We start from the raw sequence: 115,343 nt of genomic DNA, 5'->3' as shown, positions 1-115,343 counted from the left end.
CGCAAACTCTCAACACCATTATCCTGCGCCTGCAATTCGAGCGGCATCAGCAATGCGGCGATTGCTATGATAAAAAAATTACGATACCGAATCATCATTTCGCTCCTCTGTTTAAATTTTTATGTTTCCAGCTTACCGTAATTGGGGATTTGGGTTGCAAATTACAAGCAAGCAATGTGAAATCATCAAATCTGGTAGTATTTTTTATTTTAGGGCAAAACACATGATCATTGTTATTTCACCGGCAAAAACGCTGGACTTTGAAACACCGCCGTTGACGCAAACACATACGCAGCCGGATTTTCTGGACGATTCGGCGCTGCTGATCGAAACATTGCGAAAACTGGAACCCGGCCAAATCGGCGCGATGATGTCGATCAGCCCGAAGCTGGCGACGCTCAACTCCAATCGCTATTTCGCTTGGAAACGGCCGTTTACGCTGCGTAACGCCAAGCAAGCAATCTTTGCGTTTAAAGGCGATGTGTATACCGGCCTGGATGCCGACACCCTGACAACCGATGAATGGGCGTTCGCGCAAGATCATTTGCGCATTTTGTCGGGATTGTACGGTGTATTGCGGCCGCTCGATTTGATGCAGCCATACCGGCTGGAAATGGGCACCGCGCTTAAAAATTCGCGCGGTAACAATCTCTACGAATTCTGGGGCGACACCATCACCCAGTCATTGAACCGGGAATTGCAAAAACAGCAAGATGCCGTCTTGATCAACCTGGCATCGAACGAGTATTTTCAATCGGTCAAGCCGGATTCCCTCAATGCCCGCATCATTACGCCAATCTTCAAAGACGAGAAAAACGGCGTATACAAAATCATCAGTTTCTTCGCCAAAAAGGCCCGCGGCATGATGAGCCGCTATATTATCCAAAACCGATTGACCGATCCCGAAGGCATCAAAAACTTTACCGTAGCGGGTTATCGCTTTAGCGCGGGCGACAGCGGCAAGGATGACTGGGTGTTTACCCGCGCCGAAACCAAAGCAGCCTGATAGCCTGTAACCATAATCCGGATTTTTATCGAATACACCATGAATAATTTTTCACACATCGAATTGGCAAAAAACTACGTGACTTTATCCAATCTGCACGATCTCGCACGCATTCAACCTCTGTTCGCTGCCGACGCCACCTATCACTCCGCATTCTTCGGCGAGTTCCAGGGCCGCGATATCATTTATTCGATGATGGCCGGTTTTTTTACCCGTTTTCCGGATGCGCATTGGGAGGTTTCCGGTTATCGGGAAATTGAAAACAACGGTGTGGAATTCGCCTTCACCATGACCGGCAGCGATACTGAATCCGGCAAGAAAGTCGAACGGCACGGTCTGGAACGGATATTCTTCACGATCGAAGGATTGATTCGGCATATTGCAGTTGATAAGCCGGCGGATAACTCAGAATGACAAGGTAAGCGTTCAATCCGCGCCAGGTAGCGTCATTGAGGGTCAAAACGCAATCTGCATGCGCGAAAACAAGATTTTCTCGGTAGGCCGATGATGATCGGCTGCGCCATGGCTAAAATGCGTTTGATCGTAGTCTATTTGGAATTTCACGTTCCGGTTGAGATACCAATTGATGCCGATGCCGAAGTCCTGCGCTTTGCTTACCGAGCGATCCCGATCGAACAAGCCGTGCGCGAATGCTTTGGTATCAAGGTTCAGTGCCGAGTATCGCGCCACCAATTGCACCGCGCCTAACGAGCCGATGCTTTCCAGGGCGAAAGGTTTGCTAGGGCGCATTCTTCGAAAAGAAGCATCACCATTCAACAGTACCCACGATAATTGAACTTGGAAAGCATCGTTTGTAACTTTGTCGCTAACCGTGCCGAACCTGATATTCTGCTGAGAGATCGTGTACTCACTCATAATTCCAAACGGCCCCCAATGATAATAAAGTTGCGGACCGATCCGTTCCCGGCTGCCATCCGCGTGAGCCCCTCTCGCGTACCTAGCAATCGATTGCTGTCCCGGTGAAATAAAGGCGGGTAAATTTGCATCGCCCGCTTGGCTGCTGCCGCGCTGCGTTCCATAACTATAGGCGATGCCCAATCCCAATCCTTCCAGGAATTCCGGTCCGGTATGTTTTAACGGGTGCGCAAATACACGCGCGACAAAATCAAAACCGCTGTTATTCGAATTAATGACACTGTCACGCAAACCGGCACTGTTATCGATATTTCCGCTAAAAATACCAAGCTGATACTCGGTCGTGCCCCCAAGGATTTCACCAAAGATTTGCGCGCCGATTTCACGATTGGGAGCCAAATTAGTCGGAAAGGCGCGTTCGTTAAACGCCAGCGCCGTAGCCGATTGCAATCGCTCCAAGCCAAACGGCGCCTTGAATTTACCGGCACGCAGATTAAATGATCTGTGGAAACGGCGTTCGGCATAAACATCGAGAATACCGGGCGCCGCTGAAAAACTTGGCAAGATATAAAAACGATAGGTCTTGCCGAGCCTGACTTCGAGCAATGGCTGGATACGCCGCAACAGAAAATTATCTTTTCCTAAATCGATACCGTCTTCAAAATAAGTGCGTGAATCCAATTGCAGAAAACCACCTAGCCGGATTTCATTGCGGCCATTGCTCCAGCGATAACCGGTGCCGGAATCTTTAAAGAAAAACCCGGACTTTCTTCTCTTGCTCTTTTTCTTCTTATCCGTGTTGTTCTTGACTGCCGGCTCTTGGAAAGTATCGAATGTATCTTCTTGAGCATACCCATCCGTTGGCACGAACAAACAATACAGAGTGACCATCAGCATGCTTAACAAAAAAACTTTCATCATGAGCTCTGACTTCCGGGCGCATGCTTAGGCGCGATTAATCGTCAATGCGCTTGAAAAAGTAAGCTGACGAAGCATGCCGGAGGGAATAGCCACATCGTCAGCAAACAAAAAGTCAAAGGTTCTTTCACCCATTTCACCGCGCCGCATGCTGATGGAAAACGAATGCGGCGAATCGGGAAGCAGTTGTAATGAATAGTTTGCCGGCAATCCGAAAGCGTGCGCTTGTGCCGACATTGCTTCAATCCATCGCTTTCCCCGTTCAATGCGGGTACTGCCTTGCAAACGATCGATTCGAGATGATTGATTAAGCTCACGATCACGATGATTGTCCCGCTCTCCGATTAAAACACAAACGGGAATCTGTAAAAATTGCTCGGGATTGAAGCGTATCAGCGGTAGGTTATGAGACGCCATGGTTCCTTGCGGAAACTTCAGCAGCCGATCGGGGAAGGTATACCAGCCCGCGGCTCCGAGAACAACTTTGGCGATACGATGCGGGTAAGCCATCATATAACGATGCGCAAACTGGGCGCCGCCGGAATAACCGAACAAATAGAACTTGCTTGCATCTGCGCCAGTAAGCTGAGCAACTTCCGCCACAATGGCGTTTAACGCAATATCCGCACGCTTCCCTTTGCGGCCCAGGCGTTGATAATCGGGAAATTCATCTTCGGGAAAAAACGGTGCAATCAAAACCACGCCATATTTTTCAGCGAAGACGGAAAACTCCCGGGCATGTTGCTTAGCATTCCGTGAAATCCCGTGCACGGTGACAAAAATTTTGGCATTGCTCGCGCCTTGTTTTGGGATGTAAAGAAAATAGCTTTGTTTCCAATCGCTTTGCAAGCGGCATTTCTTTACAATTCCGCGCTCCCATGCGGTTTGTGAAAAAGTTTCACTTCGCGCACGCTCCGTAGCCATCGCATTCACGGAAGACATGAATAAAAACATGAACGTAATCCTCCAGGCAACTCGTTTCAAACGGCGATCGCGTGATGAATGCCGAAAAATCGTGCGGTTGGACCATTTCCGGAAAGAACTTCCGCAGGCGGCCCGGCTTCGAGCAATTGACCTGCAACCACATACCAAATCACATCAGCAGCCATGAGATGCCGCGGCTGGTGCGTGACCATCAACACCGTCCCTTGAAATTCCGCAAGAATTTCATCCAGAACTTTGCTTGCTCGTTGATCCAAATTAGCATCGGCTTCATCGAGCAGCAACAGCGCCGGGGTTCCCAACAGCGCGCGCGCCAACGCAATTTTCTGCCGCTGTCCTAACGATAAACTCAAGCCTCCTTCGGTAACCCTGGTTTTATCGCCTTTTGGTAACTGCGCCAATAACTCATCAATACCGCATAACCGCCGTACTCGCGCAACCTCTTTATCCGGCGCCCGGCGCCAGCGGTAACGCAGATTGCGATCGATAGTGCCGCGTAATAGCGGTAAATCAGGACTGACCATGGCGATAGCCCGGCGAATCGAATCCAGGTTATGTTCCGCAAGATTCTGACCGTCAAGCATAACGCGGCCTTCCTGCGGATCCATCAATCGGGCCGCCAGCGACAACAAGGTCGATTTACCCGCGCCATTGGGTCCGACAATCGCAACGACCTTGCCGGGCTCGGCCACCGCGCTAAATTTGTTAGCCCCTCCCGTCACGCTAACCGCATCAAACTCCAGCCGTCCGGACCCCTTGATCAAATCAGGCGCATTATCCGCCTGCGAAGTAAGCGAAGGGCTATTCAAAAATTCCTGAATCCTCTCGCGCGCAATCGAAGCGCTATGCCAATACTCTTGAACACGCCCCAAATCCCGCAATGGCGGCAACAATATACCAACGATGCTGATGGCGGCCATTACCGCGCCGACACTGGCGGTACCGGCAGAGATAGCAAACATCCCCGCCAATAGCGTCATTGCCGATGTCATCGCCACCGAAAATTCGGTAACCCCCAAAATCTGACCCGCGACGCGCGCACGCGCGATCATCGATTCCTGCAAGCATTGTCCCTGGCGGACGAGACGTTGCCGTTCTCGGTCGACTTGACCAAACACCTGAACCACCGCGATACTTGCAACCTTCTCGTTGACATTGGCTGCCAGATTGCATAACCGCCGACGCGATTCAATGGCTGCAGCGCGCATCCGTTTCCCGAAAAGATACGTGAGCCAGGCACCGGCCGCCAGCGACGCGGTCACGGTTAAAGCCAATTGCCAGTGAATAATTCCGAGCAGTATTAACGCGGATACTGTCGACACTCCCGCCACTGACAGTCGCGCGAGCCCCAAACTAATCCAGCGCCGCAACGAAGTCATATCGCCGACGAATCGCAGGGAAACGCTGCCACGGCTTCGTTTCTGCAAGATTCGCGGTGTTAACGCGCTGAGACAGTCGTACAATGAAACCCGCACTTCGGCTGCATAATGCTGCCCCATCGATTCCGCATCCACACGCTCAAGCATGCGCAACCAGCTAATGCCGGCTGCTGCGACGATTAGACCGGTAGCCAGCAATAACACGTGCAGATTGAAAACCGGTTGCCCGGAAGTCAAGAAACCGTCAAACAATTCTTTGACCAGCCAGGCAGTTACAACTGCCAGTGCGGCTTGCGTCAAACCATTGGCAACCAGACGGATAAACAACTTTCGACGATATCCGTGAAGAATCGAAGGAATTTTTATCGTTTTCATAAAGAATAAACCTGAATCGGATTGAGCGGCTGGCTCTGGACGCCGTTAGCCGGCCAGCACGCTATGACCGAGCGGCTGCTTCTGTTGAACTTGTAAAATATCGGCAATCGTGCCCGCTGAGAGCGCTGCCTTATCGAGTACCGGCAATCCAAGCGCCTTTTCTGTTTCAAAGATCGCCAATGGCGATGCGGTCAGCCGGCCACTGATCGCTGTGAGTGGTAATTTTTTTTGTTCTAACAGCTCTGCTCCCGCCACCGCTCCCATGGCATCGCCCGCCGCAAAAATAAGACTGTCAATGTTTTTTGCAAAAACCTTGGAATTCAGCAATGCGGCTGTCTCGCGTTGCAACAAACCATCCGCGACTTCCACGACAATTGCGTCAATATTGGCGGCGCTTAAATTCGTAATCAGAATCTCAATAATCTGATCGATTTGTTCGGCCGATAGCAGGTAGGTCGATGGATAACCGGCATGCGTGAAATCAAGTGTTAACTGCGAACCGGCGTCGGTCATGAGCCACGTATCCCGGCCAGAACCGGTACCCGTGATTTTGGCTGCGCCCACCCGGAAACCCGCATTCACCAGGCCGCGGATCATGCATGCGGCCGTAGTCGTTTTACCGGCGTTCATTGAGGTGCCAAAAACCCCGACGGTATACGGACGGGGAAACAAATTGACGAGTTTCGGTAGCGCCGTATTTTTTATGTTGATCCGGCGATGATCGCTATCCGCTAACAAACCAATCGGCTCAATTTCCGTCGGCGCTTTGACGCTTGCATGGCGGTAATTCATACGCGCCGCGATGCCTCCGGAAGCCACCAGATCGCAGGGCCCCAAGTCATCCGGCACATGCGCTTCATACTGATCCGGAGCGTACCGATTGCCGTAGCATACGATAATCTCATCGCCTACAAACAACGCCGCCCGCCGCCCGTGTGCCAATTCCAAACCGGAATGATGACCGATCCTGGCGACTCTGGCCAACACCAGATCACCGGCACGAGGAACAACATTCGCTCCGTTCATCAGTGTTACCACTGATTCCAATTTTTGATTTCGTGGGGTGTACGCCATTTTGGCTTTCAATAGGCGCTCTTGGGTAATAAATGATAGGTTCATTTGGTTTTCCTTTATAAACAGAATCCCACTTCATTGGAATTCATTGAATCAATCCGGAAGAGTTGCCTGTAAATATCAATTCTTTGCATTCCCATAACAGCTTTGCTCGTCCGCTCACTTTATTCATTCACACTCATATGGAAACCTTCCATTTCCCGTGAATGACTCAAAAAAAGACGTAACAACCCCCTTGCGGCAGCATTCCTTAATGAATGACCGCGCTGCTGCTATCCGGTTAGAAACGATTTCTGATTGGGAAAGGCTTGTGCCTTTCCCGATTGGCTGATTGGTTAGCTCAATACGCTCACGTCGTCCCAACTGATTTGGTCCGGCATGACGCCGACGAGTGTGATTGAAACATCCGGACCAAAGTCGACGATGAAGTTTTGACCGTCATGGTGTATGTCGGTAACGAAACTGGCCAAATGTTCGCGCGAAGTTAAGCCAAGACCGGTATCGAACACCAAATCATCGCCATCCAGCGATTTAAAATCATCGATACGCAAATGCGATGCTTCGCGAATTACAAAATCGTCAGCACCATTGCCGCCCGAGCAATCCTCGCCCGCGCGTACCGCGATAAAATCATCGCCATCCGTGGGCGAATACCGCAGCTCACCCGAAAATTTTGGTACGACGCCGCTGGCATCCGATGATACCTGCCACTGTTCGGAAACACGCACATATAGCTGATCGCCATCCGCATCCGCATAACGCGTAATCTCGGTGCCAAAAGGTTTTACCTCGGTCCGAACGACATCGCCATTGGCTTCTACGACATACGTTTCGGTGCCATCGTCATCGATCGATTTGGGCTTCAAAACACCATCCTTCAGTTCGTACACCGCCGTGACTTTACCGTCCACGATGTCGAATTTAAATGTTTTGTGGCCGCTTCCGGATGAACTGTCATCATTGAAATCATCACTTCCTGAGCTCATTGTTATCTCCTTTGATAATATGGTAGTAAAAACAATCAGTGTATTTACATTACACTTTATTTGAAACTATCCGATTCAGTTTGCAAGCGCTTACTGAATCGGATTTCGTTGCGCTGGTGTTAATTGGTTGCTCCATTCGGCAGGCAAATTCTGCACCCAGCCGTTATAAACCAGCGGAATCGGCAGAACCCCTTGTCCACCCATGCCCGGATACGCCGAAATGGTGTCATCAATGGCGGTGTTAGTTGCAGCAAACAATCCCACTGCACCGACAATGGTTGCATCAGCTGGGTTTCCATCGTTATTCGGATCGATATCGACAACCAGCATTCTGTTCGAAAATTTGCTGGTTACGTAGACATAATAACCGCCACCTTGTTTAGCGCCGTATTGCGCCCCGTGACAACCCGGATCGCAAGGTAGCATCGCTACAACCTCATCGGTTAGAGTGTTTACAATCGTAATTGTGCCGGTCAATGTATTGGCGGTTACCATGCTTTTCCCATCCGGCGATACCGGTGTTTGGATCGGTAATGCGCCAACTGGACCGGAAATGGCTCCGGTAATAGGATTGTAGTTGGCGATCAGATTGATATGTTTTACCACCCGATGCGTATCCATATTCACGACCGTAATAGTGCTATCAAGCAGATTGGCTACATAGTATTTGCTGGCATCGGGCATCATCCCGGTCGCCAACGGATGACTGAAAGGACCGCCAACCGGCAGGATGGCTTCGATACGATCGCTGTGGAAATTGTATTGGGTGCTATCTCCGTCCAATACATTAGGCGTTACCATGATCTTACCGTCATGGCTCATCCAATGCGCATGCGGATTGCCCCTGCCGATATCGACCCGGCGTAACACTTGCGTGGCAAGCGGCGATAGCTCCATCACCGAATCGGTTCGCACATCACCATTGTTGGTTACATGAATCAAGTCTGAGTCAGTCAATGTCATCACATGCGCCGGCGCTTCACCGACTGAAACATTGCGAACCAGCCTGCCGGTTGCACGATCATAGACCGCCAATTTTTTATCAAACCATTGCGTGACATAAATCACATTTTGATTTTTGTCGGTCCACATATTATGCGGATTGTTCATTTTGATGGACGGAAGAGCCACTTTACGCTTGATTTGCCAGGATACGCCATCTACAGCAGTCACCGTCCCCGGCTTGGATTTTCCCGAAGTTTCTTCAAATTGCGTGGCGACCCAAATTTCACCCACCGCCGGTGTCGCCGGCTTAACCAGGGGATTGAGCGCAATATCGTTGCCGTAACGGGCATTGAGCACGGCGGGTAAGTTCACAACACCAATGTCGACACGCACGTCGACATTCGGATAAGTAATGTGCCAGGGCGCATGACTTGCGTAGTTCTGCCAGTTCGCCGGATTGGTTGCGATAAAAAATGTCCGCAGTAACCGCGTGGCCAGATCGCTACTGCTAGGAATATTGATGCCATTGATCAAGCTGAGATTCGCTCCGAGATCCAAACCGGTTGTGGCCGGATCGTCGACAATGACCGCACCGAACATATAAGGATGAATACTGCAAGTAAAAACATACAATCCCGGCGTTGTGAGCGTCAAACTGTCGCCCCCTTTTTTCGGATTGGTATTAAATGGCATGCCGGCCGCTCCGGTTGGGTAGATCAAACTGGTTCGGGTATGCACGGTATTGGAATTACCGGAAAAATTGACGCGCACCCCCGGCGCCGCAATGGCAATGGAGCGATTACCGGCAACCGCCACGCCCGTATCGAACCAACGGCCCGGGTGATCGGTTAACTCAAAATTAACTTCGTTATCACCGGCAAAACCGGTATTTACCAACAACAGTGACAGTGCAAAACAAAGAACAAGCCAGGCAAGCATGTCATGAGCCTTCTTGATTCCAGGTAATTCGAACATAAAACCTCCTCTTAGCTATAAAACTGTATATCTACGTTTCACCGCACAACGATTGACTTCGATCTCATCAATTTTTATTAGTGTGAAAATTTCCCGCACTTGCAAGCACTATACGTGGGAATTATTTCCATGTCAACAATTGTGTGATTATTTCCCACGATGTGATATATTACGTACTGTTTTCGATTGAAATACCATTTACAGCAGCCAATCTATGCATGGAGTTCGCAACAATCATTCGTATTCAACCGCGCTGATCGTCGCTTTGCGCCGGATATTGCGGCCCTTTGTCAAACTGATGCTGGCAAATGGCATCACCTTTCCATTTTTATCCGAATTATTGAAGGGTATCTTTGTAGAGGTTGCCGACAGCGAATTTAGAATTGGCGGCAAATCTTCGACTGATAGTCATTTGAGTTTACTGACCGGCATCCACCGTAAGGATATCAAGCGGTTAAGAACTTACGTGCATTCCGATGCCGAAACAATCCCGCAAGCCGTATCGTTAGGCACGCGCCTGGTTAACTTATGGACCAGCGATCCGCGTTTCGTCGATGAAAATAACCAACCCAAACCATTGCCCCGTTTCTGCAAAGAAGGAGGGGAAATTTCCTTTGAAGGATTGGTTGCCAGTGTAAGCTGCGATATCCGTTCACGGGTTGTGCTGGATGAATGGCTCAGATTGGGTGTCGCCCACTTCAATGACAGCAACCAGGTATGTCTCAATACCGCAGCATTTATCCCGGCCAATGGATTCGAGGAAAAAGTTTATTATTTCAGCCATAACTTGCACGACCATGCAGCGGCTGCAACCAGCAATTTGCTCGGAAACAATCAACCATTTCTTGAACGAAGCGTATCTTACGATGGACTCAGCGCCGATTCCGTCAAAAATCTTGCTGAAATATCAGGACAACAAGGAATGGAAACACTCCTCGCTATCAACAAGGCAGCGATGGAGTTTGAAAAAAACGATAACGGTAAAAACGAGCCTCAGCACCGCATGACATTCGGCATTTATTACTACACCGAACCGGTTACCCCCGAAGAACCGGCCGATGACAAAGCGGAAAATGCCCCTCACGCGCACGGCAATCGCTCACTGCCTGAATGAAAAATCTTAATTTGACTGCCCGGAGCCGTTTTATCGCGCGTATTGTCCTGGTTGCCGCGATCGCTCTGTGTTTTTCCAGCGGGGTATTCGCAAAAAACAACTGCGACACTCGTGCGACGATCCTCAATCCTGCGATGATCGCACATGCGGACTCAGGAATCGGCGGTACCGGTATAACGACCACTGAATCGGGAATTGGCGGTACCGGATTGCACGAAGGCGGCATTGGCGGCACCGGTAATCCCGCGGGTGGAATCGGAGGAACCGGCAATGTTGCAAACGATGGTGGCATCGGCGGCACCGGGATCATCGGCATTATTACCGGCTTCGCCAGTATCTGCGTCAACGGCATTGAGGTTCACTACGACAGCAACACGACAATCCAGGTGGACGATCAGTCAGCGGCGGTCCGCGATCTCGCAGCCGGACAACTCATTGCCGTCCGCGCATCGGGCAGTGGGTCAGAGCTTACTGCACGCCACATCGCAATCATTCATGCCGCTGTTGGCCCGATTAGCGCGATCGATTATGAAAAAGGTGAAATGCGCGTGTTAAATCAAACAGTGCAACTTACTCGCTTGGAAGATCGCCACAGTCTGTCAACCCTGAAAACCGGAGATTGGACGCAAGTCAGCGGCCACCGGTTAGCCAGCGGCGCAATCGTCGCGTCGCGCATTGAGACGATACCGCCGCGATCGGAAGCCAAACTCAATGGCTACGTCACGCACATCGATAGTCAAGGCTTCGAAATCAATGGCACGCGCATCCATGCCAGTGCCCAAGCGCCGATTGCCAATATCTCGCAAGGCATGGAAATATCCGTAACCGGGCATTGGAATGGCGCCAGTTTGCAGGCCGAACGTATCGCCAGAGAACCCACTCGTCAGAACATCGGAAACGTGCAGCAGCTTGTCATCGAAGGATATATCCATGCGCTTGACGACAAAGCGATCAACCTGGGTAACCGGGTTATCACGCTTGATTCCAATACCCAGATTGCAGGTGCTTCGAGAAACGAACTGCGGCCTGACCAACGTATTCAGATAACCGGCCAGATGGAATCGGATCAACGCATCATACCTGAGCAAATTGAAATGAAGCAGGAACAGCCCCTGCTTCTTCAGCAAAAAATCGACCAGGATGCGATCGATAGTCATCGCCAGGAGCATAAAAGAACTACCAAAGACGAGCCGGAACCCAGATCCGGCGATGGCGATCAAGATGGAAAGCACGGTAATGGTAAAGACGGTGATCTTAACCATCCCGGTAAAGACGAATTGAAAAAAGAAACCGATCGGCATTCCAATAAAGATCATGAGCCTGGCGATAAATCCCGCGCCAGCGATTCCGGCAAACCATCCGGGGATGCGAAACAATTCGACCGCAAAGAATCATTGGAACGCGAACAATCCCCCGACAGTCATCGCTCTGATAAATCGGAAAAAACCAGCGACTCACATTCGCATGAACCGATCAATATTCAAAACGACTTGCCACTCGGCAGCGATCGCGATCACAGCGGGCATTCCGACCGGGATCCCGGTCATCGCGATACCGATCATCTTCGCGATCAGCTGCCCGATAGGGGGGATACCCGCGATAGCGGACAAGATCGCAGCGAATTTCACGACTCCAAAGATTTATTACGCGATAGTGATCGCTTATCGGATAGAAACGATCGTCATTATGACGGACTCTCGGATCGAGATTTCAGCCATCGCGATACCGATCATATTCGCGATCATCTACCCGATGGGGATGTTCGCGAGAGCGTACGGGATCGTAGCGACTTTCACGATCGCGAAGTCGGTCATCGCGACAGGGATATCGATCGGTAGCGCACAATGATGCCAGATCACCAGGATACCAAGACCTTATTATTTCTTACGTAGGACTGAAAGCAATCATTCCGCAGACAGTTTATTTTCCGCCACAGGTAATTATTTCATTATTACATTCCCGAAATATATCGGTGTATTGCTTCGCTTTGTATCAACTGCAAATACCATTAATCTTTATGTACCGTTCTTTATCAGCCTGCACACTTGCCATTCTCTCGTTAGTTCCGTTCTCAGCGCTCGCAAATGGCTTGAGTTTCAGCACAGCCACCGATTTCACCACGGGTCATTACGGTGGAACCAGCGCGACGGATATCTGGTATGTCCCTTTTACTACGCGCTACGATAAGGATCGCGCATCTTTTCGATTGATTATTCCGTATCTCAATATCACAGGACCGGGAAACATATTGGGACCGGGCATCGGCGGCATCGATGGCCGCGAAACCATTATCGAAGGTGGTTTTACCGGCATTAGTTCCGGCAGCGGCGGCGGTACCGTTGTCTGTGATGATAACAATGAAGATTGTTCTGGCAAAAACCCGGGGCGGAGTGAAGATAACTCTGATCCCGGTGGTGGCGGAAGCGATGATGGCAACAACTCCGGTTCCGGCGTAGGGAACGGGGATGATAACGACAACTCCGGTACCAGCGGAGGAAATGATGATGAAGGCGGCGGCAATTCCGGCTCTGATGATGGAAGCAATGGCGACGACAACTCTGATCCCGGCAGCGATGACGGAAGTGACGATAACGACAACCCTGACTCCGGCAATGATGAGGAGGAGGGGGATGATGATAATTCCGGTTCCGGTGGGGATGATGGTAGCGACGACGATGATTCCGATTTTGTCGATGGAGAGGACGATGACAGTGGCAACGATGATGGCAGCAGTGATGATGACGGCAGTGATGACGATGAAGACTCGAGCGGATCATTTTCCAGAATAAAAGCAAGAAAAATCGCTGCTGCCGGTCTGATCGGCGGCACCCCTCTGGGTGGACCACGTCTGCCAAGTTCAACACGTTCCGGCTTGGGCGACATCATCACGGCATTTAGCTACAACCTGATTGATCACGCACCGACCGGCGTCTTTTTTGATATTACTACACGTTTAAAAATTCCTACGGCCAGCGAAAGGCAAAATATGGGTACCGGTAAGATTGACTTCGCCATTCAGGGAGATTTATTTAAAATGATCTCCAAATTCACACTCAGCGCGACGTTAGGGTATCGGATTCTTGGCAATCCTTCCGGGATTACTTTTCATAACGTAGTGTATGGTGGCGCAGGCATTGGTTACCGGCTGACTCCTGCCGCCACGCTCGGCACAAGCTACAATATGGCGCAATCACCTGTGGGATTGGAAGACAGCAGGGATTTAACACTCTATCTTTCACAGCGAATCACCCATCATTTCAGGCTCAATGTTTATGGTTTGCGGGGTTTCTCGGAACGTAGCCCTGATTGGGGCAGCGGCATCAATCTACGCTATGTTTTTTAACAATACCGGAGTGTCCGCGCGCCCACTCACTCTTACTTCAGAATTGTTCAGGGATGCAGAAGACCGTCCGCTTTGCGTTTCGCCAGCAAGCAAATAAAATCACAGGCAATATGCGCAGCAGCCAGCGCGGTAATTTGACTATGATCGTAAGGTGGCGAAACTTCAACGATATCCGCACCAATGAGGTTAATCCCGGTTAAGCCGCGAATGACGCTCAGCGCTTGTGCCGTTGAGAGTCCCCCGCAAACCGGCGTACCGGTGCCGGGCGCAAAAGCCGGGTCGAGGCAATCGATATCAAAGGTCAAGTACGCCGGGTGATTCCCGACAACCCGCTCAATCTCCGCAATCACGGCATCGGTACCATGCCGATGCACCCAGGTTGCATCCAAAATATGCATGCCCATGAAATCATCGTTCCATGTCCGGATGCCTATTTGTACTGAACGCTTGGGATCAATCAAACCATCCTTGATCGCCTTATAAAACATCGATCCGTGATTCAGTGAATCAGGGGATGCGTCCGTCCAGGTATCGCTATGCGCATCAAAATGAATCAACGCCAGCGGCTCTCCGAATTTCTCCGCATGTGCTTTGAGCAGAGGGTAAGTGACATAATGATCGCCACCGAAAGTCAACATGCGCGCGCCGGAACCCAAAATATGACGGGCGTGATCGGCGATCGCTTGGTGAAGCGTCATCGGATTATGAACATCGAGATAGCAATCACCGTAATCGATCACCGCCAAATTTTCAAATGGATCGAATCCCCAAGGATAGGGCTTTAAAGAAGCAACTTCGGCAGATGCCAAGCGGATTGCCTGCGGTCCAAAACGAGCGCCGGAACGATAAGTCACGGCCAAATCGAACGGAATACCACTGATCACTAATTCCGCTCCGCCGAGGTCTTTGCTGTAATTACGCCGCATAAAAGAAAGCACCCCCGAAAAAGTCGGCTCACGCAACATGCCATGGGGATTATCCCGTACGATTGCGCCATCAATCTTGATTGAGTCATCGCTTGCCATAGGAGCTCCTTTGATTACTGCAACTTAATGTTTATAGTTACTTGCCGGCATTTATTCAAACTTGCTCATAATATGGTTGTACACGCGGCAGATTCAAGTGCTGCCGCTCAAAAATGAGAGATCTCCGGATGGATCAATGCGATGGCTTGACGTTATAATCTTCGTGTTTAAGAATGGATGTTTCTGAACGTTATGCAATTTTCAATCCATCACAAGCAAATTGGGACAATGTTGCTGATAGCGGGATTCGCGAGTGGTTGCGCTTCGCTGTTTCCCGGCAGCTCATCGCCGGGTCCTGAAATACGCGGCCATTCCCGGCCGAATCTTAACGCGGCTTATAATAGACCCTATAAAGTAAAAGGGGTTACTTATTATCCATTACGAACCGCAGCCGGTTATCGTGAAATCGGTCATGCTTCCTGGTATGGTTCGGAATCAGGCAATCGCACCGCCATGGGAACCCGTTTTGTGCCGCATGGATTAACGGCGGCCCACAAGACGCTGCCGCTACCCACCCGGGTCAGGGTCACCAATTTGCACAACGGCCGCTATGTGGATGTTGTAGTAAACGACCGGGGGCCTTTCAAAAAAGGCCGGATTATCGACTTATCGCATGGCGCAGCGAAAAAAATCGGATTACATGGTGTTGCTAAAGTGAGAGTCGAACATCTGAGCGACAAAATCAGCCAGACCGAGAAATGACCTGACCCGGTTCGATCAAATTGTTTTTCTCTATGCAGTTCAAAGCGGCAAGACATATCAAACTATCAGTCGAATTCACACATCACCCAGCGTCGCAAACCGCTCTCGCAAACAGTTGATCAACGCTCCATTAAATATTCTTTCTAAAGATATATCATAACATTACCTCTTTAAGCGCTTGGCAGAGTTGTTTAGAATGAATAAACAATAGCCCTTCTGAAAAGTGCGTAATAACAATGACAACACGAAACATACCGCCTGAGCGTGCTACCGCGATGCTATCGTTGATTAAAGAATTTCAATATCTCTCACCCGGAGATATTGAAATCATAGCAAATGCATGTCAATGGCACCGATATGACGCAGGCAGTGAAATCGTGCGTTATCATGATCATACCAACAGCGCTTTCTTCATCGTGCAAGGTGAGATTCGCGTGATGTATCATGGTTTATCGGGACAAGAAGTCATATTGTGTGACTTACTGACTGGTGAAATGTTTGGCGAATTAACAGCAATTGATGGTCACCCTCGCTCAGCCACCGTCAAAGCGCGAACGAGCGTTTTGCTGGCATCAATGTCGGCGGCCGATTTCCAAAATCTGATCTATTCCAACCGTCAAATTGCGGAAACCATCCTTAAACGCCTGACAGGACAAGTGCGTCGCTTGACTGAACGAGTTTACGATTACAGTACCTTGGCGGTACGGAACCGCATTCAAGTGGAATTATTACGTCTTGCACGAGAGCACGTCACTTCCGAAAATACTGCGATCATTTCTCCGGCACCAACGCAAACCGAAATCGCGAATTTGGTGAGCACACACCGGGAAGCGGTATCTCGAGAGCTGAATAATCTGGTCAAGGATAAATTAATTATGCGGCAAGGACATGATTTACATATCCTCGATGTGGCCAAACTTACCGACATGGTCAATGAAGTACGTGGCGGTTTCTAGTTAAAATCTGACAATAGCGGTTCCTAATTATTTGTTAGGACTTGCCTAAATGTGGCAAACTTCGCTGTCAAGATTAATTACGGGTATTTTAATTCTGTGTCCCCCTATGAGCTATTCATTGGATTACGCTATACGCGTGCCAAGAAACGTAATCACTTCATCTCGTTTATTTCACTGATTTCTTTGATGGGCATCACACTGGGAATGACAGCGCTTATTACGGTCATGTCAGTGATGAATGGTTTTCAGAAAGAAGTCCGCACCAGAATTCTGGGGGTCGCATCGCATGTTCAAATCGGCAGCTTCCAAGGTAATGTGCGCCATTGGCAGCAAATCGCGGATGAAGCGACCCGGCACCCGGCGGTAGAAGCTGCGGCGCCTTTTGTCAGCGCTCAGGGAATGGTGTCGCATAATCAAGTGGTACAAGGCGTTCTAGTGCGCGGAATTTTGCCGACTATGGAAGACAAGGTTGCCGATTTTTCCAAAACGATGGTAAGCGGTAAGCTCGATGACTTGGTCCCCGGAGAATTCGGCATCATCATCGGCATGGAACTGGCGCGTATGATGGGCACATTTGTCGGCGAAAAGATTGTACTGATCTCGCCGCAAGGGCAAGTCACACCGGCAGGTATTTTGCCAAGATTGAAACAATTCACCGTCGTCGGAATTTTTGAAGTCGGACATTTCGAATATGATTCCGGTTTGGTTTTGATCCATATGTTCGATGCACAAAAACTCTACCGCATGGAAAACGACGATGTTTCCGGCGTACGCTTAAAATTAACCGACTTGTTTCTAGCACCAAAAGTAGTGCAAGAATTGCCCGCAATGCTATCAATCGACACACATATCAGCGATTGGACCAAACAGCATGCCAATTATTTTCGTGCCATCCAAATAGAGAAACGCATGTTATCGCTGATTCTGGCGTTGATAATCGCAGTTGCTGCATTCAATATTGTGTCCACCTTGGTGATGGCGGTCACCGATAAGGAATCGGATATCGCGATTCTTAGAACGCTCGGGGCAAGTCCTCGTAGCATCATGAAAATATTCATCGTCCAAGGAACATTTATCGGTGTCCTGGGTACGGTGCTCGGTGTCACCGGCGGCATGCTGCTGGCATATAACGTCGGGGAAGTCGTCGCTTTTATTGAAAGTCTGCTTAACATTCAATTTCTATCCCGGGAAATTTACTACATCAGTAAGATTCCAACCGATCCGCAGATGGCCGACATCACAACCGTTGCCGTCACTTCGTTTATATTGAGCTTGCTGGCAACCATCTACCCCAGTTATCGAGCTTCCAAAGTCAATCCCGCGGAGGCCTTGCGCTATGAATGATGCTGTCATTTCTTGCCGCAATCTGATCAAACAGTTTTCACAAGGCGATTTGACAGTACCCGTGCTCAAAGGGGTCAACTTGGATCTGCAGAAGGGTGAGATGCTGGCAATCGTCGGATCTTCCGGTTCCGGCAAGAGTACCTTGCTGCATGTACTGGGCGGATTGGATGCTCCCACGAGCGGTGAAATCAGAATCCTAGATCATGACATCTCCAAAATTAGTGAAGAGGAACGTTGCAGGTTACGAAACCACTCGCTTGGTTTCATCTATCAATTCCATCATTTGCTACCGGAATTCAGTGCACTCGAAAATGTAGCCATGCCTTTGCTTATCCGTCGTTTATCCACCGAAGAAGCCTACGATCTCGCAGCCGATATGTTGAAACTGGTTGGCTTGGGTCACCGATTGACCCATACCCCCGGTGAATTGTCTGGCGGCGAACGTCAACGCGCCGCGGTTGCACGAGCACTGGTTACACGTCCTGCTTGTATTTTGGCTGACGAGCCAACCGGAAATTTGGATCGACAGACTGCAGAAAAAGTGTTTGATCTGATGTTAGAATTGAACCACAAGATTAGCGCCAGTTTGATCATCGTCACACACGATTCGCGCCTTGCCGATCGCGCTCAACGAACTTTACAACTCATCGACGGTGTTTTATGTAATGTTTCCCCGTCGTAAGAGTAATTTCAATCAATAATGTTTTCTGTGTAATACCCGCATATGCGTACATTGTTCACGTACATCATGGTTTTTCCCCAGCGCAGCGCATTCGTACTCGTTGCGTTGCTGATCGCCGGCATCGCGGAAGGCTTGAGTCTGACTGCACTATTACCATTAATATCGATTGCCGTTGGCGATTCCGGCGGCGAGAACGATTCCGGCATCGGTCAATTCATGGAAAAAGCGCTGCGAGACATCGGTATCGATCCCACGCTGGATACCATTCTGGTCATTATCGTCGGCGGTATGTTTTTCAAGGGATTCGTGCTGTTGCTGGCGAATCGTCAGGTCGGTTATACCGTTGCGCATGTGGCCACTGCTTTGCGTCTGGATCTGATCGAAGCTTTGCTGGCCAGTCGCTGGCAATATTATCTGCGCCAACCGGTCGGCTCGCTCGCCAATTCCATCGCCTCGGAAGCTTATCGCGCAGCTAACGGTTTCGAGCACAGCGTCAATGTGTTGTCTCTGATGGTACAAGTACTGGTATACGCTATCGTCGCACTGTTCATCTCATGGGAAGCCACGCTCGCCTCATTGATTATCGGTTCTTTCCTGCTGTTTGTACTCAACAGCTTAGTCAGCGCAACACGTCGCGCAGGCACGAAGCAAACCCATTTGTTGCGTGATCTGCTTGCCTACCTGTCGGATGTGCTGAGTTCAGTGAAATCACTCAAAGCGATGGCACGTGATAACGTGGCCGATGCCATTTTGCGCGAGCAAACGCAGCAACTGGAAAAAGCCACGCGCCGCGAGGTGATGAACCGGGAAGCTCTGAACTCGCTGCAAGAGCCCATTCTCGCCGCTCTGACAGCCAGCGGTTTGTATCTTGCGCTGGTGGTATGGCAACTGTCCTTGCCGGAAGTGATGTTGATGGTATTTTTGTTGACACGCATTCTGGGCTTGTTGAATAAAACGCAGCGCCGGCACCAACAGTTGGCCGCACAAGAAAGCGCCTACTGGGCATTGCGCAGGGCCGCCGAGGGCGCGCGCGCAGCCGCCGAAAGAGCGACTGGAACACTGCACCCCACGCTGCAAAAAGGTGTAACGCTGCACCACGTACGTTTCAACTATGAACGCAAAGTGATATTCAAGGATTTGAATATCGAAATACCGATCAATACATTCACCGCTGTCATGGGGCCGTCCGGTACCGGCAAGAGCACGCTGCTGGACTTGTTGTGCGGGTTGACAGAGCCGCAATCCGGTGAAGTGCGGATCGACGGTGTTTCATTGCACGACATTAATTTGCGCGAATGGCGCCACATGATCGGTTATGTTTCTCAAGACACGATTCTGCTGCATGATACCGTGATGAATAATATTCTTGTGGGAGAACCTGCCTTAACGGCTGCTGACGCGGAACGAGCATTGCGTCAAGCGGGTGCATGGGATTTTGTCAGTCTGTTACCGGAAGGATTACAGACCGTTGTCGGTGAACGTGGCGGGCTGCTTTCCGGCGGGCAGCGTCAGCGCATTGCCATCGCGCGCGCTTTGGCTCATAAGCCGTCATTCCTGATTCTGGATGAACCGACCAGCGCACTGGATCCGGAAAGCGAGCAAACGATTTGTGAAACATTACAAAAACTGGCCAAGGATTTAACGATTATTGCAGTCTCTCACCAACCGGCCGTCATCAACGCTGCCGACCGGGTTTTTATGCTTTCCAATGGTGAAGCGGAACCATTGTCGCAAACATCCAATCTGCAATAGTTGCAATATCGATTGCATAAAACTTTCCGCAAGGAAATAGTTTCTTATGCAATCACTCATCATAGAAGCGAATTCAAAAAAGCTTTTCGAACAATGAAATTACATTTACTCATCCCACAATTATTCTGGCCTGAAAAGCTACAACCGGAAATTTATCAGGCCTTGCCGGCTCCTTACTTATCGAAATTACTTTCTAAAAGCCGTTTCGTTGTTGAATCCGCTGAAGATATGGAATCATGGCTTTGCAAGCAGTTCAATATAGCCGAACAACAGCACAATTGGCCAATAGCACCGCTTATGTTGCATATTGATGCGCCCGACATGTCAAAATCCAATAAAGATTTCTGGTTGCGTGCCGATCCTGTGCACCTAAGAATCGAGCAAAATCATATTATGTTAGCTGATAGCCAAGCTTTCCAAATCTCACAACAAGAAGCTGAAGAAATAGTCGATAGTATTAACCGTAATCTTGGTGATCAAGAGTTCTCACTCATACCATTTCATCCTGATCGCTGGTACATTCGAATGCCTAAAATCCCAGATGTGCATACGTATACCCTTGATCAGGTAACATGCAAAAATATCAATCGGTATTTACCTTCTGGCAGAGACAGCACTCGGTGGCACAAATTATTCAATGAAATTCAAATGTTGCTGCATGATCATCCTATCAATCAAGCGCGAGCATCCCGCGGGGAATTGACCATCAATAGTGTTTGGTTTTGGGGAGGTGGGCAAGCGCCGCAGTCAATCAGCTCTTCTTTTACACATATTCATAGCGACCATGACTTACCGCGCGCACTCGCATTAGCCACTCAAACCAACAGCTCCGGACTCCCTGGAAACCCCAGTGAATGGATGCAGATACCGCATTCCGGTACCCACTTAATTGTTCTGGATGCGCTGCAAAGTAAAGCAAAATATCGAAATGGCTATGATTGGCGAGAAACCCTGATGACTCTGGAACAGCAGTGGTTCTCATCGATCTATCGCGCATTGAAAGAAAAGAGAATTAATCAGCTAATTATTACAGCATTAAACGAAACCGGCTCTCGGAATTTTATAATCGAACCCGTTGATCTGTGGAAATTCTGGCGCCTAAACCAACCACTCATGACACATAGTAACAAACATTGACGTATCTAATATTTTAGATGGTGCTGGCAATCAGGATTTCTTAATTGTTTTTTGTTTTACGAAAACAGTCACTTTATACAAGGAATCAAAGTGCAAAAGACTAAATCATATATTGCGACCTCATTAGCGCTTATATCCGCGATCATTCTTGCAGTAAGTTCATTTTTTCCAACAGAACTTACTTTCTCATTTTATGAATCCGCTGCATTATGGCTTCTATTGATAGTGGCTATATTGCTTACTATCGGTCAGATTTCACGCACAGAAAAAAATATTATAGATTGTTCCGATCAGCTTCAAATTAGTAAAGATAGACTCGGAAACGAGATAAAGCATCGTTTATGGGCAGAAAAAACGGCTTCTGAAAATAAAATAAAATCACAATTTATCGATGAAAACATGCCGGTAATGTTAGCTTATTTCAACACTGAATTCCGTTGCCGCTATCACAACCGTATTTTCCGCCGATGGTTTAGTCTCACTGCAGATCAAATAGATGGCAAGCTATTAAAGGAGTTCTCAGGAGAGGAGTTTTCTGCTGCTATCCTAAATAATTCAAAAGAAATCCTCGCAGGAAAAACCATTCATAATGAGCGTATTCTCAAATCAACCAAAGGATTTCCATATATATTCACGGAACAGTATCTCCCGCACCTCGACAATAAAGGAAAAACAATCGGTTTTTACACACTGCATACTCCCCGCGCTCAGGAAAAAAGTCGCATCACTCCAAAGCACAAAGCAGAAAAAGAGAAACTGAATGAAGCGCTACCGGCAAAAGCGCCTGATAGTACTGCAAAAGATACTGCCAGTATTCAACAAAATGACATGCAAGCCTCATCCTTAGGCGTCTCGGCTGCACGTATTGCGCAAGCAATTGAAGGAGGGGAGTTCAATATTTATTGTCAGAAAATAGCACCGGTGAATTCTTCGGTTGCATCCTCGCACTATGAGATTCTCATTCGTATGCATGAAGAAGAAAGTAATCTGATGCCACCCGGCTCATTCCTGCCTTTGGTCGATCAATTTAAAATGATGCCAAAATTGGATCGATGGATAATAAATCATATTCTCCAATGGCTATCGACGCACGCCAATTCCGATTATGTGTTTTATTTAAACGTTGCAAAAGACACTTTAAGTGATCAAACTTTTCCCATTTTCATCCAAGATCAGATTAATAAAACAAAAACCTCAGCTACTAATATTTGTTTTGAAATTGAAGCTTCTGATGCGGAATCCGATGTAAGGAACACTATTCATTTTACTCAGAAAGTTCGCGATATCGGCTGCTTGGTATCGTTATGCAGTGTCGATGGCAATGCAGAAACACTTGAATTATTGAATAAAATTAGAGTTGATTGTTTAAAAATCGATGGCAGTTTGATTTGCAATATCTTGCGTGACGAAGATGACTTAGCCAAAGTACAAGCGATTAATAGCCTTGCTCACCAAGCTAATATTAAAACGATCGCCGAATTAGTTGAAACCGATGAAATTATTGAAAAACTTAAGGAAATAGGCATTGATTACGGACAAGGATTCGGTATTGGCAAACCTCATCCGTTCGCTGAGCTTGATCAAGGAAATGAAAAAGGGTGATATCTTTCTACAAGAATAATCACCCTTAGCTGATGAAGGACTACACTTACAAGGCCTTGACCATATTTTCTACTACTTTCTTCGCATCGCCGAATATCATCATTGTCTTATCCATATAAAACAAATCATTATCCAAGCCGGCATATCCTACTGCCATGCTTCTTTTAACAACCATGACAGTACGAGCTTTATACGCATCCAAAATCGGCATGCCATAGATAGGACTTCCGGGTACATTCGCAGCCGGATTAACCACATCATTAGCGCCCAAGACCAGAACGACATCGGTATTAGAAAAGTCGCTATTGATCTCCTCCATCTCCAGAACTTGCTCATACGGAATTTCAGCTTCCGCCAGCAGCACGTTCATGTGGCCGGGCATACGACCTGCAACCGGATGGATGGCAAAACGAACATTGACGCCTTTTTCATGTAATTTCTCAGCCAATTCCTTGACGGCATGTTGTGCACGAGCAACAGCTAAGCCATAGCCTGGAACAATAATAACGCTATCCGCATTTCCCATCAGGAATGCTGCGTCATCGGCGCTGCCGCTGCGGTAGGTTTTTTGAACACCGCTATCAGCTGCGACTGTACCGCCATCACTACCAAACCCGCCCAATATGACAGACAGGAATGGGCGATTCATCGCTTTACACATAATGTAGGAAAGAATCGCACCCGAACTGCCAACAAGCGATCCGGCAATGATTAACATTGGATTACCCAACGAGAAACCAATTCCTGCAGCCGCCCAACCCGAATAAGAATTCAGCATCGAGATCACAACCGGCATATCCGCGCCACCAATCGGGATAATTATCAGGAACCCCAGTACAAATGCGATGGCCGTCATCGCGATAAAAGCCGTCCAATTGGTGGTATCGCTGAAGAAGAACCATAAACCGAATCCGATCATCCCGAGCGCCAATATCAAATTGAGCGCATGTTGCCCGCCAAATACAATCGGCGTGCCACTCATTCGTCCTGAAAGTTTCAGGAATGCAATGACCGACCCGGACCAGGTCATGGCGCCGATAAACGTGCCCAGAAATAACTCCAACTTGCTTCCGGCAGGGAGCACCTCCGGCAAACCGAATGAAACCGGATTATTAACCGCTGCAATTGCAATAAAAACAGCGGCCAAACCTACCAATGAATGCATAAACGCCACAAGTTCCGGCATTGCGGTCATTTGTACCCGCTGCGCCACAATCGCGCCAATAATGCCACCCACCGCTATGCAAGCAAGAATCAAAATCCAATTCTGCGTAAGCGTTAGGGTCGTGGCAACTGCTATCGTCATTCCGACGATGCCGAATAAGTTACCACGGCGCGCAGATTCAGGTGAACTTAAACCTTTTAGAGCCAGTATAAAAAACACTGAAGCCACTAAATATGCAAGTGCTACCATATTTGCTGACATTTACGCGCTTCCTTTTTTATCTTTTTTCTTGAACATTTCCAGCATTCGTTGACTCACCAGAAATCCGCCAAATACATTGATTGCAGCCAGCGTCACTGCCGCCGCACCTAACCAAACGCCCCAATCAGTTTCTGCAGGCCCCGCTGCCAACATCGCTCCGACAAGAATAATACCGGAAATGGCATTCGTTACTGACATCAGCGGGGTATGCAGTGCAGGTGTAACGTTCCAGACCACATGATAGCCAACAAAAATTGCTAGCACAAAAACCGTTAGATTAATAATAACTGGATCAACGTCACCAATCATATTGACTCCTTTAAAATTCGTTTACTGATCGCTCGCGATAAAACAAATAACTTTATTAAGTTAACCAGCGATTTCTCCACCTGCGCAAAGCAATGTTCCCGCAATAATCTCATCCTCACGATCTATTTTGAGAGCGCCACTCTCCGGATCCAGCATCAAGTTTAGAAAGTTCATCAGATTCCGCGCATATAACGAGCTTGCGTCTGCTGCCACCAATCCTGGAAGATTTGCAATGCCGACCAGATGCACGCCGTGCTTGACAACCGTCTGGTTTAATTCAGACAGTGGACAATTACCACCCGCTTCAACAGCCATATCTACTATCACCGATCCCGGCTTCATGACTTTGACCGTTTCTTCTTTCAACAATACTGGAGCCGGGCGCCCCGGAATCAAAGCGGTTGTGATGATAACATCCGCCGCAGCCGCTCGCTCATGAACAAGCTCGCCTTGGCGATGTTTATAGTCATCGGACATTTCCGTTGCATAACCACCGGCAGTTTCGGCTTTTGCTTTTTCTTCATCGTTAAGCGGCACTTCTATAAACTTAGCGCCCAAACTTTCTACCTGTTCCTTCACCGCGGGTCTAACATCGAAAGCTTCGACCACGGCACCCAGCCTTTTTGCTGTGGCAATCGCCTGCAACCCTGCAACACCCGCTCCCAGCACAAGAACGCGAGCAGCTTTCACGGTTCCCGCCGCAGTCATCAGCATCGGAAAGAATTTTTGGTACACATTGGCCGCCATAATGACAGCTTTATAGCCCGCAATGTTTGCCTGCGATGAAAGAACATCCATGCTCTGCGCCCGGGAAATACGCGGCAACTTCTCCATTGCAAACGCCGTTAATCCATGCTGAGACAAAGCCGCCACCCCATCTTTTTGATGAGGCGACAGAAGACCTACCAAAACTGCGTCTTTACGCATCATCACCAATTCAGCAGCTTCCGGACCTCTCACTTTGAGGACAATTTGTGATTGTGCATATAACTCAGCAACATCCGTAACTATCGTCGCACCCGCTTCTTGATACGCCGAATCCGGTATACTGGCCCCAGCACCGGCGCCGGATTGTACCAAAACTTTATGAACACCCTTGGCAGTAAATTTCTTCACGGTCTCCGGTGTCGCCGCTACACGCGTTTCACCACCGCGAATCTCTGCTGGTATGCCTATTTGCATTGATTATCTCCCTTTTCTTTCCAACCTACTCGCAAAAAATAACTACACTGTGTTCAATTTATTAATGAATTGCGGATTATAAAGCAATTTATGTGCAATGCATTAACCGGATCAGGAAAAAACTTTGGTATGACTTGATTTTGAGACTGTTTTCAATTTATTAAGAAATCTCACCGAACTCTTTCTGGAATTGCCGGGTAATCCGATCCAACAAAAGTGGAATTTTGATCAATAGCACCTCCGCTTCATTCCAATCATTATCACAACCCGCTTTCTCAAGCGCTTCGCAAAGCTCTGCAAAACCTGCTGCACCAATGGTTTTAGCGGATGATTTAAGTTTATGCCCCAAACGCCCAAGGGCGGGTAAATCTTTTTCGGCCTGCGCCTGTTTCATCTCTGCCAATGTGCTATTGGCAACTTCAATAAATTTAAGAGCAAATTTACAAACCAATGCGGAATTGTTATGAAACATCTGGCGCATTACCGCTATATCAACGGGCAGCAATTCGTCCGGTATCGATTCCTCTTTTCCAGTCACTTGTTTTTACACTCCGGTTTTTAAACAACGATCAATCCAACGACCTGTCAATTTCTCCTGCACTGTATTTTGACGCAAACGTGTCGCCAATCCTGGAAAATCCACTTGATCCAATGGTTGATCTTGATTGAAACACGAAAAGACGTAAGTGATTTTTCCACTATCCGGATCTTGGTGTGGCTGCAAGCACTGCGCACATACTTCTTTCATCATGCATTGCATCGGTGAATTGATCGAACCAATCGCAAAATGATCCGCCTTCAAATACGGCTTTAACTGATTATGGCGAGCAACTCCGACAGCAGCCATCATGCGATCCGAACCAATCGCGATGATATGATCGGCATCCACCAGTGCCACGGGCTGCTCGCCCAATTTACCGCTGGCGTATGCTTCCATGGCTTGTACAATATTCCCTACATAGCTTTTATCTTGCGGACGGGTAGCGGTAAAACCGGGCGATTCGTCACAACACCACACCACAATATCAGCCGCCGCCTCAATTTCAGCGACTTTATATCGATCGATCAATTTTTTATAGCCCGCGAAGTACAGCACTTTCGATCCGGCTGCACGCGCCGCGGCACCGATAGAAAAAAGCACCGCATTACCAAGTCCACCGCCAACCAACACTACGGTCTGATTCTCCGGAATTTCCGTTGGTGTTCCGGTAGGACCCATGAGCACAACCGGCTCACCTGGTTTGACCAATGCACAGAGATTGGACGACCCTCCCATTTCCAATACTATAAGTGAAACCAAGCCGCGCTCAATATCCACCGAAGCGCCGGTCAGAGCAAGTCCTTCCATTGCCAATCGAGTATCTTTGGCAATCGGTGCCGATGTTGAAAAATTCTGAAAACGATAGAACTGCCCTGGCTGAAAGTGCTCCGCCGCCATCGGTGCATGAACCACCACTTCGATAATATTCGGAGTCAATCTTTCCACTGTATGAATTGTCGCACGCAACTGATTATTTAACTGCGAAAAGAATTGCTCCGCCGGTTGACCGGATGCCGGTTGAACGCGTTCCAGTACCCGGTTGACGATCGGATAACCCTGCTTAGCACTCGACATCGCTTTTACGACATTCCCAGAATAAGAAGGGTGCAAATCACCGAAGAAGCTGATAAAACGGCCATCCTGAGCATCATTTCTGTACCGGCTCATTAATACGATCGGTGCCTCAGGCTTGGGATTGCCATAGACCGGTTGCGCCGGATTGCCCTCTTCGTCGCACGCCGCAAAATAGCGGCCATTCAGTTTAAATAACTTTTCATCCTCGCGCGCCAGCACCGTATTCGGCTGCGTACCTGCGGCAACCAGCAAAGCTCGCGCAGGTAGTTGCACCTTGCCCGCATCATGCCATTGTCCACTGTCGTCGCATTTCTGCACAGCAAACTGCACCGATTGCGCATGACCCCACGCATCGATATTAACACGCACAGGCGTCATTCCTTCAGCAAACCAAATACCTTCCTCTAACGCTTTTTCCACTTCCTCATGATTCAATGTATAAGACGGGCTATCAATCATGCGTTTCCGGTACGCAAGAGTCGCGCCACCCCATGACTGCAACAATTGAACAGTGCGCGCCGGGCGATTTTCCCGCTCAGCCGTTTGCCGCTCTGCACGAATCGCACGTGCGTGTGTCAGGAATTCATCGGCAATTTCTTTTTCTTCCTCGTCCCATATTTCGCGAATAGCCGCTTCCCCTTGCACCGCTGACAAAATTTCATAGCGCTGCAAGAATTTCTCAACCTGTACCGGATAATAAGCCAATGCTTCAGTCGCAGTATCAATTGCAGTTAAACCGCCACCAATCACAACAACCGGTAGCCGTAACTGCATGTTTGCAATCGAATCGCTTTGCGCGGCGCCCGTTAACTGCAGAGCCATCAGAAAATCGGATGCCGCACGCACGCCTCGAGCCAATCCGTTCGGCAAATCCAACACGGTCGGCTTTCCCGCGCCAGCCGCTAAGGCGATGTGATCAAATCCCATAGCGAAAGCATCATCGGTTGTCAAAGTACCGCCAAAACGCACACCACCGAACAAAGCAAATTCTTCTCTGCGTTCTAACAACAAGCGGATTAATTTCAGGAAATTTTTGTTCCAGCGCACCGTAATACCATATTCCGCCACGCCACCGAAACCGCCCGGTATACGCTGATCCAAATTTTCTTCAAGCGTATCGGCATGCTGTATCGCTTTGAACGGCACTCGTTTGCCCAATTGCGTCACACCGGAAATATCTTCCGGCAGAGGTTCGATTTTAAGACCATCGATCCCGACGACGGTATGGCCTTCATTCATCAAGTGGTGCGCCAGTGTATATCCGGCCGGTCCCATGCCTACGACCAGTACTTTGCGGCCAGACGCTGGTTTCGGTACCGGTCGATGCAAATTCAACGGATTCCATCGAGTTAACAAGCTATAAATTTCAAAACCCCACGGCAATGCCAGCACGTCTTTTAACGTCCGTGTCTCAGCTTGCGGAATGTCGACGGGCTCCTGCTTTTGATAAATGCAGGATTTCATGCAATCGTTACAAATCCGATGGCCGGTGCCCGCGCACATGGGATTATCCAACACGATCATCGCAAGACTGCCGACCGCCACACCTTGCGTTTTCAGTTTGTGGAATTCGGAAATGCGTTCTTCCAACGGACAACCCGCCAGTAATGCTCCCAGCTCACTTCTCTTAAAAGTCGCCGGTTCATCCGGTACTTTTGATTTTTGTATCAAACCTTTTGAGCATGAATCTTTTCCTTGCTCATGGCACCAGATGCAATAATTCGCTTCATCCAGCGCTCCCATTAAATCCGTCCCGGCATCGGTCAATGCGAAGCCGTCACGTTCACGCACATGACTTAACCGATGAACAGGATAACCTCCGGAATCATCCGTCTCCAAAGTCAGCAGATGCTTGAAGTCGAGCTTCGCGGGTGATTTAAATAAAATGCCGTGCCGCGTATGCTGTTGGCCTTCGGGAGTTCTGAGCGCCCACGCGGCATAGCGCAATGCCTTATTCAATCGCGACTCGTTCTCCGATTCGGCTTCCATCCATTGTGTCACTTTGGTAGCAAACACCAGCTCCGAGAAGGCTTCACCGAATTCCGCCGCTAATTCCCCTTCCAACGCCAAACCATTAATACCAGCCAGTTCGTCATCGCTGACTTTGCTTTTAGCGCGACGTTGCACAAACTGCCGTTTACAAAAATAGAGCGGAGCAAGCTCATGATGTTTTGCGGCCAGTTGATGTACTTCATTCTCGATGTTGAATAACCGGGCAATAAAATCTTCCAACCAAGGTGCAATCTCAATCAATAAAGCCGATTCGTCTTTTGGCAATAATTCAACCGGATGAGCGCGTGCAGACTCAAGCCGCTTGCACAGCGCTTCATCACCGGTACGCAAAAAATCCAAAAAAATTTGATCCAATTTTGCCAAACCACTGCGTTGGTACAAATCGGAAATTGCAAAACCAAAATTAAAATTCGAAGAAGCTGTAGTTCCCTGCTGTGTGTGCAACATTGCATCCATGTTTGTCATTAGTCCAATTTTTAATAGTTATTATCCTATCTTCACCTGGGGAATCGATCGGGCATTGGCATTTCAAACAATTACCTTATCCCGCATTCGATTTCTCACAAAATAGTAAATCGCTGTTGTTTGTTATTATCTGTTTTTTTATTTTTTCTGCTTAACGCAATCCGGAAAACTTGCCAAGGTTGATGCTCGACAACCTGATTACACGGGTAGGGTAATTTTTTTGTCGCATTATTCGCTAAAATTACAATACCGTAATCCTATAAAAAGCGGCTCCGGACTAATTGGCTCTTTTTGGTATCAACCATTTCAAAAGAACATCGACCAATAAATCGGGATTGATCGGCTTCGCTAAGAAATCATTCATGCCAGCAGCATGGCATAATTCTTTATGATGCTCATCTGCATTGGCTGTCATTGCAATGACAATCAGATCCGACCATTGTAAATTGGCGCGAATCATACGAGTCGCTTCCAAACCATCCATAACCGGCATTTGGATATCCATCAAGACGCAGTCAAAAGCCTCTTTTTCTATGATATCCAACGCTTCTTTGCCATGATTCGCTATTACAACCGTCGCTTCGTTATATTCCAGAAGCCATTTTGCAACCTGCTGATTTAGCTCATTATCTTCTACAACCAGGATATTAAACCCTTTCAATCTTTGTTGCATAATCTTCGGATAATTCCTATAGCTCGTATTATTCTTATAATTATTCCGATGAAAAAATACTCCCGCATGATATGAAATTAACAGTTAACTCAATACAAAAAATAATGACAATACCGTTGGGAACGCCGGGATTATCCTTTCACAACAAAGATGGAATCAAGTTTTGCAGCATCAATGAATCTTAATTCCCGGAAACCGAAATCATACCGGCAGCAACCGTATTATTGCTGCTTTCATCAATGATGATAAAGCTTCCGGTCGCGCGATTTCGCGCATAATCGTCGCAAACGAGCGGAAGCTGCACCTTTATTCCAACATGCGCAATATCATTCATTTTTAGCGAACTGGCGGTTTCACGGTCCATGGTATTAACATCAACACGATAATCTATTTTGCTGATAACTGCTTTTGCGATACGTGTAGTCTGTTTCACCAGATACTTACGCGCAGTATCCAATGGTTGTTCGGAAAGCCAACATAGCATCGCATTGAATTCCTTGCTGACTCGTGGCGAGTCGTTAGTCTTGACCAATAAATCGCCACGCGAAATATCCAAATGATCTTCGATGGTCAATGTAATCGACTGCGGTGCAAACGCTTCATCGACTGGATCTTCAAATTTAAGAATTTCTTTAATGCGGGATGTCAAACCCGAAGGCAATACGGTGACTGGATCGCCGATACGGATCGAACCCGATTCGATACGCCCCATATAGCCGCGAAAGTCATGCAATTCCTTTGTTTGCGGCCGGCAGACCCACTGAATCGGAAAACGGAAGTCGTCGCGATTGATGTCATCTTCGATCGATACGGTTTCCAGCAGATCCATCAGTGTAGTGCCTTGATACCAATCGAGCCGATCTCCTCGCTCAACCACCATATCACCGTTGAGCGCCGACATCGGAATGTAATTGATATTCCGTAAATTGAGATTAACCGCAAACGCTGAAAAGTCTTCACATATTTTTTCAAAAACCGCTTGCGAATAATCAACCAAATCCATTTTATTGACGGCGACCACCAGATGCGGAATCCCCACTAGACTTGCCAAGTAAGCGTGACGGCGTGATTGCGTCAGCACTCCCTTACGCGCATCAATCAAAATGACTGCCAGATTGGCAGTAGATGCACCGGTAACCATATTGCGCGTGTACTGCTCATGACCTGGTGTATCCGCAATAATAAATTTCCGTTTCGGTGTCGCAAAATAGCGATAAGCCACATCAATCGTAATGCCTTGCTCACGCTCGGCCTGTAATCCATCGGTCAGCAGTGACAAATCAACACCTTGCAAACCGCGTTTTTGCGTAGTGTTGGCAATGGATGTCAATTGGTCTTCGAAAATAGATTTCGAATCGTGCAGCAAACGGCCAATCAGGGTGCTTTTGCCATCATCAACACTACCGGCTGTGATGAAGCGTAGTAATTCAGTTTGATCAAACGATATTTTTTCAATGATCGACATTTAGATATCCTTCGGAGAATCGTAGCGCGTAATAATAAATTCAGGCAAGCCGTTCGATTTGTTAAGCATGATAGCGTGGATTAATTGGCTGAAAACGGCGCTCGCCCGACCAGTGGTTTCCGTTATTGCAATAACGCTAGAAATATCCTTCCTTTTTGCGCAATTCCATTGATGCTTCCGACGTTTGGTCATCCATACGCGTAGCACCGCGTTCAGTAATCCGGGTCATTGCTGTCTCAGCGATTATTTCATCCACGGTGTTCGCTTCCGATTCCACCGGACAAGTACAACTCATATCACCCACGGTACGGAACCGCACCATAATATTTTCTGTTCGTTCACCTGCTTGCGGCTGCACCAGATGAGAGATTGGAAGTATTCCGGACACGCGGCGAATGACGTCTCGCTTATGTGCAAAATAAATACTCGGAACTTCCAGCTCCTCGCGCGCGATATATTCCCAAACATCCAGTTCCGTCCAATTACTGATTGGAAAAACCCGGATATTTTCCCCCGGATGCGTGCGGGTGTTATAAATATCCCATAATTCCGGACGCTGATTTTTCGGATCCCATTGCCCAAACTCATCCCGGAAAGAAAAAATCCGTTCTTTCGCGCGCGCTTTTTCTTCATCACGGCGCGCACCGCCGATACAAGCATCAAATTTGAATTCGGCAATGGCATCCAACAGCGTAACCGATTGAAACGCATTCCGGCTCTGCGTTTCCGAGCGCAATACCACCCGGCCTTTCTTAATCGAATCTTCCATACTGCGCACGATCAAGCGTTCACCCAATTGCTTGGCGCGGTAATCACGAAACTCGATAACTTCCGGAAAATTGTGCTCGGTATCGATATGCATCAGCGGAAATGGAAAGCGGCCAGGGCGAAATGCTTTTTCGGCCAGCCTTAACAAAACGATCGAATCCTTACCGCCGGAAAACAGCAGCACTGGATTGGCACACTCTGCCGCCACTTCACGCATGATATGAATCGCTTCACTTTCCAATGCGTCAAGATGGGTAAATGTGTGATGACTCATTATTTTCTCTCAACTAATAAAATGGATAATTTTAGATTAAGTTGCAACAGGGTTTTTATTACAATTAAACAATATTATTTCAATGGAATGACTTTCCCGCTATGCAACCCGCACTCTTTGGTTTCCGGTGCTTCCCACCACCACCGCCCGGAACGGATATCCTCACCCGGCGTAATTGCGCGAGTACAAGGCGCACAACCGATGCTGGGATAAAACTTATCATGCAACGCGTTATACGGCACCTCATAATGCTTGAGATATTGCCAAACCTCCGCATCAGACCATTCCAGTAACGGATTTACCTTCTGCATGCGATTATCCATATCGTAAGCCGAAACTTTCAAACTGATTCTGGTGGAAGCCTGTTCACGACGGATTCCCGTTACCCATGCGCGTTTACCTTGTAACGCACGACGCAGCGGCTCAACTTTTCGAATATGGCAGCATGCTTTGCGCAATTCGATGCTTTCATAAAAACCGTTAACGCCATGCTCCGCAACATAAGATTCAACCTGTTTTACATTGGGGAAAAAAATGCGCAGCGGCTTTTTGTATTTGTTTCGCACAATTTGCATCAGATCGTAGGTTTCTTGCGGCAAACGGCCCGTATCCAAACTGAACATTTCAATATCAAGTTGAAAGCGATCAATGATATCGGTTAATACCATATCCTCCGCACCCAAACTATTGGCGAACGTAACGGGAGCAAAATCAGCGATGGTTTCAGTCAGAACCGCCACAACTTGATCAATCTTTTCTTGTAATTCAGTCATTCGGTGCGCTCGCAGCCAAGTTACCTTCACGGTTCACGCGCCGGAACAATGGCAGTTTCTGATCAATCGCAGTTTGATACACTTCGGAAAAATCGCTTAACCCTTTTAATGCTTCCTCAATGCTTCGATCCGAGCGTACTGCAAAAGCATCAAAGCCAACACGCTTCATATAAAACAACTGGTCGCGCAGCACATCGCCGATAGCGCGCAATTCGCCGGAATAACCCAGGCGCGCACGCAAATTGTAGGCAATCGAATAGCCGCGCCCATCGGAAAATTTGGGAAAATCAACTGCAATCACCGAGAATTTTTGAATATCCTCCTTCAACGCCTCGGAACGCTCATCACTGGCCAACCAAACTCCGATTTCCGGACGCTGCTGCAATGTTTCACGCTGCGCTTGCCATACTTTCAAAGGAACGATGATCTTTCCCGGCGCAACGGTAACATTTTCCGGCATTTGATCCGCCTCCAGCCGCAGAACCGTCCAATCATCCGGAACAATGGATTTATTTTTAATGATCATGTCGATTAGAACCTTGGTGAATAGTAGGGAACGTCATAGTGAGCTGACACGACAACATGCGGATCAGTCACTTCTTCCTGTGCGACAAATTCCGTTGCATACACATGCTCTTTAAAAGGCGCATGGCCAATGCGGCGCACCGTTTCAATAAAGCGTTCCCCGTCGAAGCGCTCGCGCAAATAAACTTGGATCAAGCGCTCAATAACCTCCGGAACTTGATAAAAAGTAAACGATGGACCAAGAATCTTACCGATGGCGCTATCGTTGCCTTCCGATCCGCCGATCGATACTTGATACCATTCGTCATGATCTTTCTTTTCCACACCGGTTATGCCGATATTACCGATATGATGCTGCCCGCAGGCATTCACACATCCGGAAATATTCAGCGTCATTTCACCAATGTCATACAGATAATCCAAATCTTCAAAGCGCTCGGCAATCAATTTCGCCAATGGTATTGATCGAGCATTGGCAAGTGTGCAAAATTCCGCGCCCGGACAACTGATTATGTCGGTCAACATACCAATATTCGGTGTCGTCAATTCGTAACGGGTCGCTTCTTGCCATAAACTGATCAAATCCTTCTGCCGAACATCCGCCAGAACCAAATTCTGTTTATGCGTTATACGCAATTCACCAAAGCTGTAACGGTCCGCCAACTCAGCAATCGCGTCCATTTGTTCGGCGGTCGCATCACCCGGCGCATCGCCCGGTTTCTTCAATGACAACACCACAATGACATAACCGGGAACCCGGTGAGGCATGACATTTTTAGCCATCCAATGTGAGAATGATCGGCTATCCGCTTTGAATTCGCTCAGTCTCGAATCGCTGTCAGGCAACGTCTCATACGCCGGATCGACAAAAAATGACGCAACACGTCGAACCTCTTCATCTGTCAGAGTGCCGGGACCATCTTGGATATTGGCCCAATCGGCTTCAACTTGGCGTTTGAATTCATCAACCCCTAACGCCTTTACCAAAATTTTGATACGCGCTTTATACTTGTTATCTCGACGACCATATTGGTTATAAACCCGCAAAATCGATTCAACGTAGGTCAATATATGCTGCCACGGCAAGAAATCGCGAATTTCACTGCCGATAACCGGGGTGCGGCCTAATCCGCCACCGACCAACACGCGAAAACCCACTTCACCTTGCGCATTTTTAGTCACCGCCAAACCTATGTCATGCGCATAGATCGCAGCACGATCATCTTTCGCGCCACTAATGGCTATTTTAAATTTGCGCGGCAAATAGGCGAACTCCGGGTTAAAAGTACTCCATTGCCGCAAAATCTCGGCATAAGGGCGCGGATCGACGATCTCGTCTTGCGCCACGCCGGCAAATTCATCCGAAGTAATATTACGCACACAGTTTCCTGATGTTTGTATCCCGTGCATCTCCACCGATGCCAAATCCGCCAGGATATCCGGTGTATCTTCCAGTTTCAGCCAGTTGAATTGAATATTCTGCCGCGTTGTAAAGTGACCATATCCGCGATCGTATTTGCGTGCAATATGAGCAAACATGCGCATTTGTTTCGAAGAAATCAAGCCATACGGTACCGCAATGCGCAACATATATCCGTGAATCTGCATATACAACCCGTTTTGCAAGCGCAAAGGCAAAAATTCTTCCTCCGTCAATTCACCGGAAAGACGGCGATGCACCTGATTGCGATACTGCTTGACCCGTTCGTTGACTATTGTTTGATCATATTCATCATAACGATACATGTTTATTTTCCTCGCTATTGATTCGGAATTAAGTAAACAAAAACATCATAGCTTATTCGTTGCTATAGTGTTTTGATACCGGCAACATCAATGCCGCATCGAGTGGAAATTTAGCGCCATATTTCATAATGTGGTTCACATCATCATCCTCATCGTGCCTCAGCGCCATTCCAATATAAGCGTGCTCGCCGGATTGGCCGACCACAACGCCAATTCGTCCACCGCAACCATTAAACCAGGTCACTTGTTTAGGCTTATTCTCAATATTAGTGCTCATTTCAATCCTTGTTTAACATCATTAACTGATTGTTTTGTTGTTATTCCGCTCGATTGTATCGAACAATCGAAAAAAAATTTACCGAATTGCTGCTGTACCACAACATTTCGGACATGAAAAATAGTAATCTGCCATTTTACCAAAAAAATAAACCACAAACTTTTTCTATGGATCAATGACATCGAATCGGATGACTTTGCTCTCAATAAAATAACCTTGTTCGATTCAACCTACAACACAATCAGATATATCGATTCACTCTTTCAATCGGGCTGCATCATAACAATTCATTTTTATAATTCAAAATAATATTATATTAGACATATATAATTTTTTATTATTACCGAACATCTTTTATGAAACTACAGCAACTACGTTACCTGTGTGAAACTGCCAATCATAATATGAACTTATCCAAGGCTGCCAAGAATCTGCACACTTCGCAACCCGCTATCAGCAAGCAAATCCAGTTACTGGAAGAAGAGCTCGGTGTCGATATCTTTCAGCGCAATGGCAAACGCATTGTCCGGATCACCCCTCCCGGTGAACAGATCATAAAAATTGCAACGCGAATGCTTCGTGACGCAGACAACTTGAAACGCATCGCACAGGAATTTACCGACGAGGCCGGTGGTACATTGACCATCGCCACGACCCATACCCAGGCTCGCTATGCATTGCCGCCCGTTATAAAGCGATTTACCGCGCGTTACCCCAAGGTCAAGTTGACCTTGCGGCAAGGCAATCCGATGCAAATTTCAGCATTGGTATCCTCCGGTGAAGCGGATATTGCCATTGCAACCGAGGCAATCGAGCATTTTCAAGAGCTTATCATGCTGCCTTGCTACGAATGGAACCGTTGCGTCGTGGTCCCGCCGAAACATCCGCTGTTAAAGCTAAAAAAACTCACGTTGGAAGCAATCAACCAATACCCGATTATTACCTATGATTTTGCCTTTACCGGTCGCTCAAAAATCAACCAGGCATTTGCCAACAAAGGGCTGGAACCTAATGTCGTGCTCACCGCTATCGATTCCGATGTCATCAAGACTTACGTGGAATTGGGATTAGGTGTCGGCATCCTGGCTAACATGGCTTTTGACGCCGGACGGGATGTGAATCTGAAGTCGATAGACGCCAGTCATTTGTTCGAACCGAGCACGACGCGTATCGGTATCAGCCGCAATAGTTATATCCGCGGCTATATTTTCGATTTCATCGAAATGTTTGCGCCGCATCTCGATCATGCCGCGATCCAGGCAAAACTCAAAAACTATCAAACGGAAAACTAACGCGTCAACACATAATGCCGGTATTCGCAATTGCCAATGTGAATATCGCGCAATCGCGCATCCTCGATACCGCCTTCGAAATAAGCGATAAACACTCGCATGGTTTCTTCGTGAGCAACCACCAGCAGCGTATCGTCCGGTTGCTCACGCAACCAGTCAATAAAACGCAACACCCGCTGCTTGTGGTCCAGTAACGATTCCCCGCCATTGATCCGCGCACGTAGTGGATCATGATCAATCGCCGCAAAGTAATTCACCACCGGTTGACTCTCAAAACCGGAACGAATGTCCGCCAGATCGGCATGCACCTCGATCGGAACCGCATGGTAGCGATTCACAATCTCCGCCGTCTGCCGGGTGCGCGGTAACAGCGAAACCAAGATACGGCTCAAAGCAATATTTCGTAACTGCTGTGCCGCGGTTTCCGCCTGCGCTATACCCGCTCCGGTTAAATACACATCCCGGACCGGATCGTCGTTACATAATCCCAGGTCGTTATAATTCGTGCGCCCGTGGCGCATGCAGTAAAAGTGCACGATTCCATTCCAACTCAAGTCTACTAACAAACATCAAACCAGAAAATCATTCAACTGGCAAAAATTACACTACACTTGCATCCAAAAAAACAGTTACTGCGTATCTCCTAATGACGGTGGCAACAATCGGCAAATATGTGCCGCCTGTGTATCCGATTAATCATTCAGGAGAGTCATCATGAAATTCGCACGTAAAGCACATTACACCAGTTGATCGCTTTCGTTGCGTTGCCGAGCACCAGTGTCAACCTCTACGCATTCAATCCACCGGAAGGCTACCAAGGCCGTTTCTCAGTACCGCGCCCGCCGTTGCTGCAACCCGGGATTACCAATTCCGGCATTTTTATCTCTTCTTTGGTAATCCCGGTTCTTTTGATATTCTCGCCAAATGAACTACTCGCTCATTTACCGCATCACGCTGGAAATCATACTGCCGATCATGAGATCATTCTGATGAATGTTGGCAGCCATAAAGAAACATATTGAGTAAAACAAATAGTGCCACTTTGCACCAATCCATTCTTGCGCTACTTCAAAGCTTTCACGGTACGACCACTAAGGCCTCCCGATCCAATCGATCAGCTCGGAATAACCAACCAACGCAGCATCGGCAGTTACTAAACGGGCAGGCATCGCTAATGCCTGAGCAATTAACAAACGATCAAACGGGTCGGTATGCAGCATCGGCAAATGCGCAACACCCGCTGCATGTTCGGAAGAAACGGGCAATTCGATGAAACCAGTCATTCCCGCCCCATCCGCAATTTCTTTGGCGGAATAGTGAAACTTCACCTTCCCCAATGCCGATTTGATCGCGATTTCCCAAATACTGGCGGCACTAAAATACACTTCGACCAACGGTGATTCAAGCTGCGTTCTCAGCATTTGCGGCAATCGACTGGGCGTATCCAGCGCCCGCAGCAAAATATGTGTATTGAGCAGCAATCGCATTGTTTTGTTAGCGATTCTCAGAAGATGGTTCGATATCCGCATTCTGAAATTGCAGCAACGCCTCCTCAGGTAATGCGGCATCAAAATCTCCCGGTATTTTCAATTTTCCTTGGAAAATGCCCAAACTTCGAGCAGAAGGTGCACTATGCAACGGCACTAATTTGGCAACCGGCTTCCCGGCTTTCACGATGATAATTTCTTCGCCTGCTACTACCTTTTCGATAAGCTCGGATAAGTGAAGCTTTGCTTCATGTATGTTAACGGTCAACATGTTGGTATTTGCAATACATTCAATCGACTATTGTTGCTTTAATTCTACTCAAAAGCCTTTCTTTTAATTCTTCTTCTGTTTCATAAACGATATGATTGTATTGACGAGTATCAAAATGAACATTCGCTAAATGATCTTGATGAATCGTCCAGATTACGGGAATACCCAGCCCATATGCAAACCCAGCCTCATAGTAAACACCGCCCCGATTACCAGTAAAATCTGCTACGAGATAATTGCTTCTCCTAATTTCTGCAATAATTTCATCGCAGATTTTATTGTTATGTTCCTGAAGATCAATTCTTATACATTTTGTACCATCGGCTTCAATCGCTGGCTTGATGCCATTTTGGTAAAAGCTGTCCATCGTTTTATCAAACCACATTGCAACAAAAGCTTGTTTTCTAAATTTACTAAGATTTTTCTGTAATTGAGATAGCTTATTCCATCCACCAGCTTCAATAGTAAATCTTTGTTTTACTGGCCCATTAGAGGATAATTTAATGAACCCTAGTTGCTCAAATTGTCTCAGAATGTATGAACTAGAATTAAGATCGTAAGAATAAAGATACCAAACTTCATCTTCAGTTATGGATACTTCTTCACTAGGATGTTTTATCAAATAAGAAATATTTATCAGAGCTTCATCAAGCATTTCTAAAGGCGATGCCGGGTATAGAGAAAGCAAGTCTTGGATTGCTTCCAAACTCCAATCCCCATTTTTTCCAGACTTCTCAATTGTAATTCGAGTAAGAATATCAATTCCTCGGCATTTTCTTTGAGCAAGTACGTTGGCAATTTTCCTTTTGTTTTCTATCGCTCTGCTGAGTTCCGTGGCAGCATCGTCAGTGATTGAATATGTTCCACAAATAGGATCCCAGAAGAAATCTGTCTGAATTACAGCATCTCGATCAAAGTTACATTCTATTTCAGTTAAATAGGAAATTTTTTTATTCATGGTCTTAGCATACAAAATTTAACTTCTCCGTTAACGAGAATCACCCCGCCTTCCCATCCACCCTAGCACGCCAATAAATCGGCGCGAACTTGATTGCCCATAATCCGAAACACGCCAGCCAAATGAACGCTGCGAGCACATAGAACATCGGCGCAATCGCCGGGATGAGATCGGCCAAGATTCTGACTAAGGCGGTTGCCTGGAAGCCCAGGAACAGTAGCCAGGTGAAGCGGTCGAGTTCCAATGGCCGTCCCGAGTGGCCGAGGGTGACACGTGAAGCCATCGCGAGAACCATGCCGGAGAAGAAGCCGATGCCGAGCGCGTGCAGCGGGGCGAGACCTAGAATGAAATTGCCGGAGGCGAAATACACCAGGCTTTGCACGCCATACAGCAGCATGGCCACGCCGAGCCAGGCGAATGAGATGTGCAACACTGCCAGTAAGCTCACCTGAAAACTGCGCTGAAATTGCCAGCGGTACGATAGGTACAGCGCGCACCCGGCCAGCGGGAAATCAACGAACCACAAATAAGCGGTAAGCTCGAAGCATTGCAGCACACCATGCGCGGCAATGCAGCCGAGCATCAGCCACAGCATCCAGAAAGGCCGCACCATTTCGTAGTTATCCAGTACGCGGCTGGAGAAAAACGGAATCATGCGGTGCGACACCGTGAGCACGATCGGCAATAGGAAAAGCCAGAGTCCGGCAGCGCGGGCGAAATCGATAAGCATCGGGCTGTCACTGACCAGCCAGAACAAATACGCCGCGACACCGAGCCAGCCCATGACCAGCGCGACGCTGGTGACACGAGCATGGCGTTTATCCGCCGCCGGCGCGGTCAGCAAAATGCGCAACAGCACGTAAACCGCGATACTCCAGCCGGTCAACATCAGTTCCACGCCGGCAATGCTGATGATCCGGTGCGTCAATAACCCCGCGTAGAACAATGCCACGCCGCTCGCCATCAGCACGCAAGTAGCGACATATTCGCTTGGTTTCACTTTGTCGCCATTCATCCAATTCGGATATGTGGTAAACAGAAAACCGAAAATAAAAAACGGGAAAAAACCGTAAACCATCAGAAACGCATGCGCCCAGCTCGGTGCGACGTTCCAGACGGTCATCGAACCGGCAATACCGTAGCGGCCAGCCAGGTCAAAAATCCACCACAGCACAGTCAGCACACCTTGCAATGCACCCGCCAGAAACAAGCTGCGATGCGGTGCGGCGGAAAGGTAATCAAGAAAGTTGGAGGGTTTATCAATCAGGTTTTCCATAGCGTTTTTTCTATCATTGTGAACGGTTGGTGGATTTAACTCTCTGTTTCATTAGTCAATGTAATTATTTCTCTTCACTGCGGATATTTGTTATCATGCGTATCCCGCGGGTGTTCAACGAATTTTCATGCTTAATATCGATCTGCATTGCCATTCCTCAATTTCCGATGGTGTACTGACACCGACTCAGTTGGTCGAACGCGCCGCTCAACGTGGCGTTGCAACACTGGCTTTGACCGATCACGACGATATCGCCGGACTCGCGGAAGCTCGGCAGATCGCCGAAACGAAAAGTATCACATTTATAAATGGTGTGGAAATATCCGTCAGCTGGCGCGGCCGGACGATTCACATTGTCGGGCTGGATATCGATCCGGATTATGCGCCTTTGGTGGAAGGCCTGGCGCAAGTTCGTACAGGCCGCGCGCAGCGCGCTAAAAATATCGCGGCGGAACTCGAAAAAATCGGCATTTCGGGCAGCCTGGAAGGCGCCTATACCTTCGTCGGCGTACGCAGCCTCATCGGTCGGACGCATTTCGCGCGCTTTCTAGTCGAACAAGGATACGCCAAAGATGTTAAATCGGTGTTCAAAAAATATCTGGTCAAGGGTAAGCCCGGCTATACACCACATGAATGGGCGCCATTGAGCGATGCCATCAATTGGATTCGCGGCAGCGGTGGCCGGGCGGTCATTGCGCATCCCGGACGCTACGATTTGGGAAAAAATGTGTTGAACGATCTGCTCGATGAATTTGCCGCATTGGGTGGTTCGGCCATTGAAGTGGTAACATCCAGCCATACTCATGAACAAATGCAGCATTTCGCGCGTCATGCCAAGGATAGAAATTTACTGGCTTCCTGCGGTTCGGATTTTCATGGACCGGGAGAAAGCCATTTCGATCTGGGACAATTGCCGGAGTTTCCGTTGGGTTGCACGCCCGTTTGGCATCACTTTAAAACTTCCTTTACGACCGAACTGACTTATTGACGCACAGAATCAATTATCTTTCATTGCACGACCGTTTTATCCGTGGCCCAATTTTTTGCTATTCACACCGATACGCCCCATTTGCGCTTGATTAAACAAGCCGTTGCCATCGTGCGCGGAGGAGGTGTCATTGTCTATCCGACCGATTCCTGTTATGCCTTGGGCTGTCATTTGGGCGATAAAGACGCGATGGCGCGCATCCGTGCCATCCGGCAAGTGGACGAGCGCCATCATTTCACCTTGGTTTGCCGCGATCTGGCGGAAATCGCCACTTACGCAAAAGTCGATAACAGCCAATATCGCTTGCTGAAAGCCACGACACCCGGCAGTTATACTTTTATTTTGCAAGCAACTCGCGAAGTACCGCGCCGCATGCAGCATCCGAAACGCAACACCATCGGATTACGCATCCCGGATCATCCGGTCGTACAAGCGTTATTGCAAGAACTCGACGAACCCTTGCTCAGCTCCACATTGATTCTACCGGGTGACGAATATCCACTGAACGATGCGGAAGAAATCCGGGAGCGTTTGGAACATCAAGTGGAACTGGTCATGGACGCCGGTTCTTGCGGCATCGACATGACCACGGTAATCGACCTGACAACCGATGCGCCGGAGTTGGTGCGGCTTGGCAAAGGCAATCTCGAACCATTTGGGATCGACCATGGATGAAATTATCCAGGGCATCGCCATTTATGCATTACCGGTTATTCTCGCCATCACCATGCACGAAGCGGCGCATGGTTATATGGCTAAGAAATTCGGCGATTTGACCGCATTCAATGCCGGCCGCATCAGTCTTAATCCGGCCCGTCATATCGACTTGGTCGGCACGATTTTGGTACCGTTGACATTATTTATTCTAAGTAAATTAACCATCGGCGCAGGGTTCTTATTCGGTTGGGCTAAACCGGTACCGGTTAATTTTACCAATCTGCGCCACCCGAAACGCGACATGCTTTGGGTAGCCGCCGCCGGGCCGGGTGCCAATCTATTAATGGCATTCTTCTGGGCGCTGATGATCAAATTGGCGTTGCTAATGCCCGAGGTCAGCTATGCCAGGCCGCTCGCCCTGATGGGAATTGCCGGAATCGAAATCAATGTTATCCTGATGGTGTTGAATCTGTTGCCATTGCCACCGTTAGATGGTGGCCGGATGGCGGTCAGCCTGCTGCCGCACCGCTTGGCGTATCAATTTTCCCGGATCGAACCTTACGGCTTTATGATTTTGCTGCTCTTGCTATTCAGCGGTGTTTTGGGCGCTATCATCGGGCCGGTCATTCTATGGGTGAAAATTTTCATCGTATCTTTTTTTGAGTTATATATTTAGCAATGTTTTCAATATTAGGAAATCCATATGTTTGCTGATCGTGTTTTATCGGGTATGCGCCCCACCGGGAGCTTGCATTTAGGACATTATCACGGCGTCTTGAAAAATTGGGTGAAATTGCAGCAACAATATGAATGCTTATTTTTTGTAGCCGATTGGCATGCACTGACAACCCATTACGATTCACCCGAAATCATCGAACAAAATGTTTGGGATATGGTCATCGACTGGCTGGCCGCGGGGGTCGACCCGTCCCAGGCGATTTTATTCATTCAATCCAAAGTCCCGGCGCATGCCGAGCTGTACTTATTGCTGTCGATGATGACGCCACTCGGTTGGCTGGAACGTGTTCCCACTTATAAAGATCAACAGGAAAAACTCTCGGAGAAAGACCTCAGCACTTACGGCTTTCTGGGCTATCCATTGTTGCAAAGCGCCGATATCCTGATTTACCGTGCTAACTTGGTACCGGTTGGCGAAGATCAAGCACCGCATCTGGAATTTACCCGCGAAATCTCCCGCCGTTTCAACCATATTTATGGCAAAGAACCTGGGTTTGAAGAAAAAGCCGAAGCGGCCATCAAAAAGCTCGGCTCAAAAAAATCCAAGCTGTATACCGAGTTGCGCACGCTGTATCAAGAGCAGGGCGATGAGCACGCGCTGGAAGAAGCGCGATCGTTGCTGAATGAGCAACAGAATTTGAGTTTGGGCGACCGTGAACGCTTGTTCGGTTATCTCGAAGGCGGCGGCAAAATGATTCTGACCGAACCGGAAACATTACTGACCGCAGCCTCCCGCATGCCCGGATTGGATGGCCAGAAAATGTCCAAATCGTATAACAACACCATCAGCTTGCGTGAAGACCCTGAAAACATCCGCAGAAAAGTTCGCACTATGCCAACCGATCCGGCACGGGTACGCCGCAGCGATCCGGGTGATCCTGCCAAATGCCCGGTATGGCAATTTCATCTGGTTTATTCTGACGATGCCACGCGCGATTGGGTGCAAAAAGGATGCAAGAACGCCGAAATCGGCTGTCTGGATTGCAAATCACCGGTAATCGATAAGATCCTCGCCGAACAAGCGCCGATGCATGAGCGTATCAAAAAATACGAAGAAGATCCGACCCTGGTGCGCAACATCATCGCCGACGGTTGCGAAAAAGCCAATAAATTGGCGGAAGAAACCATGCGCGACATCCGTCAAGCAATGGGTTTGAATTATTCCTAAGCCATTTCCAATGGTCTGCCAATGGTGAATCCGGTTATTGATTCCTTAGAATCACAGTCACCGCAACCGATTGCCCGAATCTGCGGCGAACCGCTACTGGAAATTCCACAGGATCTATACATTCCGCCGGATGCGCTGGAGGTATTTCTCGATACCTTCCAGGGGCCGCTTGATCTGCTGTTATATTTGATCCGCAAGCATAATCTGAACATTCTCGATATCCCGATGGCGGAACTCACGCAACAATATATGACGTATGTCGAAATGATGCGAATTGATCAATTGGAATTGGCCGCAGAATATTTGCTAATGACCGCGCTACTGATTGAAATCAAATCGCGTATGCTACTTCCCAAGTCTAAAACGGAAATAGCGGAAGAAAGCGACCCGCGTGCCGAATTAGTGCGACGTTTACTCGAATACGAGCAAATTAAAAAAGCTGCGGATCGGCTCAATAGATTACCCCAAGCCGAACGTGATTTCAGCATCGCCCAGATCCGGATAGAACAAAACGAAACCATCCGATTGCCAAATGTTAACAGTGATGATCTGCGGAATGCCTGGATCGCCATTTTGACACGCGCAAAAGTCAACCGGCATCATCAGGTCAAGCGTGAAACGCTTTCCGTGCGGGCTTATATGAGCCAAGTATTACGCGATTTACGTACCCGGAAACAATTGGAATTCTACGATTTATTCAGTCCCGCCGCCACGATCATGGAAGTCGTTGTGACGTTTCTGGCAGTACTGGAACTTGCCAAGGAATTACTGCTGGAAATTTCCCAATCTCAAGATTCTGGAACAATCTATGTCCGCGCCGTCGACGTCGCTTAATCCCATCACGTTAGAATCACTCAATCCTGAGAAAGCAAAACAAATTCTGGAAGCAGCCCTGCTTGCCACACAAGAACCGCTACCGATCAGCGAATTGCGAAAATTATTCGATCACGAACTAAACAATGCGGTGATTTCCAGGCTGTTGGAAGAAATTCGTGACAAATGGCGCGACAGCGCCATCGAGCTGGTCACTGTGGCAAGCGGCTGGCGCTTTCAGACCAAACCTGAAATGCAACCATTCCTGGAGAAGCTCGCCCCGCAAAAAACACCACGCTACTCGCGCGCTATTCTGGAAACACTCGCCATCATCGCTTATCGCCAGCCGGTTACACGAGGCGATATTGAAGAAATCCGGGGTGTCAGCGTATCCGGTTCCATACTCAAAACGTTGTTGGCACGAGGCTGGATTGAAGAGATCGGGCACCGCAATGTGCCGGGAAAGCCGGCTCTGTTCGCCACCACACTGAATTTCCTCGACGATCTCAATTTACGGACTTTAGACGAACTTCCACCGCTGGATGAAATGAAATCTTTGATCGAGCCGGACAATCACAATCAAGCGTTGCCGTTTACGGAAACCGACTCAACGGATCACAAGGGAAACGCAGATTGATTCGGCGAGGGAGCGAAACCGCACAACGAAGTGATTGGCTCGTATAGCCATAATCAGTATCCTAGGATTTAGCGGTGCGTTGCGCTTCGATCAATGCGGGCGTAAGATGCGGCGCGATCACTTTCAGCAACTGCGAGAACACTTTAGGACTGCCCGCTACGATCTGACCACTTTCCAATTGCGTGCCATTGCCTTCCAGATCGCCAACCAAGCCACCGGCTTCGGTAATCAGCAAACAACCGGCGGCCATGTCCCAAGGCGCCAAACCGATCTCCCAGAATCCATCATAGCGGCCCGCCGCTACATAAGCCAAGTCCAGCGCGGCGGAACCAGGCCGGCGAATACCTGCGGTGCGCGGCACAATGTCCTTGAACATCGCGAGGTACGCGTCTAAATGGGTCAAATCGCGAAACGGAATACCAGTTCCGATCAAGCAATCTTCAAACTTGGCACGTTTGCTGACCCGGATGCGACGATCGTTCAGAAATGCGCCCGTTCCTCTGCTTGCTGTAAATAGTTCATTCATGTTCGGATCATAAACCACCGCATGAGTTAATACGTCTTTATGCTTTAATGCAATAGAAACCGAGTACTTGGGAAAACCATGCAAGAAATTGGTTGTACCGTCAAGCGGATCGATGATCCACAAAAACTCGGACTTTTCGTGATCGCCTTGCCGCCCGCTTTCTTCCGCCAGGATCGCATGATCCGGATATGCCGAGTGCAGTACCTTAATGATCGCTGCTTCCGCTGCGCCATCGACCTCACTGACGTAATCACTATGTGATTTCTTGGATACCGTCAGCAAATCCAAATTTTGCGAAGCTTGATTAATAATACTGCCAGCGCGGCGTGCGGCTTTCACCGCAATGGTCAACATCGGATGCATAAACTTGATTCGAGGAAATTAGCAAAAGCTGCGATTTTAATATGAATCGACTGTGCATGCTTGCTTTTGTCAAGATTCCCGCATGCCAATATTTCCGATTCATCAATTAAGATGGATACTTTTCCCTTACAAGCTACAGCAGGTCGTTTGCACAAAATTATCAGTATTCCTATTCAACCAGTCGGGATATTTTCTGGATACAATTCCACAATTTACCCCATTTATCGGGATAGATATCATCTGGTTATTGTTAAATGCATTTGATAGAATCAGTCTAAAAACAGATAGATTATAAAAACACGCTATAAATAGCTGATTAAAACTACCAATCAGCGATATAAAACTAATCCGGTAAATTAATACGATCCCCTAGAAACAGTTTTATTCAATAAAAAACAATAATACGCATGGCAGAGCCATCTAGCACAAAAATACGCATCCTGGTGGCCGAGAGCTTTGAGCTTGTCAGTCTTGGCTTACGATCGCTGTTCGAGAAGCACGCTGCGATCCGTCTGATCGCGGATACGAATTCCATCGAAGATCTGTTCATTTTAACCTCGCAGCACAATCCTGATGTAATTTTGATGGATTTACTCCTCAGCAATCAAAATTATGCTCAGGATATTTCCAAATTATTGCAAATAAGCCCGCAAAGCAAAGTGCTTGCTTTCTCGCATCACAATAGCGAACAAACACACCTGCAAACATTCCGTTCCGGAGCCGTCGGCATTATCAGCAAACAACACCCGTCTGATTTGCTGCTTAAAGCCATTTATTCGATCCATACCGGTCAAATCTGGTTTGATCGAAATGTCACCAAATTGCTTTGGCAAGCGCAATTTAGCTCCAAACCTTCTGCAGAGCCGCCAATCGCTGCAAAACTACCCAATCACCCCAAATTAAGCGACAGCGAACGTCATATTGCCTACCTGGCATGCAAAGGCTTATCAGCCAAGGAAATGAGCGCACAATTGCTGGTCACTGAAAAAACGGTACGCAATCAACTATCGGTTATCTATAAGAAAATCGGCGTTAAAAAACAAATTGAACTGTGCTTGAAAGCACCTCTGTATAACTACTTCAAAGAATCCTATTTGATCGGGACGTTTGACTCGAGAGATACCGAAAATTAGCTGCATCTTAAGGACAAATGCCTTCTATTTAACAGAAGTTATATTTGTTAAAATCCCTCTCTGATTAAATAGATAGCAATCTTCTACCCCTGCTATCCATTACTCAAACCGTAGGTTTCAAGAGAATCGTGGACTTCATTCGAAATACCCGCACAAACTAACCGCGACGTATTTTCCCTTCACGGTTCGCTGACTACGGAAATATTTTTCACCTAAGGAGGGAACCTAAATGCCGTTTCATGTTAATCCATCGAGTTGCGACATGCCGCTTTCGCAGAGCGCCATTGAAGCAACGAAGATTCCATACCGCTTGTTATGTACACAAGCCGCAGTCGGTTTTGCACTGGCAATGTCGATATCTTTCATTGGTATCGATAAAAGCTATGCCGCCGAGCATGTTATCAATATGACCGCGGAAGAAACCGCAGACGATGGATTCGGCAATAAATTGCTGGCTTATAGAATGATCAGCCATACTGTCGATGGCTTGGATGTCACCGACCGATACAGTTCTGACGCCACCATACCAGGCCCGATTATCGAATTAACCGAAGGCGATAAAGTCAAGTTGACGTTGTTCAATGCGATTGATTCCGGCTATCCGGTATCAGGGGTCAGCAAGCAGGTCAGCGTGCATGTCCATGGCGTTCATTACAAAATCCTGAGCGATGGTACGCTCAAAGTCATCAACAGAATCCAGGACGAAGGCGCTGGAGAAGGTCCTGAAAATACTTTCGTATCGTATGAGTATGAATGGGATGTCGCACCGGGAACCGCGGGCACCTGGGCATACCACGATCATAATTATGACAACCACAACGGCTCGGAACACAAAGGATTGTTTGGCGCGATTATCGTCAATCCGGCAGCAAATCCCAAACCCCATAATGCATTTAAATATTCCAAAGAATATGTTCTCTATCTCGGGGACGATGCTTTCTGGGGTGTTGAAATCGACAGCGCCACCAAAAAACAATCCAAACATGGCGCCAACCCAACGCTCAATGCGCCTAAAAATACCGATGTCCGGTTTCACCTCATTGCTTTAGGCACGGATCTCCATCAATTCACATTGAACGGTTATAAATGGATTGATCCGGGTACCCCCAAGCTTATCAGTCAAATCGCCATCGGCCCTCTGGAAAAGCATGTCTTCTATGTTAGAGCTAAAAACAGCACGCAATACGTAGATAACAATTTTTCAAACAAATTAATGGGCATGAAAGGCAACTTTATTGTTGATTAATAAGCAATTATGCATCCAAAAATTAAGGATCACATCATGAAAGAACAGATTATAGGATTCAATAAACGTATTGCGACAATGGCAGTCTTTGTGCTGTTTGCCATCGCTTTCTTGTCATCATCGATGGCAATGGCCGCAATACACAGCTTTAGTTTTACAGCCAAAACCTTACCTAACGGACAATTAGGCTATGCGATGGGCGCTGCCGATGCGGAAGCCGTTATTCCCGGTCCGGTTTTGTTCGTAAAGCAGGGTGATACGCTCCAAATCACGCTCACTAATAACACCGCGACCGATGTCGGCTTTAATGTCCCAGGATTGGTTAACAGCAATACCGCAAAAACGAAACCGGGTGAAACACAAAATTACACATTGCATGCTAATAAAACCGGTACCTACGTTTATCACGGCGATAACAATGGCAAAGAGTTGCTAGGGCTTTTTGGCGCCATCATTGTTGACAAAAACAATGGCCCGGTCGACAGCTTCGTGAACGACGATGGTAGTATCGTTCCGGTCACGCAAGCCGATATCGACAAGCAATTTGTGCTGTTTATGGTTGGCTCAACCTTCTGGGGTACCGAAATAGCGGCGGATGGCGTGCAAAAACCGCTATGGGCAGCCCCTAATTTAGGCGCGGTTGAAAATGATCTGGTCCGTTTCCATGTGTTATCAATAGGACCTGGACACACGTTCCACTTGCATGCGCACCGCTGGCTCAAGACCGATACCACAACCGTGATCGACACCAAATTGCTGAGTGAGGGTACCGATACACACAGCTTCACCATTAAAGCCGGCAGCGGTGTCGGCCCTGGCGATTGGCAATTCCACTGCCACTTGATCGCCCACATGGAAGCCGGCATGCACGGCAGTTTCCGAGTCGATCCAGCGGGTGGAGACGGTCACAGTGTTGTTGGCGCATCGCCTTATGGCAATATCCTGTTAGGCACCCGTCCATCCGAACCCGGTCTGGTCACCTTAGAAATCAGCGACGAACCGGCCAGCTGGTTTAGAAGCCCTCGAGGTGATGCCATTGTTGGATTGCCTTTCGACATCAAAACCAAATCGTTGGAAGTAATCTATCCAGGCAGTAGCGTCAACTTTATCATGTCTGACACCAATGCTGTGCATACCATTAGCTCTTTGTTATGGCCGACGGGTGCGCATCATATGCCTTTTAATCAAACCGATGCATATCGTGGCGGCGGTATCGTCAAACTCGATACACCGGGTTTGTATGTATTTACCTGTAAAGTTCACCCGTACATGTTTGGCGCCGTCATTGTCGACGATCCTGAAACGGAAGGACTCGATCTAGGCAATCCCGCGATGGACTATATGATTGACCTGGTTACCGGTATCGCCGGATTACCAACCAGCAGCGATCTCGCAGTTCGTTTATTGAGAACATTCTTCGTAGCCACCTCACCGAACAATTGGCAAGACTACTCGTCAGGTCTTTGGAATGTCAGATTCCCGACACTTCCAGTAAGAATCTCCGGTGCACCGTTTGGCAATGTCACACCGGGTGGTTTGGCCGCGCCATTATCGATCCTCAATATCGTGGATGCACCGCTTCCCGCGGCCACTCCACCGACAACACCGGGTGTTGGAGAAGTTTGGGTCAATACGCAATTCGAGAAAACCGCAAGCAAATACAAGGCTGGTACGATTACCGTCGTGAACGCCACGGACTGGTCGGTCAAACGCAAAATTGCGTTACCTGAAATTAATATGAATAATCCGCATAATATGTGGAGTAACAGGGATCAATCGGTCATTTACCAAACCCAATGGTTTGATAATAAATTATCTTTGATTAATCGCGAAAACGGCGAACTGATCAAAAATATTCAAGTTGGCTACGCGCCATCGCACGTGGTTACGCTTCCGACCAACGATGACATTACGATCGCCATCAACGGTGAAAACAGCATTGCGGTTATCCCTGTCGGAACAACCAATATTTCCAAAATGATGCCCACGCAAGGACAGGGTCATACTTCGGCGAATCCTCATGGGCACTGGATCAGTGCCGATGGCTCCAGAATCGTTACGCCGAACATCAATACCGGAGATGTCGGAATTTATGCGGCTAACGGCGACATCCATGCCAGAACCGGTACCGGTCAAGGCGCGCCGGGTGCGCATCCGATTGCGATTGGCATGATGCCGGACTCCAGCAAAATTTATGCGACCAATCTGTTGCACCATTCGTTAAGCGTATTGGATAGCAATACCGGCGCATTGCTAAAAACCGTGAATCTCATTGCCGACTACAATCCAATCGACGGATCGTTTGCCGACAATGACCTCAACGGTGAAATTGCTGTGGGTGTATTGCCGATTCAAACGCCGGTTTCTCCCGATGGTAAAGCAGTTGTTATCGCAGCAACCGGTGGTCAAATCGTCATCGTCGATACTGCGACGGACAACATCGTTAAAATGCTGCCGTGCGATCCCGGTTGTCATGGCGCCAACTTTGGCGCCAAGCAAGGGGGCGGTTATTATGCATACGTTACGAGCAAATTCTCCAACCGTTTAATCGTAGTGGATTTGGATCCCAACAATACCGGTAACTTAAAAGACGCGGCCATCGCCGGAACGATCTCCTTGGTTGCTACAGGAGGTACGGCAAACGACGATACCGTCAGCCAGCTTCCGGGATTTGGCGGACAAGGTATACTGGCAGTTCCTACCGTTTATAACGGTTGGGTGCAAAACCTGCCGGATGAATGGAAAGCCGGTCTGACCACCGCGCAAAGAAATCCGATCGGAGATTAATCAAATCGCAGCCATCGGCTTTATCGCTGATGGCTGCTTGACTGAGCACCTTGCAATTCAATTGGAAATGGCGATTATTTCAATATCCGCCAAACCGAAAGAATTGAACGGTGTTTCAGTCGATTGGATTCATGGGATAACCTCTAGCCGTATAAAAAAACACCCCACTAAGCAATTAGTGAGGTGCCAAGGCTTCGTTTCGAGCTATCTGGCTGCGAACGAAAAAAATAGCAAATCAGTTAATCATAAAACGATTACCGGTATGTCATTCCAACCGTTTGCTGATTGCTTTAAATTAAGTTTAGAAACCGATACCGACATAACCACCGGTTGTCATGCCGCTGAAACTGGAACCATCCAGTCCGCCGGGGACATAATGGTAGCGTGCATCAACACCGACGAAGAAATCCCGCCAAATGTTATATTCAACACCCCCGCCGAACATAATTCCAGGAGCAATATAAGTAACCGATTCAGACGGCGGGCTGATCACATGAATACCAAGACCGGCCGGTATGATCCAAGGTCTGATCTTATATTCCGCGAAATGGTTAAACTTGATTTTAGGCGCCGCGGTCAAAGTGAATTGGTTTACCGTCACACCTCGCGGGTTAAGCGGCGCACCCGCCAAGATACTGGGTTCGTTCGCTAACGCATTTCCCGCGACTATTCCAAATTGTTTGTATTCAAACATCAATTCTGCGTCAATCTCGGTTTTAGGAATAAACCCCCAACCATCCCGAGTCAATTGATAGTCAAAGCCGGCACCGACATACCAGGCATCCCGGCCGGCTTGCTCTTGCGCGCCAAGCGGAACAACGCGGCTTTCCAACGTGGTGCCGTTGCGAAGTGAATCACTACGCGCATAACCACCACGGAAAAACAGCAGAGTCCTTTTTTCGCTGACACCTTCGAAATCCATGCTTTCTTGCTGACTACGTTCAGTGACTTGTTGAATCCTATCAACTTTCTGTGTGGTTTGTGCTGATTCCGCTTTTACTCGATTCAATTCAGTTTGAATTTCTTGTGTTCTGGCCGATTCCGCTTTAATCCTACTTAGTTCACTTTGAATTTCTTGCAATGCATTTTCAAGTTGCTTGATACGTTGACTGGTTGAATCTTGCGCCAATACCTGCGGCGAAGATGCTACTAAAGCCAACAACAGCGAACTTGTTACAAAATTATTGATTAACTTTTCCTTTTGCAAAAAATACTTCATATAATTCCCCTTTCTAGGTTTCAATTTATAAGAATATAAGAACGGCGAGAAACAATCCTAACAGAATAAAAAAATACTTTTGTAGGAATTTTGATCTATATCAATTTAATAGCAATCACCATTCATTACCGGAAAATCATGATCAACGAAAAAAGCCTTTATTCATCGTTTCCTCCGCTTGAAAAAGCCCTGGATGAACCTAACGGCCTATTAGCGGTTGGCGGAGATTTATCGCCGCAAAGATTGATCGAAGCGTATCGCAAAGGTATTTTTCCTTGGTTCAATGAGAACGAACCAATTTTTTGGTGGAGCCCGAACCCAAGAATGGTGTTGTTTCCTCAAGAGTTAAAAATATCCCGATCATTACGTAAGACTCTCCACAAGAATTGCTACCAAGTTCGCACCGATACAGCGTTTAATCAAGTTATGCACGCTTGCGCAGCGCCACGAAAGGGGCAATCAGGAACCTGGATACATCCGGAAATGATCGCTGCATATACGGCGTTGCACGACATGGGTTTAGCGCATTCGGTGGAAACATGGATTGATGACGAGCTGGTTGGGGGTCTCTACGGCATTGCTTTGGGAAAAGTATTTTTCGGTGAATCAATGTTTTCCCGCCTCACCGATGCGTCGAAAATCGCCTTCGTTCATCTGGTGAAACAACTACAATATTGGGAATTCGGTTTGATTGATTGCCAAGTAAAAACCCATCACCTGGCATCACTCGGGGCACGGGAAATTTCCCGTCTTAACTTCAGTCAACATCTGGAAACGCTGATTACCGATGGCGAAATCGGCGACAAATGGAACTTTGAACGCATGTTACTTGAAATCTTCTGATATTGCCGTGATTAAATTTCAAACCACGAACCCTTATTCCTGCAGTTATTTACCAGGCAAATCCGCGTGCTCGGAAGTTGTCACGCCGGAGCACATCATCGATATTTCTGCTTACGGACAATTGATACAAGCCGGCTTCCGGCGCAGCGGGCATTATATTTATCGCCCCCGTTGCGAACATTGCCAAGCCTGCTTGTCGGTCCGTGTCCAAGCTAAATCCTTTTTGCCCAAACGCTTCCAGCGCCGGGCGTGGAAACAACATCAGCATTTACAAGTTTCCGCTCATCCGCTGCATTACAATCCCGCACATTTTGCACTCTATCAGCGTTACCAGGCAAAACGCCATGCGGGTGGCGGTATGGATAAGGATTGCCGTGAGCAATATCACAATTTTTTACTGCAAAGTCATGTCGATTCCATGCTGATTGAGTTTCGCGACAATGAGCAACTCCGCATGGTGAGCATCATCGATTTGCTGCCGGATGGGTTTTCATCGGTTTACACTTTTTTTGATGCGGATATAGCTCATGCGAGTTTCGGCACGTACAGTATTCTGTGGCAAATTGAACAGTGCCGGAATCTGAAGAAGGATTATTTATATCTAGGCTATTGGATCCAAGACAACCGGAAAATGCGATACAAAATAAACTTCCAACCGCTCGAAGTCTTGTTGGATGGTCGATGGCAGCCGCTGGACAGCAGCATTTTCGCGTAATTCTCATAGCATGATGGTTATTTCAGGATAAAATTCCGCCATGCTCTATCAATTTCTTCGTCCGTTGTTGTTTCAACTGAACCCCGAGTCCGCGCATCGCCTTTCTCTAGCCGCGATCGATCAGCTAGGGTGGTGGGGTCTGTTGCCTGGAGCTGTCATTGATTGCCAGCCTCGAACCGTAATGGGATTAACGTTCCCCAATCCGGTCGGATTAGCCGCCGGCTTGGATAAAAATGGCGAGCATCTCGACGCGCTCGCCTTGCTGGGGTTTGGTTTTATCGAAATCGGCACAGTCACACCCAGACCGCAACCTGGAAACCCGTTGCCCCGGCTTTTCCGCGTACCCGAGGCGCACGCCATTATCAATCGCCTCGGTTTTAATAATCACGGCGTCAATCAGTTGATCGAAAATGTCACACAGTCAAGTTATCAAGGTATTTTAGGGATCAATATCGGCAAGAATTTTGATACGCCGCTCGACAAAGCGGCCGAGGACTATTTGCTCTGCTTACAAAAAGTTTATCGCTATGCCAGTTACGTGACGATTAACATCTCATCGCCCAATACCAAGAATTTGCGGGAACTGCAATCCGCCGATGCATTGGATCACTTGCTCAGCCGATTAAAATCCTCGCAGCAAGAACTGTCGCAGATTCATGGAAAATATGTACCGATCGCAGTAAAAATCGCACCCGATCTCGATACCACGCAAATTGAATCAATCGCCGCCTTATTGCTCAAGCACCGGATAGATGCGGTCATTGCCACCAATACCACTATTTCACGCGAAAGCATCGCAAATCTACCGATTGCGCAAGAGACTGGCGGGCTTAGCGGTGCGCCGTTGAGGCAGCGATCGACAACCATCGTTCAGCAGTTGCATGGCTTTCTGCAAAATGCAATTCCTATTGTCGGTGTCGGTGGCATTATGTCGGTTGATGATGCAACCGAGAAACTAAATGCCGGCGCCAGCCTGATTCAGTTATATACCGGGCTCATCTATCACGGCCCGGGATTGGCCGGTACGATTGCACGGGCACTCTGCACCGGTCAAGCCTCTCAAAAAACCGAATCAGCATGAATCTACCATTGATTGATCAAATTGATGCCATTTTGCCGCAAACACAGTGCGGCAAATGCGGTTATCCCGGGTGCAGGCCCTACGCGGAAGCCATCGCCGAAGGCCGGGCTGATATCAATCAATGTTCGCCGGGGGATCAGGATGGCGTTTCGAAAATCGCGAAATTGTTGAATGTACCGCCCAAGCCGCTCAATACCGCTCATGGCTCCCCGTCATCCTACAAAGTCGTAGCTATAATTGATGAGCATTTGTGTATCGGCTGTACTTTCTGCCTTAAAGCATGTCCTGTCGATGCCATCGCTGGAGCAGCCAAGCAAATGCATACCGTGATTGCAGCGGAATGCACCGGTTGCGAGTTATGCATCGCGCCATGTCCGATGGACTGTATCAGCTTGATTCCAGCCGCTAACACTACCGGCACAAACAGCCTTGGCGCCGCTGAACGCAAGCAGCAAGCTGCGGACCATGCGCGTACCCGGTATCAACGCAGACAGCAGCGACTTGAACATGACAAACAACGCACTGCAGAAAAATCGAGTAAACATAAAACAACCGGCGCCGTGATAAAAAGTACCCAACCAATCACCGATGAACGAAAGAAAGCCATGGTTGCAGCAGCGCTCGCACGCGCAAAAATGATTCGCTCACAAACGCACGCCGGTAATTCTTCCACAAAACCGCATGAACTCAGCTAAACGGCATGAAATTTTCGCTTGCCTGAAATCCGTCAATCCGCATCCGACCACGGAGCTGCAGTATCACACACCTTTCGAATTGCTGATTGCCGTCATTCTCTCCGCGCAAGCCACCGATAAAAGCGTCAATCTGGCAACCCGGCAACTCTTTCCGCAGGCGAATACACCGGAAAAAATCCTGGCGCTTGGCGAGACCGGCTTGATGGAATTCATTAAAAGAATCGGCCTGTATAAAACCAAAGCCAAGAATATATTGGCTACTTGCCAGTTATTAATACAACTGCACGACAGCAGAGTGCCTCAAACACGCGAGCAATTGGAACAATTACCAGGTGTTGGGCGCAAAACAGCCAATGTAATATTGAATACGGCGTTTGGTGAACCTACAATCGCAGTTGATACTCATATTTTCCGCGTTGCCAACCGGACAGGGCTTGCTCCGGGCAAAAATGTACTGGAAGTGGAATTGAAATTGCTCAAAGCCGTTCCTAAAGAATATCGTCAGGATGCGCATCATTGGCTGATTCTTCATGGACGCTACGTATGCAAAGCGAGAAAACCGGAATGCGCGATTTGCAAGATCAATCACTTGTGTGAATTTCCTGACAAAACTATCTGATCATGTTTAAACCCACACGAGATCAAGCACGACAATTGTTTTTTGAAACTTGGCGCAAATATCGTCAACGGGAAATTTTATCCGGCATCGAAACAATCGCACTGGAAGTCATCTTGCAGCACTTCGAATATCAAGCGATTCTTGACGACGCAGAACGGTATCTGGATAAAGACTATTCCCCCGAAATGGGGGATACAAATCCGTTTTTACATATGAGCATGCATGTTGCAATCAAGGAACAGCTGTCAATTAATCAGCCGATTGGAATTTGCGAGCGATTTGCGCGCTTACAGAAAAAAACCGGAAGTGAGCATGCCGCCACCCATCAGGTCATGGAATGTTTGGCAGAGATGATTTGGCAAGCCCAGCGCAATCAATCCCCACCGGATGCCAGCGTATACTTCGCTTGCTTAGACAAGCAGTTAAATTGTTCAGAAGATTAAAAAATAAGCCCTAGTAAATACTAGGGCTTATTTCAATTCCAATCGACTAAGAAAACAAATAAACTTTTATTTGTTTGAATTCAGGCTGCCTGGTTGACTTGAATAGTAGAAAGCCAAGTTATTAATATCCGCTTCACTCAAATTTGCCGCCATTCCTGCCATGATAGGATCCTGCCGCGCACCGGATTTATAATCTTTCAATGCTTTTACCAGGTAAGTTCTATATTGACCACCGATCTTTGGAAAATTAGGAGCAGGGCTATTACCGTCGGCACCATGACATGAAGCACATACTTCGGCTGCTTTACTTTTACCAGCTTCAATATCCGCAGCCACTACCTGACTAGAGAGTATCAAGGCTGCGCCGCTCAATGCGGCTATTACATAATTCTTCATAATTCCTTCCTTGCGTAGTTGACTCAATTAATTTTTAGAATAATAAGCTGCGAAATCTTCGATATCTTGTTGGGATAGTGTTTTAGCCAATCCAGTCATGGTTGGATGACTGCGAGTGCCATTTTTGTATCCTTCCAGCGCCTTAATGATATATTCAGCATGCTGCCCGCCCAGTTTCGGAACACTGTAAGCAGTCGGAAATGCAGTTTTATAACCCGGAATCCCATGACAACCTTCACACATTGACAACTTATCTTTCGCCGCTGTTGCATCTCCAGCCGCTTGAGTCACTCCTGAAAATGCTAAGAGCAAACCCAAAGTAAGTAATAAATTCATAACCAATTTTTGTTTCATATAAGCCTCCTTCTCTCAAAAGTTGAACTTTAAACGATGCGCTCGATTTGGTCAATGAAAAGTGTAAGCATGTCCATGTTGTTTATAGGGAAATTGCTATTCAAACACTACATTTTTGAAGCAGATTTTGATTCCAATTCTTCCCATCTGGTTAAACAATCGACCAGTTCTTTTTCAATCGCAGCATACCGTTTTTGTAATCCTTTCACTTCATCCGGAAAATCACGATAAATGACCGGCTCATTTAAACGCAAGGTAATATTCGCTTGCTCTTGTTCCAAAAGATCAATCTTACTGGGCAAACTCTCGAGTTCACGCGCTTCTTGATAACTCAATTTATTAGCTCGAGTAGGCCTGGGTAATCTGGAAATACCGGCTGATAACGTATCTGGCTGCTTCGCTAATATTTTCTGCGGATTGATAGAATCTTCAAAATGTTTTGCACGATTCCAATCTTCATAACCGCCAATATATTCACACAATTTTCCATTTCCTTCAAATGCAATTACTTGCGTGACCACATTATCCAGAAATTCACGGTCATGGCTGACCAAAAACAAGGTGCCGGGATAACCCTGCAACAAATCTTCCAGCAGCTCCAGCGTTTCAATATCGAGATCATTGGTCGGCTCATCTAAAACCAGTACATTAGCAGGGCGTGTAAACAGTCTTGCCAGCAACAGCCGGTTGCGCTCACCGCCTGACAGTGACTTGACGGGAGAACGCGCGCGTTCCGGCGGAAAAAGAAAATCTTCCAAATAGCTGATGACATGCTTGCGCTTACCGCTGATCTCGACAAAGTCCGAGCCCGGGCTGATGGTATCCGTCAAAATCATTTCTTCATTGAGTTGCTCACGCATCTGATCAAAATACGCTACCATCAGCTTGGTTCCTTGCTGAATAGTACCGGAATCGGGCTGCAACTCCCCCAGAATCAATTTTAACAGCGTTGATTTTCCAGCACCGTTGGGGCCTAACAATCCGATCCGGTCGCCACGCATAATGCGGCAGGAAAAGTCTTTGATAATCACTTTATCGCCAAAACTTTTACTGACATGTTCAAGCTCTGCAATCAACTTTCCCGAGCGTTCGCCGGCATCCAAATTGATATTCGCAGTCCCGGTTTTTTCCCGCCGCGCCGCGCGTTCCAGCCGCAAGGCTTCCAGCCGGCGCACCCGGCCTTCATTGCGGGTACGCCGCGCTTCGATGCCTTTGCGGATCCATACTTCTTCCTGCGCCAGGATCTTATCGAACTTCTGGTTATGAATCGCCTCAACTTCCAGCATTTCGGCTTTCTTTCGCTGATAATCGCTGAATTTACCGGAAAATGACTGCAAATGGCCGCGATCCAGTTCAATAATCCGCGTTGCGACATGATCGAGAAAACGCCGGTCATGAGTGATGAATAACACGCTGCCGGCAAAACTCTGTAACAATCCTTCCAGCCACTCGATCGAGGAAAAATCCAGATGATTGGTCGGTTCGTCGAGCAGTAACACATCCGGAGAAATCACCAGCGCACGCGCCAATGCCACGCGCTTTTTCAAGCCGCCGGAAAGATGCTCGACCAGCGCATCCGCAGGCAGATTGAGTTTATCGATCACAGTCTCGATTTGTGCTTGCAAGCTCCAGCCGCCTTCCACTTCCAACGTATTTTGCAGCTCTTGCAGATGCAGCAACAACGCCTCGGTGTTTTCCGGCGATTCGCTCAAGGCATGCGACACTGCATGATATTCTTGCAAAATCCGGCTGATATCGCCTAGCCCGGTTGATACCTCCTGAAACACCGTATTGGCGGGATTTAGCAGCGGCTCTTGCGGTACATACGCCAGTTTGATGTCGGGTGCGCGCCACAACTTACCGTCATCGAGCTTGATCTCCGCCGAAAGCGCGCGCAGCAAGCTGGACTTTCCACCACCGTTGCGCCCGATCAAACCAACCCGCTCCCCCGCATCAAGCTGCAAGTTTGCATGATCGAGCAAAGCGTGATGGCCGAAGGCTAAGCAGGCATTATCCAGGGTAATAAGCGGCATGTGTAACGGCAGCGGATGAGGTTATGTGATTTTTCAAAACCGGCAATTGTGGCACGCTTTAACCGGCTTGGCAAAAACCGGTGGATATAAAAATGGAGCCCGCAGGCTCCATTTGGTACGGCTATGATTCAAAGACCGCCGGTTATATCATTCCACCGCTGATACATTGATCTTTTTAGGCAACACCGCTTCCCGTTTGGGAATCACGATCTCCAGCACACCGTTTTTGGACGAAGCGGAAATAGCATCGGGATTAGCGGTATCAGGCAAGCTGAAACGTCTATAAAACGAGCCATAAGTGCGTTCCACGCGCTTGTAGCCTTCTTTTTCCGTTTTACTTTCTGAGCTTTTTTCGCCTTTGATCGTCAACACGCCGTCATGCATGCTGATATCGATTGCTTCCGGTTTTACACCGGGAATATCCGCATAAATCACAAAACGATTCGCTTCCTCTTTGATATCCACGGCAGGCGCCCATTCGGCTGTTGCAGTGGAGCCTTCGGCAGCGCCGCGCTCCAGCTCTCTTTGCAATTGACTCAATAATCCCCAAGGTTCATAACGTGTAATAGCCATGATGAAATTCTCCTAGTCGATAAAATAGAACATTCTGTGTATTCGCTTCCGCATCAGTGCTTTCACAAATCACGCGGCTGATGTATCAAACATCTGCAATACACTTCATTTCCGGATATAGGGATCTTTCGTCTTTTTTCAAGCCTCACAAACTTCTAATTGGAATCAGCCGGATCGTCAGTTATCTGAATTTATTGCGCAAACCGCCGCCGCACTACATAAAAAATGCTTGCCGACGCCAGCAACGCCAGTACAACCCACAGGATATTGCGCTTCATCCATTCCGTGGTATTGCCCTCGACCGCAAAATTGGTCTCCGCCAATTCCAGCACCCGGCTATCGAACTGCGCGTCATGCTGCGTCGATAAGTGCAAACGGATTGTTAACGCCTGCGCGCCGGACGATTCCGGCGTCACCCGCCAGCGCCATCTTGCGGTGCCATCATAATCCGAGAACGGCTCTTGCGGCCCCAGCTTGTCGATTTCAAACGCCGCGCCATCAATCTCAGCTTTCATATTGGCCGACACCATACCGGTGATCCCTTGAATCGACGTACCTTCGGAAGCAGTTGACACAAGTTCGTTCAAAAACTTCGCCAAACGCTTGGTTTCCAGATTCAATGCCACGTCGAAGCTCTCGTATTGCTTCACTTCCGACGGGATCGAAATCATCGAACTGTCCACCGGCAATTTCATCACCACCGGATTCATCACCTTCTTGCTCGCCATCAAATGCAACAACGCATTGATCGAGAAAGGCACAAGCAACAAAACCGCCAACATCGCAACTGGCACGATGAAATTAAAATTCAAACCGGACTGAGGTTCAGTATTACGCATGATTACTCCAGCAATTAGATTCGTTTTAGGAGCAAATCATAACATTGTTGGAGAGGAAGCTGAGTAAATCAAAACAACGAGTTTTTCTGATTATCGAAACTCATCTTAGAAATTTTTTGCAAAACGGCTTGCAAACCACCAATTTTCTTAATCGCTAAAAACTGCTAAGTAATCAGCAAAAATAAACACGCGATTACGGCTCTGTCCGGTAATCTCATGCAAAATGCCGTGTTCGCGCATTTGTGCAACCAATTCATTCGCCGCCTTGTAACTAAGATCGCAAATTTTCTGAACTTCCTCGATGCGAATCGCGGGTTGCATATACAACGCATTCAGTAAACGTTGCGCGCTTGCAGTTCTGCGCCCGAAGCTCGCCTGCAGATTCTGTTCCAATTTTGCTTTCAAATGAATAATGCGCGATAACGCGCCCACTGCCATGTTTGCTGTTTGCTCGATCCCAACTAGAAAATACTTAAGCCATTGCAACATATCGTTTTTTTCACGAACCCGCATTAAATTGTCATAATACAGCCCTTTATCCTTCTCAAAATAGCTGGAAAGATAGAGCAATGGCTTCTCTAAAATCCCCTCACTCACCAAAAACAGCGTAATCAACAACCGCCCGATACGCCCATTGCCGTCCAGAAACGGGTGTATGGTTTCAAACTGGCAATGCGCGATTGCGACGCGGATCAACGCCGGAACATGAATATCCCGGTTGTGCAAAAATTGCTCCAAGTCACTCATTAACTCGTCGACATGTTGATGATGAGGAGGGATAAACACCGCATCCGCCAGGCTATGACCGCCGATCCAATTCTGACTGGCACGAAACTCTCCGGGCGACTTGTGTTCGCCGCGCACGTTTTGCAGCAAAATCCCGTGCGTTTGCCTTAATAAGCGTGAAGACAAAGGCAGTGTTTGCAAATGGTCGATTGCCTGATTCAACGCCTGCGTGTAATTTTGCACCTCACGCCAATCGTTACGATGCTCGGGCAGAATTTCCGACTCGGGCAGCACCGCTTCCTGAATATTGGTTTGCGTCCCCTCAATACGGCTGGAAACCACCGCTTCCTTGGTGACGTGTAACTGAATGAACAAATCAATATTCGGCACTAAGCGCGCAAATGAATTGAGCTCTCCAAGCTTGACCGCCGCTTTCTCCAGCAACAGATTTATCTGCGGCGTTTGCCACACCCATTCATCGTTAATCGTGGATGGCAGGAAATACCGGTATTCATAACCTTTCTGGTAGTGACCGGACTGATACTGCTCAAGTTGAATCGTCATGGCATGTCCGTAAGGAAAATAACATACAAAATCCTTTATATTACTTTTGTCGTTAAAAGTAAAATATAAATGGGCTTATGTTACTTTTATCACTTTAGGGCGCTATGATTTTGCATTGTTGCAGTAAAAAAATCTCCACTGGTTGATCAGACAGTTTGCAGAATTGCATTGACCTGACTATACTTGTACATCTTATTGATCATGTTAAATGGGATTTTATGAAAGTCGTCACCTATACCTATGCGCGTAATGCGCTCAAAACCATATTGGACGAGGTAGTTCAAGACGCGGATGTGACGATCATCAGCCGCCGCGATGCGGAGGGGGATGCCGTGGTGATGTCGCTCGATAGCTACAACAGCATCATGGAAACGCTGCACCTGACCGGCAACCCTGCAAACGCAGCAGCATTGGCCAAAGCCATCGCACAAGACAAAGCCGGAATGGCTCAAGAACATCCGCTGCATTCCACCGATTAATCTTGCGTACCATTCGATTCGTTCCCGATGCCTGGGAAGATTATTTGTACTGGCAGGATCAAGATAAAAAAACACTCAAGCGGATCAACCTGCTGATTACCGCCGCCGCGCGTGAACCCTATGCGGGAATAGGCAAACCCGAACCCTTGCGCGGCGACCTATCCGGCTACTGGTCGCGGCGCATCGACGAAGTTAACCGGTTAGTGTACCGGGCGACCGATACCGATCTGGTGATCATTGCCTGCCGCTTTCATTATTAATGCTATAAATCAGAACGCAGGGTTGGAATCTGAGAGTAATACATCAGAAAGCTGCTGTGCCAACAATTTACAGTAAGCCGGCCAGCCTTATTCTGCACTGATGCGTACATACACCAGCGGGCGCTCCGGTTTTCCATTCAGTTTTTCAATAGTGGCTGAGACACGATATTGTTTTAGCCAACGATGTAGCGTTTCTCTGAAAGCACGGTAGGATGTGCCGACGTTAGAAGGCGCATCACTTGCGAATGATGCGCTTCAGTGCGTTCAGCACATCCTACGGCCCTGAATATTGGTTTGCGTCCCCTCGATACGGCTGGAAACCACCGCCTCCTTGATAACATGTAATTGAATGAACAAATCGATATTCGGCACTAAGCGTGCAAATGAATTGAGCTCCCCGAGTTTGACCGCCGCCTTCTCCAGCAACAGATTTATCTGCGGCGTTTGCCACACCCATTCATCGTTAATCGTGGATGGCAGGAAATACCGGTATTCATAACCTTTCTGGTAGTGACCGGACTGATACTGCTCAAGTTGAATCGTCATAGCATGTCCGTAAGGAAAGTAACATACAAAATCCTTTATATTACTTTTGTCGTTAAAAGTAAAATATAAATGAACTTATGTTACTTTGATTGAGGTTTGATTGGTTTGACACAACGATCTTGTGGCTCATTTTGCGGATCTTTTTCCTCTGCACGTTTGATATCTTCTTCAACCACTGTGTAGAAACCAACAGGGTGTTTAAACGCATCTCGTTCTTTCCAATAGTTGTAACCGCCTTTAAGAATTGGATATTCCCTAAGATTGACGACAACGCCTGAGCGAATTCGCTCATTAAACATGCCTTTCGGAAGAAGTCCTTTTTCGTTTAACCAGCATTCTTCAGAATAAAGGTCAAAATATTGTCGTATCCAAATTTTGGTTTTTTCTTCGACAGATTCAAACGAATCTGAGCTTTGTTTCATTTCTTTTTTGAAGGGGATCTTGCCTAGCAGCTCTGCATAACGAACATTCATTTCGTTAAAATTTTGCCATTGCCGCTGAACTTTCTGCCCTTTCAATTGGTTGTATGCCAGACAGACACTAATAATCAATAAAAATAAAGTAACCCAGTGAGCTAATCCGCTATTTTCGATTAACCACTTAATAACACTACTAATACACTCGCGCATATTGCCCCCTGGTGAAAAAACATAGCATCGAAAATTCAAATTGAGAAAAATCCAAGTTGATAGAAATAAGAACAATCATCAACCATAGCTTCTGAGTTGTTTGCGCACCACCCGATACTCTGGACAGACCCTCCCCACCACCGCCCAAAACGCTTTCGAGTGATTCATTTCGATCAGGTGCGCGAGTTCGTGGGCGACGACGTAGTCGATCAAGTGCAGCGGCAATTGGATCAAGCGCCAGTTGAGCGTAACAAGACCACGGCTGTTGCAACTGCCCCAGCGGGTTTTGGCTTGAGAGAGGCGGAAGGGTGGGGCGGGTAGTGCCAATTGTTGCGCATAGATTCCGATACGCTGCTGGAAGCAGTCGATGGCTTGCTGTTGATACCAGTTCATCACAAAGATTTCGATTTGGCGGGGCGTGGGTTCGATGACAAGCGGCTGCAGCGGTTCATGGCCGGATGATTGCGCCATCACGATTTCGCCAGTTGGCTTCAATGCGATGCGCCAGGGTTCGCCGAGCAGGGGATAGGTGGAATCCAACGACCAGTCGAGCACCAGGCTTTTTTTCTCATGCCATTGCGCGAGCTTCTTCATGATCCAACCGGCTTTTTGCTGCAATACGCGGTCGATATGGGAAAGCGGGGTATGCAACGGCGCGCTGATGCGCAGGCCATGTTGACTGATTTGCAGGCCGATCGACTTGCGCCGGCTGCGGGTGAGGGTGTAACTGATTGCCTGACCGTTAAGCGTAGCGGTTTGTGTTGGCACGGTTAAGATTGTTGCGGTTTGGTCTGGCCGATGCGCAGCATCTCAGCCTCGATCCAGGCTTCCACCTGCGCGTTCAATTCCCCGGCTTCCATGCCGGTGGGGTCGATCGGCTGGCCGATGCTGACGGTGATGGTGCCGGGGCGTTTGACGAACGAATTCTTGCCCCAGAATTCCCCGGCATTATGCGCGACCGGCACCACCGGCACGTTGGTATGCGTCGCCAGCCAGGCGCCGCCGATGCGGTATTTGCCGCGCTGTCCCGGCGGAATGCGCGTGCCTTCAGGGAACACCACGATCCAGAACCCTTGTTTGATCCGGTCTTTACCTTGATCGACGATTTGTTCCAGGGCTTTTTTCTTGGCGCTGCGGTCGATCGCAATCGGGCTGGTCATCGCCAAGCCCCAGCCGAAAAACGGGATGCGCAGCAGCTCTTTTTTCAACACCCACACTTGCGGCGGAAAGATTTCCTGAAACGCCAGCGTTTCCCACGCCGATTGATGTTTGGAAAGAATAATGCTCGGCGATGCCGGAATGTTTTCTTTGCCGATGATGCGGTAACGCAGCCCGCACAGGTGCCACAGTAGAAACAACATGATGCGCGTCCAGCTCGAGGTGACGCGGTAACGATTATGCGGTGACAGCGGGAAGCATGCCAGCGTCAGAATCGCATACGGCGGCGTAATGATGATCTGCAGCAGCATATACAGCGCTGAGCGCGCAACGGCCGGCCACTTGCTCATTCTTCGCCAACCAGCTCATCGGCCACCGCCGATAGATCATCGAAAATCTGCGTATGCACCGGAATCTCCGTGGAATCACGCGTGATTTGGCCATTACCGGTCAATACCAGCACCGGAATCGCACCGACGTCCGCCGCCGCTTGCAAATCCTTCAACGAATCACCGACCGCCATGACATTCTTCAGATTAACGCCATAGCGTTGTATGATTTCCTGAAACAATCCGGTTGCCGGCTTACGGCAATTACATTGATCCGTGTTGGTATGCGGGCAAAAGAATATCGCATCGATGCGCCCGCCTGCGTGGTTGACCGCTTTGTGCATCTTGTCGTTGATAATGTTGTAAGCCGCCATGTCGAGCAGACCGCGGCCAATGCCGGATTGGTTGGTGGCGATCACCACGCGGTAACCGGCGTGCGTCAAGCGTGCAATCGCTTCCAGACTGCCGGGGATCGCAATCCATTCATCCGGCGTTTTGACAAAGGTTTCACTGGTTTGATTGATAACACCGGCTTGGTCGAGGATGATCAGTTTCATATCAGGTGGCCAGCTTGGAGAGATCGGCGATGCGGTTCATGATGCGGTGCAATTGCGCCAATAACGCCAGCCGGTTATTACGCAGCTTTTCATCGTCGACGTTCACCATCACGTGATCGAAGAACGTGTCAACCGGGGTTTTCAGCGTTGCCAGCAGTTGCAGCGAAGCAGTGTAATCACCGGCGGCAAAAGCTTTTTCAGTTTGCGGCTGAATAGCTTGCAATGCCTGATAAAGCGCCTGTTCATCGGCTTCCTGCAATAAACCGGTATCGACAGTGCCAGGGATAGCGCTTTCGGATTTCTTGAGGATATTACCGACGCGCTTGTTGGCCGCCGCCAAACTAGCCGCTTCCGGCAACGCGGCAAACGCCCGCACAGCAGCCAGACGTTTGGGAATATCGCTTAAATGCTGGGGATTCAAGCTGAGTACAGCGTCGACTTCCTGTGCGGTGTAGCCTTGGTCGCGTAAAGTGCCTGCGAGGCGTTCGTAAATAAACGTTAGCAATTGTTCAACTAATCCATCTGGAATTCGACGAATTACAATAGCTCGTGCGTAAAACTTTTCCCCTGGGGTTCTTTTATGGAAGTATTGTGACGACTGATTCTCAATTTCCGGATCATAAATAATTTTGATAACTTCCTGGATTAACACATTAAGTTCCAGTGGCAAGTCTTTCTCAATCAAAACTCTAATTAAGCCGAGTGCATGACGACGCAACGCAAACGGATCCTTGTCGCCGGTTGGTGTTTCGCCGATACCAAACATGTTTACCAATGTTTCCAGTTTGTCGGCCAATGCCAAACAAACACCCACCGGGTTACGCGGCAATTCGTCACCGGCAAAACGCGGTTTGTAATGATCTTCGATAGCAAATGCAATGTTATCGCTTAAGCCTTCATATTGTGCGTAATAGCGTCCCATAATGCCTTGCAGCTCGGGAAATTCACCGACCATATCGGTGAGTAAATCCACCTTGGCTAATGAAGCAGCTTCGTAAGTCTGATTAGCCAATTTGTCGCCACCCAACATTTCGCCAATCATCTTAGCAACGGCGCGAACGTAATACATGCGCCATCCTTGCGTACCCAGCTTATTGTGATACACCACCTTATCCAACTCCGGCAAGCGCGACTCCAGCGTTCTCTTGCGATCCTGGTCGAAGAAAAATTTGGCGTCGGCGAGGCGCGAGCGCACTACGCGTTCGTTACCGGCGATGACTTGCGCGGGATCGGCGGGGCGGATGTTGGAAACCAGCAGGAATTTGTTAGCGAGCTTTCCATGCGCATCGAGCAACGGAAAGTATTTCTGGTTCGCTTTCATCGTCAGAATCAAACATTCCTGCGGCACTTGCAGGAATTCGGCGTCGAACTGGCCAATCAGCACGTTCGGATGCTCAACCAGCGCGGTCACTTCGTCGAGTAGCGCCTCATCATCAATGGGCGTGAGATGTTCTTTTGCAGCGGCGGCGGCAAGCTGGCGCGCGATTTCGGCGCGGCGTTCGGCAAAGCTTGCGAGCACAGCACCTTCAGTTTGCAGTTGCTGCGCGTAACTGTCGGCGTTGTGCAGTACGATTGGGCTGACTTTAGCTTCGAAGCGATGGCCTTGCGTTTCGCGTCCGGCTTGCAGGCCGAGCACGCTGACCGGCATGATATCGGCGCCATGCAGCGCCACCAAAGCGTGTGCCGGGCGTATGAAATGCACGCTTTGCCAGCCGTCCGCCAGTTGATACGTCATCACTTTCGGAATCGGCAATTGACCGATTGCATCCAGCAAGGCTTTTTGCAACCCATCGGTCAACAATGTCCCTTGCACAATAACATCCAGAAACAACGTTTCGGTTTTACCATCCAAAGCACGCTTGAGTTGCGGTACTGCCGATGCATCGGCGCCAAGGCTGGCGAGTTTTTTCAATAACGGCGGCGTAGGTTGACCTTCGGCGTCCAAGCCGACTTTGACCGGCATCAGTTTTTGCGTAACCGCTTGATCGGCCGCTTGCGCCGCAACGTTGGCGATATGCACCGCCAACCGTCTCGGGGTTGCATACGGCGTGATAGTTGCATCGGGCGCGATCAATCCTTGCGCTTTCAGGCTTGCGGCGAGTAATTCGGCAAAACTGTTGCCGAGTTGTTTCAACGATTTCGGCGGCAGTTCTTCCACCAATAATTCGACGAGCAGGTTGTGGGTCATGATGCGGATTCCTGCATATCGGGCATTTGCGCGACCCATTCACGCGGCGCCAGCGGAAACGGCGGATTGAGGTTTTTGCGACTGTCGTAATACGCTTTGGCGACTTGCCGCGACAGATTGCGGATACGACCGATGTACGCCGCGCGTTCGGTGACGGAAATGGCACCGCGCGCGTCGAGCAGATTGAAGGTATGCGCGGCTTTCAGCACTTGCTCGTAAGCCGGCAATGCCAGTTGCTTTGCGATCAGATGGTTAGCTTGCGCTTCGTGCTTACCGAACGCCAGAAACAGAAACTCGGTATCGCTTTCTTCGAAGTTGTACTTCGATTGTTCGACTTCGTTTTGATGATACACATCGTGGTAGCGCAGCCCTTTGGTCCAGGTCAGATCGAACACGCTTTCCACGCCTTGCAAATACATCGCCAGGCGTTCCAGGCCGTAGGTAATTTCGCCGGTGATCGGTTTGCAATCGATGCCGCCGACTTGCTGAAAATACGTGAATTGCGTCACTTCCATGCCGTTCAGCCAGGTTTCCCAACCCAATCCCCACGCGCCCAATGTCGGATTTTCCCAATCGTCCTCGACCAGCCGCACATCGTTTTGCGTCAAATCGAAACCCAGTTCGCGCAAAGAATCCAGATATAGATCCAGAATATTTTTCGGCGCCGGTTTCAACACCACTTGAAACTGGTAATAATGCTGCAAGCGATTGGGATTCTCGCCGTAGCGGCCGTCTTTGGGGCGGCGCGACGGTTGCACGTACGCCACTTTCCACGGCTCGGGACCGATGGCGCGCAAAAAGGTGGCAGTGTGACTGGTGCCCGCGCCGACTTCCATATCGTACGGTTGCAGAATCGCACAACCTTGTTTGGCCCAGTAGCGCTGCAGGGTGAAGATGATTTCCTGAAAAGTCAGTGTCGGCATGAAGCGTCAAATAATTGCATTAAGTTAGGAACAGGTGGATTTTACCGGGTTTTTCGTGCGGCGCGGAAGGCGGATAGCAATCCGATGCTCAATAGCAACATCGCCAATCCCAGCACCGGATAATTGCCCATGCGTACGTACGGTGTCGCGCCGGTAAAACCTTGCGCCACGCCGTGCAATGCCGCAGTAATAAAAATTTCAATGGTATCCAGCACGCGCCCGCGCTCGTCAATGATCGCGGTCACACCGGTGTTGGTAGCACGCAACATATAGCGGCCGGTTTCCAGCGCGCGCATCTGCGAAATCTGCAAATGCTGCTGCGGCCCGATTGAGCGTCCGAACCAGGCATCGTTGCTGACGTTGACCAGCAATGTCGCTTGCGGCAATTGATTGATAATTTCTTCACCGAATACGTCTTCATAGCAGATATTGACCGCCACGCGTTGCCCGGCGATGGCCATCGGTTGTTGATCGAGCCCGCCGCGAGAAAAATCCGATAGCGGTATTTGCAACACTTGGATCACCCAACCAAACAGCGGCTTAAACGGAATAAATTCGCCGAACGGCACCAAATGATGTTTACGGTAACTTTGTTCAGGGGAAATGCCGAAACTGAACATGGTGTTGTAATAAGCATCGTCGTCTTCATCATCGCGTTCGGCCAAACCGATCAGCACATCGCCATTGACGCTGCGGGCATGCTCGGCGATATACGCCAGATACGCGGGCGGCACCACGTCGTTGAACAACGGAATCGATATCTCCGGGGTGACGATCAACTGGCTTTCGCTTTCCAGGATCAATCGCGCGTAGGTTTCCATCGAGTATTCGATCTGATCCGCACGCCATTTCAGATCCTGGGAAATATTTCCTTGCAACAGACTGACCGTAACCGGCTCGCCTTCGGGTTTTACCCAATCGATCGATTGCAATGCAAAACCGCATAACCAGATCGTTATCAATGCCGCTCCCCAGCGCCACTTCTCACGGATATTCTCAATCCAGAAAAATAATAAAGCGGCGCTGAATACGATGATCAGAGAAATTCCATACACACCGGCGATCGGCGCAAAACCTGCCAAAGGGCTGAACGGCGCCTGCGAATAACCCAGCGTCAACCAAGGAAAACCGGTGAACAACGTACCGCGCAACCACTCGGACAGCATCCACAGTGCCGCTGCCAGCGCAGCCCAGAGCAAGGGCGATGCCAAGCGAAGCCGGGTTAGCAGCCACAAACTGAAAGCCGGAAACAATGACAGATACGCGCACAAAATGATCAATGCCACCACCGCAATTGGCACCGGCATTGCGCCAAAGTCGTGCAAACTAACGTAAATCCAGGTAACGCCTGCGCTAAATAAACCCATGCCGAACCAAAACCCAAGCACGGCATTTCTGATCGAGCTTTGGTTTTTATGACACAATGCCAACAGCCATGCCAATGTAATGACCGGTACCGGAAACAGATAAAAAGGCGCAAAACCAAGCACCGTCAGCATACCCGCCACAAAAACCATCAGTAATTTAAAATGGAAATTCTTCAATCGTGTTTATCGTTGGAGTTGAAATCAATCAATAAAATACATCGCAAAATAATTACGCTTCACCGCATTCGGTACAAATGTGAACTTTCATGTTTTAATGTCGCTCTCAGCGTTTGGCAAATCATAAATTATTCGATGATTCCCGGGCGCATAATTTTAATCTTGCTTTTCGTGATGACAATCATTATTACTTATGCTAAATAGCTATTTATTCACTTTATTATCCGCACAAAAGTAATCGATGACCTTTGTTACAATAGCACCCAGCCTCAAACACGTAGCGATATTAAACGATATGACCATAGATTGACGTGTTTTGATAAATTTCTCTAGCGCTGTAGAAAATTAATGCGGTTTACCCAATATTCGAAAATCAAACGGATTTCTCATGAAATTTAAACTTCTATATGTGTTATTGCTATCTGGGCTTTCTGCCTGTGCGCAGATGCCTGCCAATCAGGCGGCAGATAAAACCGGGGAATCCACCGAGCAGGATGAAGTCAGTGACCTAAACTTGCCCAAACAGGAATTGACGGCTTCAATCCTATTTGATTTTTTAGTCGGCGAAACCGCATTGCAGCGCGGCAATCTGGATATTGCGATCAATCGCTACATCAAACTTACCAGAACGACGAGAGACCCGCGGCTCGCCAAACGGGCAACCGAAATTTCGCTGCACGCAGGCAACCCCATTGCCGCGGAACAAGCAGCGACCATGTGGATTGAGCTCGAACCGGATTCGGTAGATGCCCGCCAGACCATTGCTGCGCTATTGGTGAATCTTGGTAAATTAGAAGCAGCCAAACCGCATCTTGAAAAATTATTGGCATCCCAAACGGATCAAGTCGGGAATGCGTTTATGCAACTCAATCAACTGTTGTCACGCAATCCGGACAGGGCGGCAACATTGCGATTGGTACAGTACCTTTCCCAACCCTATAAAGATTCCCCGGAAGTCCATTTTGCCGTTTCTCAAGCAGCCTGGTTTGCCAATCAGCATCAGCTCGCACAAGATGAGATGCAACGCGCTCTGGCATTACGCCCGGATTGGGAAGTGGCGGCTGTGCATAATGGTAGAATATTGCAACGAATTTCAGTCACTGACGCCGGCAATTTCTATCGTGACTATTTACAGAAATTTCCCGTTTCCAACGAAGTTCGAATCGCTTACGCGCGCTTATTGATCGGCGATAACCAATTGGATCAGGCACGCGAACAAATCCAATGGTTATTGGACAAAAATGCAAAAGATCCGGAAATCACGCTTGCAACAGGATTACTAGCTGCGGAAATGGGTGATTTCGACGTCACCGAATCGAGTTTCAAAAAAGCATTGGATTTAGGCTACAAAGACGCCAACGCGGTACATTTCCACCTCGGTCAGATATACGAAGAAACCAATCGTCCCGATATGGCGATGGAATCCTATCAAATGGTAAGAAGCGGCAGCCGCTTTCTGCCGGCACAAATCCGTTACGCCGATTTGCTCGCAACCAAAGGGTATTTAAAAGAAGCGCGCACATATCTGCAGAGCCTGCCGGCTGCCAATGATCAGCAAACGGCGCATTTAATTTTGGCGGAAGCGCAAATCCTGCGAAGAACCAAAGCCTACCAAGAAGTATACAATTTGCTTAGCGATGGCTTAAATAAATTGCCCGATTATCCCGAGTTGCTCTATGATCGTGCCTTGGCTGCCGACAAGCTCGGCAAATTCACTATCCTTGAACAAGATTTACACAAACTGATACAGCTCAGGCCGGATAATCCCCATGCCTATAATGCACTGGGTTACAGCTATGCTGAACGTGGCAAGCATCTGCCCGAAGCCTTGAAACTGATTAGGAAAGCCATAGCACTCTCACCTGACGACCCATATATCATGGATAGTCTGGGATGGGTATACTACCGAATGGGCAATATTGCAGAAGGGTTGAATTATTTGAATTTGGCTTTTGCTGCCCGGCCTGATCCTGAAATTGCCGCGCACTTGGGAGAAGTGCTTTGGATACAAGGCGCAAAAGAAGATGCTAAAAATATTTGGCGCACCGCGCTGGAAAAAGATCCGGATAATGATATCTTGCTGGAAACGTTACAGCGTCTTACCAAAAAGAAGAGCATCGATTAAACTGGTTTTCATAACTTTGGCTTGTATATTGATATTGTCTTAGCAATTGCTAAGGCCTCACTAATAAATGAATTGCCTGCATCTCTATCGATCATAAGCCTTAAAATGTTAAATACTTCCACTACGCCAGCACTTGAATTTAAAAGCAGCACTTTTTTTTCCCCCATTCTGATCCTTTTTACAAATGATATCGCTGCAATCGAGCAAACATTGCATGAGAAAATAAAGCTCGCACCGGAATTTTTTAAAGATTCTCCAGTGATCATCGATTTGCGCGAACTTAACAAACAAAATCAAGAGTTGGATTTTACCTGTGTCATTGAACTGCTGCGCAGGATAGGTTTTTTCCCGGTCGGAATCCGTGGAGGCAACGATCAGCAAAACAAGCAAGCGCGTGCTTTATTCATTCCAATCGACACCGTGCGCGATCTTGGAAGCTCCATCGTGATCGGTGAAACGCAAAAACCGGAAGCTGTTCAGCAAACAAACATTAAATCCGAAACCGCTCCTCCTAAAGAATCGGTGAAACCGGCTGCGATTCCCCCAGTACCGGCGGCGGCAACATTGATTACCCATCCGATCCGGTCCGGGCAGCGTATCTATGCTTCCGGAGATTTAATCATTCTGTCGCAAGTCAGCGCCGGCGCCGAAATTATGGCTGAAGGCAATATTCACGTCTATAATACCCTGCGGGGACGCGCATTAGCAGGTGTGCATGGCAATACCGCCGCCAGAATTTTTTGCTTCGATTTGCAGGCGGAGCTTATATCGATCGCTGGCGACTATAAAACCAGCGAAGATATCAACAAGCAAACCTATAAGAATCCTGTACAGATCTATCTACAGGACCATGCATTGATCATTAAAGAAATCGCTTAAGACCAAACAGTAAAGGAGGCGCAATTGGCAAGAATTATAGTCGTGACATCAGGCAAAGGGGGCGTTGGCAAAACCACAACAAGCGCAGCGATTGCCATGGGGTTAGCGAAAAGAGGCCATAAAACGGCCGTCATCGATTTCGACGTAGGATTACGCAACCTGGATTTGATTTTGGGCTGCGAACGCCGGGTGGTTTATGATTTTATCAATGTGATCAATGGCGAGGCCAGTCTCAATCAAGCGCTTATTCGCGATAAGAATTGCAACTTGCTCTATATACTGCCAGCCTCGCAAACTCGTGACAAAGACGCGCTGACGCAAGAGGGCGTTGGTAAGGTTTTAGATGAATTATCGAAAGATTTTGAGTACATTGTCTGCGATTCACCTGCCGGTATTGAAAAAGGCGCCAATTTAGCGCTTTATTTTGCTGACGACGCTTTTGTCGTTACCAACCCTGAAATTTCATCGGTTCGGGATTCCGATCGCATGCTCGGTATTCTTTCCAGTAAATCACGCCGCGCCGAAAAAAATGAAGAGCCCATCAAGGAATATCTGCTACTGACCCGCTATGATGCGGATAGGGTCAAATTGGGCGAGATGCTGAGCCTGGAGGACGTGCAGGAAATATTATCATTGGAATTATTGGGCATTATCCCCGAATCAAAATCAGTCTTATCCGCATCCAATGCCGGAATGCCGGTTATACTGGATGAAAAAAGCGAGGCCGGTCAGGCCTACGCCGATGTCGTTGCGCGATACCTTGGAGAAAAGCTTCCGCATCGATTTATCGATGGTAAGCAAGGATTTCTCAAGAGACTTTTTGGAGGAAGAAAATGAGCCTACTTGATTATTTTAGATCTTCCAAACCCAAAACCGCGCCGCTAGCCAAGGAAAGATTGCAAATCCTGGTCGCGCACGAGCGCAAATACCGCAATCAGCCATCGTATTTACCGCAATTGCAAAAGGAATTGCTGGAAGTTATCCGGAAATATGTGAATGTCGATCAAGATGCCATATCCATCAATTTTGAACAGGATGAAAATCAGGAAACATTGGAATTGAATATTGTTCTTCCGGATTATCAACAAACCAATAGAACCGCCAATAGCTAGTGTCAATCGAGAAAATTCAAACTGCCTGTGATGTGGCTCCGAATTAACCAGCAAAGCGTTTTTCTGGCGGTTCTGATCAGTTGCTTGATGATTTTGCTCCATGGATGCAAAACCATCCCGACAGCAACACAATCCGACGCGGTTGCCACCACCGTATTATTCGATCCTGCGACATCCCCCCAGAAAGCGCCAGCCTACGATTTCAATATCCTGGGCCGTATCGCCATTCAAGATGAAAAGCAAAGTTTTTCCGGCAGCTTTCGTTGGGAACACCTGGCAGAAAGCGATGAAATTCTGTTATTTACCCCATGGGGGCAGGCTGTCGCGGAAATTACCAAGGATCAGGAAGGCGTACGATTGATTACTTCCAAACTGGAAGCTTATTACGCCACCGATGCTGAAAATCTGACGGAGCAGATTCTCGGCTGGCGGTTACCGCTTGATGGCTTGCAATATTGGATTCAAGGAATCCATTCACCGCTGACCACCGCGGAAAAAGATCTGAACCGGCAAAACCAGCTGCTTGCGATCCGGCAAGACGGGTGGCACATCCATTACAATCGTTTTACCCAAACCCCGGGTGGTTCGGTGCCGCTACCCAAAATCATTAATTTATTCTACGAGAATCAAAATCTAAAAATCCGTTTGATCGTAGATGACTGGAAAGTCCAATAAATCGGTCATGCACACCTTTTCCGCTCCGGCAAAACTGAATCTTTTCTTACACGTAATAGGCCGAAGGCAGGACGGCTATCATCTGTTACAAACCGTTTTCCGCTTTATTGATTTTTCGGATCAACTGAGCTTCCGATTGCGCCCCGATGGCGTCATCAAACTACATACGCCGATTCCCGGCGTACCGGAAGAAAAAGATTTATGCGTTCGCGCCGCCACACTATTGCAGCATGAAGCAGCCATCACGGAAGGCGTCGATATCTTTTTGCACAAGCAAATTCCAATGGGTGGGGGACTCGGCGGCGGCAGTTCCAATGCCGCCACCACATTATTAGCGTTGAATCATTTATGGCAAGCCAATATCAGCCATGCTCGCCTGCTCGAATTGGGACTGCAACTGGGCGCCGATGTTCCGGTGTTTATTTTCGGTCAAAGCGCCTTTGCCGAAGGTGTTGGCGAAAAGCTGTCCGCGATCGAATTACCACCCGCCTGGTATCTGGTGCTTGTACCGCCGGTATCGGTATCGACTGCGGAGATTTTTGCAAGTAAGGAATTGACACGAAACACAATACCGATCAAAATACCGCCCTTTTCTGTCTGGCAAGGACATAATGATTTGGAATTCGTCGTTTGCCGCTTATACCCTGAAGTCGCGAAATGTTTGGAGTGGCTAAAGAAACTGGAAAATACTACAATAGCAGCCATGAGCGGTTCCGGAGCCTGTGTATTTGCAGAATTTGCTTCAGAATCGGCAGCACAAGCCGCATTGGAAAAAATTCCGAATGATGTGAAAGGGTTTGTAGCAAAAGGATTAGATTACCATCCGATTCATAAAATCATTGAATCAAAGATTTAGGGGAGTCGCCAAGTGGTAAGGCACCGGATTTTGATTCCGGCATTCGTAGGTTCGATCCCTACCTCCCCTGCCAGTTTCTTTTTATTGAGAAAAATTCGAGTTGCGTGAAAACTCTTACTTTTTTCAAACTGACTGTTGCAAAAAAATTATATGGCTTATGACAGTTTGATGGTTTTTACCGGTACCGCCAACCCCAAATTGGCGGAAGATGCTGTCAAGCATCTTAATATTCATCTGGGGCGCGCCACTGTCAGCCGCTTCAGTGACGGCGAAGTAATGGTAGAAATTCTTGAGAATGTGCGCGGCAAGGATGTATTCGTGCTGCAATCGACCTGCGAGCCTACCAATGACAGCCTGATGGAAATACTGGTGATGGTGGATGCCTTGAAGCGCGCATCAGCGAGCCGCATTACCGCGGCGATTCCCTATTTCGGTTATGCGCGCCAGGATCGCAGGCCACGTTCGGCGCGTGTGCCGATTACCGCAAAAGTCGTAGCCAATATGCTCACAACGGTGGGTATCGACCGCTTACTGACGATGGATTTGCATTCGGATCAGATTCAGGGTTTTTTCGATATCCCGGTTGACAATATCTATGGTATGCCGATTTTGCTCGGCGATATCTGGAAACATAATTACCAGGATCTCATCGTGGTATCGCCCGATGTCGGCGGTGTCGTACGGGCACGGCATTTGGCCAAACGCTTGGAATGCGATCTGGCCATCATCGACAAGCGCCGTCCCAAACCGAATGAAGCCAAAGTCATGAACATCATCGGTGAAGTCAAGGACCGCACCTGCGTCATTATTGATGACATGGTGGATACCGCCAACACCCTATGTCAAGCGGCCAACGCTCTGAAAGAACATGGCGCGAAGTCGGTGATTGCGTATTCTACCCATGCGGTACTATCCGGCAGTGCGGTGGAACGGATTCAAAACTCCGCATTGGACAAACTGGTCGTCACCGATACCATTCCGTTGCGCGCAGATGCAATAACTTGTGACCGCATTTGCCAATTAAGCATCGCCAGTTTGCTGGCGGAAACGATGTTACGAATCAGCAATGAAAGTTCATTAAGTTCGCTATTCATGGAATAGCTATTTGTTTTATTAACCGGTTTGTTTGGTCGCGAACAAACCATCACTTAGGAGTCTTACAATGAAAATTGAAATCAGTGCCGACAAGCGCACAGTGCAGGGAAAGGGTGCGAGCCGCCGCCTGCGTCGTTCCGGTATCGTACCGGCGATCATTTATGGCGGCGAAGCTCCAGCGCAATCGATTGAAATGAATCATAAAGATTTGTTTTATAACCTCAAACATGAAGCGTTTCATGCTTCAATCCTGACGATTAGCGTTGCCGGTAAAAAAGAGCAAGTTCTATTGCGCGATATCCAAATGCACCCTTTCAAACAGCAAGTGTTGCATGTTGATTTTCAACGCGTTGACAAGAATAAGAAAATACACATGAAAGTGCCATTGCACTTCATCAATGCAGAAATCGCACCCGGTGTGAAAACCTCCGGCGGTATTGTGTCGCACATTCTCACCGAAGTCGATATCAGTTGCTTACCTGCGGATTTGCCGGAATACATTTCGGTGGATTTGATCGAGCTGACTGCCGGTCACACGCTGCATTTGAGCGATTTAGTATTGCCGAAAGGCGTAGAAACGGTATCGTTAGCCAAAGGTGAAAACTTGCCGGTGGTGACTATCGTTATTCCGCGTTCGGCGCTCTCTGAAGAATCTGCAGCAGCAACTGCCGCGGAAGGCGGCGAGAAATAACGCTGCACTGTTCTGAAAATTGGAAAAATCTGCTGGAATTGCACAATAACCCGGCAGATTTTTCTTTCCGGGTTTCCGAGCATCACGCAACGCAGCAAATCGCTTGCGCAAGCAAATTATCAGTGTTTCCCTAAAGTCTGATCAGTATCTATGAAACTCATCGTTGGATTGGGCAATCCCGGCAGAGAATATGACGGCACCCGGCATAACGCGGGTTTCGACTGGGTCGATCGGCTGGCGCACAAGCTGCAAGCTTCACTCAGGCTGGAGACGCGCTTTCATGGCTTATGCGCGCAAATCCGCCAAAAAGACATCGATGTATGGCTATTGGAACCACAAACGTTCATGAACCGCAGCGGGCAAGCGGTCGCAACACTGTGCCAGTTCTATAAAATCCTGCCGGATGAAATCATCGTGGTGCATGACGAGCTGGATCTGCCGCCCGGCATCGCCAAGCTGAAAAAGGGCGGTGGTTTGGGCGGACACAACGGCCTCAAGGATATCGCAGCCAAATTGGGTACCCAGGATTTCTGGCGGCTAAGAATCGGCATCGGTCATCCGGGTGATCGTAATGCGGTAGTCGGTTATGTGTTACACCCCCCACGAAAAGAAGAAGCACCGCTGATCGACGAAGCCATTGCCCGTAGTCTGGAAGTCTGGCCGCTCATCGCACAAGGCGCATGCGAAGCGGCGATGCTGAAACTGCATACCAAAGCGTAAATTCCAGTAGAAATTTCATAATGTTGTTATTTAACCCTTTTTAATGAGAAACCGGTCATGAGTCTGAAATGCGGAATCGTAGGCCTACCCAATGTCGGCAAATCCACCTTGTTTAATGCGTTGACCAAAGCGGGCATCGCTGCGGAAAATTATCCATTCTGCACCATCGATCCGAATGTCGGCATCGTCGAAGTACCGGATCCGCGCCTGCAAAAACTCAGCGACATCGTCAAGCCGCAAAAAATACAACCGGCCATCGTCGAATTCGTCGATATCGCCGGACTGGTCGCGGGCGCGTCCAAAGGTGAAGGATTAGGCAACAAATTCCTCGCCAACATCCGCGAAACCGACGGCATCGTCAACATGGTGCGCTGCTTCAACGATGACAACGTCGTGCACGTCGCCGGTAAAGTCGATCCGGTCTCGGATATCGAAGTGATCCAAACCGAACTGTCGCTGGCCGATCTCGCCACGGTGGAAAAAACATTACTGCGTGAATCCAAGGTGGCCAAATCCGGCAATAAGGATGCGATCAAATTGTGCGCCTTGCTGGAAAAAGTGCAAGCGCATCTTGACCAGGGCAAACCCGCCAGAACAATGGACTTGGATAAAGAGCAAAAGCTCTTATTGCAGCCGCTGTGCTTATTGACCGCCAAACCGGCGATTTACGTCGCCAACGTCGACGATCACGGCTTTGAAAACAACCCGCTGCTCACCCGCGTGCAAGAATACGCCGCCCAGGAAGGCGCGCCGGTCGTCGCCATCTGCGCCGCGCTTGAAGCGGAAATCGCGGAACTGTCCGACGAAGACAAAAAAATCTTCTTAGCCGACCTGAACCTCGAAGAACCCGGCCTCAACCGCCTGGTGCGCGCGGGCTATGAACTGCTCGGACTGCAAACCTACTTCACCGCCGGTGTCAAAGAAGTCCGCGCCTGGACCATCCACAAAGGCGACACCGCCCCGCAAGCAGCCGGTGTCATCCACACCGATTTTGAAAAAGGCTTCATCCGCGCCGAAGTCATCAGCTACGACGACTTCATCACCTACAATGGCGAACAAGGTACCAAGGAAGCCGGCAAAATGCGCCTCGAAGGCAAGGAATACATCGTCAAGGACGGCGATGTGATGCACTTCCGCTTCAACGTCTAAGGAAACTCTGAAAAACTACTGCGCTCCGCCATGATGCGTTGAAGTCAGGTTCAAAATGCTCATTTACTATCTGTAAATTGCGCTTTTTCACCTGATTTCGCCTTGCCTGCTCGTCGCTCGCTACCTTTTTCAGAGCTCTCCCAAAAGAATATGTCGCAAAAAATGAAAATTTGCGACATATTGAGTTGACCTGTCGCTGCAAACAACATAAACTGACGACGTGTCGCAAAAATGCAAAAATTAAACCATGACTGCCTGGCGTCCGGATCAACCTTACAACGACCTACCGCTGTTGCCTCCCGCAGCCGAGCTGGAAACGCGCACGGTACTGAAGCAATGCATCGCGGCCCGCGCAGCACTGGCAGAACTGAAACAAGCCGCTGAACTCATTCCCAATCAGGGCGTGTTGATCAATGCCCTGCCGCTGCTTGAAGCCCAAGCCAGCTCGGAAATCGAAAACATCGTCACCACGACAGACCGGCTGTTTCAGTTTCAAAGCGCAAACGAGTATGCCGACCCAGCCACGCGCGAAGCCCTGCGCTATAGCAGTGCGCTGCTGGAAGGGTTTCAGGCATTAAAGCAGCATCCGCTGAACACCCGCACCGCGGAACAAGTGTGCACGCGCATCAAAGGCATGGACATGCAAGTGCGGCGCGTGCCCGGAACGGCACTGGCCAATCAGGCCACCGGTGAAGTGATTTATACACCACCCGTCGGGGAAGACCTGCTGCGCGCCAAATTGGCCAACTGGGAACGCTACCTGCACGAAGCACGCGAAATCGATCCGCTAATCCGCATGGCGGCAGGGCACTATCAATTCGAGGCGATTCATCCGTTCACCGATGGCAATGGCCGCACCGGGCGCGTGCTGAATAGTCTATTTCTGATCCAGGAAGATTTATTGACGCTGCCGATTCTCTACCTCAGCCGCTACATCATCAAGAACAAAACCGAATATTACCGCCTGCTGCTCGATGTCACGCGAAACCAAGCATGGGAACCGTGGATTAGCTTCATACTGCAAGGCATTGAGAACACGGCACTCTGGACCACCGCCAAGATCGCCGCGATCCGCGCCCTCTCCGGATTGACAATTGATTATGTGAAGCAGAAAGCACCAAAAATCTACAGTCGCGAGCTGGTCGATCTGATCTTCGATCTGCCATACTGCCGGATTCAAAACCTGGTTGAAAAAAACATCGCCGGACGTCAAGCCGCCTCGCGCTATCTCAAGCAGCTGGTGGAAATCGGCGTGCTGGAGGAAAGAACCGTGGGACGCGAAAAGCTGTTCATTCATCCCAAATTGATGCGGTTACTGACACGGGATGACAATGCTGTGACATCCTATACATAAATCATTTTTCCCCTGAATTAGGCTTCCTTCTACTGGATTTCTGATTTCCATCCCTCAGAGTTTCGGTTGCTTTCAACATCCGATCAAAATCGGATTCGATGTTCTGTGTCCGGTTGAATTCCGCATATTCGGATAAAGCTTTCTGATCAGCTTGCATCTTGCTCACACGGCCTTTATGTTTCAGAACCTCGAATTCATTAAAACTTAGAAACTTATCAACACTGTCCGCCATATCAGCCATGCTCATTTGAAGCCGGTTTTCAATGATGTTTTCGATATAGTCGAAAAAACTGGAAATGGTACGTTCTAATCGCTTGATTTCCGGTTCGGTCAAATAGTTCTTAGCGACCGTTACATCTGAGGCGAGGATACGGCCATGAGGCGCATTTTTCCAAGTAAGTAAGCCCATGTAAGGAGCAGCGCGATCAGCCTTCTGCAGAATGATCTCGGCTGCAGTCTGACCGGTAATGGCGTAGTGAAACTTGTTTTGCACCATGGCATAGAAGTTTTGCGTGATGTCCGATTTTGGATCGTAATCAATACTGCATTCGGCAAAGATGTCAGTGATTTGCTGATAGATACGCCGCTCGCTGGCCCGGATAGAGCGGACCCGCTCGAGCAATTCTTGGAAATAATCTTCGCCGAAAACTCGCTTTCCCTGCTTTAACCGCTCATCATCCAGCACAAAGCCTTTACGAATATATTCTTTGAGGATCTGGGTTGCCCAGATGCGAAACTGGGTAGCGCGCTTGGAGCTCACACGATAGCCAACGGCAATAATGGCGTCAAGGCTGTAGTGTTTGAGCGTGCGCCGGACAGCCCGCCCGCCCTCATTCTGAACTACCGAGAAATCCTCGGTAGTTGCCGATTCCTCCAGCTCGCCCTCAGCAAATATATTCTTAAGGTGTAAGTTGATATTGTCCGCGCTAGTCTGGAACAAATCGGCCATAAGGCGCTGGGTCAACCAAAGAGATTCAGCGTGGATGAGCACTCGCACATGTACTTTTTCATCATCGCCGGAATAAAGCAGAAAAGGAGCTTCGGCACCTTCTGTTATCGCAATAGGTTGCTTCTCATTCGGAGTTTGTTTCTTAGCCATATGCTCTCCCCAATATAATCTGCGCAATATCGGTTACGACAACGATTGCAATTCACTGTACCAGCCAGCGGGCGCGAGCTGCGAGTCGATGAGTTCAGTCCGTGTATGAGCTTCGTTGCGACCTGCCTGGATCACCGGATTAGCGACGGAAGGAGGGTATCGTAATTGCCGTTCATTTGTCCCTCCTCTTGTTCAGTACTACAAGAAACTCTATAGAAACACCTGCATTGACTCACCGTCAATCCGATTCCGTCAGCGCCGCATTGCTATCTAATTTTTGCTACCGGGAGTGCACCGCATCCTTGAGCAGCAAGGCTTTTCTGGTGCTCAGCATTCGACTACTGGATTGCAATACCTTCATAAAAATAATCTAGGACATAGCGGTCAAAATCATCAAGTCCTTCGGTTTTTGCAAAAATTTCGGGCTTCAATTCGCGCAACAGCTTGATTGCAGAATGAAGGTCAAGTTTTTCATCTTCGAAATTGATAAGGCCGGATGCAGTGATCCGTTTAGCCAGCATTCGAGGTAATCCGTACTCTTCAAGCTCCATAACGCATGACGGCAGGAATGCCTTCGACAGCTTGGCGATGAACGGAGAGATGTCTATCTTGTGCACGGGTACGATTTCCTTCTGGATGACATTGACGTCGTTCAGCAACGCAGTCAATTTAAACGTTGCATTACGCTCCATCTTGAAAAACTCATCGATCGTAACATCTTGCTCGGATAGCTGATCCAAAAGCTCCGGGATTGTAAGGTTCCAATTGCTAGACAAGGCTCGCACGAACTCTGCAAATTTCGCGTAAGGGGCATCCCACCCACCAGGAACCAACTTTAGAACATTACAGAGTGTCCAAACCCAATAGTCGTTTGTTGGCGCATATAGGTTGGCAAGTCCTCTTACCAATCTTGGATTTTTTTTAATCGCAAAAGCTATCGTGGCAATCAATTCTGTGTCGCTGGAAATCAGCATCCCTTCATTTCTCAGGCGCTCAAATGACTCTTGCCCCATTAGCTGCGACATCTCCTCCTTGTAGTGCAAGAGCTTTGCCAATTGTTCCTTGGTGAGTTCCTGCTTGTATTTCTCATCGTCCACATCAGCAAGCAACTCGTCAGGGAACATCAATTCAAGTTGAGTTTCAGCAGGAATTGGGGGCTCTTCGAGAATGTAAATATTGCCGACAAAATGCCTGAACATCCGCCCACCCCGTCCGATGATGTTGCGATAGGTGAAGTCGTCGAGTTTCAGTTTCCCCTTCTTGTTGCTCCATACAATGACGTTTTCAGCCGATGTATTCACCCCTTCAATGATGGATGAAGTTGAAACTAGCGTTTGCAGCCCGCCTTTCTCCTCCTCAAAGAGTCGAACCTGTATCTGACTTAGGGAGCGATGAAGCTGACCGGTATGGATGCCGACGCCTCTCTTCACCAAATTGGTCAGCTTCCAGTTCGGATGGTAGTTCATCGCAAGCCACGCGGAAAAGCCGGATAGCAGCGCACTATTCTCCTTGTCAGCGTTATCGACTAGTAGGGTCGTAACACTATCAACACCAGAATAGGTTCCAGCGTAAATCAGGGACTTGGTTTCTTGCTTTCCTAATATCCTTAGGAGTGCATCATTTTTCTTCTGTACGTTCTTGTTGATGTCCTTGTACTCCTCATGCTTTTCAAGGAACACCGTGTTGAAATCCATGCGTAGGAAAGTCATGCCCTTTGTGAACGGATTGTCGTTCAAGTCCGCAATATTCGGTGCCAAGTAATATTTCTGCGCAGCCTTTTCGCCCAGCTTGAGCATTGCTTTCAAGAGGGCTGGTGACCTCTCTTTATCGAACGCTTGGCTCGCCTTGTAAAACTCGTCGACGACGAGCAAATCCAATTGTTCAAGCTTGTCGCAATAGTGAATCGCCCTTTCCTGCGGGAAGATGAGAATGTTCCTTTCGCCGAGTTCGACTTCCGATGTCGTCACAATCTTGTATTCGCCAGAAAACTTCTTGTTCAACCTACGTCTGGTCTCATCGGTCAACGCAATGGTAGGAACCAAAATCAGGACGTTCGTAGGTTTTTTGATTGCGATGTAAGCATCAATGATCAAGCTTTTGCCAAAGCTCGTCGGTGCGCTGACTGCAAGATCGTCGCCATCCAAAAGGTGTTTCAAGACTAATGACTGTTCACTGTGAAGCGTTACAGGCTCATCCTGCCCAATGTCCACCTTGAAAGACTCGTAAACGAACCGATCTTGCCAACTCGATGTTTCGGGTTCGAGGTAGGGATACAGCCCTGACTCTCGAATCAGGTGGTTCAGTAGCGGGTTGTAGGCTTGATTTTCTCTGCCAAGGCTATCGAGCAGACGAATCAGCCGGTTTCTCGCCTCAACTCCATCATCAGTTTGAAGTAATTCATTGATGGCTGCGCATTCCTCGAAAATATCCATCGCTCGTTACGCCTTGTGATGCGCTACCGCGCTCGAGAACCGATCAATCAGTTCTTTCCTGCCAGGAACAGGAAACAGAATGATGTGGAATTTGATTGATGAATACATAGCAACCTTGTCGGATAGCTCTTCGATTTGCTTCTTGAAATAGGCAGTTGCACGGTCAAGATGGTGCTCTCGAATCCTCTCCCTATATCCGTCATTCATCTCCTTGGTTTCAGCCGTAACAGAGCACTGATGCAAAAGCAGGATGGGGATATGAAGGATCGACTTGATATTGTCTATCGAGTTATCGGGCGACAAAGCAAGCTTGATCTTGGCAGCCAAATTCTTGTTTTCGACAAGTTGATCAACATCTGCCGTGTTGGTGATGATGCTGTTTTCTTTTTTCAGCTTCTCGGTTACCAGCGAATTTTCGACAGATTCGACGATGGATGACAGTCTTGCGTTTTCAATGCTGTTGTAGAACTTCGCCTCTCCGAACCAAAGCGAAAAAGCGTCATCGCCCTCCAAGACGATATGAACGCTGTCAGCCCCCTTGGCATTGTCTTGCGCGTTTTGCTTGCAGAAAATCTTGGGGACGACGGGTAACGCCTTGTAGTGGTGATGCATGATTCCATAGAGCACAATTTCGGCAAGTTCACTCCCTTTCCCTTTATCACCCTCCTTGTCGGTTAGCCGCAAATTTTTTGCTGCTGCCCGTAGAGTCGATGCACTCTTGCCTGCCAATTTTTCCCGCTCTTGTGCCGATAATGCGGTCAAGGCTATGTTGTCCCAGACGAAATTCTCGAATTTTTCACGTCGCCACTTCTCATCCTCAAAATCGTTAACCAGACTAAGAACGGTCTTGTTATCGACAGGAGTGAGCTCTGTGTTCTGAACCAAATTGATGTAGTCGTCATTGATAAGAATTTCGAAATCCATGGAGTTCATCCAATCAAAGGATCAGTTACCTTTTTGCGTCACGCACTTCTTGTAGGAAAAACCTTCCTTGGTTCCATCCTTCAATACCGCGCAAAAGCATTGAGAACCAAACTTCTCCGGCATGACTTCGAAATAATTGACGCCAGGTCCAACCTTTGCCGGATAACTCGGGTGCCTCTTAAACAGTTCAGCAAGATGAATTGTGTCTTCAGGTGAAACCAACTCTCCTGGTACATAGCGTTGAAGCATTTCCTGGAAAAAAGTATGGGCTAGGCTTTGATTGTCAAAGCTTATGGTTTCAAGAACCACTGGTTTTCGTCTTGCCATTTTTGCTCCCTTATTGTTAGGTCACACACAGCTAGAAGGAGAATACTAGAAAAAATCTATTGGCATTACCAATTTATAACATAAAAATGAGCGCATCCTGAATATAGCCAGGAAACTACCACTGCTTTGTAGAAAATAACGGGCTTAAATTGCAATTGCGCCTTTCACTTGCCCCGTCCGCATGCGGGCGTAGGTACTCCACAAGCGTTTGGTAGTCAGCAACAGCGGCGGCTCTTGGTCAAGTGCTCGCGCAACGCTTCGATCATCTTCAGAGTGAGCGTGCAGCGCTGTGCAGTATTGTTGGTAGAAAAATCCAGTGCGGCAATTTCATTCTTGTGCTGCCTAAAGTAATCGACAAAGATCTGGTTCATCGTTTGCGCTTGCCGCTGGGCGATGAATTGCGGGGCTTGCGCGCTGGCTTGTTATTCGCTACGGCTAACAGCTCATGGATGGCATCTCAGCTCATCGACGCCGAATACCACGTGAAAACGATCAAGATCGCCAACAACCTGCCACCACTGGATACATCGCCAGCGATTGAGATCATTCTGAAAAACACCTGCACCGACTCACCGCCAACTCGATTCCGTCAGCGCCGCATTGCTATCTCATTCTTGCCGACGGGAGCTCTCCGCATCCTTGAGCAACACCGCTTTGCTATATTGCAGGAATTCGTCCAGATGGTTTTCTATCACCGCTACAGTGATGGATAATTGCAGCGCCTGATAATCATGCATCGCAATGTTGCGAAACCCTACCATGCGCTTGAGTTTTTCTGCCAAGACCAGATCAATCCAGCCTGCTTGCGCCAGCAGCGTAAACACATCACGCGCACTTTGCGGAATACCCAGCCGTTCACGCCGGATCAAGTGCTGCCCCATATCCAGCGCCGCTTCGCAGGCGCGTTGAATGTTCAGAATAGTGGCATCCTGCCTTGTGGGATTCCCGGCAAATGTGGCGGGATCAGCCTCGTATTCCTCGCGGGCGCGCAGCACGCAACGTTCAATGGTGGCAGTCTTGTTGAGCAAGACATCATCGGCCATACACGCTCCCCCGGTGCTGAATGTCATCGATCAGTGCATTGCGGGCCTCATCCAGCGCGGTCTTTTCGCTCAGAATGGCCACTTCATAAAGCGCCGCCTGACCATCTTTTTGCCACCAGCGCTCGCCCGTGGTGATAATTTGGTATTGCATGACCGTCGATGCCGCCCGCAGATCGAGTAAGTCCACCGCACAGCCCGCATCGTCGGCTAATTCTCCCGCCAGATCGAACATCAGCAGAGGGTCGGCATAACCAGGCACCAATACCGCCAGATCCAGATCGCTTTCAGCACTGGCAAGGCCCTGGATGCGGCTGCCAAAGGCATACAACGCCAGCAGATCGGGCCAGCGGTTTTGCACTCGCTTCAGGATGATTTCTTTGTTCACGCGGCCTCCTGATTTCAAGGATTGGGACAGATTCTGGCGTGTATCATACCCTCTCACCACTGATTTCACTGCTTTTTTCGTTACCCCCGTGCGACCGGATGGCTTCACGTCGCCACAATTACCCGCACGGCATCAAGCCGCAAATTGCTGGATTTCAATGCGCTGGTCAGTTGCTGCAGTTGCCGCTCGAAGAATTGGATTTCTTCGTCGCGCACGTTTGGATTGACCTGCTGCAAGGCTTTGAGGCGTTCGATTTCCGGGACGAAGGTTTGCCGGATGCGCGCTTCGGCTGCGGCGATGAGTTGTGGAGCTTGCGCGCTGGCTTGTTGTTCGCTGGCGGTTAGCAATTCGCGGATCGCGTCTTCTTTCAGTTGGATCACTTGTTTGGCGATGCCGGTTGCGACCGGTTGCAGGTGCTGATTGATCGAGTCGTGATCGAGGTACGGATAATCGCCACTGCCTTGTTCGTCGAGCAAAATGCGGATCACCGCGGGCGGCAGGTAGCGGTTGCTTTGCTGCACATTGTGTCCGCTCGCTTCGAGCACGAACAGGGTTTCGAGCAGCAGGGTGCCGGGCTGCACGCGTTTGTGTTTCATCATGGTCACCACGGCGTTGCCGTTCTCGTGGCTCAAAATCCGCTCCATCGCGTGCGTGACCATCGGGTGTTCCCAAGTCAGAAAATGCACATCCTCATTGCTCAGCGCCACGGCTCGCGAATAGGTGATGACCGAGCCTTCGTCATCCAGGCCGGGAAACGGCATGCTCATGTGCTCGCTCGGTTCGATCAGAAAGCTGCCGGCGCGGTGGTCTTCGATATGCACGCCGCAGCAGTCGAATACCGTATCCATGTACTGTGGCAGCAGCGCATCGTCATCTTGCGCCTGCGCTTGGCCGGTCAATTGGTTGGCGATAAGTGGCCGGAACGAGTTGTATTCGAGCAGCTTGTCGCGCCCGCGGTCGAGCGCATCGTTCAATTCCCGATGCGCCGTTTGCGTGACGCCGATCAACTCGCTCAATGCCTCGGTCTGAGTTTGACGCTGATGCAGCGCGGCGATGAGCTGCTCTTCGACTTTGACAAACACCATTTGACCGGCCGGGCAGGTTTTCTCGAATGCATTCAAGCCTTCGTGATACCAGTGGAACATCACCGCCAGTGCGCTGTTTTCCAGATAAGGTACATGAATCTGAATAGTGTCGGTCTGGCCGATGCGATCGAGGCGGCCAATGCGCTGTTCAAGCAGATCGGGATTGAGCGGCAGGTCGAACAGAACCAGATGATGTGCAAACTGAAAATTGCGGCCTTCGCTGCCGATTTCCGAGCAGATCAGCACCTGGCCGCCGGTTTCCTTGTCGGCAAAGAACGCCGCGGCACGATCGCGTTCGACCAGGCTCATGCTTTCGTGGAATACCGGAATGAATTGCCCGGTGGTTTCTTTCAGCGCTTGCGCCAGATCGCGCGCGGTTTGGGCGTTGGCGGCGATGACTAGCACTTTTTCCGGCTTCACCCGCTTGAGCGTAGCGATCAGCCAATTCACGCGCGGATCGATTTCGGTCCAATACGGTTGACCCTCTTCGGATCGCACTTGGTAAATCAGTTCCGGGCAAAGCAGCAATTGCGGTTTGGATAACGGCGTGGTTTCAAACGTTACCAGACAAGGCAAATATTCCGCCGGTATCGGCAATGGATTGGCGACCAGCTTACGTTCGGGAAATCCTTTGACCGCCGCGCGGGTGTTACGGAACAGGATGCGCCCGGTACCATGCCGGTCGAGCAATAATTCCGCGAGCTGATTCCGGGCTTGTCCGGTCTGCGCTTGATCCGCTGAAGAATTCTGCGATTGCGCGATTAACGCTGATGCTTGATCCGAATCGAGCGTATCGGCGATCAGTTGACGGATATCATCGTTCAGTTTCTGCCCTTCAAGCAAGGCTTCCACGGCTTGGGCGATCGGTTCGTACGATTGCTCTTCGGTAACGAACTCGGAAAAACTGCTGAAACGATGCGGATCAAGCAGGCGCAGACGGGCATAGTGGCTGGCTTTACCTAATTGTTCCGGTGTCGCGGTTAAGAGCAACACGCCTGGAGTGCGTGCCGCCAATTGCTCGATCATAGCGTATTGCGGGCTGGCAGCTTGTGGCGACCAGTGCAAATGATGCGCTTCGTCGACCACTAGCAAATCCCAATGGCCTTCCAGCGCTTGTTTAAAGCGTTTCGGGTGTTGCCATAGAAAATGCAAGCTACATAACACTAATTGCTCGCTTTGAAACGGATTTTCGTCTTGCTGATCTTCTTCGCCTTCTTCGTCTTCCTCGCTTGCTTCCAGTGACAAACAGCGCTCTTCATCGAAAATACTGAATTGCAAATTGAAACGCCGCAGCATTTCCACCAACCATTGGTGAATCAAAGTTTCCGGAACCACGATAAGCACGCGCTTGGCACGCTCGGTCAGCAATTGCTGATGCAAAATCAATCCGGCTTCGATGGTTTTCCCCAACCCGACTTCATCGGCCAGCAATACACGGGGCGCAAAGCGGCGGCCCACTTCGTGGGCAATATAGAGTTGATGCGGAATCAGGCTGGTTCGCGTACCCACCAGACCATACAGCGGCGCTTGCGCCAGCCGGTTGCGGATCAACAATGTTTGATAACGAATGCGAAACCATTTGTCCTGGTCGAACTGACCGGTGAATAAACGCTCGGACGGACGGTTCAACTGTACTTGCGGCGCCAGTTGGTCTTCCGTCAATTCCATCATGCTGCCATCCGCGCAAGTACCGGTGTAGACGACTAAACCATTGCGTTCGATCATGCCGGTCACGGTCATAGTGGTACCGTCTTGGCTGTTGACAAGATCGCCCAATTTGAAAATCACCCGCGTCAGCGGTGCGGAATGTTTGGCGTACGTGCGGCTTTCGCCGGTCGCGTTGAATAAAATGGTGACAATCCGGTGTTCGACGGTTTGCACCGTACCCAGCCCCAGTTGTAAATCGACATCGCAGATCCAGCGTTGCCCTGGCTTAAACTCTTGCATCATGGTTGTTCGAGACCCGTATTGATCGTGGAAAAACAGGAAAATTACTCAAACCGCTAATAATAGCCGATGCAAGGGATGTCGAGCAAAGCGCAATGGCTTAAACCCGGATCGGAATCATGTTCACTAAAAGTTCACAGAAAATTGACACTGAAAAGATACCGCTGTTTATATAAAGAATTAGCCGGTTAGCTTCCTATAACTCAAGGAAGTTAACCGGCTAAAACAACGATTTGTATGATACTAAAGAGTCAGTGATGAAACATCAGACGCCTAGAAATTCAGGAACAAATTTGCAACAAAGTTATGCATCATTTGATCTGGGCGAGCGCTATGCGGCCGGTTGATGAATTGATTCATATACCCCAATTCAACCGTGGCATATTGGTTAACTTTGTAACCCAACCCTACGAATGCCCGGTTCTGATCGTAACCGCGGGATATAAAACCAGGATTGTCAACGGTATTCATCGCGATAAACAATTCACTTTGAACGATAAAACTGAGATTCGGATCCACGGCTGGCATTGGAACCGCTAGTTTAACCAATTGGCGGAATCGATAAGCCACATCATCGTTACCTGGGATAGGGGTTTGGTGATTGAAGAACCGTTCCTCAAAACGGCTACGCGCCGATAATCTGCCGAATGAAAAATTATCCGCCCAGGTCACTTGTTGCCAGATCCGATGCTCATCAAAGCAGCCGACACGGTTTAGGGGTTCACACGTAGGTGCCCAGGCATAACCCGCCCATACAACCACTTTGTCGGTTAGCGCATAACCTAAGCCGGGACGTACCAGCGATTGCGAAAATTGCGATGCATCATTACCAAAACGCCCTTGTCCTTCCATCCACCATCTGAATTTTTTCAGATCGGGATTTTGAGGGTTTATAAAGCCAAAATTACCCTGCGCTGCGATTTGTCCCCAAAATTGGAAATCTTCCACAGTTTTATCAGCAGCCGCAGGATTACATAACAACAAACTCAACGCAGCCAGATAAATATAATTATTAATTTTCTTCAACATACCATCTCTCCCTAAAAAAAGTTGTGAATTACTTAAGCTGCTATCTTCAGTTGTCGGTAAATGCTTTATCATGGCTCAAATTATCAATAAACAATCAGTCTCGTTTTTTCTGCACTTGACTTTTTTTCAACAATTGTTGCAGCGAAAATTGATCGAGGCGAACAGTAACATACTAAATGTTAAGAATTTGTTAATAATTGAACATACCCCTAGAGCTATTAGTACCTATAATTCGCCTTATATATCATACACCTGAGTAATTAATTAGCGAATTGCCATATACGATTTAACACCTATAAAATGCTAGTAATGTTGTTAAAATGTCAAAAAGCTCCTCTCAATAAATCATTAAAAATAAGGCGCAAAAAACTTTTGAATCTTATCCACGGCCGAACAGTGTTTGACAAGCTGCTATAAATGTGGATAAGGTAAAATCGTAAGGCCGGTCAAAATTTCCGATCGGAAACGGATGTAATGATTTACAATTCAAACGTATTATCGAGAGAGTAAAATCAATAAATTGGAGTTAGTAAATGAAAAAAATAAATATTGCTTTAACCATATCAGCATTATTCATCCTGACTGGTTGCGGCGCGAGCAAAGACTACACACCGCCAGCCGATGCATCAGGAGAACAAATTTTCAGCTCCGCTTGCACGGAATGCCATAAACCTCTCAGCGCAAGCGTTGCTATGATACTGAGTGAAAAAGTCGCGAACAAAGATGCGATCATCAAAAAATTTCAAGGTGGAAGTATGAGAATGCCGGCCTTCAAAAATATCCAGGGGGAATCTGCCGATCGATTGGCTGAATACATTCTGACCAATAGCGAAGTCAGATAAATTCGAAACCCTGAGGATTGCACAGATTCTCAGGGAAAATATCCCTTTAATGAAGCTTCGGAAAGCAGCGATTAGCGATTAGGAAAAGCAAAATCGAAGAAACGTAATTCGCTGAATGGTAAACGGGTATTTGAGTCCGATTTTCACGCAGTAATTTTTCAGAGTTTCCTCACACTTAAATAAAGGCTGAATAATTCTGGCGTTGCTGTTGATTGCGCAAATATTTATCAAAAACCTTGCAGATGCTGCCAATTACCAGCTGACCCTTAGGTGTTACGGTTACTTCTTCATCATCGAGCGTTATCAAACCGGCCTGCTCATGAAATAAAAGCTCTTTTAATTCTGTAGCAAAATAGCTTTTAAATTCAATCTGAAAAAAAGTTTCCATCGATTCAAAAATAAGCACGGAATGACAAATCAACGCTTGCATAACGGAACGGCGTATCAAATCGTCGGCACTAAGCTCAATGCCACGCATAATCGGGGGTATATTCCGCTCGATCCTGTCATAGTATTGCGTGAGATCGCAATGATTCTGACTCAACGTCGGGCCAATGCTGCCAATGGCCGAAATGCCCATGGCAATATGATCACTCTCCGGATACGCGGAATAGCCTTGTAAGCCATAATGCAAACGCCCTTGACGCTGCGCCAAGGCCAAGGAATCGCCTTTTTGCGCATAGTGATTCATACCGATATGAACATACCCGGCTTCCAGTAATTGATTAATTGTCTGCAACTGCATGTCTTGCCTGATTTCGTCACCTGGCAAATTCGCTAAATCAATCTGCCGTTGCGGTTTATATTTTTCCGGTAAGTAGTTGTAATTTGACAAACAAATTTGATCCGGACTGGCTCCGATAATTTTTCCTAAGGTATAACCAAGTTTCTCCACCGTTTGATTCGGCAACCCGAAAATCAATTCTGCCCGCACCGTTTTAAACCCGGCCTGCCGGGCTTCATCGATCGCATGGAGTGTTTCATATTCGGTTTGTATACGGTGTATCGATTGCTGTACGGATTGATCAAAATCCTGAACGCCGATAATGGCACAATTAAATCCAATTTCTTTCAGCGTATGCATCGAAAGATGGGCCATCAGCCGTGAATCGATCTCGATACTGAACTCTCCCTGTTCGGTCAAATTAAAGTGCCGGCGAATCTCCTTCATGAGATTGTTTAATTGGTAATCTTGCAATACTGTCGGAGTACCGCCTCCAAAATATATTTGCTCAACTCTTGGATCATTTTTAAAGTACTGCCCTTGAAGTCTGATTTCGCGCAACAAATAATCCAGATAATTCTCAATCAAGTCACGATCTCGTGAGACGATCTGATTACAATGGCAGAAAAAACACAAAGAACTGCAAAAAGGGATATGTACATACAGCGATAGCGGTCGGCGCAGATATCCTGATTTGCGGTAGCCGAGCCAAGTAAGGTATGTCTGCACATCAAATGCTTCGATAAAATAATCAGGCGCTGGATATAAGCGGTAGTCAACGCTATCCACACCAAAATAACGAAACAGATCTGAGTTGATTGCTAACAAATTTGATGTCGGTTGTAAAAATGATAGCGGACGCACTAGACAATTCGCTTCACTGGAAGATGCGTTCAATCAAACGATTAGTTAAAAATCCGCAAATTCTGAACCCTTTCAAATATTCACTTATCCGCTTGGGTGTCGCTTTCACAAAAAAGAATATCCATCCCCTAAAATATTCACGTAAAATTATGGTGCTAGATTCAGTAAAGCAGTTTGATTCAGATCAATTAACATCTTGAAATGTAATTTACTCGTCTTTGGGATAATACTTTGTTTCGCGACATTCCACTTCCTCATCTTGATATTTCAAACATCAGATCGAGTTGCGCATCTTGCAGCTTGCGTGAACTATGCTTGCCGGTAGGTTTAAACGATCAGGAAATTCATATCCTTGGCGATGTCGTCAGTCATAAACGCCGAATTTCGCGTGGTGGATATTTGCATCGGACCGGTATTAAATTTCAGTCACTTTTTGCCATTCGTAGCGGTTTTTTTAAAACCTGCGTACTGGAAGAAGATGGACGCCAGCAAGTCACCGGTTTTCATATGACCGGCGAATTATTGGGATTGGACGCCATAAGTTCGGATATTCACACATGTGATGCGATAGCCCTTGAAGACAGCGAAGTATGCGAAATTCCTTTTACCAAACTTGAAGAAATCAGTCTTGTTATTCCTTCGCTGATGCGCCATTTTCATAAAATCATGAGCCGTGAGATTGTACGGGATCATGGTGTAATGCTGTTGCTGGGCAGTATGAAAGCGGAAGAGCGCTTGGCAACCTTTTTATTGAATTTGTCGCGCCGCTTCTGTATGCGTGGATATTCCGAGAGTGAATTCAACCTGCGCATGACGCGGGAAGAAATAGGCAGTTATCTGGGTCTTAAACTTGAAACGGTCAGCCGGGCTTTCTCAAAGCTGCAAGATGAAAATATCATCACCGTTGACAACAAACGCATTCAAATTAACGATATCACCCGTTTGCGTCTGAAAATGGGCAATTCATCCTGCGTCACATGACTTGGATTGAATAATCTCCGGCGAAGGTCTGCCAAGATAATACCCCTGAACAAATTGAATCCCCAGATTTTGAATCATTTCCAGCGTCATGGCATCTTCGACAAACTCCGCCACGACATCCTTGCCTAAACCACGCGCGACATCGACCATCGCCTTGACGAAAATCTGATTGTCACGATTATTAACCAGATCCCTAATAAACATGCCATCGATTTTCAAGATCTCTACACCAAGATATTTGAGATAACTGAAAGTGGAAAAACCACTGCCAAAATCATCAAGGCACACCTTGCAACCGGCTTGATTAATCGCCTCAATAAAACGTTGCGCATCTTGAATATCCGATACCGCGGAGGTTTCGGTCAATTCAATAATCAATCGTCCCGGATCCACTTGATGCTTGTTCAGTTGTGTCTGAATAAAGCGCGGCAATGACGGGTCATCAAACGAACGCCCGGAAATATTGACTGCTATGGGCGGCATCTGCGCATGCTTTGCCAACACTTCAATACTGCGCTGCAATACCCATTTATCGATATCCAAGATCTGCCCGCTCTTCTCCGCCACCGGAATAAATTGCCCCGGCATAATTAATTGATCCGGCTGTTGCAGATCCCGCATGCGAACAAGCGCTTCCACATGTTTCAAGGCGCGATTGCGCGTCACATACACACCTTGGAAATGAATTTCGAAATAATTTTGTTCGAGCGCTTGCGCAATCCGGCTTTTCCAAGTCATCCGGGTGGTCATCACGGCCGACATATCCCGATCCACATCGTAGATACACCAATTATTCTTACCCATGGATTTGGCTTGATACATTGCTGCATCGGCGTGAGCTCCCAGATCTTCTATCTCCAAACCGTGATCCGGAAAAATAGCGATGCCTACGCTTGTTGTCAGTCGAATATTCGCTCCGCGAAAACGAAACGGTACGGACGAAACGGCATTAACGATATAGGCAGCCAACATCGACGGCTCAGCATCCTGCTTATGCTCTATCACGATGGCAAACTCGTCCCCGCCCAACCGGGCAAATAGCTCACTAGACTGAACCAGCGATGCAATTTCACCGGCGATGCGTACTAAAACAGTATCCCCTACCCGATATCCGAAGGTATCGTTAACATACTTAAATTCGTCAAGATCGAAATACAGCAGTGCAAATTTGATGTGATGGCGTTTAGCCATCCGCCAATATTGCTCAAGTTGCTCTTGAAAGCGATGACGGTTCAGCAGCCCGGTCAATGAATCACGCTCGGCTAAATAGAGTAATTGCTTGGCTGTCTGACGCTCTTGTGTAATATCTTCATAAATCCATAAGCGGCCCAAAATCGCGCCGTCATAATTCGTCACCGGATAGGATAATTGCGTCAGTATCCGGCCATCGTGCAATTCAATTTCGAACCGCTCGCTCGGCTCACTATTCGACATCTGCATGGCATGCTGGGAAGCGCGCTCCGGGCAAGGCAAGCGATGAGAGGAATGCGTCAAAATATCCCGAGCCGGAAAACCTGTAAGATCGAAGGTATCGGAAATCTCCCATAAATATTTGAATGCCGGATTGACGAATTCGATGCGCCCAGCCTGGTCTTCGAATAACACACCAATATTCATAGCCGACAGCAACGCACTCATACGTTGCTGCTCGCGTTGCAGTTGCTCCGCTCTGCGTAACAACTCCACATTCCGCTCTAAATCCAATTGCGTTATTTTTAGTTCGCTAACATCCTGAACAAAACCGATCAGTTTTGTAGGAAAGCTTTGCTTGAATTGCACCGCCAGTCCTTCCGCTTTCACTAAACGTACCTGATCGTTTTTCAGTCGTAAGCGATACTCAATCGGCTCCCAAACACCATGCACCAATGCTTGCGTTATGTTTGTTTGCACCTGCTCCAAATCAGCCGGATCGATCTTTGAAATTGCCATTTCAGGCGTTAACGTAGGATGCGTTACTGGATCGATCTGATGCAAACGATACATCTCCGGCGACCAGTGAATGATGCCTTCAGGGATATTCCATTCCCAGCTCCCGATTCCCGCTAATTGTTCGGTCTGGAACATCATCGCCTGCATCTGATGCAAATTTTCTTCCGATTTGAGGTGTTCGTTGATATGCCGCTGACGTTCAAGCTCCATTGAAATCCGCTGCCCGAAAATACGCAATAATTCCTGATCCTCATCGGTAAATTCATGCGGCTTATCGTCCAGCAAGCAGGTAATAGCAATCACATTCTGATGATTGTCCAGCACGGGAAAGCCGCAATAAGCGAGAGCATTATGCTCTTGTAAAAACGAAGCTTCGGGAAAAAGCTCACTGACGCGGTCGTAGACGCGGATATCCTTGCTCAGTTCAACGGTTGCACAAGGGGTAATCGCCAAAGGGCATTGCCCTGCATCCAGAAAAACATTCCCGTCGACATACACAGCGATAAAGTAAAGCTGATCGCCTCTAATCTCCGATAGACAAACCACGCGAACATCAAACAATTCAGCAATCATGCGAGCGATATGCTTAAAGATATCGGTAGGATTACTCGACAGCGTCATGCTCAACTCATAGAGCTTTTTCAGCTGCTCAACATGCTTTGTTTCGGAATCGGTTGTTCCAATCCGCCGCCGTCCGTCTTTTATATCACGCGCACCCATGCTTTTTCGTTAATTCAGCAACTTCTACTATCATTCTTGAAAAATTATTTTCTCATGAAAATCAACATCCTGAAAAGCACATTTAATGGTAAAGCTAACTTCAGGGAGAACCGGTGCGGACATGCACCGGTTCCAGGGTGGATGGAATTCAGCCGTCATGCCTTTGATACCGGCCGTGACGGCTGAATGAAACAGTAAACCAGCAAACTTCAAACGGCGACACACTACCACTCCAATCAGCGTTAATCCCGTGAGCAACAACGCCCAGGTATCGGATTCAAGTGCCGGTGCAGTAAACCTTGTGCCATATTGCACAGATATTACCCCTTTTCATTCTTGATCAAATTTGAATAAATCCTGCTTTGGATTCCATCCACGCAATATCCAAATTTCTTTTGAGCTAACAACTCGAAAAATGCCGCTGATATTTGTTTTATTAAAAATCAACATAAAAAGTTCACCCTTCAATAACAATATCGACGGGAACAATTTTACGCAATAGATTAGCCCTCCCGGTTTGCTAGTACACTTGTCCTAATTCCGGCAGTTTTGTTCTCAAAACATAAAAAGCCGCATTGGTTTCAGTCAACAGCAACTCAAACTCGAACAATTTCACGTTTGGCTCGACGTGCGAAGATTGTCAAAAACCCAAGGCCGGTCAGCAGTAATGCATAGCTTTCAGGTTCCGGCACGGGACTCAACAATCCTCGTATCTCCCCTCCAGGAAATAAATTCGTGTGAATGTTCAAGTAGGCTCTTCCCGCATCAAGACCGGCGACTAAATCGTTGAAAGCCGAGCTAATCGTGCCGCCGTGGTTGGTTATAAAAGCCGGGTTGTAGCTTGATGCCAAAGACATATCAAACGTATGATCATACGATCCTGATGTCACGCCAAGTGGAAAACCGGTAAACGACGGAAGTTCGGTTGCAACACCGACGTTAGACCCCGGATCGATGCAACAATGGATATGCGCCGCAGTTGTGATACCAAGCAGATCATTAAAATTCGCTTCAACCCGCATTGTCACCAAGTCAAAATCGATCGTAACCAGCACCGAGCCGGTAGCAGGTGAAGCATTCGCAGGCACTTCGCTGCTTCCCAACAACGGGGCAGCATATTTTGCCATGTCCGCAGCAGCTGGCAGCGTCCCGCCGATAAAGATAAAAATACCAAAAAGTAATTTGTTAAAATTCATGATTTATACCTCCAAGTTGTTGGAAAAACAAACCTGTTTTTCCTCAGAGGACTGTACTGAAAGCCGGATCGACAGTCAAACTACTCACTAGCCGGTAATCGCAAAATGATTGAATTTACATCCGGTCAGTATCAATCACAAACTTATTTCATTTTTATACGAACGATAACTTCCACTTACATCTCCGACCAACCGATCACGCCGGTATATGCGGTCGCTAAGATCACAATGCCAAAAACAATACGGTACCAAGCAAAAATCGTAAAGTCGTGATTGCTGACAAACTTTAACAGCGCACGCACGGCAACTAATGCGCTTAAAAAAGCAGCGACAAAACCCACTGCGATCAAACTTAAGTCACTCCAATCCAATAATTCCCGGTTTTTATACAAATCATAGAACGTCGCGGCGAACATAGTTGGAATCGCCAGAAAAAAAGAAAACTCCGCTGCAGCTTTGCGTGACAAACCAAAAAGCAAACCACCGATAATCGTAGCACCCGAACGCGAGGTTCCGGGAATCAACGCCAAACATTGAGCACAACCGACTTTCAAGGCATGTTTCCAATCCATGTCGTCGACACGCTCCACTTCGATCGTATGCTGTCTGCGCTCCGCCCACAAAATCAGCAAACCACCCACGATCAACGCAGTAGCCACCGGAATTGGGTGAAACAAATAAAACTTAATCGTTTTGATGAACAACAACCCAAGGATCGCGGCAGGTAAAAACGCGATCATGATATTGATAATAAAACGATTAGCCGATGGACTAGTACCAATGCCGCGCACCACTTCAATGATCTTGCCGCGATATTCCCAGCACACAGCCAGAATCGCACCTAACTGGATCGCAATGGTAAAAACCTTGGCGCTTTCATCGTTGAAATCGAGCAAGTCGCCGAACAAAATCAAATGTCCGGTCGACGAAATCGGTAAAAACTCGGTAAGACCTTCCACCACGCCCAAGATCAGCGCTTTTAACAATAATAATGGCTCCATCGGCGTAATTGGCTCTTGATTGGAATTGTTGAAATTACTCGATTACAACTTGTTATAGATCTCTGCGCCTTTTTCTTTGAATTCCGCCGATTTTTGCGCCATTCCCAACGTCAATGCAGCATCTTCGGCAACGCCTTGGCTGGCGGCATAATCGCGCACATCCTGCGTAATTTTCATTGAGCAGAAATGCGGCCCGCACATGGAACAGAAATGCGCGACTTTGGCACCTTCCTGCGGCAGGGTTTCGTCGTGGAATTGTTGTGCCTTGTCGGGATCGAGACTTAAGTTGAATTGATCTTCCCAACGGAATTCAAAACGCGCTTTGGACAAGGCGTTATCGCGGATTTGCGCGCCAGGATGGCCTTTCGCCAGATCGGCGGCATGCGCGGCGATTTTATACGTAATGATGCCGTCCTTGACATCGTCCTTGTCCGGCAGGCCCAAATGTTCCTTCGGCGTGACATAACACAACATTGCGGTGCCGTACCAGCCGATCATCGCCGCGCCGATGGCCGAGGTGATATGGTCATAACCCGGTGCAATATCGGTCGTCAACGGACCCAAGGTATAGAAAGGCGCTTCGTCGCAATATTTCAATTGCAATTCCATATTCTCTTTAATCAAGTGCATCGGCACATGCCCGGGACCTTCGATCATGGTCTGCACATCATGCTTCCAGGCGATTTGCGTCAATTCACCGAGCGTTTTCAATTCGGCAAATTGCGCTTCATCATTGGCATCGTAGATCGAGCCGGGGCGCAAGCCGTCGCCGAGAGAAAAGCTGACATCGTAGGCTTTCATGATCTCGCAGATGTCTTCGAAATGCGTGTACAGAAAACTTTCCTGATGATGCGCCAAACACCATTTCGCCATGATGGAACCGCCGCGCGACACGATACCGGTCATGCGTTTTGCGGTCATCGGCACATACGCCAGGCGCACGCCGGCATGAATGGTGAAATAATCAACGCCTTGCTCGGCCTGTTCGATCAACGTATCGCGGAATATTTCCCAAGTCAACTCTTCGGCGCGCCCGTCGACTTTTTCCAATGCCTGATAAATCGGCACCGTGCCGATCGGCACCGGGCTATTGCGGATAATCCATTCGCGCGTTTCGTGGATGTTTTTACCGGTGGACAAATCCATCACCGTGTCGCCGCCCCAGCGGATCGCCCAGGTCATTTTTTCCACTTCTTCCTGAATGCTCGAACCCAACGCCGAATTACCGATATTGGCATTGATTTTGACCAGGAAGTTACGGCCGATAATCATCGGCTCCGATTCCGGATGGTTGATGTTCGCCGGAATGATGGCGCGCCCTCGCGCCACTTCTGAACGAACGAATTCCGGGGTAATTGTCTTCGGCAACGAAGCGCCAAAATCCTGCCCTGGATGCTGGCGTGTCAATAGTTCGTGGTGTTGCGCGCTGAATGCTTCAACACGCTGATTCTCGCGAAGCGCGATAAACTCCATTTCAGGTGTAATAATGCCGCGGCGGGCATAATGCATCTGCGTCACATTCATGCCCGGTTTTGCACATCTTGGCAATCGTTGCAAATTAAAGCGCATCTCCGCCAGTTTCGGATCTTGCAGGCGCGCTTGACTGTATGCGGAGTTGTGTCCTGACAATACCTCGGTATCCTGACGTTCGGTAATCCACGGCTCACGCAATGGCGCCAAACCGGAACGGATATCGATAGTGGCGGCAGGATCGGTATAAGGCCCGGAAGTATCGTAAACCCAAATCGGCGGATTTTTTTCACTGCCCGCAGAAGTATGGGTATCGGTCAGGCGGATTTCGCGCATTGGCACCTGGATGTCGGCACGCGATCCTTGCACATAAATTTTCCGGGAATTAGGCAGCGGCTTGACGGCGGCCTCATCGACTTGCGCGGTCGCGCTGGAAAAACTTTTTTGGTTTAAAACTGTAATGCTCATAAAATACTGGCTCCTTAAGAAAATGCCATAAAGAGCGGGAGGATAAACCCCAGCTTCCCTACGGCGGCATTATCCGCGTCAGGTAACAAGGGACTCTCTCACCGGATTATCAGAGAATTCTGAAAACGGACCCCTAGCTGATGCTGTGAAGCTAATGGAAATGTGAAATAATTGCAAGTCTTACCTTAATTGAAGAATACGAAATAGAAATGGATATCGAACAAACCCGGTCTAATATGGTCGCCCAGCAGATTCGTCCTTGGTATGTGTTGGACGATAATGTGCTGGATTTACTCTACAAACTTAAGCGCGAAGAATTCGTCCCGGCGGAAAGCCGCGCGATGGCTTTCGTCGATATGGAAATCCCGCTCGGTCACGGCCAAGTCATGCTGACGCCGAAAATGGAAGCACGTATCGTACAAGAACTTCATATCCGCAAAACCGACAAAATTCTCGAAGTCGGCAGCGGCAGCGGTTATATGACCGCGTTACTGGCGGAGCGCGGCAAACATGTCTATAGCATTGAGATTTTCCCGGAATTGAAAGCAATGGCGGAAACCAATCTGCAAGCGCACGGCATTACCAACGTCACGCTCGCACATGGTGATGCCGCGCTTGGGTGGCCTCAGTATGCGCCGTACGATGTCATTGTATTAACCGCATCGACACCGGTGCTGCCGGAAGCTTTCCAGAACAGCCTGAACCCCGGTGGCCGGTTATTTGCGATTGTCGGCGACGATCCGGTGATGGAAGCATTGCTCGTCACCTGCGTGGCGCCCGGCGAATTCACAACCACCACGCTGTTTGAAACCTGCACCGCGCCGCTGGTCAATGCACTGCGACCGACAAGGTTCACCTTTTGAGTATTAACGCGACAACGTGGCGATATCATTGCAGCGATCAACGGATTGCTGCAGCGTTAATAGCTCCGGACTCCAACCGGAAAAACGTATGAAGCCGGCGCAATGGATTTTCGCTGCCATAATCGGCATGCAATCGCTTTCCATATTGCAAGCCGCTGACTTGATGAGCATTTATCAGGAAGCCCTGACGCAGGATTCGCAATATCGCTCGGCGCGGGCAACGTATCAAGCATCGCAGGAAAAAGTGGTGCAAGGCAGAGCCGGTTTTCTTCCGAATGTTACGTTGTCGGCCAATCGTACCGAGCAACAAGTCAACGCCAGTAATATTTTTTCTTCGACGACCGGTACCACGATTAATCCATCACCGGTCACGATACACGCCGGAGGTGTCACGATATCCGCGACGCAACCGCTATTCCGCATGGAAAACATCGTGATCTATCAGCAATCCAAAACCGAAGTCAGCAAAGCCGATGCGCAGTTTATCGTCGCCGGACAGGATTTGATCCTCCGCGTCGCGCAAGCGTATTTTGACGTACTCGACGCGCAGATCGACGTCGAGGTCGCTGAAACACAGAAAAAAGCGATTCTGAAACAATTGGAACAAGCCAAACGTAATTTCGAAGTCGGCGTTGCCACCATCGTCGATACCAACGAAGCGCAAGCACGTTACGATCTTACCACGTCACAAGAAATCGCTGCGCGCAATGCGCTGGAAATCCGCAAGCGCACATTGCAAGGCATTATCGATCGTTTTCCGGAAAATCTCACCGGCGCCAAGGAAATTACAACGGATTTAGCAAAACTGAACTACAACACCATGGACGAATGGGTACATACCGCCGAGGAAAAAAATTTCACGCTCAAAATGCAGCAATCGGCCTACGAATTCGCCACCCAGGAAGTTAAAAGAATCTGGTCGCAACATTACCCGACTGTTGATCTGGTCGCGCAATACAGCCAACAAACGGGTGTAGGCGGCGCAATCACCGGTCGCGGTATTGATCTCACCTCGAAATCCATTGGCGTGCAACTCAATGTCCCACTATTTCAGGGTTTTTCGGTTCAATCCCGCGTACGTGAAGCGCTTTCGAATCAAAACAAAGCACTCCACGACCTGGAAACCACTCGCCGTAACATCACCTTGCAAGCACGGCAGCAATTTCTGAATGTCACCAACGGCATTGCGCAGATACAAGCGCTCAAACAAGCGCTGATCTCCAGTCAAAGCCAGTTGGATTCGACCGTTCTGGGACAACAGGTCGGCGTGCGCACCGAAGTCGACGTGCTCAACGCCCAGCAGCAACTGTACGCTGCCAAACGTGACCTGACCAAAGCCTATCATGGTTATTTGATGTCAAGACTGCGCCTCAACGCGGAAGCCGGAGAACTGGACGAAGATACACTCATTCAAATCAATGCGATGCTGGTTAAATAGCGGATAGCTATTTTAACAGGCCGTTGAAAAACTATCTGCGTTGCCGCTACGGCGTTAAAAACAAACTCAAAACGCTCATTTATTACGCATAAACTGCGCTTTTTCGCTTGTTTTTGCCTTGTATCGGCTGTCTCGAAAACGTTTTTCAACGGCCTGTTAAAAGCCTCTTGGGTTTATCCCGGATGATCAGATTGCAAAATTATATTATTTGAAAGATAATTTCATCGGCAATGAAATGTTCTTAGGGAAATGCTGATAATTCGCATTGTCATTCCGAACGCAGTGAGGAATCTTCAAATAATCAACGCAATAGATTTCTCGCTCTTGCTCGAAATGACACTTGTTCAGAGCTTCCCGAATAACCTTTCTTGCTCAAGCAATTGCAGTTCCTGAAGACAATAAAAGTTAATAAGCATCGGACTCTTAACTCCTTATGAAGGAATCATGATGAAACAAAAAAATCAAAAATTAGGCATCAGGCATCAGGCATCAGGCATCAGGCATCAGGCATCAATTAATTCTAATCTTCCTCGTTTCGATTCTCTTTTTATTTTCCACATCACCGTGGGCAGCCCGGTATGAGGCGGACGATTACGAAAATTTGCTTAGCGAAGCAAATTCAAAGGGCTTTGTCCGGGTATTAATTTTGCTGGATGATACCGTCACGCTCGAACGCATGGATGACGAGCGGGACTCGTTAACCGCAGTAATGGAAGAAAAAGCTCAAAAAGTTCTCTCGGAATTGGGACAAAATGCCCTGCCATCCGGGTACTGGAACAGTGGTATCGGCCAGATGGGCGCGTACGTTAACGAAAGCGGTCTTCATATCCTGGCCGCAAGCGATCAAGCAATTTCTTTTATCCGCGACATCACGCACCCATACCGCATTAAAGCGTCTGACGCTGACGGAAGTCTCGATGCCGTTGAAAAAGCGATCATTGCCGATGGCTCCGCAAACGTTGAAATTTTCCTGAACGTCGATTCGGTTGATTACGACATCGACCGTTCCGGAAAAACCGTGTTAAGCCCTTCCACGGCAATGTCCGCGCAGGCGCAAACCATTAAAAGCATTATCCTCAAGGATAATCATGCAACGGGAATCAAAATCCTGGAAGATGACTTTTCATCCCGGCCGGTCTTGCGCGCGAATATCGACCGGACCGCTTTCCATGCCTTGATCGAGCGTGACGACATCCGCGCGATCCGCCCCATTAACTATGTGGATCCGCGCGTTGCACAATGGCCGGAAGAAGTTCTGGAAGCCGCTAAGGAATTCGGGGATGCCGAAGTAATGATTACCCTACGTGGCGGGGATTTATTTACGCCAAAAACCGGCTACTTGCCGGAAACAGCCATCAAATCTCAGGTCGAGGCCAATCAACGGGCTTTCAAAGACATCATCGCCCAGACCGGAGCGCTTGATCCCGACGAGGAATCGCTATCGGGCGCGAATATCGGCGTATTGCACGTGCGGCTGCCTTTCGAGGCTCTGGCCAAATTGTACGACAGCAAGGACGAAAGGATTCTCAGCATCGAATTGAACAAACCCGTTGCCGAGACTTCGCTGACCAACAGCACGAATTTGATGAATCTGCCACAGGCATGGAACAAAGGCCATCGCGCCGCGGGGCAAAATATTGTTATTATCGACACCGGCGTGCGCAAAGACCACGCTTTTTTCACCACCGGTAGTACCACTCGAGTTACCTACGAAGCCTGTTTTGGCACGAATGGAGTGGGTCCCGGTGGAGTCGTCTATTCGTCAATCTGCCCTAGCGCTAACAGCCTAGGCGACAGCCCGCTAGGTCTTGCCGGATCAGGAGCGCCCAATTCCAACCTCACCGTTTGCAATTCTGCACCGAACCATGATTGTTCCCACGGTACGCACGTTGCCGGAATTGCCGCCGGACGCCAAAACCCTGTTTTGTCGCCATCAAACTTGCAAGGGGTAGCGCCGGATGCCTCGATCATTTCAGTTCAGGTTTTTTCATACAGCACCAATCCCCCAAAAGGATCGGCATTTACTAGCGACATACAAGCCGCGCTTGGTGCAATCGACCAGAATACAGTTGGAACATCTAGTCCAAACACTGTAAACCTGAGCATTAGTAGCCCGACTCTTTACAGTTCTATTAGTAGCCCGACTTGTCCTACTTTTTATAACTCTCAGGTGAGCAACCTAAACTCTAAAGGAATTCCGGTCATTGCTTCGACAGGAAATAATTCTAACAAAGGAGCTATCAGCTTACCCGCATGTACCCCTCTCGTTATTAAAGTCAGCTCCGTTAAAAATGATTCAACCGGTACGACGTTGAGCAACTTTGCAAACATTATCAGTCAGTCCGTTTTTTCGGGACCGATTCTGCTTGCGCCGGGTGGCGAAGACGGCGGAACCGGGATTGTTTCCGCGCATTACGCAAATACCATTGCGACCGTTCCGATGTCAGGAACCTCCATGGCAGCCCCTCATGTAGCGGGGTTTTATGCCGCCATCAAGGCCGCAACGCCCGGCACCTCGGTTGCGAACGCCACGGCCTGGATCGTTACCACCGGCAGCATTCCGGTCACGATCAATTTGCCAGTGCCAGTTGGTAATCAAGTTTTCCGCCGTGTTCGCGCGCCGAACTTCTAACTCTTGAGGAGATAACATCATGAAACGCTTTTTATTACTGTCGGTGCTTACCGGTATTTACGTGCTTTTTATATCAGCAGCATTCGCAAATGATTTTGATATTAATACCAAATTCGCCTCACCGGGAAAAATATGTTTCTCACAGACTAACTTATACGCTGAAACCGACAATTACAAGAGTGTCATGCTGAACCACTATCTGATCGTCCGCAAGGAAGATCATTATAAAACCGGAGATGTGTTTGTCGGCTTTCGTTTGAAGAGCCAGCCGGATGTTTTGTGGCTTTATAATGGAGGGGTAAGCTGGATCAAGCAGGAAAAAGGAAAAGTACCGGAATTCTTTTATAATTTCGCACAAATTCCACTTGGCCAACTCCAGCCGGTGACTCCAACTTCTATCTTCTACCATCCTATCAATGTCAGTCCGTATGTGGGTGACGGAGAATTATGGGTCGGTTATGGCTTGCGGTCCGAATCGGAGACGGCGCAGGTGTCCTTCGATGAAATGCTGAGTAGTAACCGGTTTGATCTTATTTGGGAAATTGGAAATTCTCTACTACAACCTCGCAACATATCTGGTCCTCCAATTATCTGTCTTACAACAACTGAAATGACAGAATACTTTCCGGTACTAGAAACATCGGATACTAAAAATTAGTGCCCTTCTTTCATTGAATCGACGTTTTTTATCTTGCAATTCCCTCATGGGAATTGCAAGAATCTTCGTCATTCTTAGTCTCATAAATTCAAATTACTTACTTCCCTATTACAGGATATTGCTAAAATACCTATAGAAGCTGGCCAGACAGTCGCCGCCTGGCGTTCTTTTTGAGCGCGAGGGGGAGGAAAGTCCGGACTCCATAGAGCAGGATGGCGGCTAACAGCCGCCCGCCGCAAGGCGAGGAATAGGGCCACAGAGACGAGCGTATTCAGTTACGGTGAAACGCGGCAACCTCCATCCGGAGCAAGACCAAATAGGCAGGCGATGATGTGGCTCGCGGAGCCTGCGGGTGGGTTGCTTGAATGTGCGGGTAACCGCGCATCTAGAGGAATGACTGTCCACGACAGAATCCGGCTTACCGGCTGGCTTCACCGATTGTTAATTTTCCAGGATAATGCGCCGGAAACCTTAAACCATTGCAATGATCCGTAAATTACTCAATAAAGTATTCGGTCGTAATACCTCTACTCCCAAATCGGCCACCAAGCTGACTATTATTTCCAGCAAACGGCATGGCATCCGGCGCAATCAAATCAGTCCTTGCGCCTTAAAAATCACCCAGCAATTACAAGGCGCCGGATATACAGCGTACATTGTCGGTGGTGCAGTGCGCGATCTATTGCTGGGGCTGGTCCCGAAAGATTTTGATGTGGCAACCAGCGCCACCCCCGAAGAAGTTCACAAACTGTTTCGCCGCTCACGCATCATTGGACGGCGCTTTCGCCTGGTTCATGTCATGTGCGGCGCGGAAACCATCGAAGTCTCAACTTTTCGCGGACCTTCTTCGGACGATGAAGATTCAACCGCAATTCCATTAACCGACCAGCATGGCCGGCTATTGCACGACAACGTATTCGGCTCTCAGGAAGAAGATGCGGTGCGCCGCGACTTCACGATCAACGCGCTGTATTTCGATCCCATCAAAGAGGAAATTATCGATTACCTCAACGGTTTTGAAGACATCAACGCCAAAGAGATGCGCATTATCGGTGAGCCGGAGCAACGTTACCGCGAAGACCCGGTGCGTTTATTACGCGCGGTGCGCCTAGCGGCAAAGCTCGGGTTGCAAATCGAAACAGAAACCGCAAAACCGATCGGCGATCTTGCGCCGTTATTGCAAAACGTGCCGCCATCACGCCTATTTGACGAAATGCTGAAGCTGCTATTGTCCGGCCACGCGCTGTCTTGCTTGGTCGAATTACGCGCCCGCGGCCTGCATCACGGTTTGTTGCCAATGCTGGACGTCATCTTGGAGCAGCCATTAGGCGAACGTTTTATCACTATCGCGCTTAAAAATACCGATGACCGGATCCGGCAAGACAAAACGGTATCGCCGGGTTTCCTGTTTGCCACGCTATTGTGGCATGAAGTGCTGTCTTGCTGGAATTCACTCCAATCCGCCGGAGAAAGACCCATGCCGGCTTTATTCAAGGCAATGGACCAGGTCTTGACACAGCAGCACAAAAATCTTGCGATACCCCGGCGCTTCGATGCCGTGATACAGGAAATTTGGGCCATGCAACCGCGTTTTGAAGCGCGTATCGGCCGCAAACCTTTCCGGTTGCTGACACACCCCCGTTTCCGCGCCGCCTACGATTTCTTGCAGTTACGCTGCGAAAGCGGGGAATTGGATATAGAAGTTGGTCATTGGTGGAAAAAATTTATCGTGTCGGATCCCGACGCTCGTGAAAAAATGCTCTCCGCGCCGTCTACCGGCAAGAAGAAAAGAAGACGGCGCAGCCGTAAAAATACCGCATCGGTTAGTCACGCAACCGCAGAAACCATGAAACAAGAAACCCATTAATCCGTTTTAATGAATACTAAAACCGCTCAAGCATTTATCGCGCTAGGCAGTAACTTGGAAAACCCCATTTCGCAACTGCAACGCGCTTTCAGCGAACTGGAACAATTACCGCAGACGCATTTGCTAAGCCGCTCGTCGCTGTATCAAAGCGCACCGGTCGGGCGGCTGGATCAACCTGATTTCATCAACGCCGTCGCCTTGATTGAAACCCGGCTGACACCATCGCAATTACTGCAAGCCTTGCTGGCCATCGAGCAACGGCACGGACGCGTGCGGGAATCGCTCAACGCGCCGCGAACGCTTGATCTCGACGTGTTATTGTACGATGCCTTGCGATACCAGGATGCGCATCTGACCATCCCCCATCCGCGCATGACACAACGCGCCTTTGTGTTGATGCCGCTGTTTGAAATTGCGCCGGATTGTCATATTCCGGGATATGGCCACGTTCAACAATTATTACTGCTGTGCCAGGATCAACAGCTCAAACGAATTGAATCATGAAAATGTCATTGAGTACGTTACAAAAAATGGCGGAAAGCCATGAGAAAATCGCCATACTGACTTGCTACGACGCAACATTTGCTGCGGTGCTGGAGTCCGCGGGCGTGGATGCGCTCCTGGTCGGCGACTCCCTCGGTAATGTATTGCACGGCAATACCACGACTTTAGCCGTTACGCTCAGGGATATGATTTATCACACGCGCTGCGTAGCCCAAGGTGCCAGCAATGCCTTCATTATCGCCGACATGCCGTTTGGCAGTTACCAAAAATCGCCCGAACAGGCTTTTGAAAATGCGGCGGCACTTATAGCCGCAGGCGCTCAGATGGTCAAAATAGAAGGTGGCCATCTCATGGCTGATACCGTCCGTTTCCTGGCGCAACGCGGTATTCCGGTTTGCGCGCATATCGGCTTAACACCGCAATCGATTCACCAGCTCGGCGGTTATAAACTGCAAGGCAATAACGACAAAGCCGCCAAGCAATTATCGGATGATGCCAAAGCCTTGGAAAAATCCGGCGCCAGCCTGTTGGTGCTGGAGATGATACCGGCCAAACTGGCCAAGAAAATCACACAGTCCTTAGCCATACCGACCATCGGTATCGGCGCCGGACCCGATTGCGCCGGCCAGGTTTTAGTTTTGCACGATATGCTGGGTATATCGCAAGGTAAAAAACCTCGCTTTGTCAAAGATTTCATGGCGAATTCCAATAGTATCCAAGAAGCAATCTCCCATTACGTCAATACTGTCAAAACCGGGCAATTTCCCGGTAAAGAGCACCAATTCTGATCGATAAGCCGTCGTGAAAATAATTACCGGGATTACAGAATTACGCCATCACTTGCGGGATGAACCTCAAATCGCCTTTGTTCCGACCATGGGCAATCTCCACGAAGGTCACATGTCTCTGATTCATGAAGCAAAAAAACGATGCAATCATGTGGTTGTCAGTATTTTCGTCAATCGCTTGCAGTTTTTACCGCACGAAGATTTCGACTGTTATCCGCGTACGTTCGAAGATGATTGCAGGTTGCTGTCCGCAGTAAATGTCAAGACTGTTTTTGCACCCAATGAGAAAATTCTTTTCCCAACGACACAAGAATTCTTGTTAGCATTACCACCTGTGGCAGATATCCTGGAAGGAAAATTTCGACCGGGATTTTTCCGTGGTGTAGCGACTATTGTATTGAAACTATTCAATATTATCCAACCTGACCTGGCGGTATTCGGCAAAAAGGATTATCAGCAGTTGCATATCGTGCGTGAAATGGTTAAACAATTAAACATTCCCATTGAAATCGTTGCTGGCGAAACCGTACGGGCTGAAGATGGATTGGCTTTAAGCTCTCGCAACCAATATCTGGACGCAACGCAACGATTAGAAGCGCGTCAGCTTTATCAAACACTGTTACAGATCAAACAAAAAGTCATTGCCGGCTGTAAAGACTTTAAAGCTTTAGAAGGCAATGCAATCAACCATCTTGTTCAGCATGGCTGGAAAGTCGATTACATCAGTATTCACAATCGTAGTTCACTGATGCCGGCCAGCGAGCAGGATAGGAATTTAGTGGTTTTAGGCGCCGCTCGGCTCAATAGCACGCGGTTGATCGATAACCTGGAAATTACCTCTTAACTCAGCCAGACAGATAAAGATCAAAAAATGACGCAATCACTGAACACTTTCTGGTTATCCTGCTTAGACCACTTCAGAAGAGAACTCAATGCGCAACAGTTTAATACCTGGATCAAACCGCTGCAGATCGATTCCGCCTTGGATAACGATAATGAAGTCATACTGATCGCACCAAATCGTTTTGTATCGCAATGGGTCAAAGACAATTTCATTACGCACATCGAAAAGATGGCGCTGTCGTACTTCGACAAAAAAATTCAGTTTCTTTTGAAACTCGCCGACCATGTAGAAACCAAAACTGATCAAACCGAAACGGATCTTCCGGATCCACAACATGAAACCGTACCAATACCCAAAGCGATTCACCATCCCCCCAAAAAAGATCCGAATGGTCTGAATCCGCAATTTACGTTTGATAATTTCGTTACCGGAAAAGCGAATCAATTGGCCAGGGCGGGTGCTATCCAAGTTGCAGAATCACCCGGAATCGCATACAACCCGCTGTTTATTTATGGCGGAGTCGGATTAGGAAAAACCCATCTGATCCAGGCCATTGGAAATTACGTGTACGAAAACGATAAAAGCGCAAAAATTCGTTATGTGCACGCGGAGAAATACGTCTCCGACGTGGTAAACGCCTATCAGCACAAAGCATTCGACAAATTCAAGCTCTACTACCACTCTTTGGACCTTTTGCTGGTAGACGATGTGCAGTTTTTCGGCGGCAAAAACCGCACCCAGGAGGAATTTTTCTACGCGTTCAATACCCTTATCGAAACCCATAAACAGGTCATTATTACCTGCGATACGTATCCCAAAGAAATCACCGGACTGGAAGAACGGCTGGTGTCGCGTTTCGGTTGGGGCTTGACCGTCGCCGTTGAACCGCCGGAATTGGAAATGCGGGTTGCGATTCTATTGAAAAAAGCCGAATTGGAAAAAATCAATCTGGATGAAAATGTTGCATTTTTCATCGCCAAGCACATTCGTTCCAACGTCCGGGAGTTGGAAGGCGCGCTCAAGCGGGTCATGGCTTTTTCCCGCTTCATTAATCAGGAAATCACGCTGGATTTGGCGAAAGAAGCACTCAAAGATCTTCTCGCCGTTCAAAGCCGCCAGATTTCAATTGAAAACATTCAGAAAACCGTCGCCGATTATTACAAAATCAAAGTTTCTGAAATGTATTCGAAAAAACGCTCCCGCGTCGTTGCCAGACCTAGACAAATGGCAATGGCAATCGCAAAGGAATTAACATCACTGAGCTTGCCGGACATCGGCGAAGCATTCGGCGGACGGGATCATACGACAGTACTGCACGGTTATCGTAAAATTAACGAACTACGTGTTTCCGATCCAATTGTTAACCGCGATTTTAATGCTTTAATTCTAATTTTAAGAGGTTGATGATAACCACTGAATAACTTGTGCATAACTGTGGCATAAAAATTATTTCTAATTTTATCCACAATTTGCCCACTGAATATACAGCGCTCATACAGGTGGAAAATTTACACTATCTTTTTGAAATTAAATTAAAGTTACACATTATCCCGTAGTTTGAACCTATTAATTAGTTATTACTATTTTTTTAAATAAATGCTTTTAATTAAAACCAACCGAGATACGTTACTGAAACCCTTGCAAACGGTAACCGGCATTGTGGAGCGACGCCAGACACTGCCCATCCTATCAAACGTGCTTATTCATCAAAACGAGAAAAAGACGTCCTTTTTGACCACTGATCTCGAAATTCAAATTAAAACGTCTACCGGCGAGGAACTCGCCGGTGAACAGCCATTTGCATTAACCGTCTCCGCAAAAAAACTTCAGGATATTCTGCGTTCGTTGTCGTCCGGTGCGGAAGTTACGCTGACACGTAAAGATGATCACTTGTATGTAAAATCCGGGAAAAGCGCATTCAACCTGCAAA

At 48.3% G+C, this 115,343-nt stretch carries 110 protein-coding genes, 1 tRNA gene, 1 other RNA gene, 1 pseudogene and 1 riboswitch (2 of these 114 cut by a window edge); of the genes and pseudogenes, 57 read left to right on the top strand and 56 right to left on the bottom strand.

What is annotated here, in order from left to right; translation table 11 throughout:
• Nucleotides 1-98: the 5' portion of a DegQ family serine endoprotease gene (locus KF839_RS00835; protein WP_292915914.1), read on the bottom strand. 1,387 nt of this gene lie to the left of the window's left edge; the window shows 98 of its 1,485 coding nt (coding positions 1-98); the start codon lies at nt 96-98; the stop codon falls past the left edge of the window.
• Between the two features lie 125 nt (nt 99-223).
• Between KF839_RS00835 and yaaA the strand changes: the two genes are divergently transcribed.
• Both yaaA and KF839_RS00825 read left to right on the top strand, forming a co-directional pair.
• Complete coding sequence (yaaA, locus tag KF839_RS00830) at nt 224-1,006, top strand: peroxide stress protein YaaA (protein WP_292915913.1); 783 nt, start codon at nt 224-226, stop codon at nt 1,004-1,006.
• 39 nt (nt 1,007-1,045) lie between these two features.
• Complete coding sequence (locus KF839_RS00825) at nt 1,046-1,420, top strand: nuclear transport factor 2 family protein (RefSeq protein WP_292915912.1); 375 nt, start codon at nt 1,046-1,048, stop codon at nt 1,418-1,420.
• A gap of 42 nt (nt 1,421-1,462) precedes the next feature.
• On the opposite strand, the gene KF839_RS00820 is transcribed toward KF839_RS00825, so the two are convergent.
• The 6 genes from KF839_RS00820 to KF839_RS00795 form a co-directional block, all read right to left on the bottom strand.
• Nucleotides 1,463-2,803, bottom strand: coding sequence for an OprO/OprP family phosphate-selective porin (locus KF839_RS00820; protein WP_292915911.1), 1,341 nt, complete (start codon nt 2,801-2,803; stop codon nt 1,463-1,465).
• 24 nt (nt 2,804-2,827) lie between these two features.
• Nucleotides 2,828-3,754: a PHB depolymerase family esterase gene (locus tag KF839_RS00815; protein WP_292915910.1), complete on the bottom strand. Its 927-nt coding sequence runs from the start codon at nt 3,752-3,754 to the stop codon at nt 2,828-2,830.
• A gap of 26 nt (nt 3,755-3,780) precedes the next feature.
• The gene (locus KF839_RS00810; protein WP_292915909.1) at nt 3,781-5,496 is read right to left on the bottom strand and encodes an ABC transporter ATP-binding protein; all 1,716 of its coding nucleotides are present in this window, start codon (nt 5,494-5,496) and stop codon (nt 3,781-3,783) included.
• A gap of 45 nt (nt 5,497-5,541) precedes the next feature.
• Complete coding sequence (locus KF839_RS00805; RefSeq protein ID WP_292915908.1) at nt 5,542-6,615, bottom strand: P-loop NTPase family protein; 1,074 nt, start codon at nt 6,613-6,615, stop codon at nt 5,542-5,544.
• Between the two features lie 290 nt (nt 6,616-6,905).
• Nucleotides 6,906-7,556: a hypothetical protein gene (locus KF839_RS00800; protein WP_292915907.1), complete on the bottom strand. Its 651-nt coding sequence runs from the start codon at nt 7,554-7,556 to the stop codon at nt 6,906-6,908.
• A gap of 90 nt (nt 7,557-7,646) precedes the next feature.
• On the bottom strand, nt 7,647-9,476 hold the full coding sequence (locus tag KF839_RS00795) for a copper oxidase (RefSeq protein WP_292915906.1): 1,830 nt from the start codon (nt 9,474-9,476) through the stop codon (nt 7,647-7,649).
• Nucleotides 9,477-9,690: 214 nt separating this feature from the next.
• On the opposite strand from KF839_RS00795, the gene KF839_RS00790 reads away from it, so the two are divergent.
• The 3 genes from KF839_RS00790 (at nt 9,691) to KF839_RS00780 (ending at nt 13,933) form a co-directional block, all read left to right on the top strand.
• Nucleotides 9,691-10,590: a DUF6502 family protein gene (locus tag KF839_RS00790; RefSeq protein ID WP_292915905.1), complete on the top strand. Its 900-nt coding sequence runs from the start codon at nt 9,691-9,693 to the stop codon at nt 10,588-10,590.
• Complete coding sequence (locus KF839_RS00785) at nt 10,587-12,428, top strand: DUF5666 domain-containing protein (RefSeq protein WP_292915904.1); 1,842 nt, start codon at nt 10,587-10,589, stop codon at nt 12,426-12,428. Before KF839_RS00790 ends, KF839_RS00785 begins: the two co-directional genes overlap by 4 nt.
• Nucleotides 12,429-12,607: 179 nt before the next feature.
• Nucleotides 12,608-13,933, top strand: coding sequence for a hypothetical protein (locus tag KF839_RS00780; protein ID WP_292915903.1), 1,326 nt, complete (start codon nt 12,608-12,610; stop codon nt 13,931-13,933).
• A 47-nt stretch (nt 13,934-13,980) separates the two neighbouring features.
• On the opposite strand, the gene speB is transcribed toward KF839_RS00780, so the two are convergent.
• Complete coding sequence (gene speB, locus KF839_RS00775; RefSeq protein ID WP_292915902.1) at nt 13,981-14,958, bottom strand: agmatinase; 978 nt, start codon at nt 14,956-14,958, stop codon at nt 13,981-13,983.
• 192 nt (nt 14,959-15,150) lie between these two features.
• Here speB and KF839_RS00770 point away from each other — a divergent pair, with 192 nt between their 5' ends.
• The 7 genes from KF839_RS00770 (at nt 15,151) to KF839_RS00740 (ending at nt 23,133) form a co-directional block, all read left to right on the top strand.
• Nucleotides 15,151-15,660 carry a septal ring lytic transglycosylase RlpA family protein gene (locus KF839_RS00770; RefSeq protein WP_292915901.1) on the top strand — a complete coding sequence of 170 codons (510 nt, stop codon included), beginning with the start codon at nt 15,151-15,153 and terminating at the stop codon, nt 15,658-15,660.
• A 236-nt stretch (nt 15,661-15,896) separates the two neighbouring features.
• Complete coding sequence (locus KF839_RS00765) at nt 15,897-16,616, top strand: Crp/Fnr family transcriptional regulator (protein WP_292915900.1); 720 nt, start codon at nt 15,897-15,899, stop codon at nt 16,614-16,616.
• A gap of 96 nt (nt 16,617-16,712) precedes the next feature.
• Nucleotides 16,713-17,960: a lipoprotein-releasing ABC transporter permease subunit gene (locus KF839_RS00760; RefSeq protein ID WP_292916069.1), complete on the top strand. Its 1,248-nt coding sequence runs from the start codon at nt 16,713-16,715 to the stop codon at nt 17,958-17,960.
• The gene (lolD, locus tag KF839_RS00755) at nt 17,953-18,642 is read left to right on the top strand and encodes a lipoprotein-releasing ABC transporter ATP-binding protein LolD (protein ID WP_292915899.1); all 690 of its coding nucleotides are present in this window, start codon (nt 17,953-17,955) and stop codon (nt 18,640-18,642) included. Before KF839_RS00760 ends, lolD begins: the two co-directional genes overlap by 8 nt.
• Before the next feature lie 42 nt (nt 18,643-18,684).
• Nucleotides 18,685-20,394, top strand: a complete 1,710-nt coding sequence (locus KF839_RS00750; protein WP_292915898.1) for an ABC transporter ATP-binding protein — start codon at nt 18,685-18,687, stop codon at nt 20,392-20,394.
• 93 nt (nt 20,395-20,487) lie between these two features.
• Nucleotides 20,488-21,531 (top strand): phosphoglycerate mutase, encoded by a 1,044-nt coding sequence (locus tag KF839_RS00745; protein WP_292915897.1) that lies wholly within the window; start codon nt 20,488-20,490, stop codon nt 21,529-21,531.
• 90 nt (nt 21,532-21,621) lie between these two features.
• Nucleotides 21,622-23,133 carry a sensor domain-containing phosphodiesterase gene (locus KF839_RS00740; RefSeq protein ID WP_292915896.1) on the top strand — a complete coding sequence of 504 codons (1,512 nt, stop codon included), beginning with the start codon at nt 21,622-21,624 and terminating at the stop codon, nt 23,131-23,133.
• A gap of 46 nt (nt 23,134-23,179) precedes the next feature.
• On the opposite strand, the gene KF839_RS00735 is transcribed toward KF839_RS00740, so the two are convergent.
• The 12 genes and pseudogenes from KF839_RS00735 to KF839_RS00680 form a co-directional block, all read right to left on the bottom strand.
• A complete protein-coding gene (locus tag KF839_RS00735; protein WP_292915895.1) occupies nt 23,180-24,559 on the bottom strand; it encodes an NAD(P)(+) transhydrogenase (Re/Si-specific) subunit beta in 1,380 nt (459 codons plus the stop codon).
• Complete coding sequence (locus KF839_RS00730; RefSeq protein WP_292915894.1) at nt 24,560-24,868, bottom strand: NAD(P) transhydrogenase subunit alpha part 2; 309 nt, start codon at nt 24,866-24,868, stop codon at nt 24,560-24,562.
• A gap of 60 nt (nt 24,869-24,928) precedes the next feature.
• Nucleotides 24,929-26,050, bottom strand: coding sequence for a Re/Si-specific NAD(P)(+) transhydrogenase subunit alpha (locus KF839_RS00725; protein WP_292915893.1), 1,122 nt, complete (start codon nt 26,048-26,050; stop codon nt 24,929-24,931).
• Between the two features lie 160 nt (nt 26,051-26,210).
• The gene (locus KF839_RS00720; protein ID WP_292915892.1) at nt 26,211-26,588 is read right to left on the bottom strand and encodes an Hpt domain-containing protein; all 378 of its coding nucleotides are present in this window, start codon (nt 26,586-26,588) and stop codon (nt 26,211-26,213) included.
• A 1,716-nt stretch (nt 26,589-28,304) separates the two neighbouring features.
• Nucleotides 28,305-29,129 (bottom strand): annotated as a pseudogene (locus tag KF839_RS14840) (FAD-dependent oxidoreductase); the annotation flags it as partial.
• Between the two features lie 1,291 nt (nt 29,130-30,420).
• On the bottom strand, nt 30,421-30,816 hold the full coding sequence (locus KF839_RS00710) for a response regulator (RefSeq protein WP_292915890.1): 396 nt from the start codon (nt 30,814-30,816) through the stop codon (nt 30,421-30,423).
• Nucleotides 30,817-30,997: 181 nt separating this feature from the next.
• On the bottom strand, nt 30,998-32,281 hold the full coding sequence (gene cysN / locus KF839_RS00705; protein ID WP_292915889.1) for a sulfate adenylyltransferase subunit CysN: 1,284 nt from the start codon (nt 32,279-32,281) through the stop codon (nt 30,998-31,000).
• A gap of 136 nt (nt 32,282-32,417) precedes the next feature.
• A complete protein-coding gene (cysD, locus tag KF839_RS00700; protein WP_292915888.1) occupies nt 32,418-33,323 on the bottom strand; it encodes a sulfate adenylyltransferase subunit CysD in 906 nt (301 codons plus the stop codon).
• Between the two features lie 74 nt (nt 33,324-33,397).
• Nucleotides 33,398-34,096, bottom strand: a complete 699-nt coding sequence (locus KF839_RS00695) for a phosphoadenylyl-sulfate reductase (protein ID WP_292915887.1) — start codon at nt 34,094-34,096, stop codon at nt 33,398-33,400.
• Nucleotides 34,089-34,622 (bottom strand): DUF934 domain-containing protein, encoded by a 534-nt coding sequence (locus KF839_RS00690; protein ID WP_292915886.1) that lies wholly within the window; start codon nt 34,620-34,622, stop codon nt 34,089-34,091. The genes KF839_RS00695 and KF839_RS00690 overlap by 8 nt, the downstream gene beginning before the upstream one ends.
• Before the next feature lie 5 nt (nt 34,623-34,627).
• Complete coding sequence (locus KF839_RS00685; protein WP_292915885.1) at nt 34,628-36,367, bottom strand: nitrite/sulfite reductase; 1,740 nt, start codon at nt 36,365-36,367, stop codon at nt 34,628-34,630.
• 52 nt (nt 36,368-36,419) lie between these two features.
• Complete coding sequence (locus tag KF839_RS00680; protein ID WP_292915884.1) at nt 36,420-36,644, bottom strand: hypothetical protein; 225 nt, start codon at nt 36,642-36,644, stop codon at nt 36,420-36,422.
• A 356-nt stretch (nt 36,645-37,000) separates the two neighbouring features.
• Between KF839_RS00680 and cysB the strand changes: the two genes are divergently transcribed.
• On the top strand, nt 37,001-37,936 hold the full coding sequence (cysB, locus tag KF839_RS00675; RefSeq protein ID WP_292915883.1) for an HTH-type transcriptional regulator CysB: 936 nt from the start codon (nt 37,001-37,003) through the stop codon (nt 37,934-37,936).
• Here the strand turns inward: cysB and KF839_RS00670 are convergent.
• Nucleotides 37,933-38,472 (bottom strand): histidine phosphatase family protein, encoded by a 540-nt coding sequence (locus tag KF839_RS00670; protein WP_292915882.1) that lies wholly within the window; start codon nt 38,470-38,472, stop codon nt 37,933-37,935. The genes cysB and KF839_RS00670 overlap by 4 nt on opposite strands.
• Before the next feature lie 210 nt (nt 38,473-38,682).
• Here KF839_RS00670 and KF839_RS00665 point away from each other — a divergent pair, with 210 nt between their 5' ends.
• Nucleotides 38,683-38,958, top strand: a complete 276-nt coding sequence (locus KF839_RS00665; RefSeq protein ID WP_292915881.1) for a hypothetical protein — start codon at nt 38,683-38,685, stop codon at nt 38,956-38,958.
• Nucleotides 38,959-39,027: 69 nt separating this feature from the next.
• Here the strand turns inward: KF839_RS00665 and KF839_RS00660 are convergent, their stop codons facing one another.
• From KF839_RS00660 to KF839_RS00645, 4 genes are read right to left on the bottom strand one after another with little or no spacing between them, the layout of a single operon-like run.
• Nucleotides 39,028-39,417 (bottom strand): type II toxin-antitoxin system VapC family toxin, encoded by a 390-nt coding sequence (locus KF839_RS00660; RefSeq protein ID WP_292915880.1) that lies wholly within the window; start codon nt 39,415-39,417, stop codon nt 39,028-39,030.
• 13 nt (nt 39,418-39,430) lie between these two features.
• Nucleotides 39,431-39,694, bottom strand: coding sequence for a type II toxin-antitoxin system Phd/YefM family antitoxin (locus KF839_RS00655; RefSeq protein WP_292915879.1), 264 nt, complete (start codon nt 39,692-39,694; stop codon nt 39,431-39,433).
• 19 nt (nt 39,695-39,713) lie between these two features.
• On the bottom strand, nt 39,714-40,652 hold the full coding sequence (locus KF839_RS00650; protein WP_292915878.1) for a TIR domain-containing protein: 939 nt from the start codon (nt 40,650-40,652) through the stop codon (nt 39,714-39,716).
• Nucleotides 40,653-40,692: 40 nt separating this feature from the next.
• A complete protein-coding gene (locus tag KF839_RS00645) occupies nt 40,693-41,928 on the bottom strand; it encodes an NnrS family protein (RefSeq protein WP_292915877.1) in 1,236 nt (411 codons plus the stop codon).
• 127 nt (nt 41,929-42,055) lie between these two features.
• On the opposite strand from KF839_RS00645, the gene KF839_RS00640 reads away from it, so the two are divergent.
• Genes KF839_RS00640 through scpB form a run of 6 tightly spaced genes read left to right on the top strand, consistent with a single transcriptional unit; the run spans nt 42,056 to nt 46,929 of the window.
• Entirely contained in the window at nt 42,056-42,916 is an 861-nt protein-coding gene (locus KF839_RS00640) for a 3',5'-nucleoside bisphosphate phosphatase (RefSeq protein ID WP_292915876.1), read from the top strand.
• A 42-nt stretch (nt 42,917-42,958) separates the two neighbouring features.
• The gene (locus KF839_RS00635; RefSeq protein WP_292915875.1) at nt 42,959-43,591 is read left to right on the top strand and encodes an L-threonylcarbamoyladenylate synthase; all 633 of its coding nucleotides are present in this window, start codon (nt 42,959-42,961) and stop codon (nt 43,589-43,591) included.
• Entirely contained in the window at nt 43,584-44,249 is a 666-nt protein-coding gene (locus KF839_RS00630; protein ID WP_292915874.1) for a site-2 protease family protein, read from the top strand. The genes KF839_RS00635 and KF839_RS00630 overlap by 8 nt, the downstream gene beginning before the upstream one ends.
• 27 nt (nt 44,250-44,276) lie before the next feature.
• Nucleotides 44,277-45,479 (top strand): tryptophan--tRNA ligase, encoded by a 1,203-nt coding sequence (locus tag KF839_RS00625; RefSeq protein ID WP_292915873.1) that lies wholly within the window; start codon nt 44,277-44,279, stop codon nt 45,477-45,479.
• Between the two features lie 21 nt (nt 45,480-45,500).
• Nucleotides 45,501-46,313, top strand: a complete 813-nt coding sequence (locus tag KF839_RS00620) for a segregation and condensation protein A (RefSeq protein ID WP_292915872.1) — start codon at nt 45,501-45,503, stop codon at nt 46,311-46,313.
• A complete protein-coding gene (scpB, locus tag KF839_RS00615; RefSeq protein WP_292915871.1) occupies nt 46,288-46,929 on the top strand; it encodes an SMC-Scp complex subunit ScpB in 642 nt (213 codons plus the stop codon). The genes KF839_RS00620 and scpB overlap by 26 nt, the downstream gene beginning before the upstream one ends.
• 61 nt (nt 46,930-46,990) lie before the next feature.
• Here scpB and KF839_RS00610 read toward each other — a convergent pair whose 3' ends face one another.
• Nucleotides 46,991-47,818 carry an inositol monophosphatase family protein gene (locus tag KF839_RS00610; protein WP_292915870.1) on the bottom strand — a complete coding sequence of 276 codons (828 nt, stop codon included), beginning with the start codon at nt 47,816-47,818 and terminating at the stop codon, nt 46,991-46,993.
• Between the two features lie 407 nt (nt 47,819-48,225).
• Here KF839_RS00610 and KF839_RS00605 point away from each other — a divergent pair, with 407 nt between their 5' ends.
• The 3 genes from KF839_RS00605 to KF839_RS00595 all read left to right on the top strand — a co-directional run bounded on the left by KF839_RS00605 (nt 48,226) and on the right by KF839_RS00595 (nt 52,984).
• Nucleotides 48,226-48,951 (top strand): response regulator transcription factor, encoded by a 726-nt coding sequence (locus tag KF839_RS00605; protein WP_292915869.1) that lies wholly within the window; start codon nt 48,226-48,228, stop codon nt 48,949-48,951.
• Nucleotides 48,952-49,180: 229 nt separating this feature from the next.
• Nucleotides 49,181-50,197, top strand: a complete 1,017-nt coding sequence (locus tag KF839_RS00600; RefSeq protein WP_292915868.1) for a multicopper oxidase domain-containing protein — start codon at nt 49,181-49,183, stop codon at nt 50,195-50,197.
• A 36-nt stretch (nt 50,198-50,233) separates the two neighbouring features.
• The gene (locus tag KF839_RS00595) at nt 50,234-52,984 is read left to right on the top strand and encodes a multicopper oxidase domain-containing protein (RefSeq protein WP_292915867.1); all 2,751 of its coding nucleotides are present in this window, start codon (nt 50,234-50,236) and stop codon (nt 52,982-52,984) included.
• A gap of 301 nt (nt 52,985-53,285) precedes the next feature.
• On the opposite strand, the gene KF839_RS00590 is transcribed toward KF839_RS00595, so the two are convergent.
• Nucleotides 53,286-54,203, bottom strand: coding sequence for a porin family protein (locus tag KF839_RS00590; protein ID WP_292915866.1), 918 nt, complete (start codon nt 54,201-54,203; stop codon nt 53,286-53,288).
• A 138-nt stretch (nt 54,204-54,341) separates the two neighbouring features.
• On the opposite strand from KF839_RS00590, the gene aat reads away from it, so the two are divergent.
• From aat to KF839_RS00560, 6 genes are read left to right on the top strand one after another with little or no spacing between them, the layout of a single operon-like run.
• Nucleotides 54,342-55,046 (top strand): leucyl/phenylalanyl-tRNA--protein transferase, encoded by a 705-nt coding sequence (aat, locus tag KF839_RS00585; protein WP_292915865.1) that lies wholly within the window; start codon nt 54,342-54,344, stop codon nt 55,044-55,046.
• Between the two features lie 7 nt (nt 55,047-55,053).
• On the top strand, nt 55,054-55,761 hold the full coding sequence (locus KF839_RS00580) for an arginyltransferase (RefSeq protein ID WP_292915864.1): 708 nt from the start codon (nt 55,054-55,056) through the stop codon (nt 55,759-55,761).
• Between the two features lie 40 nt (nt 55,762-55,801).
• The gene (locus KF839_RS00575; protein WP_292915863.1) at nt 55,802-56,842 is read left to right on the top strand and encodes a quinone-dependent dihydroorotate dehydrogenase; all 1,041 of its coding nucleotides are present in this window, start codon (nt 55,802-55,804) and stop codon (nt 56,840-56,842) included.
• Nucleotides 56,839-57,537, top strand: a complete 699-nt coding sequence (rsxB, locus tag KF839_RS00570) for an electron transport complex subunit RsxB (RefSeq protein ID WP_292915862.1) — start codon at nt 56,839-56,841, stop codon at nt 57,535-57,537. Before KF839_RS00575 ends, rsxB begins: the two co-directional genes overlap by 4 nt.
• Nucleotides 57,524-58,156 carry an endonuclease III gene (nth, locus tag KF839_RS00565; RefSeq protein WP_292915861.1) on the top strand — a complete coding sequence of 211 codons (633 nt, stop codon included), beginning with the start codon at nt 57,524-57,526 and terminating at the stop codon, nt 58,154-58,156. Before rsxB ends, nth begins: the two co-directional genes overlap by 14 nt.
• A gap of 2 nt (nt 58,157-58,158) precedes the next feature.
• Nucleotides 58,159-58,599, top strand: coding sequence for a DUF1841 family protein (locus KF839_RS00560; protein ID WP_292915860.1), 441 nt, complete (start codon nt 58,159-58,161; stop codon nt 58,597-58,599).
• Nucleotides 58,600-58,665: 66 nt separating this feature from the next.
• Here KF839_RS00560 and KF839_RS00555 read toward each other — a convergent pair whose 3' ends face one another.
• The 6 genes from KF839_RS00555 to KF839_RS00530 form a co-directional block, all read right to left on the bottom strand.
• On the bottom strand, nt 58,666-58,995 hold the full coding sequence (locus KF839_RS00555; protein ID WP_292915859.1) for a c-type cytochrome: 330 nt from the start codon (nt 58,993-58,995) through the stop codon (nt 58,666-58,668).
• 27 nt (nt 58,996-59,022) lie between these two features.
• A complete protein-coding gene (locus KF839_RS00550) occupies nt 59,023-59,349 on the bottom strand; it encodes a c-type cytochrome (RefSeq protein ID WP_292915858.1) in 327 nt (108 codons plus the stop codon).
• A 107-nt stretch (nt 59,350-59,456) separates the two neighbouring features.
• Nucleotides 59,457-61,382: an ATP-binding cassette domain-containing protein gene (locus tag KF839_RS00545; protein ID WP_292915857.1), complete on the bottom strand. Its 1,926-nt coding sequence runs from the start codon at nt 61,380-61,382 to the stop codon at nt 59,457-59,459.
• Between the two features lie 147 nt (nt 61,383-61,529).
• On the bottom strand, nt 61,530-61,955 hold the full coding sequence (locus tag KF839_RS00540) for an Hsp20/alpha crystallin family protein (RefSeq protein ID WP_292915856.1): 426 nt from the start codon (nt 61,953-61,955) through the stop codon (nt 61,530-61,532).
• 191 nt (nt 61,956-62,146) lie between these two features.
• A complete protein-coding gene (locus tag KF839_RS00535) occupies nt 62,147-62,794 on the bottom strand; it encodes a hypothetical protein (protein WP_292915855.1) in 648 nt (215 codons plus the stop codon).
• Between the two features lie 147 nt (nt 62,795-62,941).
• Nucleotides 62,942-64,084 (bottom strand): Fic family protein, encoded by a 1,143-nt coding sequence (locus KF839_RS00530; protein WP_292915854.1) that lies wholly within the window; start codon nt 64,082-64,084, stop codon nt 62,942-62,944.
• Between the two features lie 218 nt (nt 64,085-64,302).
• Here KF839_RS00530 and KF839_RS00525 point away from each other — a divergent pair, with 218 nt between their 5' ends.
• Both KF839_RS00525 and KF839_RS00520 read left to right on the top strand, forming a co-directional pair.
• Entirely contained in the window at nt 64,303-64,563 is a 261-nt protein-coding gene (locus KF839_RS00525; RefSeq protein WP_292915853.1) for a type II toxin-antitoxin system Phd/YefM family antitoxin, read from the top strand.
• A gap of 2 nt (nt 64,564-64,565) precedes the next feature.
• Nucleotides 64,566-64,823, top strand: a complete 258-nt coding sequence (locus KF839_RS00520; RefSeq protein WP_292915852.1) for a Txe/YoeB family addiction module toxin — start codon at nt 64,566-64,568, stop codon at nt 64,821-64,823.
• Nucleotides 64,824-65,087: 264 nt separating this feature from the next.
• Here the strand turns inward: KF839_RS00520 and KF839_RS00515 are convergent, their stop codons facing one another.
• From KF839_RS00515 to lnt, 8 genes are all read right to left on the bottom strand, one after another.
• Nucleotides 65,088-65,369 (bottom strand): Fic/DOC family N-terminal domain-containing protein, encoded by a 282-nt coding sequence (locus KF839_RS00515; RefSeq protein WP_292915851.1) that lies wholly within the window; start codon nt 65,367-65,369, stop codon nt 65,088-65,090.
• A gap of 80 nt (nt 65,370-65,449) precedes the next feature.
• Nucleotides 65,450-65,998: a hypothetical protein gene (locus KF839_RS00510; RefSeq protein ID WP_292915850.1), complete on the bottom strand. Its 549-nt coding sequence runs from the start codon at nt 65,996-65,998 to the stop codon at nt 65,450-65,452.
• Nucleotides 65,999-66,076: 78 nt separating this feature from the next.
• Nucleotides 66,077-66,766, bottom strand: coding sequence for a M48 family metallopeptidase (locus KF839_RS00505; protein ID WP_292915849.1), 690 nt, complete (start codon nt 66,764-66,766; stop codon nt 66,077-66,079).
• Nucleotides 66,767-66,768: 2 nt separating this feature from the next.
• Nucleotides 66,769-67,506: a lysophospholipid acyltransferase family protein gene (locus KF839_RS00500; protein ID WP_292915848.1), complete on the bottom strand. Its 738-nt coding sequence runs from the start codon at nt 67,504-67,506 to the stop codon at nt 66,769-66,771.
• The gene (gene gmhB / locus KF839_RS00495) at nt 67,503-68,042 is read right to left on the bottom strand and encodes a D-glycero-beta-D-manno-heptose 1,7-bisphosphate 7-phosphatase (protein WP_292915847.1); all 540 of its coding nucleotides are present in this window, start codon (nt 68,040-68,042) and stop codon (nt 67,503-67,505) included. The genes KF839_RS00500 and gmhB overlap by 4 nt, the downstream gene beginning before the upstream one ends.
• 1 nt (nt 68,043) lies before the next feature.
• On the bottom strand, nt 68,044-70,230 hold the full coding sequence (gene glyS, locus KF839_RS00490; protein ID WP_292915846.1) for a glycine--tRNA ligase subunit beta: 2,187 nt from the start codon (nt 70,228-70,230) through the stop codon (nt 68,044-68,046).
• Nucleotides 70,227-71,153: a glycine--tRNA ligase subunit alpha gene (glyQ, locus tag KF839_RS00485; protein WP_292915845.1), complete on the bottom strand. Its 927-nt coding sequence runs from the start codon at nt 71,151-71,153 to the stop codon at nt 70,227-70,229. The genes glyS and glyQ overlap by 4 nt, the downstream gene beginning before the upstream one ends.
• A 41-nt stretch (nt 71,154-71,194) precedes the next feature.
• Nucleotides 71,195-72,670: an apolipoprotein N-acyltransferase gene (lnt, locus tag KF839_RS00480; RefSeq protein ID WP_292916068.1), complete on the bottom strand. Its 1,476-nt coding sequence runs from the start codon at nt 72,668-72,670 to the stop codon at nt 71,195-71,197.
• 415 nt (nt 72,671-73,085) lie between these two features.
• Between lnt and KF839_RS00475 the strand changes: the two genes are divergently transcribed.
• From KF839_RS00475 to fic, 12 genes are all read left to right on the top strand, one after another.
• Nucleotides 73,086-74,822, top strand: coding sequence for a tetratricopeptide repeat protein (locus KF839_RS00475; RefSeq protein ID WP_292915844.1), 1,737 nt, complete (start codon nt 73,086-73,088; stop codon nt 74,820-74,822).
• 105 nt (nt 74,823-74,927) lie between these two features.
• Nucleotides 74,928-75,701, top strand: a complete 774-nt coding sequence (gene minC, locus KF839_RS00470; RefSeq protein ID WP_292915843.1) for a septum site-determining protein MinC — start codon at nt 74,928-74,930, stop codon at nt 75,699-75,701.
• Between the two features lie 24 nt (nt 75,702-75,725).
• The gene (gene minD, locus KF839_RS00465; protein WP_292915842.1) at nt 75,726-76,538 is read left to right on the top strand and encodes a septum site-determining protein MinD; all 813 of its coding nucleotides are present in this window, start codon (nt 75,726-75,728) and stop codon (nt 76,536-76,538) included.
• Complete coding sequence (gene minE / locus KF839_RS00460; RefSeq protein ID WP_292915841.1) at nt 76,535-76,813, top strand: cell division topological specificity factor MinE; 279 nt, start codon at nt 76,535-76,537, stop codon at nt 76,811-76,813. Before minD ends, minE begins: the two co-directional genes overlap by 4 nt.
• Nucleotides 76,814-76,843: 30 nt before the next feature.
• A complete protein-coding gene (gene lolB / locus KF839_RS00455; protein ID WP_292915840.1) occupies nt 76,844-77,488 on the top strand; it encodes a lipoprotein insertase outer membrane protein LolB in 645 nt (214 codons plus the stop codon).
• Nucleotides 77,489-77,495: 7 nt separating this feature from the next.
• Complete coding sequence (gene ispE, locus KF839_RS00450) at nt 77,496-78,344, top strand: 4-(cytidine 5'-diphospho)-2-C-methyl-D-erythritol kinase (RefSeq protein WP_292916067.1); 849 nt, start codon at nt 77,496-77,498, stop codon at nt 78,342-78,344.
• A tRNA-Gln gene (locus KF839_RS00445) sits at nt 78,343-78,417 on the top strand. The genes ispE and KF839_RS00445 overlap by 2 nt, the downstream gene beginning before the upstream one ends.
• A gap of 77 nt (nt 78,418-78,494) precedes the next feature.
• On the top strand, nt 78,495-79,445 hold the full coding sequence (locus KF839_RS00440) for a ribose-phosphate pyrophosphokinase (protein ID WP_292915839.1): 951 nt from the start codon (nt 78,495-78,497) through the stop codon (nt 79,443-79,445).
• Between the two features lie 61 nt (nt 79,446-79,506).
• Complete coding sequence (locus KF839_RS00435; protein ID WP_292915838.1) at nt 79,507-80,130, top strand: 50S ribosomal protein L25/general stress protein Ctc; 624 nt, start codon at nt 79,507-79,509, stop codon at nt 80,128-80,130.
• A 150-nt stretch (nt 80,131-80,280) separates the two neighbouring features.
• The gene (gene pth, locus KF839_RS00430) at nt 80,281-80,850 is read left to right on the top strand and encodes an aminoacyl-tRNA hydrolase (protein ID WP_292915837.1); all 570 of its coding nucleotides are present in this window, start codon (nt 80,281-80,283) and stop codon (nt 80,848-80,850) included.
• Between the two features lie 57 nt (nt 80,851-80,907).
• Nucleotides 80,908-81,999, top strand: coding sequence for a redox-regulated ATPase YchF (gene ychF / locus KF839_RS00425; protein ID WP_292915836.1), 1,092 nt, complete (start codon nt 80,908-80,910; stop codon nt 81,997-81,999).
• A gap of 247 nt (nt 82,000-82,246) precedes the next feature.
• Entirely contained in the window at nt 82,247-83,353 is a 1,107-nt protein-coding gene (fic, locus tag KF839_RS00420; protein ID WP_292915835.1) for a protein adenylyltransferase Fic, read from the top strand.
• A gap of 1 nt (nt 83,354) precedes the next feature.
• Here the strand turns inward: fic and KF839_RS00415 are convergent, their stop codons facing one another.
• The 9 genes from KF839_RS00415 to KF839_RS00375 form a co-directional block, all read right to left on the bottom strand.
• Nucleotides 83,355-84,452: a virulence RhuM family protein gene (locus KF839_RS00415; RefSeq protein ID WP_292915834.1), complete on the bottom strand. Its 1,098-nt coding sequence runs from the start codon at nt 84,450-84,452 to the stop codon at nt 83,355-83,357.
• A 338-nt stretch (nt 84,453-84,790) separates the two neighbouring features.
• Nucleotides 84,791-86,884 carry a DEAD/DEAH box helicase gene (locus tag KF839_RS00410; RefSeq protein WP_292915833.1) on the bottom strand — a complete coding sequence of 698 codons (2,094 nt, stop codon included), beginning with the start codon at nt 86,882-86,884 and terminating at the stop codon, nt 84,791-84,793.
• Nucleotides 86,885-86,890: 6 nt separating this feature from the next.
• On the bottom strand, nt 86,891-87,808 hold the full coding sequence (locus KF839_RS00405; protein WP_292915832.1) for a HamA C-terminal domain-containing protein: 918 nt from the start codon (nt 87,806-87,808) through the stop codon (nt 86,891-86,893).
• A 21-nt stretch (nt 87,809-87,829) separates the two neighbouring features.
• Entirely contained in the window at nt 87,830-88,135 is a 306-nt protein-coding gene (locus KF839_RS00400) for a DCL family protein (RefSeq protein WP_292915831.1), read from the bottom strand.
• 215 nt (nt 88,136-88,350) lie between these two features.
• Nucleotides 88,351-88,506 carry a hypothetical protein gene (locus tag KF839_RS00395; protein ID WP_292915830.1) on the bottom strand — a complete coding sequence of 52 codons (156 nt, stop codon included), beginning with the start codon at nt 88,504-88,506 and terminating at the stop codon, nt 88,351-88,353.
• A gap of 237 nt (nt 88,507-88,743) precedes the next feature.
• Nucleotides 88,744-89,178 (bottom strand): type VII toxin-antitoxin system HepT family RNase toxin, encoded by a 435-nt coding sequence (hepT, locus tag KF839_RS00390; protein WP_292915829.1) that lies wholly within the window; start codon nt 89,176-89,178, stop codon nt 88,744-88,746.
• Nucleotides 89,168-89,563 (bottom strand): type VII toxin-antitoxin system MntA family adenylyltransferase antitoxin, encoded by a 396-nt coding sequence (gene mntA / locus KF839_RS00385; RefSeq protein WP_292915828.1) that lies wholly within the window; start codon nt 89,561-89,563, stop codon nt 89,168-89,170. Before mntA ends, hepT begins: the two co-directional genes overlap by 11 nt.
• 104 nt (nt 89,564-89,667) lie before the next feature.
• The gene (gene rapA, locus KF839_RS00380; RefSeq protein WP_292915827.1) at nt 89,668-92,598 is read right to left on the bottom strand and encodes an RNA polymerase-associated protein RapA; all 2,931 of its coding nucleotides are present in this window, start codon (nt 92,596-92,598) and stop codon (nt 89,668-89,670) included.
• Between the two features lie 270 nt (nt 92,599-92,868).
• A complete protein-coding gene (locus KF839_RS00375) occupies nt 92,869-93,624 on the bottom strand; it encodes a DUF2490 domain-containing protein (protein WP_292915826.1) in 756 nt (251 codons plus the stop codon).
• Nucleotides 93,625-94,157: 533 nt separating this feature from the next.
• Here KF839_RS00375 and KF839_RS00370 point away from each other — a divergent pair.
• Nucleotides 94,158-94,466: a c-type cytochrome gene (locus KF839_RS00370; protein ID WP_292915825.1), complete on the top strand. Its 309-nt coding sequence runs from the start codon at nt 94,158-94,160 to the stop codon at nt 94,464-94,466.
• A gap of 175 nt (nt 94,467-94,641) precedes the next feature.
• On the opposite strand, the gene hemN is transcribed toward KF839_RS00370, so the two are convergent.
• Nucleotides 94,642-96,018 carry an oxygen-independent coproporphyrinogen III oxidase gene (gene hemN, locus KF839_RS00365; protein WP_292915824.1) on the bottom strand — a complete coding sequence of 459 codons (1,377 nt, stop codon included), beginning with the start codon at nt 96,016-96,018 and terminating at the stop codon, nt 94,642-94,644.
• 279 nt (nt 96,019-96,297) lie between these two features.
• On the opposite strand from hemN, the gene fnr reads away from it, so the two are divergent.
• Nucleotides 96,298-97,035, top strand: coding sequence for a fumarate/nitrate reduction transcriptional regulator Fnr (gene fnr, locus KF839_RS00360; protein ID WP_292916066.1), 738 nt, complete (start codon nt 96,298-96,300; stop codon nt 97,033-97,035).
• On the opposite strand, the gene KF839_RS00355 is transcribed toward fnr, so the two are convergent.
• The 5 genes from KF839_RS00355 to thiC all read right to left on the bottom strand — a co-directional run bounded on the left by KF839_RS00355 (nt 97,018) and on the right by thiC (nt 103,819).
• On the bottom strand, nt 97,018-99,684 hold the full coding sequence (locus KF839_RS00355; protein ID WP_292915823.1) for a sensor domain-containing phosphodiesterase: 2,667 nt from the start codon (nt 99,682-99,684) through the stop codon (nt 97,018-97,020). The two genes, fnr and KF839_RS00355, sit on opposite strands and share 18 nt — an antisense overlap.
• A gap of 30 nt (nt 99,685-99,714) precedes the next feature.
• Nucleotides 99,715-99,999 carry a hypothetical protein gene (locus KF839_RS00350; RefSeq protein ID WP_292915822.1) on the bottom strand — a complete coding sequence of 95 codons (285 nt, stop codon included), beginning with the start codon at nt 99,997-99,999 and terminating at the stop codon, nt 99,715-99,717.
• A 281-nt stretch (nt 100,000-100,280) separates the two neighbouring features.
• A complete protein-coding gene (locus KF839_RS00345) occupies nt 100,281-100,880 on the bottom strand; it encodes a CHRD domain-containing protein (RefSeq protein WP_292915821.1) in 600 nt (199 codons plus the stop codon).
• A 176-nt stretch (nt 100,881-101,056) separates the two neighbouring features.
• Nucleotides 101,057-101,881: an undecaprenyl-diphosphate phosphatase gene (locus KF839_RS00340; RefSeq protein ID WP_292915820.1), complete on the bottom strand. Its 825-nt coding sequence runs from the start codon at nt 101,879-101,881 to the stop codon at nt 101,057-101,059.
• A 42-nt stretch (nt 101,882-101,923) separates the two neighbouring features.
• A complete protein-coding gene (gene thiC / locus KF839_RS00335) occupies nt 101,924-103,819 on the bottom strand; it encodes a phosphomethylpyrimidine synthase ThiC (RefSeq protein ID WP_292915819.1) in 1,896 nt (631 codons plus the stop codon).
• A gap of 38 nt (nt 103,820-103,857) precedes the next feature.
• Nucleotides 103,858-103,964: riboswitch (TPP riboswitch) on the bottom strand.
• A gap of 64 nt (nt 103,965-104,028) precedes the next feature.
• Here thiC and KF839_RS00330 point away from each other — a divergent pair.
• The 12 genes from KF839_RS00330 to dnaN form a co-directional block, all read left to right on the top strand.
• Nucleotides 104,029-104,682: a protein-L-isoaspartate O-methyltransferase family protein gene (locus KF839_RS00330; RefSeq protein ID WP_292915818.1), complete on the top strand. Its 654-nt coding sequence runs from the start codon at nt 104,029-104,031 to the stop codon at nt 104,680-104,682.
• An 88-nt stretch (nt 104,683-104,770) separates the two neighbouring features.
• Nucleotides 104,771-106,120, top strand: a complete 1,350-nt coding sequence (locus KF839_RS00325; protein WP_292915817.1) for a TolC family outer membrane protein — start codon at nt 104,771-104,773, stop codon at nt 106,118-106,120.
• Between the two features lie 444 nt (nt 106,121-106,564).
• A complete protein-coding gene (locus tag KF839_RS00320; protein ID WP_292915816.1) occupies nt 106,565-106,702 on the top strand; it encodes a hypothetical protein in 138 nt (45 codons plus the stop codon).
• Between the two features lie 64 nt (nt 106,703-106,766).
• Nucleotides 106,767-108,752 (top strand): S8 family serine peptidase, encoded by a 1,986-nt coding sequence (locus KF839_RS00315; RefSeq protein WP_292915815.1) that lies wholly within the window; start codon nt 106,767-106,769, stop codon nt 108,750-108,752.
• A 19-nt stretch (nt 108,753-108,771) separates the two neighbouring features.
• A complete protein-coding gene (locus KF839_RS00310; protein WP_292915814.1) occupies nt 108,772-109,410 on the top strand; it encodes a hypothetical protein in 639 nt (212 codons plus the stop codon).
• 135 nt (nt 109,411-109,545) lie between these two features.
• An RNA gene (gene rnpB / locus KF839_RS00305) (RNase P RNA component class A) lies at nt 109,546-109,847 on the top strand.
• 47 nt (nt 109,848-109,894) lie between these two features.
• Nucleotides 109,895-111,277 (top strand): polynucleotide adenylyltransferase PcnB, encoded by a 1,383-nt coding sequence (gene pcnB, locus KF839_RS00300; protein WP_292915813.1) that lies wholly within the window; start codon nt 109,895-109,897, stop codon nt 111,275-111,277.
• Nucleotides 111,278-111,286: 9 nt separating this feature from the next.
• Nucleotides 111,287-111,781, top strand: coding sequence for a 2-amino-4-hydroxy-6-hydroxymethyldihydropteridine diphosphokinase (gene folK / locus KF839_RS00295; protein ID WP_292915812.1), 495 nt, complete (start codon nt 111,287-111,289; stop codon nt 111,779-111,781).
• Complete coding sequence (gene panB, locus KF839_RS00290; protein WP_292915811.1) at nt 111,778-112,569, top strand: 3-methyl-2-oxobutanoate hydroxymethyltransferase; 792 nt, start codon at nt 111,778-111,780, stop codon at nt 112,567-112,569. Before folK ends, panB begins: the two co-directional genes overlap by 4 nt.
• 13 nt (nt 112,570-112,582) lie before the next feature.
• Nucleotides 112,583-113,413, top strand: coding sequence for a pantoate--beta-alanine ligase (panC, locus tag KF839_RS00285; protein WP_292915810.1), 831 nt, complete (start codon nt 112,583-112,585; stop codon nt 113,411-113,413).
• A gap of 27 nt (nt 113,414-113,440) precedes the next feature.
• A complete protein-coding gene (gene dnaA, locus KF839_RS00280; protein WP_292915809.1) occupies nt 113,441-114,817 on the top strand; it encodes a chromosomal replication initiator protein DnaA in 1,377 nt (458 codons plus the stop codon).
• Between the two features lie 192 nt (nt 114,818-115,009).
• Nucleotides 115,010-115,343: the 5' end (the start) of a DNA polymerase III subunit beta gene (dnaN, locus tag KF839_RS00275; RefSeq protein ID WP_292915808.1), read on the top strand. Its footprint extends 782 nt past the window's final position; only the first 334 of its 1,116 coding nucleotides appear in the window; the start codon lies at nt 115,010-115,012; the stop codon falls past the right edge of the window.

The organism is Nitrosomonas sp. (genome assembly GCF_019635155.1).
Classification (GTDB): Bacteria; Pseudomonadota; Gammaproteobacteria; order Burkholderiales; family Nitrosomonadaceae; genus Nitrosomonas.
Note: the sequence above shows the minus strand (reverse complement) of the source record. Positions and strands in the feature narration are given on the sequence as shown.

Coding starts and splice junctions, on each gene's coding strand:
- yaaA (WP_292915913.1), top strand. CDS start 224: ATGATCATTGTTATTTCACCGGCAAAAACGCTGGACTTTGAAACACCG.
- KF839_RS00825 (WP_292915912.1), top strand. CDS start 1,046: ATGAATAATTTTTCACACATCGAATTGGCAAAAAACTACGTGACTTTA.
- KF839_RS00820 (WP_292915911.1), bottom strand. CDS start 2,803: ATGATGAAAGTTTTTTTGTTAAGCATGCTGATGGTCACTCTGTATTGT.
- KF839_RS00815 (WP_292915910.1), bottom strand. CDS start 3,754: ATGTTTTTATTCATGTCTTCCGTGAATGCGATGGCTACGGAGCGTGCG.
- KF839_RS00810 (WP_292915909.1), bottom strand. CDS start 5,496: ATGAAAACGATAAAAATTCCTTCGATTCTTCACGGATATCGTCGAAAG.
- KF839_RS00805 (WP_292915908.1), bottom strand. CDS start 6,615: ATGAACCTATCATTTATTACCCAAGAGCGCCTATTGAAAGCCAAAATG.
- KF839_RS00800 (WP_292915907.1), bottom strand. CDS start 7,556: ATGAGCTCAGGAAGTGATGATTTCAATGATGACAGTTCATCCGGAAGC.
- KF839_RS00795 (WP_292915906.1), bottom strand. CDS start 9,476: ATGTTCGAATTACCTGGAATCAAGAAGGCTCATGACATGCTTGCCTGG.
- KF839_RS00790 (WP_292915905.1), top strand. CDS start 9,691: ATGCATGGAGTTCGCAACAATCATTCGTATTCAACCGCGCTGATCGTC.
- KF839_RS00785 (WP_292915904.1), top strand. CDS start 10,587: ATGAAAAATCTTAATTTGACTGCCCGGAGCCGTTTTATCGCGCGTATT.
- KF839_RS00780 (WP_292915903.1), top strand. CDS start 12,608: ATGTACCGTTCTTTATCAGCCTGCACACTTGCCATTCTCTCGTTAGTT.
- speB (WP_292915902.1), bottom strand. CDS start 14,958: ATGGCAAGCGATGACTCAATCAAGATTGATGGCGCAATCGTACGGGAT.
- KF839_RS00770 (WP_292915901.1), top strand. CDS start 15,151: ATGCAATTTTCAATCCATCACAAGCAAATTGGGACAATGTTGCTGATA.
- KF839_RS00765 (WP_292915900.1), top strand. CDS start 15,897: ATGACAACACGAAACATACCGCCTGAGCGTGCTACCGCGATGCTATCG.
- lolD (WP_292915899.1), top strand. CDS start 17,953: ATGAATGATGCTGTCATTTCTTGCCGCAATCTGATCAAACAGTTTTCA.
- KF839_RS00750 (WP_292915898.1), top strand. CDS start 18,685: ATGCGTACATTGTTCACGTACATCATGGTTTTTCCCCAGCGCAGCGCA.
- KF839_RS00745 (WP_292915897.1), top strand. CDS start 20,488: ATGAAATTACATTTACTCATCCCACAATTATTCTGGCCTGAAAAGCTA.
- KF839_RS00735 (WP_292915895.1), bottom strand. CDS start 24,559: ATGTCAGCAAATATGGTAGCACTTGCATATTTAGTGGCTTCAGTGTTT.
- KF839_RS00730 (WP_292915894.1), bottom strand. CDS start 24,868: ATGATTGGTGACGTTGATCCAGTTATTATTAATCTAACGGTTTTTGTG.
- KF839_RS00725 (WP_292915893.1), bottom strand. CDS start 26,050: ATGCAAATAGGCATACCAGCAGAGATTCGCGGTGGTGAAACGCGTGTA.
- KF839_RS00710 (WP_292915890.1), bottom strand. CDS start 30,816: ATGCAACAAAGATTGAAAGGGTTTAATATCCTGGTTGTAGAAGATAAT.
- cysN (WP_292915889.1), bottom strand. CDS start 32,281: ATGTCGATCATTGAAAAAATATCGTTTGATCAAACTGAATTACTACGC.
- cysD (WP_292915888.1), bottom strand. CDS start 33,323: ATGAGTCATCACACATTTACCCATCTTGACGCATTGGAAAGTGAAGCG.
- KF839_RS00695 (WP_292915887.1), bottom strand. CDS start 34,096: ATGACTGAATTACAAGAAAAGATTGATCAAGTTGTGGCGGTTCTGACT.
- KF839_RS00690 (WP_292915886.1), bottom strand. CDS start 34,622: ATGATCATTAAAAATAAATCCATTGTTCCGGATGATTGGACGGTTCTG.
- KF839_RS00685 (WP_292915885.1), bottom strand. CDS start 36,367: ATGTATCGTTATGATGAATATGATCAAACAATAGTCAACGAACGGGTC.
- KF839_RS00680 (WP_292915884.1), bottom strand. CDS start 36,644: ATGAGCACTAATATTGAGAATAAGCCTAAACAAGTGACCTGGTTTAAT.
- cysB (WP_292915883.1), top strand. CDS start 37,001: ATGAAACTACAGCAACTACGTTACCTGTGTGAAACTGCCAATCATAAT.
- KF839_RS00655 (WP_292915879.1), bottom strand. CDS start 39,694: ATGTTGACCGTTAACATACATGAAGCAAAGCTTCACTTATCCGAGCTT.
- KF839_RS00650 (WP_292915878.1), bottom strand. CDS start 40,652: ATGAATAAAAAAATTTCCTATTTAACTGAAATAGAATGTAACTTTGAT.
- KF839_RS00645 (WP_292915877.1), bottom strand. CDS start 41,928: ATGGAAAACCTGATTGATAAACCCTCCAACTTTCTTGATTACCTTTCC.
- KF839_RS00640 (WP_292915876.1), top strand. CDS start 42,056: ATGCTTAATATCGATCTGCATTGCCATTCCTCAATTTCCGATGGTGTA.
- KF839_RS00630 (WP_292915874.1), top strand. CDS start 43,584: ATGGATGAAATTATCCAGGGCATCGCCATTTATGCATTACCGGTTATT.
- KF839_RS00625 (WP_292915873.1), top strand. CDS start 44,277: ATGTTTGCTGATCGTGTTTTATCGGGTATGCGCCCCACCGGGAGCTTG.
- KF839_RS00620 (WP_292915872.1), top strand. CDS start 45,501: ATGGTGAATCCGGTTATTGATTCCTTAGAATCACAGTCACCGCAACCG.
- scpB (WP_292915871.1), top strand. CDS start 46,288: ATGTCCGCGCCGTCGACGTCGCTTAATCCCATCACGTTAGAATCACTC.
- KF839_RS00610 (WP_292915870.1), bottom strand. CDS start 47,818: ATGCATCCGATGTTGACCATTGCGGTGAAAGCCGCACGCCGCGCTGGC.
- KF839_RS00605 (WP_292915869.1), top strand. CDS start 48,226: ATGGCAGAGCCATCTAGCACAAAAATACGCATCCTGGTGGCCGAGAGC.
- KF839_RS00600 (WP_292915868.1), top strand. CDS start 49,181: ATGCCGTTTCATGTTAATCCATCGAGTTGCGACATGCCGCTTTCGCAG.
- KF839_RS00595 (WP_292915867.1), top strand. CDS start 50,234: ATGAAAGAACAGATTATAGGATTCAATAAACGTATTGCGACAATGGCA.
- KF839_RS00590 (WP_292915866.1), bottom strand. CDS start 54,203: ATGAAGTATTTTTTGCAAAAGGAAAAGTTAATCAATAATTTTGTAACA.
- aat (WP_292915865.1), top strand. CDS start 54,342: ATGATCAACGAAAAAAGCCTTTATTCATCGTTTCCTCCGCTTGAAAAA.
- KF839_RS00575 (WP_292915863.1), top strand. CDS start 55,802: ATGCTCTATCAATTTCTTCGTCCGTTGTTGTTTCAACTGAACCCCGAG.
- rsxB (WP_292915862.1), top strand. CDS start 56,839: ATGAATCTACCATTGATTGATCAAATTGATGCCATTTTGCCGCAAACA.
- nth (WP_292915861.1), top strand. CDS start 57,524: ATGAACTCAGCTAAACGGCATGAAATTTTCGCTTGCCTGAAATCCGTC.
- KF839_RS00560 (WP_292915860.1), top strand. CDS start 58,159: ATGTTTAAACCCACACGAGATCAAGCACGACAATTGTTTTTTGAAACT.
- KF839_RS00555 (WP_292915859.1), bottom strand. CDS start 58,995: ATGAAGAATTATGTAATAGCCGCATTGAGCGGCGCAGCCTTGATACTC.
- KF839_RS00550 (WP_292915858.1), bottom strand. CDS start 59,349: ATGAAACAAAAATTGGTTATGAATTTATTACTTACTTTGGGTTTGCTC.
- KF839_RS00545 (WP_292915857.1), bottom strand. CDS start 61,382: ATGCCGCTTATTACCCTGGATAATGCCTGCTTAGCCTTCGGCCATCAC.
- KF839_RS00540 (WP_292915856.1), bottom strand. CDS start 61,955: ATGGCTATTACACGTTATGAACCTTGGGGATTATTGAGTCAATTGCAA.
- KF839_RS00535 (WP_292915855.1), bottom strand. CDS start 62,794: ATGCGTAATACTGAACCTCAGTCCGGTTTGAATTTTAATTTCATCGTG.
- KF839_RS00530 (WP_292915854.1), bottom strand. CDS start 64,084: ATGACGATTCAACTTGAGCAGTATCAGTCCGGTCACTACCAGAAAGGT.
- KF839_RS00525 (WP_292915853.1), top strand. CDS start 64,303: ATGAAAGTCGTCACCTATACCTATGCGCGTAATGCGCTCAAAACCATA.
- KF839_RS00515 (WP_292915851.1), bottom strand. CDS start 65,369: ATGACGATTCAACTTGAGCAGTATCAGTCCGGTCACTACCAGAAAGGT.
- KF839_RS00510 (WP_292915850.1), bottom strand. CDS start 65,998: ATGCGCGAGTGTATTAGTAGTGTTATTAAGTGGTTAATCGAAAATAGC.
- KF839_RS00500 (WP_292915848.1), bottom strand. CDS start 67,506: ATGAGCAAGTGGCCGGCCGTTGCGCGCTCAGCGCTGTATATGCTGCTG.
- gmhB (WP_292915847.1), bottom strand. CDS start 68,042: ATGAAACTGATCATCCTCGACCAAGCCGGTGTTATCAATCAAACCAGT.
- glyS (WP_292915846.1), bottom strand. CDS start 70,230: ATGACCCACAACCTGCTCGTCGAATTATTGGTGGAAGAACTGCCGCCG.
- glyQ (WP_292915845.1), bottom strand. CDS start 71,153: ATGCCGACACTGACTTTTCAGGAAATCATCTTCACCCTGCAGCGCTAC.
- lnt (WP_292916068.1), bottom strand. CDS start 72,670: ATGGTTTTTGTGGCGGGTATGCTGACGGTGCTTGGTTTTGCGCCTTTT.
- KF839_RS00475 (WP_292915844.1), top strand. CDS start 73,086: ATGAAATTTAAACTTCTATATGTGTTATTGCTATCTGGGCTTTCTGCC.
- minC (WP_292915843.1), top strand. CDS start 74,928: ATGTTAAATACTTCCACTACGCCAGCACTTGAATTTAAAAGCAGCACT.
- minE (WP_292915841.1), top strand. CDS start 76,535: ATGAGCCTACTTGATTATTTTAGATCTTCCAAACCCAAAACCGCGCCG.
- lolB (WP_292915840.1), top strand. CDS start 76,844: ATGTGGCTCCGAATTAACCAGCAAAGCGTTTTTCTGGCGGTTCTGATC.
- ispE (WP_292916067.1), top strand. CDS start 77,496: ATGCACACCTTTTCCGCTCCGGCAAAACTGAATCTTTTCTTACACGTA.
- KF839_RS00440 (WP_292915839.1), top strand. CDS start 78,495: ATGGCTTATGACAGTTTGATGGTTTTTACCGGTACCGCCAACCCCAAA.
- KF839_RS00435 (WP_292915838.1), top strand. CDS start 79,507: ATGAAAATTGAAATCAGTGCCGACAAGCGCACAGTGCAGGGAAAGGGT.
- pth (WP_292915837.1), top strand. CDS start 80,281: ATGAAACTCATCGTTGGATTGGGCAATCCCGGCAGAGAATATGACGGC.
- ychF (WP_292915836.1), top strand. CDS start 80,908: ATGAGTCTGAAATGCGGAATCGTAGGCCTACCCAATGTCGGCAAATCC.
- fic (WP_292915835.1), top strand. CDS start 82,247: ATGACTGCCTGGCGTCCGGATCAACCTTACAACGACCTACCGCTGTTG.
- KF839_RS00415 (WP_292915834.1), bottom strand. CDS start 84,452: ATGGCTAAGAAACAAACTCCGAATGAGAAGCAACCTATTGCGATAACA.
- KF839_RS00410 (WP_292915833.1), bottom strand. CDS start 86,884: ATGGATATTTTCGAGGAATGCGCAGCCATCAATGAATTACTTCAAACT.
- KF839_RS00405 (WP_292915832.1), bottom strand. CDS start 87,808: ATGGATTTCGAAATTCTTATCAATGACGACTACATCAATTTGGTTCAG.
- KF839_RS00400 (WP_292915831.1), bottom strand. CDS start 88,135: ATGGCAAGACGAAAACCAGTGGTTCTTGAAACCATAAGCTTTGACAAT.
- KF839_RS00395 (WP_292915830.1), bottom strand. CDS start 88,506: ATGAACCAGATCTTTGTCGATTACTTTAGGCAGCACAAGAATGAAATT.
- hepT (WP_292915829.1), bottom strand. CDS start 89,178: ATGGCCGATGATGTCTTGCTCAACAAGACTGCCACCATTGAACGTTGC.
- rapA (WP_292915827.1), bottom strand. CDS start 92,598: ATGATGCAAGAGTTTAAGCCAGGGCAACGCTGGATCTGCGATGTCGAT.
- KF839_RS00375 (WP_292915826.1), bottom strand. CDS start 93,624: ATGTTGAAGAAAATTAATAATTATATTTATCTGGCTGCGTTGAGTTTG.
- KF839_RS00370 (WP_292915825.1), top strand. CDS start 94,158: ATGAAAAAAATAAATATTGCTTTAACCATATCAGCATTATTCATCCTG.
- KF839_RS00355 (WP_292915823.1), bottom strand. CDS start 99,684: ATGGGTGCGCGTGATATAAAAGACGGACGGCGGCGGATTGGAACAACC.
- KF839_RS00345 (WP_292915821.1), bottom strand. CDS start 100,880: ATGAATTTTAACAAATTACTTTTTGGTATTTTTATCTTTATCGGCGGG.
- KF839_RS00340 (WP_292915820.1), bottom strand. CDS start 101,881: ATGGAGCCATTATTATTGTTAAAAGCGCTGATCTTGGGCGTGGTGGAA.
- thiC (WP_292915819.1), bottom strand. CDS start 103,819: ATGAGCATTACAGTTTTAAACCAAAAAAGTTTTTCCAGCGCGACCGCG.
- KF839_RS00330 (WP_292915818.1), top strand. CDS start 104,029: ATGGATATCGAACAAACCCGGTCTAATATGGTCGCCCAGCAGATTCGT.
- KF839_RS00325 (WP_292915817.1), top strand. CDS start 104,771: ATGAAGCCGGCGCAATGGATTTTCGCTGCCATAATCGGCATGCAATCG.
- KF839_RS00320 (WP_292915816.1), top strand. CDS start 106,565: ATGATGAAACAAAAAAATCAAAAATTAGGCATCAGGCATCAGGCATCA.
- KF839_RS00310 (WP_292915814.1), top strand. CDS start 108,772: ATGAAACGCTTTTTATTACTGTCGGTGCTTACCGGTATTTACGTGCTT.
- pcnB (WP_292915813.1), top strand. CDS start 109,895: ATGATCCGTAAATTACTCAATAAAGTATTCGGTCGTAATACCTCTACT.
- folK (WP_292915812.1), top strand. CDS start 111,287: ATGAATACTAAAACCGCTCAAGCATTTATCGCGCTAGGCAGTAACTTG.
- panB (WP_292915811.1), top strand. CDS start 111,778: ATGAAAATGTCATTGAGTACGTTACAAAAAATGGCGGAAAGCCATGAG.
- dnaA (WP_292915809.1), top strand. CDS start 113,441: ATGACGCAATCACTGAACACTTTCTGGTTATCCTGCTTAGACCACTTC.